Here is a 111,433-nt window from a genome sequence, read left to right as displayed (position 1 = left end):
TCGCATCGGCGCCGGCAACATCCCCGAGATGGTCAGCCGCCCATTGCTGCAACCCCGTTATCTGTGCTGTGCGTCTCCCGATTATTTTGCGCGCCACGGCCGGCCGGAACACCCGGAGCAGTTGCAACGCCATCAGCGGCTGGGATTTATCCGTTCAGGCGCGGCGGCGGCGGACGACTGGCAGTTCATTCGTGGTGACGAGCGCTACCGTCTGGCGCCCAGCCCGCTGTTGAGCTTCAACCATTCACAATCGCTGTGTGAGGTGGCCAGGAACCATCTCGGTCTGGTTTACTTGCTGGACTGCACGCTGGAAAACTATCTGAAGGCGGGCGAACTGGAACCGATACTGCAGGAGTGGGCGCCCCCTGGGGCGCCGATCAATATTCTCTATCCGCGCCTGCGGGATCGCAGCCATAAAATTCGGGTTTTCGTCGACTTCATCAGCGAACTGTTCGCCGGTAAATCCGCCGGGCACTGATCGCGCAGCTCATCCCAACCCGGGGATATCGACGCCGAAAGTCTGCAGCAGCAACACCACGTTGAGCAGCACAATCACCACCGTGCCGACCACCGCCGCCAGGCTGGTCCAGCGGCCGTTGGCGAACTCGCCCATGATGTCGCGGCGGCGAGTGAACATTACCAGCGCAATCATCGGCGCCGGCAGCGCCAGACTCAACACCACCTGGCTGTAGACCAGCGCGTCGGTGGCGTTGACGCCCATCGCCACCACGATGAACGCCGGCACCATGGTGACCAGACGGCGCACCCACACCGGGATACGGAAACCGACGAAGCCCTGCATGATCATTTGCCCGGCCATGGTGCCCACCACCGAGCTGGAAATACCGGAGGCGATCAGCGAAGCCAGGAAGATGCCGGCCGCCGCCGCGCCGAACAGCGGCGTCAGCGTATGGTAGGCGGTGCCAATTTCGGCCACGTCGCTGTTACCGGCGTGGAAGGCGCTCGAGGCCATGATCACCATCGCAATATTCACCAGCCCGGCCAGCGCCAGCGCGATCACCACTTCAATATTGGAAAAACGCAGCAGCTTGCGCCGCTCGCCGTTGTCGCTGGCCGGGCTGCGGTGCTGGGTCAGCCCCGAGTGCAGGAAAATGGCGTGCGGCATCACGGTGGCGCCGATAATGCCGACGGCGATGGTCAGCGCTTGGGCATCCGGCAACTGCGGCGTCACCATACCGATGCCGGCCGCCTGCCAATCCACCGGCACGATGAACATTTCCACCAGGTAGCACAGCGCGATGATGCCCACCAGGCCGCCGATCATCAGCTCAACCGGACGAAAACCTTTTTTCTCCACCATCAGCAGCGCATAGGTGATCACCGCCGTCACCCCCATGCCCGCCAGCAGCGGCATGTGGAACAGCAGCGCCAGCGCGATCGCCCCGCCGAGAAACTCCGCCAGATCGGTGGCCATCGCCGCCACTTCGCTGAGTAGCCACATGCCGATCACCACCGGCCGTGAAAACTGGTCGCGGCACATCTCCGCCAGATTGCGGTTGGTGACGATGCCCAGTTTGGCCGACAGCGCCTGGAACAGCATGGCGATCAGGTTGGCCATCACCACCACCCACAGCAGGCTATAGCCGTATTTCGCCCCGGCCTGGATGTTGGTGGCGAAGTTACCGGGGTCCATATAGGCAATAGAGGCAATCACCGCCGGGCCGGCGAACAGCAGCGGCGTAAAGGCGCCGCGCTTGCGCCCGGCAAGGGCGGCGCCAATCGCGATGTTGGTCCGTTCGGTTAACGATGAGGGGGTTGCCGCGTCTCGCATGAAGTACCCTTAATCTTTTACTGGTTATTTTTCCACCGATCATGCTGACAATGTAGCATCGGCTACACTTTATGCAACAGGCGAAATTAATGGGCTTTGTGTAGAGATATTTCTAACTACCACAATGCATGGCATCGAATTGATAATGTGTGCTATTTGGACTAACTTAGGGCAACCCTCCCCGCATTGCCGGGAGACGCCTTTTTTATTCTTACAGGACGCCCTACGCTATGGTTACCCGCGCGCCAGATAACGCCGACCGCCACGCCCAGACCGACATGCCGGACGAGGCCGAGCACGCCCTGCGTTTTAGCCGCGCCCGCGAAGCGCAGTCCAATGCGCTGATCGAAGATTACGTTGAGCTGATCGCCGATTTGCTGCAAAGCACCCGCGAAGCCAGAACCACCGATATCGCGCGCCGCTTCGGCGTCTCTCACCCGACGGCGATCAAAAATATCGCACGGCTCAAAAGCGCCGGGCTGGTGGAGTCGCGCCCTTATCGCGGGGTGTTTTTAACCGAGGAAGGCGAACAGCTGGCGCAGAAGGTGCGCCGCCGTCACCGCATCGTGGTCGATCTGCTGATGTGCCTCGGGGTGCCGAGCGAAACCGCCGAGCTGGACAGCGAAGGGATTGAACACCATATCTCGGACGAAACGCTGGCGGTGTTCGAACAATACCTGCAAAAACATGCCAACCCCTGAATCCCGGAGCACCGATGAGCTACGCCGTGCAGCAAATCCATGATCTGTGCCTGGTGGTTTTCGCCGAAGCCGGGCCGATGTTGAAAGACGAAAACGACGTCAGCCTGTTTATCGCGCCCGCCTTTGAACATGAGGCCGGGATGATTGCCCTCCCCGTCAACCGCCTGGACGCCACCTTTTTCCAGCTCAGAAGCGGCATTGCCGGCGCCGTATTGCAGAAATTCATCAACTACCGCCTGCGCGTGGCGCTGCTAGGCGATATCACCCCCTGGCTGGCGAAAAGCAACGCGCTGCAAGATTTCGTGCGCGAAGCCAACCGCGGCGAACAGGTCTGGTTCCTTCCTTCTCTCGCCGAACTCGAACAGCGCCTTAGCGCCTGACGACAGGCAACAAAAAAGGGAGGCTTTCGCCTCCCTTGATAACTCCCCTGCCTGAATCAGTGATTACGGATGTATTCGTCCATATCGGTTTTCAGGTTGTCGGACTTGGTGCCGAAGATGGCCTGCACACCGGAGCCAGCGACGACTACGCCGGCTGCGCCCAGTTTCTTCAGGCCCGCCTGGTCGACTTTGGACACGTCGGCCACGCTGACGCGCAGACGGGTGATGCAAGCATCCAGGTTAGTGATGTTTTCTTTACCGCCGAAGGCCTGAACCAGCGCGGCGGACATTTCGGAACCGCCCTGCGCAGTCTGCTCGGCAGCGGTGTCTTCACGGCCCGGCGTTTTCAGATCCAGCTTGGCGATCAGCACGCGGAAGATGGTGTAGTACACCAGACCGTAGATGATGCCGACGATTGGGAACAGCCAGATTTTGCTGCTGTTGCCGCTCAGTACGATAAAGTCGATCAGGCCGTGCGAGAAGCTGGTACCGTCACGCATGCCCAACAGGATGCAGATTGGGAACGCCAGGCCGGCCAGGATAGCGTGGATCACGTACAGGATCGGCGCGACGAACATGAAGGAGAACTCGATCGGCTCGGTGATACCGGTCAGGAACGAGGTCAGCGCGGCGGAGATCATGATGCCGCCGACTTTCGCGCGGTTTTCCGGCTTGGCCGAGTGCCAGATGGCGATGGCCGCAGCAGGCAGACCGTACATTTTGAACAGGAAGCCGCCGGACAGTTTGCCCGCGGTCGGGTCGCCCGCCATGTAGCGAGGGATATCACCGTGGAATACCTGGCCCGCCGCGTTGGTGAACTCGCCAATTTGCATTTGGAACGGGACGTTCCAAATGTGGTGCAGACCGAACGGCACCAGAGCACGCTCAACCACGCCGTAGATGCCGAAGGCCACGACCGGGTTCTGATAAGCCGCCCACTGCGAGAAGGTCTGGATAGCCGTACCGATCGGCGGCCAGATGAAGGACAGCACTACGCCCAGAACGATCGCCGCCAGACCGGAAATGATCGGCACGAAACGCTTACCGGCAAAGAAGCCCAGGTATTCCGGCAGTTGAATGCGGAAGAAGCGGTTAAACATATAGGCCGCGATGGCGCCGGAGATAATCCCCCCGAGCACACCGGTATCCGCCAGGTGTTTGGCCGCAATTTCTTCAGCCGGCAAGTGCAGCACCAGCGGCGCAACCACCGCCATGGTTTTCACCATGATGCCGTAAGCCACCACCGCCGCCAGCGCGGAAACGCCGTCGTTGTTGGTGAAGCCCAAGGCGACGCCGATGGCGAAAATCAGCGGCATGTTGGCGAAGACCGAACCGCCCGCTTCCGCCATCACGTGGGAGACTACCGCAGGTAGCCAGCTAAAGTTGGCGGAACCGACGCCCAGCAGGATACCTGCGATAGGCAACACGGACACCGGCAGCATTAGCGATTTACCTACTTTTTGCAGGTTTGCAAATGCGTTCTTGAACATAGTTGAGTGTGCTCCTGAGTAATAATGCTTTGCTACTTCTTGTCGCGATTGGTCGCGCTGCAAGGGGGGGAGAAAAACCCCTGCAATTCAGGGTGTCTGAGCACCCCTTGAATTTATTACGCAGAGTAAAATAAATAGCCTGCGCAATGTTTGATGACAATCACGTTTCGATGATCGAGCCGCGGCAACTTTGCATAAACCGGCGTTTTTTTGGCAAAACAGAGCAAAAAACGCGCGCCAATCACCCTGAAACGGGAGCGAACCTTACCCGTTTCAGTGATTAATTACGAGCTTAAAAAAAATTACGCAGACAATGACCTACCGCTATAGCCTAGGTCAAAGATCACAGTTCGAGGTGAAATAAGCGTGAAAAGTTGGCGGTGGTCGCTTCGGCCAGCTGTTCCAGGCTGACGCCCTTCAATACCGCCATGTATTCAGCCACATCACGCACATAGGCGGGTTGGTTTTCTTTGCCGCGATGCGGCACCGGCGCCAGATAAGGCGAGTCGGTTTCCACCAGCATGCGATCCAGCGGCACGTAGCGTGCCACTTCGCGCAGCTGTTCGGCATTGCGGAAGGTGACGATGCCGGAGAAGGAGATGTAGAAGCCCAGATCCAGCAAGGCTTCGGCCGTGGCCAGATCTTCGGTGAAGCAGTGCAGCACGCCGCCGCAGTCTTGCGCGTTCTCTTCACGCAGGATCGCCAGCGTGTCCGCGCGCGCCTCGCGGGTGTGGACGATCACCGGCTTGTTCAGATCACGGCCAATGCGGATATGTTCGCGGAAAGAGTCCTGCTGCAGCTCAAGATTGTCTTTCTGGTAGAAGTAATCGAGCCCGGTCTCTCCCAGCGCCACTACCCGCTCCGCCGCCGCCAGGCGACGCAGCTCGGCGTAATCATAGCCCTCTTCCAGATTAAGCGGATGCACCCCGCAGGAGAAAGCTACATCGTTGCGCTCGCCGATCAGTTCGGTCATGGAACGGTAACCCGGCAACGTGGTGGCGACCGCCAGCACATAGCCGACGTCGCGCGCCTTGGCCTTGGCCAGCGCGTCGTCCACATTATGGTGCAGCGTTTGGTAATCCAGACCGTCAAGGTGGCAATGAGAATCGACTAACAACATAATTTTTAACTCTTATACTTTACAGCGAATGAGGTTGGGAATAGCCGGCGGCGCCAAGCATCTGTTCCCAGCGAAGTAACTGTTCGGTCAGCAGCAGCTCGCGGTTGACGCCCACCACGCTGAGCAGCTGGTGACGGCAGTTCAGCCACTGCTGCACAATCTGTTGCAGCGAGGAGCTGCTCAGCAGGCTGGCCAGCTGATGCACCAGCGGCTGCTGATCCTGATTCAATACATAGTGATGCGCGCCCTGTTGCCACTTCATTGCGTCCACCAATAACGCGCACAGCCAATGCAGGCGTTCGGCGACGTCTTCATGGTTTAGCACCGGCAACAGCGACAGCATATCGTGTTGCGGCAGCGCGGCGCTCAATGCGGCGCACAGGGCGCCGCGCTGTTGCCACTGCTGCGGTTGCAACAACTGCTCGGCGGCCAGGGGCGCGCCGTCGTGCAGGCGCAGCGCCGTGACTCGGTCTGTCTGAGAGCCCGCCGCCTGCCGGCCCAACCACTGCAGGCTGAGCTGCTCATCCGGGCTGGCCAAATGCCAGTACAGGCAGCGGCTGCGCAGCGTCGCCATCAGCCGCGACGGCTCACGGCAACCCAACAGAAAATAGGTTTTCTCCGGCGGCTCCTCCAGCGTTTTCAACAGCGCGTTGGCCGCCGCCTCGGTCAGCTGTTCGGCCTGCGGCAGCCAAATCACCTTGGCGCCGCCCTGTTGCGCGTGGGCGTACAGCGTTTCAATCACCTGGCGGATGGGTTCGATGCCCAGGCTGCTCTTGCCCTTTTCCGGCGCCAACACGTGATAATCCGGGTGATTGCCCGCCAGCATCAACCGGCAGCTGTGGCACTCGCCGCAGCTTTTTTCCCCGTTGCGCTGTTGGCAGATCAACCAACGGCTCAGGCCGTAGGCCAACGCATCGTCACCATTGCCCGCCGCCGCATGCAGCAGCAGCGCATGATGGCCACGGCCGTCGGCGTACTGCCTAATCAGCTGGCGATAAGGGCCATTCAGCCACGGGTACCAGTTCATTATGCGCCTTCCTGCTGCCGCAGCCAGTGGCTGACGCAGTCGCGGATCGCCGCAGTCACCTGCTCCAGCGGCTCGGCGGCGTCGACGGTGACGATCGTTTCGTCCTGCGCCGCCAGTTCGAGATAGCGAGCGCGGGTGCGTTCGAAGAACGGCAGCGCCTCCTGCTCGATGCGATCCAACTGACCGCGCGCCTGTGCGCGTTGCAGGCCGACCAGCGGAGGCAGATCGAGATAGACCGTCAGATCCGGGTGAAAATCCCCCAGCACGGTGTCGCGCAGCGAGGTCATCAGCTGCGGATCCACGCCACGGCCGCCGCCCTGATAGGCTTGTGAAGAGAGATCGTGGCGATCGCCCACCACCCAGGCGCCGCGCGCCAGGGCGGGTTTGATCACGGTTTCCACCAACTGCACGCGCGCAGCGTACAGCATCAAGACTTCGGCCTTGATGGTCGGCAATTCGCCGTCGATACCGCGCTTGAACAGGTCGCGCAGCTTCTCCGCCAACGGCGTGCCGCCGGGTTCACGGGTGAAGACGATGTCGTTGATGCCATGTTCACGCAGCACATTGACTACCGTGTCGCGCGCGGTGGTTTTGCCCGCGCCTTCCAGCCCTTCGATTACAACGAATTTACTTTTCATTCTTTTCCTTTAACGCCTGACGGTACACGCGCACCGCCTGATTATGGCTCGCCAGATTGGTGGTGAAGGTATGCCCACCCTTGCCGTCGGCGACAAAATAGAGATAAGGCGTTTTGGCCGGATTGGCAGCCGCTTGCAGCGAGGCCTCACCCGGCATGGCGATCGGCGTTGGCGGCAGGCCGGCGATCACATAGGTGTTGTAAGGCGTCGGCGTCTCCAGATCCTTGCGCGTGATGTTGCCATTATAGCTCTCGCCCATGCCGTAGATCACCGTCGGATCGGTCTGCAGACGCATGCCGAGACGCAAACGGTTGACGAACACCGACGCCACCTTGCTGCGCTCTTCCGGCACTGCGGTCTCTTTCTCGACGATCGATGCCATGGTCAGCAGCTCTTCCGGCGTTTTGTACGGCAGACTGGTGTCGCGGCCGTCCCAGGCGGCCTGCAGCGCTTTGTTCATGCGGACGTGGGCGCGTTTGAGTAGCGCGATGTCGCTCATGCCGGCGGTATACTGGTAGGTATCCGGGTACAGCCGCCCTTCCGGGGTTTCTCCTGCAGCAATGCCGAGCGCGGCGGCGATCTCCGCGTCACTTTTGCCCGCCAGGGTGTGTTTCAGGTATTTGGACTGCTGGAGCACCTGCTGCCAGTCACGCAGGCGTGAGCCTTCGATAAAGCGCGCGGTGAACTGCGCCTCTTTGCCGCTGGCCAACAGTTTCAGCATCTGGCGCACCGTCATGCCCGGCGTGAACCGGTAGGTTCCGGCCTTGAACTCCGCCAGCTCCGGTTCCAGTTTCAGCAGCCACTGGAACCAGTGGCCGCTGCGCACCAGTTTATCGCGCACCAGTAACCCTTCCAGCGCCACCCGGCCAGTGCCGGCAGGCAGTTTGAAGATAGTCTCTTGCTGGATAGCCAGCGGCGTATCGGCAAAGCGTTCGATCTTCTGGTAGCCCCAAAACAGCAGCGCCAATGCCAGAACAACAATAACAGACAGGACCTTCAGCTTTCTTTTCTTCATCAATCAGCCATGGTTAACAGTGTGGACGCAAAAAATCATACAGCTGGCGCGAATGATAACGCCATGATTGAGCAACGTTTACCGGCAGCAGCGGCATCAGCGCGTTGCTCACCAGGACTTCGTCGGCATCGGCCAGCGTCTCCAGCGGCTCGCTGACGCAGTGCAGACGGTATTCCGATCCCGCCAGCAGCGCGATCACCCGTCGCCGCATCAGGCCCGCGACGCCCGCCTGGCTCAGGTCAGGGGTAAACACCGCTTTTCCCTTACGCCAGAACAAATTAGCCGCACAGCATTCCACCAGCATACCGGCAGTGTCAAGCACCAGCGCCTCGTCGGCGGCCGTCTGGTCAAGATGCGTGCGGATCAGCACCTGCTCCAGGCGGTTCAAATGCTTCAACCCCGCCAGCAGCGGATTGCGCGCCAGCGCCACCGGGCTGAGCGCAAGCGTGATGCCCTGCTCGCGCCACTGCAAATAGTGCGCAGGGTAGCTGCTGCGGGCGACGATGCGCGTCGGGTTTTCGCACCCCGTCGGGCTATAGCCTCGTCCACCGCTGCCGCGCGTCAGTATCGCTTTGACCACGCCGAGCGAAATTGATTCTGCCGCCTGCGCCATCTCGCGCTCGAAAGCCGGCCAATCGGTGGCGGGCAGCATCAGCCGTTGGGCCGCCTGCTGCAGCCGCTCCAGATGCCAGGGCAGCAGCTCGATTTTACCGTCGATAACCCGGGCGGTAGTAAAGCAGCCGTCGCCGAACTGCAGGCCACGATCGCTCGGCGCCAGCGCATCGTGGCGTTGTCCGTTAATCCAGTACATGCTTCCTCCTGTTGCCGGGTGATTTCATTACGCTCGCAGAATAGCAGGCAGCGAGGCAATACGCAGCCCTGCTGACGGCCGGACGCCAGGCGTAAAAAAGCCCGGTTAAAAAACCGGGCTTTTCATCAGCGAATAACCGCGCGAGTTACACTCGGCGGAAGATCAGCGAGCCGTTGGTGCCGCCGAAGCCGAAGGAGTTACACAGGGTGTACTCCATATCGCTGACCTGACGCGCTTCGTGAGGCACGAAGTCCAGATCGCAACCTTCATCCGGGTTATCCAGGTTGATGGTCGGCGGTACCGCCTGATCGCGCAGCGCCAGCACGGTAAAGATGGACTCGATCGCGCCCGCCGCACCCAACAGGTGGCCGGTCATCGATTTGGTCGAACTCACCAGCACACGCTGGGCATCAGCGCCGAAGACGGATTTCACCGCCTGCGCTTCCGCCTGGTCGCCCGCTGGCGTAGAGGTGCCGTGTGCGTTGATGTAACCGATTTGTGACGGGGTCACACCAGCGTCAAGCAGGGCATTTTCCATCGCCAACGCAGCGCCAGCGCCGTTTTCCGGTGGTGACGTCATGTGATAAGCATCGCTGCTCATCCCAAAGCCAACCACTTCGGCGTAGATTTTCGCGCCGCGTTTTTTCGCGTGTTCGTACTCTTCCAGCACCATCATGCCGGCGCCGTCGCCCAGCACGAAGCCGTCGCGGTCTTTATCCCACGGACGGCTCGCCGCCTGCGGGTTGTCATTACGGGTGGACAGGGCGCGCGCTGCGCCAAAGCCGCCGACGCCCAATGGGGTGCTGGCTTTCTCTGCCCCACCGGCCAGCATCACATCCGCATCATTGTAAGCAATGATACGCGCGGCATGGCCGATGTTGTGTACACCTGAAGTACAGGCGGTGGCGATGGAAATGCTTGGGCCACGCATGCCGTACATGATTGTCAGGTGACCTGCAATCATATTCACAATGGTGGAAGGCACGAAGAACGGACTGATTTTCCGTGGGCCACCGTTAACCAGTGAACTGTGGTTTTCTTCAATCAAACCCAGGCCGCCGATGCCGGAACCGATCGCGGCTCCAATGCGGCTGGCGTTAGCCTCGGTGATGTCCAGACCTGCATCCTGCATGGCTTGCATGCCGGCAGCGATACCGTACTGGATAAAGGCGTCCATCTTGCGCGCATCTTTGCGAGAGATGAAATCCTCAGAATTAAAATTCTTTACCAGGCCAGCAAACTTGGTCGCATAGGCAGTGGTATCGAAATGGTCGATCAGGCTGATGCCACTCTGACCGGCAAGAAGAGCGTTCCACGTGGACTCTACCGTATTGCCGACAGGAGACAACATGCCCAGTCCGGTCACAACTACTCGACGCTTAGACACGTTTGTCCTCCAGGGAGGGAAAAATATGACACTAGGGATAGAAAAAACTTAGGCGGTCGAACGACCGCCTAGATATGTTCTCTTACTGCTGGCTAGCGTTGATGAAATCAATAGCTGCCTGAACAGTAGTGATCTTCTCAGCTTCTTCGTCTGGAATCTCGGTGTCGAATTCTTCTTCCAGTGCCATTACCAGCTCAACGGTGTCAAGAGAATCAGCGCCCAGATCTTCAACGAAAGAAGCGTTGTTCAAAACTTCTTCCTGTTTAACACCCAGTTGCTCAACAATGATTTTCTTAACGCGTTCTTCGATAGTGCTCATACTCTTAAATTTCCTATCAAAACTCGCTTTCGCGATGGTTTTCGTAGTGTATAAAATGCTGAAAAAGATGCAACTAAATCCCGGCTGGTCAAACCACGATTTTACGCTATTTTGCGGTTTTTGCCTCAAATAACGCAAATGGTTTTCACATTTTTTAAATCATGTACATGCCGCCATTGACATGTAACGTTTCACCGGTGATATAGCCGGCCTCATCAGAGGCCAAAAATGCAACAGCGCTGGCGATTTCTTTAGCATCGCCCAGCCGGTTGGCTGGAACTGATGACAAAATGCCTGCGCGTTGATCATCTGTCAACGCCCGTGTCATGTCCGTCTCAATAAAGCCAGGTGCCACGACGTTGACCGTAATGCCACGAGAAGCAACTTCACGTGCCAAAGATTTGCTAAAACCAATCAGACCGGCTTTAGCCGCCGCGTAGTTCGCCTGCCCTGCGTTCCCCATGGTGCCGACAACGGAACCGATGGTGATGATACGGCCAAACCGCTTTTTCATCATAGCGCGCATTACCGCTTTTGACAGGCGGAATACGGAAGTCAGGTTAGTGTCGAGGATATCCTCCCACTCATCATCCTTCATACGCATCAGCAGGTTATCACGCGTAATGCCGGCATTATTCACTAAAATGTCGATTTCGCCAAATTCGGCGCGAATCGATGCCAGCACGCTGTCGATAGATTGCGCATCAACAACGTTCAACATAAACCCTTTGCCGTTTGCGCCCAGGTAGCCGCTGATCGCTTCAGCGCCGCTCTCGCTGGTCGCGGTGCCGATCACTTTGGCGCCGCGGGCCACAAACGTTTCTGCAATAGCTCGGCCAATACCGCGGCTCGCGCCGGTGACCAGAACGATTTTACCTTCGAAGCTCATCATTTTCCTCTTTATTGTTCAAGCGCCGCCGACAGGCTGGCGGTGTCGTTCACCGCCGCAGCCGTCAGGGTGTCAACAATACGTTTAGTGAGACCGGTCAGCACTTTGCCCGGCCCCACTTCCAGCAGCGACGTCACTCCCTGTGCTGCGATAAATTCTACGCTCTCGGTCCAACGCACCGGGCTGTACAGCTGACGCACCAGCGCACTGCGGATCGCTTCAGGATCGTTTTCGGTGCGTACGTCGACGTTGTTCACCACCGGCACCTGCGGCGCGTTAAAGGTGATGTCCTTCAGCGCCACGGCCAACTTGTCGGCGGCCGGTTTCATCAGCGCGCAGTGCGAAGGCACGCTCACCGGCAGCGGCAGTGCACGTTTGGCGCCCGCCGCTTTACAGGCGGCGCCTGCACGTTCAACCGCTTCTTTATTGCCGGCGATAACCACCTGGCCCGGCGAGTTGAAGTTGACCGGAGAAACCACCTGTCCCTGCGCGGACTCTTCGCACGCCTTGGCGATCGCGTCGTTGTCCAGGCCGATGATGGCGTACATAGCGCCGGTGCCTTCCGGCACCGCTTCCTGCATCAGCTTGCCGCGCAGCTCGACCAGGCGGATCGCCGCCTTGAAGTCCAGCACGCCGGCGCAGACCAGCGCCGAGTATTCGCCCAGGCTGTGGCCAGCCATCAATGCGGGCGCTTTACCGCCCTGCTGCTGCCACACGCGGAAAATCGCCACGGAAGCCGCCAGCAGAGCCGGTTGGGTCTGCCAGGTCTTGTTCAGCTCTTCCGCCGGGCCTTGCTGCACCAGCTGCCACAGATCGTAACCCAGCGCGGAAGAGGCCTCGCCGAAAGTCTCTTCGACGATCGGGAACTGTGCGGCCAATTCGGCCAGCATGCCAACGGCCTGTGACCCCTGGCCCGGGAAAACAAAAGCAAATTGCGTCATTTTTTATTCCTGTTCAAATCAGAAACGAACCAGCGCCGAGCCCCAGGTAAAGCCGCCGCCGAAGGCTTCCAGCAGCACCAGCTGGCCACGCTGAATTCGCCCGTCTCGCACGGCTTCGTCCAGTGCGGAAGGCACCGAGGCGGCAGAGGTGTTGCCGTGACGATCGAGCGTCACCACCACTTTGTCCATCCCCATGCCCAGTTTTTTCGCCGTTGCGCTGATGATGCGCAGGTTGGCCTGGTGCGGCACCAGCCAATCCAGCTCGCTGCGGTCCATGTTGTTGGCCTGCAACGTCTCATCGACGATGCGCGCCAGTTCGGTGACCGCAACCTTGAAGACTTCATTGCCCGCCATGGTGACATAGGCCGGCTTGTCTTGATTCTGACGATCCTTGTAAGGCAGCGTCAGCAGGCTGCCGTAGCTGCCGTCGGCATGCAGGTGGGTAGACAGAATGCCCTGCTCTTCAGAAGCCCCCAGCACCACCGCCCCTGCGCCATCACCAAACAGAATGATGGTGCCGCGATCTTCAGGATCCAGCGTGCGCGACAAGACGTCCGCGCCGATAACCAGCGCATGTTTGACCGCGCCGTTTTTCACGTACTGATCGGCCACGCTGAGCGCATAAGTAAAGCCGGCGCAGGCCGCAGCCAGATCGAACGCCGCGCAGTCTTTGATGCCCAACATTTGCTGCACCAGGCACGCCGCACTCGGGAACGCGTGAGTCGTCGTGGTGGTCGCCACGACGATAAGCCCAATGTCTTCTTTAGCCACACCTGCCATTTCCAGCGCTTTCTCAGCGGCCTGGAAGCTCATCGTCGCGACGGTTTCATCCGCAGCGGCGATGCGACGTTCGCGAATACCGGTACGCGTGACGATCCACTCGTCAGAGGTATCCACCATTTTTTCCAAATCAGCATTGGTGCGCACTTGTACGGGCAAATAACTCCCCGTACCGAGAATCTTTGTATACATGTACGATCAGTCACTCTTAGGTAATACAGCCTCAAGGCGCGCAGCAATCCTTTCCGGGACTTGCCGCTGCACCGCCTGCACAGCCTGTTCGATTGCGACTGCAAACGCGTGAGGGTTCGCAGCGCCGTGGCTCTTGACTACGGTGCTGCGCAATCCTAACAGACATGCGCCATTATACTGGTCGGGGTTCAGGTGGCCGAACCGCTTGACCACCCGTTTTTGCAACCAACGGCCCAACAATTTCAGCCACCAGGCTCGCTTGTTTCCATCGCCGGACGATTTCAGCAGCGATAAGAACACCCTGACCACCCCTTCCATGGTTTTCAGCGTGACGTTGCCCACGAAGCCGTCGCAGACCAACACATCTGTCTTGCCGGTGAGCAGTTCGTTTCCTTCCAGGTAACCAATATAGTTGATTGCCGGAGTATTTTTTAGCACAGCGGCCGCTTCGCGGATATTATCCAGGCCTTTGGTCTCTTCTTCGCCGATATTCAGCAGCGCCACCCGCGGTTGCGCAATGCCGATCACCTCTTCCGCCATCACCGCGCCCATCACGGCAAACTGCACCAGCATGGTGCTGTCGCACTCGACGTTAGCACCCAGATCCAGCACCACGGTTTTGCTGCGCTGCTGGTTCGGGATCACCGTCATCAGCGCCGGGCGCTCAATGCCCTCCAACGGCTTGACCAACAGCTTCGCCAATCCCATCAGCGCGCCGGTATTGCCGGCGCTGACGCAGCCCTGCGCGTTGCCGCTGCTGAGCTGTTCGAGCGCAATGCGCATCGACGTGCCGCGGCTGGCGCGTATCGCTTGTGAAGGTTTGGCGTCGCCGGCGATCACAGACTCGGCGGGCACGACTTGCAGACGCTCCAGAAGAACCGGATCGGCGTGGGCAAGCAAAGGGGAGATGGCGTCGGGATTACCGACCAGCAAGAGATGAAGCTGTAAATTAGAGGCCAGTGCCTGCAACGAAGCAGGCACTGTGACGCAGGGACCGAAGTCCCCGCCCATTGCATCTAACGCCAGGGTTAGACGAGTCAAGGTATCGCTACTTAGCCGATAACCTTGCGACCGCGGTAGAAACCGTCGGCAGTGATGTGGTGACGACGGTGAGTTTCACCGGATACTTTGTCTACAGACAGAGTAGTCGTGGTCAGAGCATCGTGAGAACGACGCATGCCACGCTTGGAACGGGTTGGTTTATTCTGTTGTACGGCCATGGACCTTACTCCTCAATTACTTACGCTTTAAACTGGCTAATACGGCAAACGGATTCGGTTTCTCCGCCTCGGGAGGCAGTTGGCCAAATACCATGTCCGCTTCGGACACTTCACAGTGTTCAGATTCATGTACCGGAACGACAGGCAGTGAAAGAATAATTTCGTCTTCAATCATTGCCAACAGATCGACTTCGCCAAACTCGTCAACTTCGATCGGTTCGTACGCTTCCGGTAATGCCTCAGCCTGCTCATCATTGACGACCGGGCTAAAACAATATGTTGTGTGAACCTGATGTTCGAACGGGACTCCACAGCGTTGGCACATCAACGTTACCGTGACGTCCGCATGCCCTGTTATCACCGCGAGGCGTTGATTGTCGATATTAAACGACAACGACACCTCAACATCACTGTCCACACTGACCACGGAGTCGGCAACACGAGTAACCTGCTCAGGCGCGTAGACACCAGCATAGTCCAGGCGTTTCTGAGCGGTACGTACCGCATCAATGGTCAAGGGTAATTTTACCTTTTGCATAGGGCGCGCATATTAACTTTGTAACGACATAGAGTCAAAGAAAAAGGCCGTAAAACGGCTCCTTTCACCAATATTCGCTTCCACAGCGGCCGACAGTTTAAAATGCCGTACCCATTTACGCTACGGTTTGCGAAAAAATTATGCAGAGATTGCTTTTAGCCTCCACCTCTCCCTATCGAAAAATGCTGCTGGAGAAACTGCAGCTGCCGTTCGACTGCGCCGCGCCGGAGGTGGATGAAACCCCGCTGCCGGGCGAAGGCGCGGAAGCGCTGGTGCTGCGCCTGGCGGCAGCGAAGGCTCAGGCGCTGGCCCTCGCCTACCCCGAGCATCTGATCATCGGTTCCGATCAGGTCTGCGTGATCGATGGCAGCATCACCGGCAAGCCCCATACCGAGGAAAACGCCCGCGCGCAGCTGCGCCAGGCAAGCGGCCAGGCCGTGACCTTCTATACCGGCCTGGCGCTATACAACGGCCGTAGCAAGCAGCTGCAGGCCCTGTGCGAGCCGTTCCACGTGCATTTTCGCGCGCTGAGCGAAGCGGAGATCGCCGCCTATGTGCGTCTGGAGCAACCGCTGAACTGCGCGGGCAGTTTCAAGAGCGAGGGGTTGGGGATCGCGTTGTTCGACAGACTGGAAGGCCGGGATCCGAACGCCCTGGTCGGCCTGCCGTTGATCGCGCTGTTGGAGATGTTGCGGGCTGAAGGCATCAACCCGCTGGTGTGACGCGGATTATTTGGCGGCCTGCCGGCGCAGCACTTGCAGGCAGTGACGCAGTTCTTCGTCCATCGGCGCTTCGATACGCATCGTTTCGCCGGTGGCCGGATGCTCGAAGCGCAGCGCCGCGGCGTGCAGGAACAGACGCTTCAGGCCGGTACCCGCCAGTTGACGATCGAACTCGCGGTCGCCGTAGCGATCGTCAAAGGCGATCGGATGCCCGGCATGCAGGGTGTGCACGCGGATCTGGTGGGTACGCCCGGTGATTGGGCTGGCCTTCACCAGGGTGGCGAATTCGTAACGCTCCTCCACCTTGAAGCGGGTTTCCGAAGGCTTGCCTTCGCTGTTGACGCGCACGATACGTTCGCCGCTTTGCAGAATGTTTTTCAGCAGCGGCGCCTGTACGGCCTTGCAGTGGGACTGCCACTGGCCGCGCACCAGCGCCAGATAATCCTTCTGCATGCCCTTCAGCCGCAGTTGCTCATGCAGCGAACGCAGCGCGGAACGCTTCTTGGCAACCAACAGCACGCCGGAGGTATCGCGATCGAGCCGATGCACCAGCTCCAGGAAACGGGCCTCAGGGCGCAGCGCCCGCAGCCCTTCAATCACGCCGAAGCTCAGGCCGCTGCCGCCGTGCACCGCGGTGCCGGAAGGCTTGTTGAGGATCAGCAGGTGGTCATCTTCATACAGAATGCAGTCGGCCAGCGCCGCCACCTTATCCAGCTTCGCCGACACCGGCGCCTCTTCGCGCTCGGCCACGCGCACCGGCGGCACGCGCACCACGTCGCCGGCCGCCAATTTGTATTCGACCTTGATGCGCCCTTTATTAACCCGCACCTCGCCTTTGCGCACGATGCGATAAATCATGCTCTTCGGCACGCCTTTCAGGCGAGCGAGCAGAAAGTTGTCGATTCTCTGACCGGCTTCGTCGTCGGAAATCGTGATGAATTGTACTGCTGGATTGTTCGTTTTCATGGTGCGGGATTCTAAATAGAGCGCGTGAATAGCGCCACATCTTTTTCTGTGCTTAACTGTCTCTCTGACGGCGGGCGAAACCCCAGCGGACAATAAGGCAGCAAGCCGATTTGAACGTTTGCGATTTCTTCCGCAGTTAAGGAAAAGTCACCTTGCTATAACGGCATCAGCAGTGGAATAATGCAGTCACTTTCCGCGTTGATTCTCGTTAAACAGGGAAAACGGTGGAATTATAAAATTTGTCTGATCGCGCAAAAACGCAGCAATGGCGTAAGACGTAATGCGAAATCAAACAATTAGCGGGCTGCGGGTTGCAGCTTGGCCGGCAAATGGAATCAGATCTGTCGACGTAAATCAGAGGCTATTCCCCTAGTAAAAGTGCTGTCTTTCACAAAGAAAAGCAGGCTTACCGAGATAATGCGCCCCTATGCAGGCGACAACCGTGAGGTTGACGGCTTTGCGAGAAGACACGGGGCTTTCGGTTTAACTCCGGCCATGAGGTTATTTTGCCCGCAGCTTTGTCGATAATGTAAAAATAACGAGTAAGTTAAGATGAAAAGAATGTTGATTAACGCAACTCAGCAGGAAGAGTTGCGTGTTGCCCTCGTAGATGGACAGCGGCTGTATGATTTGGATATCGAAAGTCCGGGTCATGAGCAGAAAAAAGCGAATATTTACAAAGGCAAAATCACCCGCATTGAACCAAGTCTTGAAGCAGCGTTCGTGGACTACGGCGCAGAACGACATGGTTTCCTCCCTCTTAAAGAAATCGCCCGCGAATACTTTCCTAGCAATTACTCTTCCCATGGCCGCCCGAACATCAAAGATGTCCTGCGCGAAGGCCAGGAAGTCATCGTTCAGGTAGATAAAGAAGAACGTGGCAACAAAGGCGCCGCCTTGACCACCTTCATCAGCCTGGCGGGCAGCTATCTGGTGCTGATGCCGAACAACCCGCGCGCCGGCGGTATTTCTCGCCGCATCGAGGGTGACGATCGCACCGAGCTGAAAGAAGCGCTCTCTTCGCTGCAACTGCCGGACGGCATGGGCCTGATCGTTCGCACCGCGGGCGTAGGCAAATCCGCCGACGCGCTGCAGTGGGATCTCTCCTTCCGCCTGAAGCACTGGGAAGCGATTAAAAAAGCCGCCGAAGGCCGCCCTGCGCCGTTCCTGATCCACCAGGAAAGCAACGTTATCGTGCGCGCCTTCCGCGATTACCTGCGCCCGGACATCGGCGAAATCCTGATCGACAACCCGAAAATTCTCGATCTGGCCAAAGAGCATATCGCCGCGCTGGGCCGCCCGGATTTCAGCAGCAAAATCAAACTGTACAGCGGTGAAATTCCTCTGTTCAGCCACTATCAGATCGAATCGCAGATCGAATCCGCCTTCCAGCGCGAAGTGCGCCTGCCGTCCGGCGGCTCGATCGTCATCGACAGCACCGAAGCGCTGACCGCCATCGACATCAACTCCGCACGCGCAACCCGCGGCGGCGATATCGAAGAGACGGCGTTCAACACCAACCTGGAAGCGGCGGACGAAATCGCTCGCCAGCTGCGCCTGCGCGATCTCGGCGGCCTGATCGTCATCGACTTCATCGACATGACGCCGGTGCGCCACCAGCGCGAAGTGGAAAACCGCTTGCGCGACGCCGTGCGTCAAGACCGCGCGCGCATCCAAATCGGCCGCATCTCCCGTTTCGGCCTGCTGGAAATGTCGCGTCAGCGCCTCAGCCCGTCGCTGGGTGAATCCAGCCACCACGTGTGCCCACGCTGTAACGGCACCGGCACCATCCGCGACAACGAATCGCTGGCGCTGTCCATCCTGCGCCTGATCGAAGAAGAAGCGCTGAAGGAAAACACCAAAGAAGTTCACGCTATCGTACCGGTTCAGGTCGCTTCGTACCTGCTGAACGAAAAGCGTGAATCCGTCAGCGCGATCGAAAAACGTCAGGGTGGCGTGAAAGCCGTCATCGTGCCGAACGATGAAATGCAAACCCCGCACTACTCGGTGCTGCGCGTACGCAAGGGCGAGGAAACATCTACCCTCAGCTACCTGCTGCCGAAACTGCACGAAGAAGACATGGAGCGTCCGCTGGAAGATGCGCCGATGGAACGCAAGCGTCCGGAGCAACCGGCCCTGGCTTCCTTCTCCCTGTCCGCCGATGTGCCGCCGCCGGCTGAAGAACCCGTCGCCGTTGCCAAACCTGTCGCTGCAGCCGCCAAGGCTAAAGCCGCAGCGCCGGCCGCCGCCAAGCCGGGCTTCCTGGGCCGCCTGTTCGGTGGTTTGAAGAGCCTGTTCGCCGGTGAAGAGCAACCTGCCGTCGAAGAAGCCAAACCGGCCGAAACGCCGAAGGCGGAAGGCAACGGTGAAAACCGTCGTCAGGATCGTCGCGGTCAGCGCCGTCAAGGCACCGGCCGTAAAGAGCGCGGTGAGCGTAGCGACCGTGGCGATCGTCCGGAACGCGGCGAACGTAAAGAGCGCGGTGAAGGCCGTGACAATCGCGAACGCGACAACCGTGAACCGCGTGAGAACCGTGAAGGCCGTGAATCGCGTGAATCCCGCGATGAGCAGCGCCGTAACCGCCGCAACCAGCAGCAGAACGCGCCGGTAGCGGAGGAAACTGCCTCGGAAGAAAGCGCTAAAGCGCCGCGCGAAGATCAGCAGCAGCGCCGTGAACAGCGTGCTGAACGCCAGCGTCGTCGTCAGGAAGAGAAACGTCAGGCTCAGCAGGAAGTGAAAGCGCTGGAAAGCGTTGACGCGGTCGAGAGCACCGACGAAGAGCAGGAAGAACGCCAGCAGCAGAACATGCAGCGCCGTCAGCGCCGCCCTCTGACGCAGAAAGTGCGCATCCTGTCCGCGGAAGAAGAGCTGCAGCGCGCAGCGGAAGAGCTGTTGGCGCCGAAAGCGCCGGTAGCGAAAGCCGAAGATGCGCAGCCAACCGCCGACGACAGCGTGAAGCTGCTGCCGGAAACCGTTGCCGCTCAGGCGGAAGACGATGCCCAGGGCGAAAACCGCGGCAACGGCGAAGGCATGCCGCGTCGTTCCCGTCGTTCACCGCGTCACCTGCGCGTCAGCGGCCAGCGTCGCCGTCGTTACCGCGACGAGCGTTACCCTCTGCAATCCCCAATGCCGTTGGTGGGCGCGTTCGCTTCTCCGGAAATGGCATCAGGCAAAGTCTGGGTAAGCTACCCGGTCGCTCAGGTTGAAGAAGCCGAAGTGCAAACCGAAGCCGTAGAGCAGGCGCCGGTTGTCGCCGCAGCGGTTGAACAGCACAGCGTTGCCGTGGAAGAAACTCAGGCCGCGGCCAGCGTCAACGAACCGGCACCAGAAGCCGCCGTTGAAACTGCCGCCGTCACCGTAACGGAAGAAGCGGCAGTCGTAGCGCCGGTTGTTGCCACCCCGGCCGAGGAAACTCCGGCGCCGGTGGAAACCGCCCCGGCAACGGTTGCGGTTGAAGAACCGAAAGCGGAAGAGACTGCCCCTGCAGTGGAAGTTGAGCCGGTAGCTGAAACCGTTGCGGCAGAGCCAGTGGTTGAAGCTAAGCCAGCGGAAGACGAGCCTGTGGTCGAAACTGCACCGGTAGAAGCCGCACCTACGGAAGAAGCGCCAGTGGTAGAAGCCGCACCTGCAGCGGCAGCCGCTCCGGTAGAAAAAGCGCCGGAACCAACGGCCGCCGAACCTGCGCCTGCGGTTGCTCAGCAGCCGGCACCGGTGAAAGCCGTGCAGGACGCGCTGTACAAACACATCGCCACTGCACCGATGACCAAAGCGCCTGCGCCGGCCTATGTGCCGGAAGAACGCAAGCACAGCGACTGGCAGCGCCCTTCCTTCAACTTTGAAGGCAAAGGTTCAGCCGGTGGTCACTCGGCAGTGAGCCAGGCCACCGCGCCGGCCACCAAGCCGCAGCCGGTTAACGAATAAGTTAATCTGCACACCTAAAAAAACCCGCCGACGGCGGGTTTTTTCTTGCCTGCAAAAAGCTCAGGCGATCTTTTTCAGTTTTTTGATGTCCAGAACATCTAACTTGCCGTCAAGTCGACTGACGAACTGCTGAAAATGCGCCGTCTCATTATGCTTATCCAGCGCTTCGCTGCTGGCCCAACGCTCAAAGAACACGAAGGTGCCCGGTTTTTCCAGATCGCGATGCAAATCATATTGCAGGTTGCCCAGCTCCTGGCGGCTCGGCTCGAGAATGTCGTGCACCGCTTCACTGACTGCGGCCTCAAATCCCGCTTTCGCTTGCAGGGTGGCGATAACGCGTACTTCCATTGTTTTCTCCCTTTCCACTTGATGAAAGTCGACGGTATTGGCGTCGGCATCGTTGAAATCATTGTCACTATGCGCCTGCTGCGCCGTTGATTTCAACTTGTCGCCAACAAACAGATGCATCTGCGGCACTTTCCGCTTATCCTTACACCCCGGCGTGAATAAACCCATTATTCGCTTTTCATTAGACGTATTTGACCGCCGGAGCCTAGCTAGATGACCGCACAACCTCAAGTTCTGAAAATCCGCCGCCCAGACGACTGGCATATCCACCTGCGTGACGATGAGATGCTGAAAACGGTGGTGCCCTATACCAGCCAGGTATTTGGCCGGGCGATCGTGATGCCGAACCTGGTTCCGCCCGTGACTACCGTGGCCGCCGCGCGCGCCTACCGCGATCGGATTCTGGCGGCGGTGCCGCAGGGTCACAACTTCACTCCGCTGATGACCTGTTACCTGACCAACTCTCTGGCGGCCAGTGAACTGGTCAGCGGTTTCGAGCAAGGGGTGTTTACCGCCGCCAAGCTGTATCCGGCCAACGCCACCACCAACTCCAGCCACGGCGTCAGCGACGTGACCGGCATTTACCCGCTGTTCGAGCAAATGCAAAAAATCGGCATGCCGCTGCTGATCCACGGTGAAGTGACCGATCCTGCCGTCGATATTTTCGACCGCGAGGCGCGCTTTATCGAACAGGTGATGGAGCCTATCCGCCGTCACTTCCCGGAACTGAAAATCGTCTTCGAACACATCACCACCAAAGAAGCGGCGCAGTACGTGCAGGCAGGCAACCGTTTCCTCGGCGCCACCATCACCCCGCAGCACCTGATGTTCAACCGCAACCACATGCTGGTCGGCGGCATTCGGCCACACCTGTTCTGCCTGCCGATCCTCAAGCGCAACGTCCATCAGGAAGCGCTGCGTCAGGCGGTGGCCAGCGGCTCGGACCGTTTCTTCCTCGGCACCGACTCGGCGCCGCACCTCAAGCATCGCAAAGAGTCCAGCTGCGGCTGCGCCGGCTGCTTCAATGCGCCGAATGCGATCCCGGCTTACGCTGCCGTCTTCGAACAGCTCGGCGCGCTGGAGCACTTCGAGGCCTTCTGCTCGCTCAACGGCCCACGCTTCTATGGCCTGCCGATCAACGAAGATTTCATCGAACTGCAGCGCGTGCCGACCACCCAGCCGGAAGAGATCGCCCTGGGCAATGAATCCGTGATCCCATTCCTGGCCGGCGAAACCCTGAACTGGTCGCTGAAAGGCTGATATTTTTGCTTCGCCCTCTTGCCCTCGCTTACGGTTAACTGTATAAATAAACAGTAAATCGCTTCGGGGGCAATTATGCGTGTTGAAGTCACTATAGATAAAACCCGGCCGCTGCCGTCGGGCGCCATTGAGGCGCTGACCGGCGAGCTGGGCAAACGGGTCAATCGCCAGTTTCCAGACGCCGTCGTGCACGTCCGTTATGCCGGCGCCAACGGGCTCTCCGTGCTGGGGGGCGCCAAAATCGACCGGGATCTGATTGAGGAAATCCTTCAGGAAACCTGGGAAAGCGCGGACGAATGGTTCAGCGCAGAATAACACTGCAATGCTGTTTTTGCCGGGGGTCGCTCTCCGGCTTTTTTGTTTCTGGCGCCCTGCCCATTCATCGCTTACCCTTACTCTGGAACCAAATCCGCCTCAGCGCTGTATTTAACGCAAAGGAGTAAGCATGGCCCCGGACAAGGTGAAATCCGAAGACGCAATGACGTTTGGCGAATTGCTGGCGCTGATTGCCGATCAGAAAAGACGCTTGAACGTACTGGAAGTGGCCTTCTCTTACCTGGCCTTCAGCCTGGATGACAAAGCCAACCAACGGCTGATCCACAGCCTGAGGCTGGAATCGCAAAGCCAGAATCGCGACACCGAAACGCAGAAACATTTCGCGCACTTGGCAGAAGAACTGGAAAAATGTCTGCACGGCTCCGCCCCACCCACCGGCGGCGCGGAATAACGCCACAGGCTTTACTCATCGCGCGTTCGCACCCGAATTTGTAGAATAATTGTTCAAATAAATATTTATTTTGCAATTTTAGGTGACAACCCCTCCACCGATGAAAGCGGATGCGTATACTGTAATTGCTCTCATGATGATGAGCCGCATTGATCCTCGTTAGTCACTCACGGTAGTTACTACTCAATAAGGGGTCTTTATGGACAGAAATGATGAAGTAATTCAGACGCACCCGCTTGTCGGTTGGGATATCAGTACTGTCGACGTTTACGACGCCATGATGATACGCCTTCATTACCTGTCTTCACTAGACCAAACGCCCGAAGAAGCCCAAGTAGACCGAACGCTTTGGCTGACCACAGATGTCGCCCGTCAATTAATCAATATTTTAGAGGCCGGCATCGCCAAGATTGAAGCTACGGATTACCAGGATCTTGATCGCAGAAAACATTGATTCATCGTCTCCTACCCCCTAAGGCGCCGCGACCTTTCCCGGCGCCTTTTCTTCGCCTTTCGCCGTTCAATCAGTGCATTGCGTCCGCCAACCTTTTATCATGGGGGCATAAGAAATCGCTATCAGAGAGGGTTGGCACGTGGAATATGATTTGATTGTGGTGGGCAGCGGTTCCGTCGGCGCGGCGGCAGGCTATTATGCCACGCGAGCCGGCTTGAAAGTGCTGATGATCGACAGCGCTATCCCTCCGCACCGAAACGGCAGCCATCACGGCGATACCCGCATTATCCGTCACGCTTACGGCGAAGGCGAAAAGTACGTGCCGCTGGTGCTGCGCGCACAGGCGCTGTGGAATGCGCTGATTCAACAATCCGGCGAGGAACTGTTCCAGTCGTGCGGCGTGCTCAACCTGGGGCCACAGCACTCCGAATTCATTCGCAATGCGCAGCTCAGCGCGCAAAAATTCCGCCTGAACGCGCAAACCCTCAGCGCCGAACAGATCAATCAGCGCTGGCCAGAATTCCGAGCACCGGAAGGCTATGTCGGCGTATTCGAGCCAGACGCGGGGTTCCTGCGTGCCGAGCTGGCGATAACCAGCCTGATCAAGCTGGCGAAAGAAGCCGGCTGCAGCCAGCTGTTCAACTGCCCGGTCAACGCGGTAGAACCCATCGATGGCGGCGTTGAGGTCATCACCGGCGAAGGGCGTTTCACGGCGCGAAAAGCGGTGATCACCGCCGGCACCTGGGTCAAAGCGCTGTTGCCGCAACTGCCGATCGCGCCACTGCGCAAAGTCTTCTCCTGGCATCAGGCAGATGGCCGCTACAGCGTGAACAATCGTTTCCCGGCCTTTACCGTCGAAGCGCAAGACGGCACGCACTATTACGGTTTTCCGGCGGATAACGACGGCCTGAAAGTGGGCAAACATGACGGCGGCCAGCCGATGGATGCCCCCGAGCAGCGCAAACCCTTCGGCAGCTACGCCAGCGACGGCACGGAAGTTTTCTCCTTCCTGCGGCAATTTTTGCCGGGTGTAGGCGTATGTTTACACGGTGAAGCCTGCAGCTATGATATGAGCCCCGACGAAGACTTTATTATCGATACCCTGCCGGATTGCGATCGCCTGATGGTCATCAGCGGATTGAGCGGCCACGGCTTCAAGTTCGCCAGCGCTCTGGGCGAGATCGCCGCGCTGTTCGCGCAGGACAAAGCGCCGCCGGTTGACGTCTCAAGCTTTGGTCTGAAACGATTTAGCTGAGCAAAGGATTTCGCTGTCCAAGTCCCCCTCAGGCACTGGACAGCGAAATTTGGCGGTTACAATTTGTTAACCTGCTAACTCTTTTAAATACCAAGTAAAAATCCTGATAACGGAAATTTCTTATATTCAGCAGTTGAATTTCCGAATTGAACACTTGCAGTGTAAGTCCTATTTTACAGAAGATATGCTCCATCGGCTTTCAACAAGGACGTCACCATGAAACTACTTGTCGTGGACGAATGCTGCTTCACCCGGGTCGGTATAGCCAGCTACTTTGCTGATAGTGGGATCACGACGATCAAGTGCTGCCACAGCATTGAATACGCTACATCGCTGTTGGCCAGCTTTCAGCCGAGCCACATTCTGGTGAACCTCAGCAACCAATGCCGCTATAACGAAGCGGACGCGCAACTGCAGGCCTTTATGGAAGCCAGCCAGTCCGCCTTGCTATTTATCTATCTCGACACACCTTACCCTTACAGCGAAGCGCCAATGCGCATCGCCGATAACGCTTTTCTGTTCAATAAAAGCATTCTGCCGCTCACCTTACGCACGCTGCGCGAGAATCCGCTGGCGCTGGCCGATGACGGCGAAGAGCGTTCCCTGTTCAGCCCGCAGGAGCTGACGGTAATGAAGTATTGGATGGCAGAGATGCCTAACTACCGCATTGCGAAAAAACTGCAGATCAGCTCCCATACGGTCTATGTGCACAAGCGTCACATCACGGAAAAGATCAACGCGCGCAACCGGCTGGAGTTTTACTCGCTGTATAACGTGCTGCGCTATTTCTACCCGCCGAGCACGCCGGCGAATTCAACGCCGCTGGCGCTGTTGGCCGTGTAACCTCAAGCCTGCGATAACGCAGGCTTTTTTATCGTCACTTTCCCGCCCCTCACGCGCGGCGCGCTATAAATGACGCCGAGAAAAGGACTATAATCAAGGGTCCTTCTCTTCAGGCGGCTGAAATGTTAAACCGAATACTGGCGGCTATCGTCAACAATGTGCGTGAGCACCTGGTGCTGTACCTTTGTCTGTGGCTGGTGCTGCTGGCGTTGGATGTCTATTTCTTCTTCGTCATGTAAGCCATGCCGCCGTTATTTCCCCGATTGAGCTTCAGCCGCTTCGGCGATCCCGCCCAGGTGCTGGAATTGCAGCAGATGAGCAGACCGATGCTGCGCCCCGGACAGCGGTTATTGCAGATGCGCTATGCCCCGATCAACCCTTCCGATCTGATCCCGATCCACGGCCAATACGCGCACCGCATCGCCCTTCCTCAGGTGCCGGGATATGAAGGCGTGGGCGTCGTCGTCAATCCGCAGAATGGGCATTCAACGGGCCGACGCGCGCTGGCGGTAGCGGGTAACGGCAGTTGGCAAACGTTCGTCACGCTGCCTGAAGATCGGGTGGTCTGGGTGCCGGACGACATCGACGACGCCTGCGCAGCGCAAATCTATATCAACCCGCTCACCTGCTGGGTGCTGTTGACCCAATGGCTGCCGCTCAGCGCCGGCGACGTACTGCTGCTCAACGGCGGCGGCTCCGCTGTCAGCCTGCTGCTGGCGCAGCTGACGGCGCTGCGCGGCATTCGTCTGGCGGTCGTGGTGCGCAATGCCGCTCATCGCCAGGCGTTGCTGGCCGCCGGCGCCTGGCGCGTTATCGAAGCGCCGCAGCTGGCGGAAATGACGAATTTTGGCGCCCGTGCGGCCATCGACTGCATTGGCGGAGAAGACGGATTGCAGTTGGCGCGGGCGGTTCGCACCGGCGGCGATTTTGTGGCGCTGGGCCTGCTGAGCGGCCGCCAGGTAGACTGGCGGCGCGTGGTGGACGAGTTAAAGCTGCGCGCTTCGCTGTTCCACTTGCGCAAATGGAACGCACAGGCAGCGTCGGCGCAATGGCAGACGGCGTTTTATCAGTTATTCCTGCTGCTGCGACGCGGCCAGCTGGCGCTGCGCCCACCCGCCGCGATTTATCCTTTGCGTCAGTACGCAGCGGCGCTGCATCACGCCGCCCAGCCCGGCGTGAATGGCAAAATCTTCCTCACTCCGGAGGCTGGCGCGGCGGGCGGCCGTCCCCCAGGATAACCGCCAGCCGATAGCCGCCCTCGGTAGTCTCCAGCGCGATGCGCGCCACGATCGTCAGCGGCACCGACAGCAACATGCCCACCGGGCCGAGCAGCCAGCCCCAAAAGATCAGCGACAGGAACACCACCAGCGTCGACAGCCCCAGCCCGCGCCCCATCACGCGCGGTTCGAGGATATTGCCGATCACCATGTTGACAGCGATAAAGCCACCCGCCACCACCAGCGCATCACCCAATCCGTTGAACAACAGCGCCTGAATCAGCGGCGGAATGGCGGCCAATACCGAGCCAATGTTGGGAATGTAGTTAAGCAGAAATGCCAGCAGCCCCCAGATAAAGGCAAAACGCACGCCGACCGCCGCCAGGAAGATCCAGACGATTACCCCGGTGGCCAGGCTGATGATGGTTTTAATCACCAGATAGCGCGTCACGCCATCCAACGCCCGCCGCATCGCGGCAAGCCCCTCGTTCGGTTTATCCAGCGCCTGCTGCAGCTTGTAAGGCAGCAACTGCACTTCGAACAGCATAAACACCACGGTCATCAGGAGCAGGAAGACGTTGGTCATCGCGCCAGACAGGTGCCCCAGCATGCGGGTGACCAGATTCATCGCCGCGCTGGGATCGACATACTGCAGCATCGCTTCGCTGGAAAGGCTGATATTGAAACGGTCGGCGTAATGCTGCAGCTCGCGCAGCTTCTCGATCATCATGCCGCGGTACTGCGGCAGCGAACGGGCGAACTCGTTCAGCGAAGCCCCCAGCATGCCGATAAACAGCATCACGACCACGATCACCGCCGTCACCAGCAGCGTCACCCCGACGATACGCGGCACCCGTTTACGCTCCAGCATCGCCACCAGCGGATTCAGCACCATAGCGAGAAATACCGCCAGCAAAAACGGCACCACAATGTCGGCGGCGGCTTTCACCCCGGCCAAAATGATCACCAACATCGCCAGCAGGACGGCCAGACGCAGGCTGCTGTCGGTCACACGGGTTCGGCCCATGACGTTTCCTTGTTATTTCACTGGGTTAACCGGCGCCAGGGCGCCGGCTCTTGGCGCTAATGGTAGCAAAATCCGCCGCTGCACCGCAGGGGATTTAGCGCAACCGTTCGACAAAGTTAATCTTTCCGCCCTGCCCTGCGCCGCAATAAATAGGCATAATCTTTGCCAACAAATAATCTCGCCGGGCAACTCACGAGGGGTTTACGTAAAATGACAAAAGCTGACATTAATAGATAATAGCCCCATTTTTCAATGACTAGCATGAACCTCTCGTGAGCGAAATAATATTATCTCCAACGATTTATCTGATTAACTCCGAACATCTCGAACAAATTCACTGACTAATATTTCAAAGTAGTAACATAGTTAAATTTATTATTGATTTTATGTTTCCTAAAGTTTAATTATTGCAGCCAGCCAATCGGTAATCGAAGGAAACAGGATGCTCTGGAAAAATACCGCCGATCGTTTCGGCCATGTGTCAGTGTTGATCCACTGGCTGGTGGCGCTGACGGTGTACGGCATGTTCGCACTCGGCCTATGGATGGTCACGCTGGGCTATTACGACGTCTGGTACCATCAGGCGCCGGAGATCCACAAAAGCATCGGCACGCTGCTGTTCATCGTGATGGTGATCCGCGTGGTCTGGCGCTTTGTCTCACCGCCGCCCAAACCGCTGGCCAGCTATGGCCGCCTCACTCGCGTCAGCGCCATTCTCGCGCATCTGGCGCTGTACGCCGTGTTGTTCGGCATTCTGATCAGCGGCTATCTGATCTCCACCGCAGACGGCCAACCGATCAGCGTGTTCGGCTGGTTCAACGTGCCCGCCACCGTGACCGGCATGGCGGAACAGGCCGACACCGCCGGCGCCATACACCTTTACCTGGCCTGGGCCGTGGTAGTGCTCTCGGTACTGCACGGGCTGGCCGCGCTTAAACATCACTTTATCGATCGTGATGTCACTTTGAAACGGATGCTGGGTAGCAGCGCCGATTAACCTTTGGATTTATGGAGATTGCTATGTTGAAAAAGACCGTATTGGGCCTGACCGCAGGCGCCCTGCTGCTGAGCGCCGGTTCCGCACTGGCGGCAGACTACAAGATCGATAAACAAGGCCAACACGCCTTTATCGAATTCCGCATCCAGCACCTGGGCTACAGCTGGCTGTACGGCAGCTTTAAAGACTTCGACGGCGGCTTCACCTTCGACGAGAAAGATCCGTCCAAGGACAAGGTCAACGTGACCATCAATACCGCCAGCGTCGACACCAACCACGCCGAGCGCGACAAGCACCTGCGCAGCGCCGAGTTCCTCAACGTGGAGAAGAACAAGCAAGCCAAGTTTGAATCCACCGAAGTGAAGAAAAGCGGCGACGGTTACGCGGTGGTCGGCAACCTGACGCTGAACGGCGTCACCAAACCGGTTACGCTCGATGCCAAACTGATTGGCCAGGGCAACGATCCGTGGGGCGGCTACCGCGCCGGCTTTGAAGCCAACGGCAAGATCAAGCTGAAAGATTTTGGCATCACCACCGATCTGGGCCCGGCGTCGCAAGACGTTGAGCTGATCATCTCCGTAGAAGGCGTGCGCGAGAAATAAAAAAAAGCCCGGCTTGGCGGCCGGGCTTGTCGGTTCCTCAGGCTCAGCGGGCTGGGCCTTCTTCTTCCGGTGCCGGAATGTGCATCGTAGTCTGCAATAGTCCTTTCGATTTATTGAAAATCTTGACGCCATTTTCGCGGCCGGCACGGCGCGCGCGCTGCTCTTCGCGCGGCAGCTTCAGCTCTTCGCGGCAAATCTCGCTGCAGCATCCTTCAAACTTGGCGGCGCAGCTCGGGCACTGAATGAACAGCAGATGGCAGCCGTCGTTCTTGCAGTTGGTATGGGTATCGCACGGCGCGCCGCACTGGTGGCAGTTGGCGATCACATCGTCGGAGATGCGCTCACCCATACGCTCATCGAACACGAAGTTTTTGCCGATAAACTTCAGCGGCAACCCCTGTTCTTTCGCTTTGCGGGTGTACTCGATAATCCCGCCTTCCACGTGGTAGATGTTTTTAAAGCCGTTGTGCAGCATATAGGCGCTGGCTTTTTCACAGCGAATGCCGCCGGTGCAGTACATGACGATATTCTTGTCTTTGCTGTCCTGCAACATCTCCACCGCCATCGGCAGCTGATCGCGGAAGGTATCCGACGGCACCTCGATGGCGTTTTCGAAATGGCCGACTTCGTACTCATAGTGATTGCGCATATCGACGAATACCGTATTCGGATCGTCGATCATCTGATTGACGCGATCGGCCTGCAGATACTCACCGACGTTGCTCGGATCGAAGCTCTCGTCATCGATGCCGTCAGCCACGATACGCTCGCGCACCTTGAGGCGCAGCACCCAGAAGGACTTGCCGTCGTCTTCCAGCGCGATATTCAGGCGGACCTGATCCAACGCCGGGTGCGAGGCGAACAGCGCGGCTTTAAACGCGTCGAAGTTATGCTGCGGCACGCTGATCTGCGCGTTGATGCCCTCTTTCGCCACGTAGATGCGGCCGAACACCTTCAGTTTTTCGAACTGAACGTACAGGCTGTCGCGAAACGCCTTGGGATCGTCGATGGAGAAGTATTTGTAAAAAGAAACTGTGGTGCGCGGCTCGGTTTCCGCCAGCATGCGCGCCTTCAGTTCCTCATTAGAAATTCGGTTATGTAACACTGGCATGGTGTACTTTCCTGTCTTTCGAGAGGTGACTGATTACCGCGCGCAGCCAGCCGGCCCGCGCGCGGCGCACATCATACCCGAAAAACCGCCGCCGCGCAGCCCTGGCGCTCGCGTACGCATACCTGCATCGCGCACTCATCCCGGATGCCACCGTATTGACCTTCCTGATAATGATATCGCCATGGGCTTTTGGCAGGAAACATTGTGGAAAAATTCGGCATTCGATGCATATTTAACGCCCAAAAAGGGATTTTAATGCGTTGTGTTTTCCCGGATCGTCAGAAAAATGCCACAATAGTCGCAAACAATCGGCAGAAACGAACCTAGCGACCGAGCCCACCCGGCCGTCAGACCATGCTATGACTCTGTCATTACACTTAAACAACCGTATTAAAACAGAGAACCCATGACTCAAGTTCCTACTTTCAATCGCTCCTTACTGCACCCGCGCTACTGGCTGACCTGGGTAGGCATCGGCTTGCTGTATCTGCTGGTGTTGCTGCCTTATCCCGTCATCTACTGGCTCGGCACCTCGATCGGGCGATTTTCCATGCGCTTTCTCAAGCGGCGCGTCGTTATCGCCCAACGTAACCTCGAACTCTGTTTTCCCGACATGCCGCAGGCTGAACGCGATGCGCTGGTGGTAAAGAATTTCGAATCGGTCGGCATGGGGTTGTTTGAAACCGGCATGGCGTGGTTCTGGCCGAACTGGCGCATCGAGCGCTGGTTCAAGGTCAGCGGCCTGGAGCACATTCAAAAAGCGCGCGACAACCATCAGGGCGTGTTGCTGATTGGCCTGCACTTTTTGACGCTGGAGCTGGGCGCACGCATTTTTGGCATTCACAACCCGGGCATCGGCGTTTACCGCCCGCACGACAACAAGCTGATGGACTGGCTGCAAACCTGGGGCCGGATGCGTTCCAACAAATCGATGCTGGATCGTAAAGACGTCAAAGGCATGATCCGCGCCCTGAAACAGGGCGATATCATCTGGTATGCGCCGGATCACGACTACGGCCCGCGCAGCAGCGTTTTCGTGCCGCTGTTCGCGGTGGATAAAGCCGCCACCACCACCGGCAGCTACGTGCTGGTGCGGATGGGCAAACCGGCGATCATTCCCTTCACCCCGCGTCGCCTGCCGGACGGCAAAGGCTATGAGCTGATCATGCAGCCGGCGGTGGAAAACTTCCCGCTGGACAACGAACTCGACGCCGCCGCCTTTATGAATAAAGTGGTGGAAAAAGAGATCCTGATGGCGCCGGACCAATACATGTGGCTACACCGCCGCTTCAAGACCCGCCCGGAAGGCGAGCCTTCGCTGTACTGATCACGCAAACCCGCCGCCGGCGGGTTTTTTATTGCGCGCCCCTTGAGAATCGCCGGCGAGGGTGGGATGGTAATGCTTTTGCCGCCACCCTTGGAGCCGCCATGTACATTGTCAGCCTGACCTACCATCGCCCGATCGCCGACGTCGACAGCCACCTTGACGGGCACATCGCCTGGCTTAAGAAATATTTTCAGGACGGCACCTTCGTCGCCTCCGGCCGCAAGAATCCCCGCACCGGCGGCGTGATCCTGGCCAAAGGCATTGAGCGTGCTCGGCTGGACGCCATCCTGGCCGAAGATCCGTTCAACGCCGTGGCCCACTACGAGGTCACCGACTTTAGCGCCACCACCACCGCCGCCGGTTTCGAGGCGCTGGCCGGACTATAAAACGCTGTAAATTCCGCGCGCCAAGCGCGGAATAAGGTTTAAACGCCATTTTTAAAACTTTATTTCATTTTTTGCCCTATCTGCGTCCCCTCGTTTGCCGTCGCCGCGCCTGCGGCGCATACTTACCACGCTAACTTTCACGTTTTGCCCCATCATCTCGCCACCGGCAAAACGCGTCACCTTTCGGCAGTGGACATTTATGGCTTCGGCAGCAGACCCCGTTAACTGGAAACGCAATCTTTTCGTCGCCTGGCTGGGATGTTTTCTCACCGGCGCCGCCTTCAGCCTGGTGATGCCGTTTCTGCCGCTGTACGTAGAGACGCTGGGCGTTACCGACCATCAGGCGCTCAACATGTGGTCCGGTCTGCTGTTCAGCATCACCTTCCTGTTTTCCGCTATCGCCGCACCGTTCTGGGGCGCCCTGGCCGATCGACGCGGCCGCAAACTGATGCTGCTGCGTTCGGCGCTCGGTATGGCGATCGTCATGGCGCTGATGGGCATGGCGCAAACGGTCTGGCAGTTTCTCGCACTGCGTGCGGTGCTGGGGCTGCTCGGCGGGTTCATTCCCAACGCCAACGCGCTGATCGCCACCCAGGTGCCGCGCAACCGCAGCGGCTGGGCGCTCGGCACCCTGTCCACCGGCGGCGTCGGCGGTGCGCTGATCGGCCCGCTGCTCGGGGGGCTGCTGGCCGATTTATACGGCCTGCGCCCGGTGTTTTATATCACCGCCGCGGTGCTGTTCGTCTGCTTCGTGCTGACGCTGCTGTATGTCAAAGAACAATTCACCCCGGTGCAAAAGCGCGACATGCTGCACGCAAAACAGGTGTTCGCTTCGCTGAAAAACCCGAAGCTGGTGCTCAGCCTGTTCGTCACCACCATGATCATCCAGATCGCCACCGGCTCGATCGCGCCGATCCTGACGCTGTATGTGCGCGATTTGGCCGGCGCCACCCACAATCTGGCGTTTATCAGCGGGCTGATCGCCTCGGTGCCCGGTGTCGCGGCATTGATGAGCGCCCCGCGGCTGGGCAAGCTGGGCGATCGCATCGGCCCGGAACGCATACTGGTGTTCATGCTGATCGTTTCGGTGCTGCTGCTGATCCCGATGGCGTTCGTGCAAACGCCGTGGCAACTCGGGGTGCTGCGTTTTCTGCTGGGGGCGGCCGACGGCGCGTTGCTGCCGGCGGTACAGACGCTGTTGATTTATAACTGCACCAATCAGGTGGCCGGCCGTATTTTCAGCTATAACCAGTCGTTCCGCGACGTCGGCAACGTCAGCGGCCCGCTGCTCGGCGCCGCTGTCTCCGCCGGTTACGGTTTTCGCGCGGTCTTCGGCGTCACCGCGCTGGTGGTGCTGTTCAACGCCGGTTATTCCTGGTGGTGTCTGCGGCGGCGGCCGGGCTACATGCGGGAAGACACGCTGCAGGAAGAACAATAGCTGCATTTATCGCCAATTTCCGCCATTGGCCGGATCAACGCCGCGTTTCCCCTACTTTTAATAATGCTTCCTTCGGGCCTGCGAATTTTCGGTCCACTCGGAACATTCTTACCTCAACATCTTGTTTATCAACAATTAATTAACTTTCAGCGCATAAAACCCGCTGTCAATCATATTCCCACCACAACCAACAGAAAAACCAGAAAAGGAGATGCTTGTCGACTTTTCGTCTAAAAAATGGGATACAGGTACTAGACAAAACCAACGACCAGTTATCAAATGGTTAAATAATATCACGCCAGATGTGAACCATCGGCCAAGTGAAAAAAGGTCAGCACGCTTTCCACGGTTTATCAGCGTTGCAGCCACGGTTTTGTCGGGTAATCCGCATTGGGCGGATCGCCTTCATTAAATACACATACAACCACAGTACGGGCTGCAGCCATGCAGCGCCTTTTTATTGGGAAATCGTTATGCAATCCTCTGTCAATAAGTCAGAAAGCCGGACCTTCTTCGGCCATCCCTATCCGCTGGGTTCTCTGTTCTTCACCGAAATGTGGGAACGCTTTTCGTTCTACGGCATCCGTCCGCTGCTGATCCTGTTTATGGCCGCCACCGTGTACGACGGCGGCCTGGGTCTGGCGCGTGAGAACGCGTCGGCGATCGTCGGCATTTTCGCCGGCAGCATGTACCTGGCGGCACTGCCGGGCGGCTGGCTGGCGGACAATTGGCTCGGCCAACGCAAGGCCGTCTGGTACGGGTCTATCCTGATCGCGCTCGGCCACCTGTCGATCGCCCTGTCCGCGGTGATGGGCACCAACCTGTTCTTCATCGGCCTGATGTTCATCGTGCTCGGTTCCGGCCTGTTCAAGACCTGTATCTCGGTGATGGTCGGCACGCTGTACAAGAAAGGCGATGCGCGCCGCGACGGCGGTTTCTCGCTGTTCTACATGGGCATCAACATCGGTTCGTTCATCGCCCCGTTGATCTCCGGCTGGCTGATCAAATCACACGGCTGGCACTGGGGCTTCGGCATCGGCGGTATCGGGATGCTGGTGGCGCTGGTGATTTTCCGGGTGTTCGCCGTACCGGCGATGAAACGCTATGACCGCGAAGTGGGCCTGGATTCCACCTGGAACAGCCCGGTCGCGAAGAAAAAAGGCGTCGGCGCCTGGCTGCTGGCATTGGCGGTAGTCCTGGCTGCGGTCATCGTGCTGATCGCTCAGGGCACCATCGTCATCAACCCGGTTGAGGTAGCCAGCGTGCTGGTGTACGTCATCGCCGCGTCGGTCACGTTGTACTTCATCTATCTGTTCGCCTTTGCCGGCCTGAGCCGCAAAGAGCGCGCACGCCTGCTGGTGTGCTTCATCCTGCTGATCTCCGCCGCGTTCTTCTGGTCAGCGTTTGAACAGAAACCGACCTCGTTTAACCTGTTCGCCAACGATTACACCAATCGCATGATCGGCGACTTCGAGATCCCGGCGGTATGGTTCCAGTCGATCAACGCCCTGTTCATCATCCTGCTGGCACCGGTCTTCAGCTGGGCCTGGCCTGCGCTGGCGCGCAATAACGTGCGTCCGAGCAGCATCACCAAGTTCGTGATCGGTATCCTGTGCGCCGCCGGCGGTTTTGGCCTGATGATGCTGGCCGCGCAGAATGTGCTGAGCAATGGCGGCGCCGGCGTATCGCCGATGTGGCTGGTGGGCAGTATCCTGATGCTGACGCTGGGTGAACTGTGCCTGAGCCCGATCGGGCTGGCCACAATGACGCTGCTGGCGCCGGAGAGAATGCGCGGTCAGATGATGGGGCTGTGGTTCTGCGCCAGCGCGTTGGGCAACCTGGCAGCCGGTCTGATCGGCGGTCACGTCAAGGCCGACCAACTGGATATGCTGCCAAATCTGTTCGCCCGCTGCTCAGTCGCGTTGCTGATCTGCGCCGCCGTGCTTATCGTGCTGATCGTGCCGATTCGCCGCATGCTGGAAAATACCCAGTCCAAGAGCGCGCAAAAACCGGCGACCAACGCCTGACGGATAGCCCGTTTTATCTCGCAAACCGGCGCTCGATGCGCCGGTTTTTTTATGCTTGCCAGGCCTGATGCTGCAATACCACTCGGTAGCCATCAGGATCTTCAAAGGTTTGCCCCGCCCGATCCCAATAGGGATTATAGGCGGCGACCGATAAGAATCCCGCCGCCCGCATCCGCTCACACGCGGCCCGCCATTCGTTCTCATCCGGCAGATAAAATACCAGCAGATGATCCTGCGTCGGCGCCTGCCCGACCCGTACCCCGCGATGCTGCGTGAACTCCAGATGGTAGGCATGCTGCGGATGCCCGATCATCATGCCGTCGAACCCCTGATGATCGACAAACTCGCCCAGCTTTTCGAACCCCAGCCCGCGGCAATACAGCGTAGCAATCTCTTGCAACCGATCGGTCGGGCGCGCGATGCGCAACACCGCTTTGGCTATCGACATGTCCTCCTCCTCCTCATGATAACGTCATACAGCGCCATGCCCGCCAGCATTGCCAGCAGGAACGGCCATACCCGGCTTATCTCCGCCCCGGCCAACACCCAGGCTGGGCCGGGGCAAATACCCGCGATGCCCCAGCCGATGCCGAACAGCGCGCTGCCCGCCAGCAAACGACGATCCAGACGCCCGGCGGCCGGGATCTGCAGCGTTTCCCCCAACAGGCTACGCTCTCGTCGCCTCGCCCACAGGAAGGCCGGCGCCGCCACCGCGATCGCACCAGCCATCACCAACGCCAGCGAGGGATCCCACGCTCCGGTAACGTCGAGAAACGCCAACACTTTGGCCGGATTGGCCATGCCGGCGACGATCAGCCCCAGACCAAAAATGACGCCGCTCAGCAGCGCCAACAGCGTTTTAAGCATTCTCAACCTCCCGCCAGGTGGCGCATCAACCACACGGTCATAAAGCCCAGCAGCATAAACACCGCCGTGGCGGCCAGCGAACGCGGCGCCAACCGTGCGACGCCGCACACGCCGTGCCCGCTGGTGCAACCGCTGCCCAATCGAGTGCCCAATCCCACCAACAGCCCTGCGGCCGCCAGCCCACCGTTGCCGACCGCGATCTCACCGGACGGCAAAGCCGCAGCGGCAGCATACAGCCAGGGAGAGAGCAGCAACCCGCCAATAAATGCGGCGCGCCAGCCCCGCTCCTGGCCACCGGCACTCAATACACCGCCGGTAATGCCGCTGATGCCGGCGATCCGGCCGTTGAACAGCAGCAGCAGCGCCACCGCGCCGCCGATAATGGCCCCGCCCGCCAGCGCGGAATAAGGCGTGAAGTGTTGCCAGTCAATGGTCATCGCGGTTCTCCGGTTGTGGGCAATAGAGCTGATACAGGGTATGGAGCAGCGCCAGCGCTTTGGCATCGGTCACCGCATAGTAAATCTGCTTGCCGGCGCGCCGGGTGGACACCAACCCTTCCTCCCGCAGCACGCCAAGCTGCTGGGACAGCGTCGGCTGGCGGATATCCAGCGCCTGCGCCAGCTCGCTCACCGCCATCTCGCCCTGACTGAGCCGGCACAGCAGCAGCAGCCGATCTTCGTTGCCCAGGGTGCGCAGCATCGCGCCGGCCTGCGCCGCCGCCTTACGCATCGCGTCAATATCCATTGCCCCTCCATCAATATATGAAATTATATAATATTATTTTATAAAGTATTCACACACAAAGCCACAGGCTGGCGTGAAATAACGCCGCATGGCATGCTGTTTGGTCTTATCCTTTTGCCGCGCGGAGGGCGCCAGCGATGCTGTTTTTTCACGACGTTCTGCCGCCCGATCAGCCTGTCCGGCCGTTAGCCAGGGATTATCATCATGGCGACAGCGAGCCGGAGCACTACCATAACTGCGCGCAGCTGATCCACAGCCTGAGCGGCGTGGTGCAGGTCACTACCCGACTCGGCAGTTGGGTGGTGCCGCCCGGCCGCGGCGTCTGGGTACCGGCGAAAGTGGTGCACAGTCTGCGCATCACCGGCCAGGTAGCGGCCAGGACGTTGTTCATCGATCCGCTGGCGCGCGCCGATCTGCCGGCTCAGTGCCAGGTGGTGCAGGTGTCGCCGCTGCTGCGCGAGCTGATTATCAGCGCGATGGAGATTGCGCCCGGCTACCCCAGCGGCGGGCGCGACGAGCGCATCATGGAGTTGATTCTGGATGAATTACGGGTACTGCCGAGCTTGCCGCTGCACCTGCCCGAGCCGCGCGAGGCCTCGCTGCTCGCCCTGTGCCGCCATATTCAGGCCACGCTGGCGCAGCCCTGGACGCTGGAACAGGCGGCCGAACGCCTCAATGTCAGCGGACGCACCCTGTCGCGGCGCTTCCAGCGAGAAACCGGGCTGCGTTTTGGCGATTGGGTGCGACGCGCCCGTTTACTGGCGGCGCTGAACGCGCTGGCGATCGGACGTTCGGTGTTGGAAGTGGCGCTGGATCTCGGCTATGACAGCCCCAGCGCGTTCAGCGCCATGTTTCGCCGGGTGCTGGGGGTAGCGCCCAGCGACTATTTCAGCCGGGCCGCGCCGACGTTGACGCCAGATAGCGCCCGGCGACGTTGAACAACGCCTGCAGCGAAGCGCTGGCGGAGTCGACGTCGATGCCAACGCCGTAGCTCGCCTCGCCGTGCGGCAAAACGCAGCGAATGTAAGCCACCGCTCGGCTGTCGCTCTGATGCCCCAGCGTATGCTCGTGGTAATCTTCGATAGCCAACGGCAAACCGAAGCGTTGGCGCAGCGCATCCACCGCGCTGGAAAGCAGGCCGTTGCCGGCCCCCTGCAGCTGCAGAGGCTCCCCCTGCCAGGCGACTCGCGCGTTGAAACTGTACGCTTCCACGCCGTGACTTTCCGTTTGATAGCTCAACAGCTGCAAGCGCGGCTGCTCCACCAGCCCGTAAGTGTCGCGGAATAAGCGCCACAGCTGCGCGACGCTCATTTCCTTACCGCTGCCGTCGGTCGCCCGCTGGACCACCTGGCTGAAATCAATCTGCAAACCGCGCGGCAGCGCCAGCCCATGGTTCTGCTCCAACAGCCAGGCGGCGCCGCTTTTGCCGGACTGGCTGTTAACCCGGATCACCGCCTCATAGCTGCAGCCGACATCGGCGGGATCGAGCGGCAGGTAAGGCACCTGCCACCAGCCATCTTGCCGCTGCCGTTGCGCGGCGAAGCCTTTCTTGATCGCATCCTGATGCGATCCGGAGAAGGCGGTAAACACCAATTCGCCGGCATAAGGATGGCGAGGATGCACCGGCAGCTGATTGCACTGTTCCACCACCTCCACCACCTGCTTCAGGCGGCTGAAGTCCAGGCCCGGCGCCACGCCCTGGGTATAGAGATTCAACGCCAACGTGACCAGATCGACGTTGCCGGTACGCTCGCCGTTGCCGAACAGGCAGCCTTCGACCCGATCGGCGCCGGCCAGCAGCGCCAGCTCGGCGCAGGCGACGCCGGTGCCGCGATCGTTATGCGGGTGCACGCCGATCGTCACATCAGCGCGACGGCTGAAGTGGCGACAGAACCATTCGATCTGATCGGCATACACGTTGGGCGTACTCACTTCCACCGTCGCCGGCAGGTTGATGATCATCGGCCGCTGTGCCCCCGGTTGCCAAACATCCGCCACCGCTTCGCAGATCTCCAGCGCGAACGCCAATTCGGTAAAGCAGAAGGTTTCCGGCGAATATTCGAAGCACCAGACGGTATCGGGCTGCGCCTCGCAATGCCGGCGAATGCGCCGCGCGCCGTTCACCGCCAGCGCCACGGTAGCCGCCTTATCCTGGCGGAACACGATGTCGCGAAACATCGGCGCCGTGGCGTTGTACAGATGCACGATAGCCCGCGGCGCTCCCTGCAGCGCCTCGAAGGTGCGGTCGATCAGATCGTCGCGCGACTGCGTCAGCACCTGAATGGTGACATCGTCCGGGATCAGCCGCTCGTCGATCAGGGCGCGCACAAAGTCGAAGTCCGTTTGCGACGCCGAAGGGAAAGCCACCTCAATCTCTTTGAAACCGCACTGCAACAGCAGCTGATAGAACTCGCGCTTGCGCGCGTTATCCATAGGCTCCGCCAGCGCCTGGTTGCCGTCGCGCAGATCGCTGGAGCACCAGCGCGGCGCCTGTCGCAGGGTACGCGAAGGCCACTGGCGATCCGGTAACGTCACCGGCGGGAACGGTCGGTATTTGCTTGAAGGGTCGATTAACATGGGCTTCTCCTGATGCCTGAGTGAACGATACCGTCATTATTTGCCGCCTCCGCGCCTGCTTCTCCCGCTTTGCGGACAACCGTCGTCGCAGAGCGGACAACAAAAAAATTTGCATCCTGCGCCAGTGAGACAACAATTAGTTTTGACGTTTCCCCCACCGCGCCGGCAGCACGCCGGACGCTTTACTCTCATTGTCAACGGAGGCGAACATGAGCCTGTATGCAACCCTGGAAGAAGCCATCGAGGCCGCACGCGAAGAGTTTCTCGACACCGCCGAAGGCGGCGGCGGTGACGAACCGCCGGTGCCGCAGCAGTTCAATCTGCAAAAGTACGTGATGCAGGATGGCGACACGATGTGGCAGGCGGAGTTCTTCGAAGAAGAAGGCGAGGCGGTGGAATGCCTGACGCTGCGCAGCGGTGCGGCGGCGCAGGCGATCTTCGACGGTGACTACGACGAGGTGGAAATCACCGCCGAGTGGATAGACGAAAACACCCTGTACGAATGGGAGGAAGGCGACTTCCAGCTCGAGCCGCCGTTGGATACCGAAGAAGGCCAGGCCGCCGCCGATGAGTGGGATGAACGTTAACCCGCACGACGCTTTGAACGCCAAGGAGGCAGCATGAACATTCGCCAGGCCCGCCCCACCGACTACCCCGCCATTTTGCAACTGCAGGCGGAAAACGTGCCGGAAGCGCTCGATGAGCGCCAAAAACGGCAGGGATTTATCGTATCGCGCATGAATGAGGCGCAGCTGACGGCGATCAACCGCGGCATCGGCATATGGGTGGCGGAACAGGAAGGCCAACTGGCGGGGTTCGTTTGCCTGATGCCCGCCGACGCGCAGCCGCGGCCGCCGGTGGTGGATGCGATGCTGGCGACGCTCGCCACGCACTCATTCGCCGGACGGCCGCTGCGTGAGCAGCGGGTATTTCTCTACGGCCCGGTCTGCCTCAGCATGGCCTGGCGCGGCAAAGGCGTATTAAAGCGCCTCTACGCCGCAGTCAAAGCGCACACCCGCCATGATTACGACGTGGGCGCACTGTTTATCGACGACGACAATCCGCATTCGTTGGCCGCTCACGTGCAAGGGCTGGGGATGACGGCGCTGGCGCCTTTCCATTGCGGGCAGAAAGGCTACCAGTTGGTGGTGTTCGCCACCCGCTGAACGAAGTTACTCGTAGGGGCCATGCTGCGCATCGAACGGCAGCATAAAGGTGTCCACCACCATCGACAGCGGCACGTCTATCACCGTGACGTAGCGCCAGGGCGTATCGCGCAGATCCCACTGCACGCCGGGATAATACTGATGACCGTGCCCGGCGCCGGGCACGGTGCGGCTGATGATGCTGCCGCAGCCGGTTAGGGCCATCACGCCGGCCGTCACGCAGGCCAGGCGAAAGTAGGAAGAGAGCTTCACGACATTGACTCTGAGAAAGGGGTTGTTTCGCGAGTGAACAACGCATCGGCCGCAGTCTATCACAGTTCTCTTTTTTCACCGGCACCGGCGCGCTCAGGCAAAAGGTAAAAAAAACGGGGAACGCGCCGTGCGCATTCCCCGTCTAAGCGTTCCGTTAAGCGATTAACGCCGGCCCGTTGGGTGCGCCAGCGGGTTGTGCGGCAACTGCTGGTAGTGTTCACGCCAGGCGGCGCCTTCCGGCAGCAGCCAGACGCGCTGGTGCAGACGAGCCAGCGTGACCGGATCGCTCAGCAGTTCCAGACGCTTGCCCTTCACCAGCTTCTCCGGCCCCAGCTGCAGCGCTTCGTTTACCCGCTCCTCGCGATTGCGATCGAGCGTCGCGCGCAGGTGGTGACGCGCCGTCGCCAGCGCCGTCGCCAACGCGTTGAAGGACGGGTTGACCACCGCGTGCATAAAGCCGTTGGTCAACGCCCGGTTGCGGTTGAGATGCAGGTACTCTTCCGTCGCCAGCAGCTCACGCGGCGGATTGTACTCTTCCGGGATCAGGAACAGCTTGGCGCGTTTGCTTTTCATGCCCAGCGTCGCGCGGCTCGACAGCACCGACACGAACGGCGACAGGATCAGCGAGAACACGATTGGCGACAGCCACCACAGGAAACGCAGATCCAACCACGCCATGCCGCCGGCCCATACCAGGCCCAGCAACATCTGCGAGCCATGGCGGCGGAACGCTTCGCCCCACGGCGTGTCGTCGTCGTCACGCTGTGGCGAATTCCACACCACTTCCCAACCGAGGAAGGCGCTCACCACGAACACGGTATGGAACAACATGCGCACCGGCGCCAACAGCACCGAGAACAGCATTTCCATCAGCATCGAAATGAACAAACGGAACGCGCCGCCATACTCTTTCGCCCCCTTGGCCCAGATCAGCACGATGCTGAGCAGCTTCGGCAGGAACAGCAGCACCAGCGTGGTGGAGAACAGCGCTATCGCCAGCTCGGGCCGCCACTGCGGCCAGACCGGGAACAGCTGCCGCGGCTGCAGGAAGTATTGCGGCTCCATCAGGGTATGCACCACCTGCAATGCGGTGGAGAGCGCCAGGAACATGAACCACAGCGGCGCCGACAGGTAGGACATCACGCCGGTGAGGAACACCGCGCGGTGCACCGGGTGCATGCCCTTCACCAGGAACAGGCGGAAGTTCATCAGGTTGCCGTGGCACCAGCGACGGTCGCGTTTCAGCTCGTCCAGCAGGTTCGGCGGCAGCTCTTCGTAACTGCCCGGCAGATCGTAAGCGATCCACACACCCCAGCCGGCGCGGCGCATCAGCGCCGCTTCAACGAAGTCGTGCGACAAGATAGAACCGGCGAAGGAGCCCTCGCCCGGCAGCGGCGCCAGCGCACAGTGCTCGATAAACGGCTTCACGCGGATGATGGCGTTATGGCCCCAGTAGTGCGACTCGCCCAGCTGCCAGAAATGCAGACCGGCGGTAAACAGTGGCCCGTAAACGCGAGTAGCGAACTGCTGCACGCGCGCGTACAGGGTATCCATGCCGGACGCCTTCGGCGCGGACTGGATGATGCCGGCGTTCGGGTTGGCTTCCATCAGGCGAACCAGCCCGGTGAGGCATTCGCCGCTCATCACGCTGTCGGCATCCAGGATCACCATGTAGCTGTACTCACCGCCCCAGCGACGGCAGAAGTCGTCGATGTTGCCGCTCTTGCGTTTGACGCGGCGGCGACGGCGGCGATAGAAGATGCGGCCGTGGCCGTCGACATCGCGGCACAGCTCCATCCACGCCTTTTGCTCGGCCACGCAGATGTCCGGATCGTAGCTGTCGCTCAGCACGTAGATATCGAAGTGTTCCAGCTGACCGGTCGCGGCGACGGACTCATAGGTCGCGCGCAGGCCGGCGAACACGCGTTCGACGTCTTCGTTGCAGATCGGCATGATCAGCGCGGTGCGGTGCGCCGGGTTGATCGGCTCATCGCCCTTGATGGTGGAGGAAATGCTGTATTTGTCCTTGCCGATCAGCAGCTGCAGGAAGCCCATCAGCGCGGTCCAGAAACCGGCCGAGACCCAGCAGAACAGCACGGCGAACAGGATCAGAATGCCGGTTTGCAGCACATACGGCAGCAGCTGCAGCACCGACTGCATCAGATCCTGGTCCAGCATGGCGATAGGATCGATCAGCGCCCAGCCCTGGTAAGGCAAGATGGTTTTCATATACCAGGTGGCGATGCCGGTTTGCACCAGCATCAGCACCAGCAGCACATAGCGGCGCATGGAGCCGACGGTACGCCAGCGGTTCTCGGCCTCGGCCTCCTCTTTGGTGGCGTGCCGATTGTGCGGCGACCGCCCCAGCAGAGAATCCCAGAAGCGCGCCACCGGGTTGGTGCGCCAGGCTTCCGGGAACATGGTGGTGCGTTTGATCGGCGGCGTCGCCTTCAGAATGGCGCGCCCTTCGGCGTCGGTATCGAAGTCGTCATCGCTGACCGCATCCGGCCAGGCGCTTTCGATGCGCGGTTTGACCGAGGCCAGCGCCACGTCATCCGCCGACAGGCTATTGACGTTGGCGTCGGCGGCGCCCATCTGCCGATGGAGCGCCTCCAGAGCCTGAGCGTCATCCGCCGTTTTAGGGGTAAGCGCCTCCGACCGCTCGGCGGTCAGAGGCAGCGCCGCAAGATAATCCTGGGCGGGTTGAGTAGGCTTATTCATTGGCAGGTAGCTGATAGCTCCAGGTTTCCGACAGTGTCTTATCGCCATTGACCAACGCCGCGCGCATTTCTACCGGCTTCTTGTCGTCTTTCACTTTCAGACGCACCGTCAGGCGCCAGCCTTTGGTCACTGGGTTATAGCGGACGTTGTTTTCTACCATTTCACCGTTGTCGCCGATGCTGATCTGAGAAGCGACCGGCGTATTGGCGTCCAGCGCTTTCAGCACCGGGCCGACGAAATCGACCAGGAAGGCGACGCTGCCGTCAGGCTCGCGGATCAGGTTGGACTGCTTCACGTCACCGGTCGAACGCATGGTCCGTGCCACATAGGCGATGTCTTGCGAATGCAGTTTGTCTTCATCGCGGGTGAAGTTCAGACGGTAGCTCAGCGTCAGCGGTTTTTTGGCTTCCGGCAAGGTATCCGGCGTCCAGAACGCGACGATGTTGTCGTTGGTTTCATCCGCCGTTGGGATCTCCACCAGCTCGACCTTGCCTTTGCCCCAGTCGCCTTTCGGTTCGATCCAGGCGCTCGGGCGCAGATCGTAACGATCGTCCAGATCTTCGTACTCTTTGAAGTTGCGACCGCGCTGCAGCAGACCGAAGCCTTTCGGATTCTCAACGGTATAGGTGCTGACGGACAGGTGTTTAGGATTGTTCAGCGGACGCCAGATCCACTCGCCGTTGCCGGCATGGATAGACAGACCGTTGGAATCGTGCAGCGCCGGGCGGTAGTTCAGCGTCGGCGACGGCTGGTTCGGGCCGAACAGGAACATGCTGGTCAGCGGCGCCAGGCCCAATTTGCCCACCTTATCGCGCAGGAACACTTTGGACTCGACGTCCACGGTGGTGTCACGGCCCGGGATCACCGTGAAACGGTAAGCGCCGGTGGCGCGCGGGGAATCCAGCAGCGCGTAGATCACCAGGTGTTTGTCGCCCTGCTTCGGACGCTCAACCCAGAATTCGCGGAAACGCGGGAACTCTTCGCCGGAAGGCAAAGCGGTATCGATAGCCAGGCCACGAGCGGAAAGCCCGTAAACCTGCCCTTTACCCACCACGCGGAAATAGCTCGCGCCCAGCAGGCTCATAATCTCATCGTTTTTGTCGGCGCTGTTGATCGGGTAGAGCACCTTGAAGCCGGCAAAGCCGAGGTTCTTCACTGATTCAGGATCGTGTTTGACCGAGCCGAAGTTGAAGTAATCCGGGCTGTACTTGATCTGTTTTACGCTGGTAGAGGTGACTTCGTTGATTTTCACCGGCGTATCGAAATACATCCCCTGATGATAAAACTCAAGCTTGAAAGGGGTTTTCAGCTTGCTCCAATAGGCTTTATCGTGATTGAACTGAATCTGCTGATAGTCTGCGAACTTCATCTCGCGGAACTGAGAAGGAAGGTTGCTCTTCGGGGCTTCGAAACCTTTCGCAGCCAGATCCTGCGCCTGCTTGGCCACATCATCAATAGAAAAGGCCCATGCCGGCGAACTGAACAGCGTGAACAATACGGTAGCACCTAACCAACGAACGCTCGCGGCGCGTGGTTGTCCGGATAATATATTAACTAGCACATCCCCCCCTATTCGTGTGCTCAAATCATTTAAATCCATATTAATGGATTACTCAGCTTTCCGACAACATGATAAATGGATGGTTCATGTTTACGGCTCATTGTTTAAGCAGCTGATGGAGCACCAGCGTAGCAAGCCGCGCAACAAGACGCTATGGAAAAATGCGAGGGGCTATAGTAGGGTTCCGGATAACAATTTAACGTTTGACGACTTATTAAGCGTGTTAATGAGCACCCGATTAAATCACCAGCGGTAATCTATGACTAAAGGCAGCAAACAGCGCGAGTTTTTCCTCGATTCGATCCGAGCCTATTTGATGCTGCTCGGCATTCCGTTTCACCTTTCCCTGATTTATTCCAGCCACGCCTGGGCGGTGAACAGCGCGTCGCCCTCCTTCTCACTCACGGTGCTGAACGACTTCATCCACGCCTTCCGCATGCAGGTGTTCTTCGTGATTTCCGGCTACTTCTCCTACATGCTCTACGAGCGTTACGAGCGCCATCAGTGGCTGAAGGTCAGGCTGGAGCGGGTGGCGATCCCGCTGTTGAGCTCCATCCCGCTAATTACGGTGCCGCAATTTTTCATGCTGAAATATTTCACCGATAAATTAAACGGCTGGGACGAGTTTTCTCTCTATCAGAAAATAAATGTAACAGTTTGGGAATTGGTGTCTCATCTGTGGTTCTTATTGACCCTGTCATTGTTAACCTTCGCCTGCTTTTATCTGTTCCGCAAAATCAAGCGTCAAACACGCGAGCCTATTCCAGCGTTAATCAACAGAATGCGTGGATTAGGAAACATCTCACTGTGTTTCTTTATTTATGCGGTATGCTATTCGGCCGCGCACCGTATTATTTTAATTTTCGCGCCACAGCTATTATCCAATGGCCTGTTCAATTTCGTGGTGATGGAGACGATGTTCTACCTGCCGTTCTTCATCCTCGGCGCCTATGCGTTTAAGTATGTGTGGCTTAAAGAGATTTTTCTGCGCCGTTCGCCGCTGGCGCTGCTCGGCTCGCTGCTGCTGTTTATCGCATATATGCTGAACCAGAAACTGTTGGCGCACAGCAGCTATATGTTCGAGCTGGAAGTGGTGATCAAAACCCTAATGGGGATCCTGATGACCAATGTGGTGTTCTCTTTCGGGCATAACCTGCTGAATTATCACTCGCCGCGCATCACCTATCTGGTCAACGCCTCGCTGTTTATATATCTGGTGCACCATCCGTTGACCCTGATATATGGCGCTTTCGTGACGCCTTATATCGGCAACAACCTGTTGGGGTTCTTGCTGGGCCTGCTGTTTGTGTTCTCGCTGGCCTTCGCTTTATATGAGCTGCACAAACGCATCCCGGTGCTGCGCTTCCTGTTCTCCGGCAAGCCGCAATAAACCTGGCCCCTGTAAACCTGAATGTTTGCAGGGGTTTTCTGTCATATTACCGCCGCGCAAAAAGCCTATACTGGTCGTTTGCATGCAGAGCACACATTGTTCAGCTTGACGTCGTCCGTTAAGGCAAAGTGATACGGCGGCATAGATAACATGGCCGTTATAACTGCAATGCATAAGTAGAAATCCGGATCCCTGCCTTACGGTAGTGATTGGGCTCAACCCCCGAAGGGCTGCGCGATCGCTTGATTGATTCGATGGCGTTACCTGTCTCTCCCTTCCGTCACGACAGAGAGGATTTTGAATGACCGATAAAAATACCCAGGCTCAGGAAGCCGTAGCGGAAAACGCCACCCTGCTGAAGATCCTCAGCAGGTTGCTGTCCGCGCTGGACGCTTCGATCAGCGGTAAAGAACGCAGCGTTTTGGTCGCTGAGCTCTCCAACTTCAATCTCGACGGCATTTCCGAAGCGGAACGCAAACTGGCCACCGAGCTGATCAAACGGTCGCTGGAATCGCTCGACCATTAACCCTACCGCGCCTGCAAACCATTAAGCCTGCCTGCGCGGGCTTAATGGTTTTTCCCGCCGTGCAAACCCGGCATTGTTGCCAAAACCGAAATACAGCAGCCTGATAATGTTGGATAAAAGGCAGAACTTCACCTCTTCCCCTCACTTTCTTAGTTTAATCGCACCAAAGGGTAATAATTGATCGATTGTTTTCGCAATCAGCCTTGGCGTTTTACCCACTAAACACGTTATCATCGAAATACGCGCAGAGTCCCCTATCCCCCAGCCTCAGGAGAACGATATTTTGGATGCCAGCACCATTAACAGCTTGTTCGTCATCGGTGCCGTGCTGGTGGGGGCAAGCATTCTGCTCAGCTCATTTTCTTCCCGGCTCGGCATTCCGATCCTGGTGATCTTCCTGGCGATCGGCATGCTGGCCGGCGTTGACGGCCCCGGTGGCATCGTCTTCAGCAATTACCCGGTCGCTTATCTGGTCAGCAACCTCGCGTTGGCGGTGATCCTGCTCGACGGCGGCATGCGCACCCGGGTCAGCTCGTTCCGCGTGGCCCTGTGGCCGGCACTGTCTCTCGCCACCGTCGGCGTGGTGATCACCGCCGGGCTGACCGGCATGGCCGCCGCCTGGCTGTTCAATCTCGATCTGTTGCAGGGGTTGCTGATCGGCGCCATCATCGGTTCTACCGACGCCGCCGCGGTATTTTCGCTGCTGGGCGGCAAAGGCCTGAACGAACGCGTCAGCGCCACGCTGGAGATCGAGTCCGGCAGCAACGATCCTATGGCGGTATTTCTCACCATCACGCTGATTGCGATGATCGCCGCCGGTGAAACCGCGCTGAGCTGGACCTTCCCGCTGCATCTGATGCAGCAGTTCGGCATGGGCATCGTCTTCGGTCTCGGCGGCGGCTGGCTGCTGCTGACGCTGATTAACCACATCAAGCTGGCGGACGGCCTCTACCCGCTGCTGGCGGTGAGCGGCGGCATTCTTATTTTCGCGCTGACCACCGCGCTGGACGGCAGCGGCATTCTGGCGGTGTACCTGTGCGGCCTGCTGCTGGGCAACCGTCCAATTCGCAACCGTCACGGCATCGTGCAAACCTTCGATGGCCTGGCATGGCTCAGCCAGATCGGCATGTTCCTGGTGCTCGGCCTGCTGCTCAACCCGCATGAGCTGTTGCCGATCGCCATCCCTGCCCTGCTGCTGTCGCTGTGGATGATCCTGTTCGCACGCCCGCTGTCGGTGTTTATCGGCCTGCTGCCGTTCCGCAGCTTTACCCTGCGCGAACGCGGCTTTATTTCCTGGGTTGGCCTGCGCGGCGCGGTACCGGTGATCCTGGCGGTGTTCCCGATGATGGCCGGGCTGCCCAACGCCCAGCTGTTCTTTAACGTGGCGTTCTTCGTGGTGCTGGTCTCCCTGCTGCTGCAAGGCACCACGCTGTCGTTCGCCGCCAAAAAGGCCAAGGTGATCGTGCCGCCGGCGCTGACGCCGATCTCCCGCGTTGGGCTGGACGTGCACCCGGAAAACCAGTGGGAACAGTTTGTGTATCAGCTTTCGGCGGAAAACTGGTGCGTCGATGCCGCGCTGCGCGAGCTGAAAATGCCGCCCAATACCCGCATCGCCGCCCTGTTCCGCGGCAAAGAGCTGCTGCACCCTAGCGGCAGTACCCGGCTGCGCGAGAACGATATCCTGTGCGTTATCGGCCATGAGCACGATCTGCCGATCCTCGGCAAACTGTTTAGCCAAGCGCCGGCCGTGACGCTCGACGAACGCTTCTTCGGCGACTTTATCCTGCAATCCGACGCCCGTTTAAGCGACATCTCGCAGGTTTATGGCCTCAATCTGCAAGACGATGTCGACGAGCAACAGACGCTGGGGCAGTTCGTCATTCAGCTGATCGGCGGTGAACCGGTGATCGGCGACCAGGTGGAGTGGGACGGCCTGACCTGGACCATTGCCGAAATGGAGGGCAATCAGGTCAGCAAGATAGGCGTCAGGATCGTGACCGACTAACGCGGCCGCGATATCAGATGAGGGAACTTCTGGCCTTAAGAACGTTCTTAATCACTATCATGATGCATGAAGTACGGCGTCGCTGAATTATATCCGTTTGATATAAAAACAATTTAACAGCGGCGCCAACGGGGATTAGGGATGTGAACGGCAAGACTCGATTTCTTTCGGTGATGATGATCATGGCGCTGGGCGTAGCGGCGCTCGATCTCAGCATCGCCGGTTTGGTCCATAGACTTTTAATTGGATAATTTCAACGTGACGCAGCGGGAACAAGAAAAAGACATTCTGGGGAAAATACTGGTGACGGTGTCCGCGCTTTGCCTGATTCTGGTGGCGGCGTTCCTCATCTGGGGATTCATGCTGGACTGATGCCGAGGACGCTCAGAGATAAAAAAAACCGCCGCGGCGGTTTTTTTATGGGTCAGGCGATCAGATCTTGCAACCTTCGCAGTCCGCTTCGTCTTCGAGGAATTCAGGGACCTCTTTTACCTTCTGCGCCGCTTTTTCTTCGGCTTTCGCCAGTTCGGCATCGATATCAAAATCGAAAATATCATCACTCATCGCTTGGTCCTCATTCTGCTTCGCGTTCAAACGCTGAGTATAATCGACAAGCCACCGGCCGGAAACCTTTCAGTTTGCCGCCGCCAGCTGCGGTGGCTCATCCTGAGGCTTTTTTCCGTAGGCCATGTCGTACACGTCGTAGAAGTCGATTTCGCCCTTGTTGCCGATGATGACTCTCATCTTCTGTTTCAGCGCGGCGCCGATGGACGGCTCATCCAGCAGTTGCTGCACCGCATAAGGCGACAGCGCGCGGGTGAAGTACCACTCGCCGTTATAGCACACCCGCAGATCCAGCACCCCGATGTCTTCAAAGCGGTAGACCGGCCGGATCTCTATCAGCAGCATGGCGAACATGAACAGCACAAAGGCGGTGAAGCCGAGGAAGGCATACATCCCCATGTACGGCACCTGATACATCACGGCGATCACCGCGAAGTAACCGGCGAACATGGCAAGGCACAAATAGCGGTGAGTGCGGGCGAATTCGCTGTTGAAGCGCGGCTTGCCGTCGCGCCCTTCGCGCCGATTGATCTGTTCAATCTCTTTAACCAAGATGCTTTTAATCGCGTCCATCGTTACAACCTTATGCTGGAAACAGCATTGCCATCAAATCTCACCGCTAAAAGTAACACAAGTACAGTTTTGCCGGGTAGATCAGTTAACCAACTTAATGGCTGCAACTGTTATAGTTCGGCTTCAGCGCGGTTGAGCGGCTTTGCCTTGCGCAAACATGAACATGCGCTGGGCGACGTCGTCGGCCTGTTTGATTTTCTGCTTTTGCGGTTCGTTGCTGCGTTGAATGGCGCGGGCGTAGGCGATTTCATGGGCCTGATCGATCATCGCGATGATGCGATCACGTTCAGTCTTCTCCATATTGCCCAACATGGTGGTGATAATCGCCTGGTAAGCGTTGGACGCGGCGGTCAGCGCCTTCTCTCTCGCCTCGAGGGCGGCGACGCGTTGCAAGAGTTCCTGCAGTTGCTCGGAGTGGGACATATCGACCTCCTGTTGCCGGGCAGCAAGCCTGCCTGATTACAGTTTAGCAAAGGATCGAGAGAGAAAGAGGAAGGAAAGCCAGCGGTTACGGTAAAGCACACCCGAAAATCCCAACGAGGAGCCGATAGTGCAAATCAACCCGGGTGCGCTTTACGATAAGCGCGATGAGATGAAGTGAAAGAAAGCTGGCGCGCTATGCAGGACTCGAACCCGCGTCTATCAATTTTCAAGCCAAAACAAGCCATTATAAAACCAATCACTCTGCCAACTGAGTTAATAGCGCGTTCCTTCGCTTCGGGGCGTTATTATCCATAACAACATTATGGACTCAAGCTTTTTTAGCATAATGCCCTGATTTTACGGATAAGTCTTAGGTTATCGCCAGCGTTATGGCCTTATGGCAGCTCAATAATCGGGTAATCGCCGGCGATAAGCGGCTTGCACAAAATCTTGTAGCCATCGCTGTCGAAATGGCTGGCCGCGCTCTGTAGCCGCTCCGCCTGCGCCAGATTGCCGACCGAGCCCAGATAAAACCAATTGTGGATCACATGGTACTGACGCAGCGTCTCGCCCTGCTCCTCCAGCGCCACGCGCCCGGCGAACGGCCAACAGGTGATACGCAGCTGCTCAAGCGCCGCGCTGAGCCGCAGCGCATGCTCCTGCGCCGACTCCACGCCACAGCAGGCGCCCGCGCACTTGCGCAGGCTGTAGCGGAAACAGGCTCGCCCCGCCGGCAGCTTGTCGATCCCCAGCTTGCCGTAACATAAACGATGCTCGTCGGCGATGGCGCGCAGCTTTTCCAGCGCGGCGTGGCGATTGGCAAACAGCCCGTAGAGATGGGGCGTGACGGCGAAGTCGATCTCTTTGGCGTGAGCAATCGTCACCGCATCAGCCTGCAAGCGCAGCGCGCACAGCTGTTTCGAGCGCCGCAGACGTTTGTTGAACAACGGCTGTTGTTGTTTGATCAACTGCGCCTCCAGCAGCAATGCGCCCAACTCACCGGCGGTCTCGATAAAGCTGATGCGTCGGGTTTGGCGCAGCATTTTAGCCTCGTCCTGCGCGCGGAAGTGCGCCATCACCCGGCTGCGTATATTGACGCTTTTACCGATGTAAAGCGGCAGGCTCTCGCTTTGACCGTGAAACACATACACGCCCGGCCCTTTAGGCAACGGCGCCAGGCAGGCGCGCAGGTGCTCCGGGTATTGATAAATGTCGAGTTCTGGCTCGAGGCGGTTTGGCATCATGGCGGTGGCATTATCCTGCTGATGAATGAATACTGGTTTTTTACCCAGTATAACGCCCAACGCAGCCGGTTGCACACCCGGCGGATAATAACTCACCGTGATCTTTAACGGGAAAGCCTTTACTATCCCCTTTCCAGCGGGAAAGCGCCTCACGTTTAGCGCCAGTTCAAGCTGGCGCTGCCATGATGGCAGACTGGAACCGCCGCTTTTATCGTTATGGAAAACCTGGGTATGTCATCACTGAAACTCCCCTCCCGCCGTCTGGCGTTGATCGCCGCCATCGTTTTCATCGCCGTCGCCGTCGCGCTGGCCATCTTTTGGCAACGCCCGCCGCAGCAGGATTACGTTACCGCGCCGGCCCGCCTGGGCGATATCGAAAACGCCGTGCTGGCCACCGGGCGGCTGGATGCCATCGAACGCGTCAACGTCGGCGCCCGCGTCTCCGGCGAAGTCAAATCGCTGAAGGTCAAGCTGGGCGATCGCGTCACCAAAGGGCAACCGATCGCCGACATCGACGATCTGCAACAGCGCAACGATCTGCGCAACGCCGAAGCGGCGCTGAACGTAGTCAAAGCCAATATGTTAGCCAAACAGGCCTTGCTGAAACAGGCGGAGTCGCGTTTCAAACGCCAGCGCCGCATGCTGAACGACGAAGCCAGTTCTCGGGAAGACTTCGAGACCGCCGAAGCCTCGCTCGCCACCACTCGCGCCGATCTGCAGGCGCTCAATGCGCAGTTGGTGCAATCGCAGATCGAAGTCGAGAAGAAAAAAATCGATCTGGGCTATACCCGCGTGGTTGCGCCGATGGACGGCATTGTTATCGCCGTGGTCACGCAGCAGGGACAAACGGTCAACTCCAGCCAAAGTGCGCCGACCATCGTCAAGCTGGCGCGGCTGGATATGATGACCATCAAGGCGCAGATCTCCGAAGCCGACATCACCCGCATTTCGCCGGGACAAAAGGCTTACTTCACTATTTTCTCCGATCCGGATAAACGCTACGACGCCACGCTGCGCACTATCGAGCTGGCACCGGAATCGGTGATGAAAGACGACTCGCTCGCCGGCACCAGCTCCGCTTCCGGCTCCGGCACCTCGAACGCCTCGGTCTATTACAACGCGCTGCTGGACGTGCCAAACCCGGAAAACCGCCTGCGCATCGCCATGACCGCGCAGGTGTCCTTGCTGCTCGGCGACGCGAAGAACACCCTGCTGGTGCCGATCCAGGCGGTGCATAAAATCGATGGCAAAGAGCCGCAGGTGCAGGTGCTGACCCAGGACCAGCGGTTGGAAACGCGCAAAGTGACCACCGGCATCACCAACAATGTCGACATTCAGATCCTCAGCGGCCTGAAAGCCGGTGAAACCGTGGTGCTGTCGCAGCCCGCCGCCAAATCGGCTGAGGATGGCATCTTCCTGTGAACGCGATCATCGAACTAAAAGGCATCAGCCGAACGTACACCAACGGCGGTCAAGCGTTAACGGTGTTGAAAGACATCGATCTGACCATCGCCGCCGGCGAGCTGGTGGCGATCATCGGCGCCTCCGGCTCCGGCAAATCGACGCTGATGAACATCATGGGCTGCCTCGACGTGCCGGATCGCGGCGATTACTACATCAGCGGCCAGAACGCCGCCCACCTGTCGCCGGACGAATTGGCCCGCCTGCGCCGCGAACATATCGGTTTTATCTTCCAGCGCTATCACCTGATGCCCGATCTCAGCGCGCTGGGCAACGTCGAAATCCCGGCCATCTACGCCAATGCCCGGCGCGATCAGCGTCGGCAGCGGGCGGCGCAATTGCTGGCGCGGTTGGGGCTTGAGGGACGCGAAGACCACAAACCCGGCCAGCTTTCCGGCGGCCAACAGCAGCGCGTCAGCATCGCCCGCTCCCTGATCAACGGCGGTGAGATCATCCTGGCGGACGAACCGACCGGCGCGCTGGACACCCAATCCGGCCAGGAAGTGCTGGCGATCCTGAGCGAACTGAATCAGCGCGGCCATACCGTGGTGATCGTCACCCACGATATGAAAGTGGCGCAACATGCGCAGCGCGTCATCGAACTGCAAGACGGCAAGATCATCGCTGACAGCGGCCGCAAGTCGGCGTCCGGCCCATCGTTGCCGCCGCCGAACCGCAGCCGGCAAAGCGGCTGGCAACGCCTGATCGACCGCACCCGCGAATCGCTGCACATGGCGCTGAAAGCGATGAACGCTCATCGTCTGCGCACCGCGCTGACCATGACCGGCATCATCTTCGGCATCGCCGCCGTGGTCACGGTAGTGGCGCTGGGCGAAGGCGCCAAACAGCGCACGCTGGAAAACCTCAAAGATCTCGGCACTAACGTGGTAAGCATCTATCCGGGCCGCGATTTCTTCGACGACGCCATCGACAGCATCCGCACCCTGGTGCCGGCCGATGCCGACGCGCTGGCGCAGCAAAGCTTCGTCGACAGCGTCAGCCCGGAAGTAGACGCTTCCGACAGCATCCGTTTTCGCAGCAAATCCGCCACCGCCTCGATCACCGGCGTCGGGCGCGACTATTTCCGCGTTAACGGCGTCGAGCTGTTACAAGGCGTGACTTTCCGCGACGATCGTAATGCGCTGCAGGAAGTGATCATCGACGACAATGCGCGCCAGGCGCTGTTCGGCGATTTCGGCGTCGAGCCGCTCGGCCAGATCGTGTTTCTCGGCTCGGTGCCGGCCCGGGTGATCGGTGTGGCGAAAAGCAATCGCAACTACGCGCCCAATCGCATCACTGTTTGGATGCCCTACAGCACGGTGATGTATCGCATGGTAGGCAAACCGACGCTCAGCGGCATCACCGTTCGGCTAAAGGACAATGTCGCCAGCGAATCGGCCGTCACCGCTATCACACAGCTGTTGACCCAACGCCATGGCGTAAAAGATTTCCGTTTGTACAACTTCGATAAAATCCGAAAGTCCATCGAACGCACGTCAATGACTTTTAGCCTGCTGATCCTGATGGTGGCGTCCATCGCGCTGGTGATCGGCAGCCTGGGCGTGATGAACATCATGCTGGTCTCGGTGACCGAACGCACCCACGAAATCGGCGTGCGCATGGCGGTCGGCGCGCGGCGCAGCGACATCATGCAACAGTTCATGATAGAGGCGGTGCTGGTCTGTCTGATCGGCGGCGCTTTGGGCATCGCGCTGTCGTTCGCCGCCGGGTCGCTGTTCACCTCGCTGGCGGGCGGCATGTTCACCGCCATCTATTCCTGGCAAGCCGCCGCCACGGCATTTTTCTGTTCAACCTTAATCGGCATGATCTTCGGTTATCTCCCCGCCCGCAAAGCGGCAAGGATGGATCCGGTCGTTTCATTGGCCAGCGAGTAACCCATGAAAATTTTATCTCCCCTGGCGTTAAGCCTCGCCGCCCTGCTCACCGCCGGCTGCGGCAATGCCCTGAAAAGCGACTACCGGGCGCCACAGGTCAACTATCCTGCGGGGTGGCAATACGCTGCCGACAACGCCGCGCCGACGCCGTTCGACTGGCGCGATTTCCACGATCCCGAGCTCGATCGTTGGCTGCAACAGGTGATGGCGAGCAATAACGATCTGGCCGCCGCCGCGCTGCGCGTTTACCGCGCGCGGCTCGAGGCAGAACGCGTCGGCATCAGCACCGCGCCCGGCGTCAGCGCCTCATTAGGCAGCGGCATTAATCGCCCGCTGTCCGAGTCCTCCGCGTGGAATAAAACCAGCAACGCGTCGCTCACCACCAGCTATGAGGTCGATCTGTGGGGCAAGCTGGCGCGCCAGCGCGACGCGGCCGAGTGGAGCAGCCAGGCTTCTGTGCAGGATCTGCAGGCGGCGCGCCTGAAGCTGTTGGCCGACGCCGCCACCAACTACTGGCGCATCGGTTTTCTCAATCAACAAATCAGCGTCAGCCAGGCGAGCATCGCCTATGCCAAAACGACGCTGCGGCTGGCCAACGCCCGTTATCAGGCCGGCAGCATCTCGGCGCTGGACGTAGTGAATGCGGAACAAAACTTGCTGACGCAGGAACGCAGCCTGGTGGCGTTACAACACGATCGTCAACAGGCGCTGAACGAACAGGCGGTGCTGCTGGGCGCGCCATCAGGCCAGGCCACCATCGCGCCCGCGCGCCTGCCGACGACGGCGATGCCGCAGATCAACACCGGCATTCCCGCCAGCGTCCTGAGCCGTCGCCCGGATCTCAGCGCTCAAGAGCTGCGGTTGCGCGCCGCCCTGGCCAACGTCGATGAAAAACGTCTGCAATACTATCCCGCGTTCAGCCTGACCGGTTCACTGGGCGCCAGCAGCAGCGCGCTGCTGGAATTCCTGCGCAACCCGACGGGCAGCCTCAGCGCCGGCCTGACGCTGCCGTTCCTGCAGTGGCGGCAAATGGGCGTGGAGATCAAGATCGCCCGCAACGACTATGAACAGCAAGTTCTGGCCTTCAAGCAGGCGCTGTACAAAGCGATGGGCGATGTGAACAACGCGCTGTCACTGCGCACGCAGCTGCTGGCGCAGGAGACGCAGTTGCGCGCCTCATTGGCGTTGGCGCGTAAATCGGAGCGGTTGAACGAGGTGCGTTACCGACAGGGCGCCGTCACCATTACCGACTGGCTGAACGCTCAGGAACAACGCCGTCAGGCGGAACTGGCGGTGGATGAGAACCGCTTCGCGCAGTACCAGAATCTGGCGAAAATCTATCTCGAATTCGGCGGTTCATCGGCGCCGTAATCTCACCGGCCTGGCCACCTGGTCAGGCGTTTTTTTAGCGGCGAACACATCAATTTTTCCTGTTTTATCTCCCGTATTCTCTATACTGGAAACACCATCAATCAGCCGAAAAATCGCCAGATCGCACAATTATCAGACCATTCTCGCACCAAATCGGTGCAAACACTTAAGTTAAACTGCTGGATTTGATCGCCGCAAGATATAACGTTAAGCTATAGATGCAAAATAATTAGTCACCTAAATGACATAACATCGGCATGAGCGACGCTATTTTGTGATCCACATCTCAACTTAAATGTGGATAATGAATCGTCTTGAACCGCGATTCGATTAGCCGATTTGATAACTCGAAAACAACAGTGAACGGAGATTACGCTTTCACGAACAACGAATAATTCATTAAGGGATGATTATATGAAGTTAAGAAAAAAACGACATAAACCGATGCACATTAACGACATCACCATCATCGATGACAGCAAACTCAAGAAGGCCATTACCGCCGCGGCCCTCGGCAACGCAATGGAGTGGTTCGACTTCGGCGTATACGGCTTTGTCGCCTATGCGCTTGGCCAGGTCTTCTTCCCCGGCGCCTCTCCCGGCGTGCAAATGATCGCCGCACTGGCGACCTTCTCCGTCCCCTTCCTGGTGCGTCCGCTCGGCGGTCTGTTCTTCGGCGCCATGGGCGACAAGTTCGGCCGTCAAAAAGTGCTCTCGGTCACCATTATCATCATGGCGGTCAGCACCTTCTGTATCGGCCTGATCCCGTCCTATGCGTCGATCGGCATCTGGGCGCCGATCTTGCTGCTGCTGGCCAAACTGGCGCAAGGCTTCTCCGTCGGCGGTGAATATTCCGGTGCGGCGATCTTCGTCGCCGAATACTCACCGGACCGCAAACGCGGCTTTATGGGCAGCTGGCTGGACTTCGGCTCCATCGCCGGCTTTGTGATGGGCGCAGGCGTAGTGGTGCTGATCTCCAGTATCGTCGGCGAAGCCAACTTCCTCGACTGGGGCTGGCGTATCCCGTTCTTCATCGCCGCGCCGCTGGGCCTGATCGGTCTCTACTTGCGCCATGCGCTGGAAGAAACCCCGGCGTTCCAGCAGCACGTGGACAAGATGGAGAAAGAGGATCGCAACGCCATCGAGAATCCGCCAAAGACCTCGTTCAAAGAGATCGCGGCCAAACACTGGAAAAGTTTGCTGGTGTGCGTCGGTATCGTGATTTCCACCAACGTGACCTATTACATGCTGCTGACTTACATGCCGAGCTACCTGTCGCATAACCTGCACTACTCGGAAGATCACGGCGTTCTGATCATCATCGCCATCATGATCGGCATGCTGTTCGTGCAGCCGGTGATCGGCCTGACCAGTGACCGCATCGGCCGTAAGCCGTTTATCATCGGCGGCAGCATCGGCCTGTTGGCGTTGGCGATCCCGTGCTTCATTCTGATCAACAGCAACGTCATCGGCCTGATTTTCGTCGGCCTGCTGGTGCTGGCGGTGCTGCTCAACTCCTTCACCGGGGTGATGGCCTCCATCCTGCCGGCGATGTTCCCGACGCACATTCGCTACAGCGCGCTGGCGATTTCGTTCAACATTTCGGTACTGATCGCCGGTGCGACGCCGACCGTTGCCGCCTGGCTGGTGGAAGCAACCGGCAACCTGTACATGCCGGCCTACTACCTGATGGTTGTTGCGGTGATCGGTCTTATCACCGGTCTGTACATGAAAGAAACCGCCAACAAGCCGCTACGCGGCGCGACGCCGGCCGCCTCTGACCGCTCCGAGGCAAAAGAGCTGCTGCAGGAAACCTACGACAACATCGAACAGAAAGTCGAGGACATCAACGCGCAGATCGCCGAACTGGAAAAGAAAAAACAGATCCTGATCGACCAGCACCCCAAACTGGACTGATTCGCTCTGACAAGCAAAAACCACCCGCCCGGGTGGTTTTTTTTGCCTGGCGTGCACAGAGTGGTAACTTGACCCGGCGGATGCCGAAGGAGAGATGAATGAATCAGTTTCAGGAGATGGCGACCTATATCGCCGTGGTCGAGGCCGCCAACATCAGCGCCGCCGCCCGCCGCTTGGGCACCACCAAGTCGGTGGTCAGCAGACGCATCCAGCAGTTGGAGACGCGCCTTGGGACTGTGCTGTTCGAACGCGGGAAAACGCTTGGGCTGACCGACGCCGGCCATCTGTTCTATCAGCGCGCCGTTCTCATATTAAGCGAAGTGAGCGATGCCGAAGAGTCGGTGCGAACACTGCACGGCCAACTGCAGGGCCCACTGCGGTTAACCGCGCCGATGGCGTTCAGCATCCGCTATCTGGCGCCGCTATTATCCGCCTTTATGGAACAATACCCGAACCTCAATCTGGACGTGGAGTACAGCGATCGCCTGGCCAATCTGAATCAGGAAAATTTCGACGTCGCCATCCGTATCGGCGCCTTGGCGGATTCCGACCTGATCGCGCAGCGCATCTGCGTCAACCGTCACTTGATTTGCGCCAGCCCAGCCTATCTTGCGCGTCAAGGCACGCCGACGCACCCGCAACACCTGCAACAGCATCAGGGGTTGCTGTATATTCACCGCGAGCCGACCGGCATGCTGCAACTCCCCATCGAAGGCGAGATCCGATCGTTTCGTATCGGCAAACGCCTGCGCACCGATAATGCTTTTCACCTGCTGGCGGCGGCGAAAGCCGGTTTGGGCCTCGCCATCCTGCCCGCATTTATCGCCGCCGATGCGATACGCGCAGGGGAACTGCGCATTGTGCTGGCCGCCTATTCACCCGACGGCGGCGACATTTCCGCCGTCTATCGCCGTTCAAAACGCGCATCCCCCAAGATCAAGGCGCTGGTGGACTTTCTGAGTGAGCACATTGGCCATACGCCCAGTTGGGAAACCGCGCTGTCCCCTTTCCTGACGTCAACCTGAAAGGTTCGCAGAACGCGAACAGCAGGTTCGAATTTCGCCCGCTTGTCGCTTTTATCTCCGAGTTTTAGTCTGCAGAACACACCTTCCGCCCGCTCTGGAGACTACGCCATGAAAGACCTGTCACGCCGTCAGCTGATATCCCAAACGCTGGCCGTTTCAGCCGCCGCCACGCTCAGCGCTTGCGCATCGAGTTCCGCGTCGGCGGCGCAAACACAACCGGCCCAACGCGCCAGCGAGCCATCCACCTTCGACGTGATCATCGTCGGCGGCGGTTCCGCCGGCGCGGTGATGGCGGCTCGCCTCAGCGAAAACCCAACGCGCCGGGTCCTGCTGATAGAGGCCGGACACAGTTACGCGCCCTACGATTATCCGCGCCTCATCGCGAACAGCGACGTGCTCGGCGCCAATGGCGACCCGGAATTCGAATGGGGATACCGGACAGAACCCGGCTATGTCAGCCACGCGATCGGCGCCATCCGCGGTAAAGTCCTGGGCGGCAGTTCAGGCGTCAACGGCGCCGTGGCGATCCGCGCCCGCCCGGAAGATTTCAAACGCTGGGATCTGCCGGGATGGCGCTATCAGGATCTGCTGCCCTCCTTCAAAAAACTGGAGACTCGTCATGGCCTGCACGACCGCGCAATCCATGGCGATAGCGGTCCTTTCCCCGTCGTGCAACTCACATTGGATGACATCACGCCAATGCAACGCGCTTTCGTCGCCGCCACGCGCGCCAACGGCTATGACGCCATCGACGATTTTGACGGCCCTTCAGCGAATGGCGTCGGCCCCTACCCGATGAATATCGTCAACGGTGTGCGCGTTAACACCGGCATGGCCTATCTGGATGAGAAAACGCGCGCCAGAGACAATCTCATCCTGCGTGCCGATACGCTGGTCGACCGCGTGATATTTGACGGGCAGCGCGCGATCGGCGTTCGCCTGGCCAGTGGCGAAGAAATCCATGCCGCTGAAGTGATCCTGAGCGCCGGAACCTACGGCAGCGCCGCCGTTTTGATGCGATCCGGCATTGCGCCTGCGCAACAGTCGAAGCGTCTGGGGATCCCCGTCGTCGCCGATTTGCCCGTCGGTGAAAACCTGGTCGATCACCCCTTTTATTACAATGCCTACGCAGCCCGCCCCGACGTCATCGGCAGCCAATCGCCGGTTATCGGCGCCAAGCTGTGGACCCGCAGCAGCCGGGCGGAACCGGAGGAGCTCGATCTGCACATTACCGCGACGCATCTGTTCCCACATGACCAAAGCCCCACCGGCGTCGGTTTTGTCCTGGCGGTGGCGCTGACCCGGCCGCAATCCACCGGACGCATCTGGCTGGAAAGCCGCGATCCGATGGCAGCCCCTCACATTGACCTTAACTTCCTGGCGCAAGAGAGTGACCGTGTTCGCTTGCTGGAGGGGGTTAAACTGGCGCGAAAAATAGGGCAAACCGCTCCGCTGTCTACGCTTATCCACAGCGAGCTTGCGCCTGCCGCAGACAGCGACGAGGCCATTCTGGCCTCGATGGCGGCGACGTTGGATACCTATCATCACCCGACCTCCTCCGCGCCGATGGGGAATGCCGGCGACCCGAAGGCGGTCGTTGACCTTCAGGGCCGCGTGCACGGCGTGCACGGGCTTCGGGTTGTCGACGCCTCCATTTTCCCCGACGTGCCCTCCGTCGCCACTAATGTGACGACGATCGCCACCGCCGAGCATATCGCCCGCCACTATGCCTGACCGTTTGGCGGCAAGATAGGCTGTTGAAACCCGGCCGGTCATCCTGATGGCCGGCCTTCGCCATTCCGCAGCGGCACAATCGAAATAACGGCGGCACATTTTATCCTGCCGGGAAACGGTGTTACCCTTGTGGCACCGTCACCTCTGCAAAACATTATCATGGGCAAAATGGATCTTCCCGTCATCATCGGCATCCTGGTTATGCTAACCCTGTGGCTCGGCGCGCTCTTCAACATCGGCGATCTCAGCCTCACCATTTCGCGCCTGTTTCACTGGTTCGAAAGCCAGCGTGGATAACCTGGATTCGCGATAACGCAGGCGGCGAGCAAACATCGGCTATGATTGATAGACGTTACGTCATTTTCCGAGACTGTCGCTCGCGATAAAGAGGACCGCATCATGACCGACTATGTGTTCTACAATCAGATCCTGACCCGACTGGCCGCCAATCATCCCGGCACGCTGGATGAGAAAACTTACGAACTGTGGAAGCAGGACGCCACCAGCCCGCACGCCTTCGCAGATCCCTTCGCCTATCTCAAAACCAAGGGGCTGATACAGGCCTACGTGATGAGCGACATCGACGAGAACAACTATGATATCGATCCGCACCAAACGCGGATCACCGCCGCCGGTCTCGACTTCATCCGCAGCGGCGGGTTCAAATAAGACGCAAAAAACCGCCCAACGGCGGTTTTTTTACCCTAAAAAGCGTCCGGACCGTTTCAGGCGGGGAAAGGCCGATAAAAAATACGCAGCACTTCACTGTCGCCCTGGCGTAGAAAACCGCCTTCCGGCTGCCAGCGCAGATCGCGCGCCAGATTGAGATTCTCCCAGCCGACCGCGCCTCCCACGCCGATGCAAAGATTTTTATTGCCTGCGGCAAATCCCGCGCCGGTGCCGATCATGGCATGCAGCAATCGGGGCGAGGCCGCGTCGCGCATGGAGAATATCCCGATAAAACATCCCTGCGGGGCGCGCAGCATATCCGCCATGGTGCGGATCTCGGTATCGTCGGGGCTGACGAAATGTTTGTACTGCTTATCGAACACCGTCAGCCACAGCTGCTTGTATTTCGCCTTACTGAGCGCGCCGGAACGGTGGGCGCACAGCACCACCGCATCCCAACACATCTCCCCGCTGAGCGAAAGATACTCTTCCGTATTCTCCTGCGGCTTATCGGCATAATGCCGCGCAAATTCAGCGGCATTCAGATGCGGCGGCACGGCCTGTTTGGCGACGTCACTCTTGTAGCGCTTGAAATTCAACCAATGCATGGGAAGTCTCCTCTTCACCCGATAGATTAATAAATCCGCAGCCGTGAATAAGACGAGCCATCAAATCCAGCGCGTCGTCGGCAACGGCGGTGTCGTCGTCGTTCAGCCCCTGTTCCACCGCCCGCTCAATGGCACTCATCACCGACGTCGCGCTGGTTTCTTCCCCTTGCGCTACCACGTCCAATACGGCTCTGCCGATCGCCAGACAAAGCTCATGATCAAACTCAACCTCTTTATACGGCTGCATACTCACCCCGATAAATTTTTACCCAAGAATACTAGACCACAATGACGCATCGCGCCTGCAGCCGTATCGCGGCGATCGGTGCAGCCGACAGAGAAATGCATCAGGCCCCGGATGGAAGAACCGGGGCCTGATAAATGGCAGGTTATTGTGGCGGCTGTTCGGTAGAGCGAATGATAAAGCAAGTGGCGGTTGCCGAAGCCAGCAATTTTCCTTCCGCCGTTTTGAGCGTGCCTTCCGCGAAAGCGACGTTTTTCGACGCATAGACCAGACGCCCCTCGGCGATCAGATCAATCTCCTTCGGCACCGGGCGCAACATTTTCACCTGCAGATCGACGGTGCCATAACCCGTCCCTGCGCCCAGCGTACTGTGCACCGCGCAACCGGTCACCGAGTCCAAAACCGTGGCGGCGAAGCCGCCATGAACGCCGCCCAGCGGGTTAAGATGGCGTTCGTCGGCCCGCGCCACGATGCGGATATATCCCTCTTCAACCGCGGCCGGTTTCATGGGCACCGTTTCAGCGATCGAAGCCGGTGGAATTTTGCCGGCCATCGCTGCCTGTAATAACGCCAGCCCCGTCATTTTTGTCGGATCCATAACTCTCTCCTCTGGTGGTAAATCCGTCATATAGGAGAGGTCTGACCTCTTGGCTTGCTTTTTCGTGCTGATGCCGCTTTCCGCACGCTCTCTATGTTCTTTGAATGTGACCGACATCACTCTTTAAGGTCAATAACCATAATTTATTAATGCCTTTAGATTTAAAACAACTTTCTGCTGTAAACGCCGCCGGAAACTGAACGCAGTTAAGTTCAACATTATTAAGGCGTATCTATCATGGATTTCTTTCTGCAATTAGCGGTTATATTGGCATGCCTGCTGTATGGGGCGCGTAAAGGCGGCATTGCGCTGGGGTTGCTGGGCGGTATCGGTTTGATGATTCTGGTGTTCGGCTTTCACCTGCAGCCCGGCAAACCGCCGGTAGACGTGATGCTGGTGATCATCGCGGTGGTGGCGGCCTCCGCCACCCTGCAGGCCTCAGGCGGGTTGGACGTCATGCTCCAGATCGCCGAGCGGATGCTGCGGCGCAACCCGCGATATGTCTCAATCATCGCGCCGTTCGTCACCTGCATTCTCACTATTCTTTGCGGCACCGGCCATGTGGTGTACACCATCTTGCCGATCATCTATGACGTGGCGATCAAAAATAACATCCGCCCGGAACGGCCAATGGCAGCCAGCTCGATCGGCGCGCAGATGGGCATTATCGCCAGCCCAGTCTCGGTGGCAGTCGTTTCACTGGTGGCGATGCTCAGCAGCTACACCTTCAATGGCCGCCATCTGGAATTCCTCGATCTGCTGTCGATCACCATTCCTTCCACCCTGTGCGGCATTCTGGCGATCGGTATCTTCAGTTGGTTCCGCGGCAAAGACCTGGACAAAGATCCCGAGTTCCAGAAATTCATCTCGGTGCCGGAGAACCATCGCTACGTCTACGGCGACGCCGCTACCCTGCTGGACCGGGTACTGCCGCGCAGCAACTGGATCGCCATGTGGATTTTCCTCGCCACCATCGCCCTGGTGGCGTTGCTGGGGGCGTTTTCCGATCTACGGCCCAGCTTCGGCGGCAAGCCGCTCTCTATGGTCCTGGTGATCCAGATGTGTATGCTGATGGCTGGGGCGTTGATTGTCATCATTACCCGCACCAATCCGGCGTCTATCTCTAAAAACGAGGTGTTTCGTTCCGGCATGATCGCCATCGTGGCGGTGTATGGCGTCGCCTGGATGGCGGAAACCATGTTCGGCGCGCACCTGACGCAGATCGAAGCCACACTGGGTGTGCTGGTGAAAGAGTATCCCTGGGCCTATGCGCTGATCCTGCTGCTGGTGTCGAAATTCGTCAACTCGCAGGCCGCCGCGCTGGCGGCACTGGTGCCGGTGGCGTTGGCAATCGGCGTCAACCCGGCCTATATCGTCGCTTCGGCACCGGCCTGCTATGGCTACTATATTTTGCCAACCTACCCCAGCGATCTGGCGGCAATCCAGTTCGACCGCTCCGGCACCACCCGCATCGGCCGCTTCGTGATCAACCACAGCTTTATTCTGCCCGGCCTGATCGGCGTCAGCGTCTCCTGCGTCTTCGGCTGGATCCTCGCCGCGGCGTTCGGTTTCTTATGATCTGTAGTGTGTAGCCCTGCGGGGCTCCCTGCAGGCAGGGTGGCGGCATGACAAGAAAGGAAAAAAATGCAGGCGTAATGCGAATTTCAGACACAAAAAAACCGCCTCTCGGCGGTCTACGACATTACTACTTATTGCTTTGATTATTCGGTATTTTCGTTCCCTGGTACCCGGGGCGGGACTTGAACCCGCACAGCCATAAGCCGAGGGATTTTAAATCCCTTGTGTCTACCGATTTCACCACCCGGGCTCGGGAAAGTTGGAGGCGCGTTCCGGAGTCGAACCGGACTGGACGGATTTGCAATCCGCTACATAACCGCTTTGTTAACGCGCCTTTATTCTGTTTTGCCTTTTCAGGCCAAAGCCGGTGAATCACCCACTTCGTTTTGTTCTTCGGGATTGCGATGATAAAATCGCTTATCCTAATCATCTGATTCTTAAGTAATTTATTTCGTTACTGCCGAATCGATGGACTGCATTATGGACTAAACCCCCCACCTTGGCAACCCCCCGAAATAGCAAAAAGTTCTCTAACGCTTTCAACTGCTTATTTTGTGGGCGCACTGTTCACAATGCCAACGAAAAGGCAAGCGGAATGTTGATATTATATGCATCGGCTCAGGAATTCACGGGCAAAACGGTTCTTTTTCTCGACAGGAATGGCCCTCCCCGGCTTTTCGCTTGCTTATGGCGAAGGGCTATCGTGCAAAACCTCATCGGTCGGGGCATCACGCAATCTCCGACGCCACCATAAAAACCCGGCGAACATTCCCGGTAAGACCGCGATCGCGCCAAAAATACGCTGATCGGCATTCAGCAAACCGGGGGCAATGGCGGACACCACCGCACACAACAGCAGAAACCACCGCAATTGGCGAATGCCTGAATGGACGATACCGGCAATAGCCCCCGCCAAACATGCCGGCAAAAAACCGAGCGCATAAGAAAAAATGCCGATAAACCCCGCCATGCCCAGCAAATCGCCGGCATCGAGAAGACTTATTCCCACCCACTCACCGCTGCCGAACGCCATCAGCAGAAACATGAGCACGCCCCCCAACGGCGGGGCGACCAGGCCGAAGAACAGCGCACATCCCGCCGCCGTTCTTATCAGATGCTTTAAAGCACCAGATTCCATACATCCTCCTATACCCGGTTCCAAAAGACCGACCTACCGCTTCGCTTTGCCGATAACCCAGCTATTTGGCGAGGCGACAGCGCAGCACGGCTGTGCCTGAGTGCTCGGATGGTGTCATACGCCGCGTTATTTTCTTCTTGCATGGCGAACCGCCGGACGTATCAAATTATTGTTTCACCGTTTAACGGCTGCATCCAACAGTATGACAACGACAGGAAAGATACGTGAGAAGAGTCAATAATCGATATGGGAAGATGAAGAAAGGTTTCGCCGAATGGCGCAGAAGCAGAAAACGAAAAAGGGGCCGAAGCCCCTTTTCCTTACCTGCCGAATCACGGGGGATTCAACAGGCTAATATTTGGAGCGGGAAACGAGGCTCGAACTCGCGACCTCAACCTTGGCAAGGTTGCGCTCTACCAACTGAGCTATTCCCGCATTACCAGAACTGACTGATTTCTTTGCTATCTTTTGCAATTCATCGTTGTCGTCTGATGCGATGCATTCTACTTACCTGACGTGATGAGTCAATAAAATTGTTGGCCCACCACGATCGTTTGCCGCTTTTTGCAGCGTATCGATCACGGTTCCAGCAAATCGTTACGCGCCGCGTTCAAATATTGGAACATCGACCAGAAAGTCAGCACCGCCGCAATATACAGCAAGCCGATCGCCACATATTCCACAGAGCGATCCGGGCGCCACAGCAAGCCCACCAGCGACATCATCTGCGCCATGGTCTTCACTTTGCCGATCCAGGACACCGCCACGCTGCTGCGTTTGCCAATTTCCGCCATCCACTCGCGCAGCGACGAAATGATGATTTCGCGGGCGATCATGGTGGCCGCCGGCAGCGTGATCCACCAGCTGTGGTAGTGCTCCGCCACCAGCACCAGCGCTACCGCCACCATCACTTTGTCCGCGACCGGATCCAAAAACGCCCCGAAGCGCGTCGTTTGTTTCCAGCGGCGCGCCAGGAAACCGTCAAACCAGTCGGTGACAGCGGCAAACACAAAGATAACGGCGCAAACCATCGGAGCCCAGCTGAACGGCAGGTAAAACGCCAGCACAAAGAATGGGATCAGAACTACGCGAAACAGGGTAAGCCAAGTCGGTATATTCAATTGCATAATGCTACGGTAACTATCTGGCTAAAGTGGAAATTAAGAGTATGTTGCTACATTGCCCTCAGTGTTTCAATGCATTGTAGATCTTTTCTGCCAATGCTTGTGAAATACCCGGCACTTTTGCAATTTCCTCCACGCTGGCGTTCAACAAAGGTTGCAGTCCGCCCATATACTTCAACAGCACCTGGCGCCGTTTCGGCCCTACGCCCTCAATCAGTTCCAGTGCGCTGGTATTTCTGACTTTCGCCCTTCTCTGCCGGTGACCGGTAATCGCATGATTATGTGAATCATCGCGGATGTGTTGGATCACATGCAGCGCCGGCGAATCCGGTGGCAACGAAATCCCTTCGCCTTCCGGCACGAAGAACAACGTTTCTAACCCGGCCTTGCGATCGGCGCCTTTGGCGATGCCGATCAGCAACGGTTTATTCTTGTCCCAGGTGACGTTCAGCGAGTTGAACACGTCGATCGCCATGCCGAGCTGCCCTTTGCCGCCGTCGATGAAAATGACATCCGGGATTTTTTTCTCTTCCAGCGCTTTGCCGTAACGGCGTTTCAGCACCTGCGTCATCGCCGCGTAGTCATCGCCGGGGGTGATGCCGCTAATATTGTAGCGCCGATACTCCGAACGCACCGGGCCGTTTCCGTCGAACACCACGCACGAAGCTACGGTCTGTTCGCCCATGGTATGGCTGATGTCGAAGCATTCCATACGGTTGATTTCCGCCAGATTCAGCACTTTGGCCAATTCCGCCAGCCGCTGATGGATCGTCGACTGTTGCGAAAGCTTGGTCGTCAACGCCGTTGCCGCGTTGGTGCGGGCCAGCTTCAGATAACGGGCGCGGTCGCCGCGCGGCTTGCTTTGAATTTGGATCTTGCGCCCCGCCAACTCGGAGAGCGATTCTGCGAGCAGGTCCTTTTCCGGCAAGCTGAAATCCAACAGGATCTCGCCGGGCAGCGTGCGCGCCTGGCTGCCCTGCAGGTAAAATTGGCCGACGAAAGTCTGCACCACTTCGCTCATATCCGTACCGCCCGGCACCTTAGGGAAATAGCTGCGGCTGCCCAACACCTTGCCCTGACGGATGAACAGCACGTGCAGGCATGCCATACCGGCGTCGAACGCCACGCCGATGACATCCAGATCGTCACTGTCGCCCGACACGAACTGCCGCTCGGTAACGCGGCGCACGGCCTGAATTTGATCGCGTATGCGCGCCGCCTCTTCGAAATTGAGCAGCTTGCTGGCCTCTTCCATGCGGGCAATCAGCTGGTGCAACACCTGTTGATCTTTGCCCGAAAGAAACAGCCGCACGTAGTCCACCTGTTGCCGGTACTCTTCTTCACTCACCAGGCCGGCGACGCAAGGGCCCAGGCAGCGGCCGATCTGATACTGCAGACACGGGCGCGAACGGTTGCGATACACGCTGTTTTCGCACTGGCGGATCGGGAACAGCTTCTGCAGCAGCGCCAGCGTTTCGCGCACGGCGTAAGAGTTGGGAAAAGGACCGAAATATTCGCCCTTGGCGTGTTTGGCGCCACGATGCACCGCTAAACGGGGATGGGTATCGGCGCTGAGAAAAATCAGCGGATAAGATTTATCGTCTCGCAAAAGAACATTATATCGCGGTTGGTACAATTTAATGTAGTTATGTTCCAACAACAGCGCTTCTGTTTCGGTATGGGTAACCGTTACGTCTATTTGCGCGATATTTTTAACCAGCGTTTCGGTTTTACGGCTGCTGACCTGCTGCCGAAAATAGCTGGCGAGACGTTTTTTCAGGTCTTTGGCTTTACCGACGTAGATCACCGTGCCAGTGGCGTCATACATACGATAGACGCCAGGTTGGCTGGTGACGGTACTCAGGAAAGCTTTGGCATCAAAACGGTCATTCACTGCTTAACAACGTCTCCGCATTGAACAATCCATGTCGGATGGCCAGGTGGGTCAGTTCGACGTCGCCGCTGATATTCAATTTGCTGAACATACGGTAACGGTAACTGTTCACCGTTTTCGGGCTGAGACTCAGTTGCTCCGAGATCTCATTCACTTTTTTGCCTTTGGTGATCATCAACATGATCTGCAGCTCGCGCTCAGACAGGCAGCTGAACGGCGTTTCGGCCTGCGGCTCCAGCTGGCTCAGAGCCATTTGCTGGGCGATGTCAGACGCGATGTAGCGCTGCCCCGCATGCACGGAACGCAAGGCGTTAATCACTTCCTGCGGCGCGGCGCCCTTGCTCAGGTAGCCGGCGGCCCCCGCCTGCATCACCTTCGCGGGCAAGGGATTTTCGGTATGGATAGTCAGCATGATGACTTTGACGTCGGGTGCATAACGCACAATCTTGCGCGTGGCTTCCAGCCCGCCAATGCCCGGCATATTCATGTCCATCAGCACGATATCGACAGCGTTGCCACGGCACCATTTTACGGCGTCTTCACCGCACTGGGCCTCACCGACAACTTTTATACCTTTGATATCTTCAAGAATGCGTCGTATCCCTGCGCGCACCAGTTCGTGGTCATCAACAAGAAGAACGCTAATCAAGGAAAATTCTCCAAAAAAAGGGAGTAACGCAATCAGCCTCTGTTTTCGCCAGAGATATTACTTGTTTTTCAGACAAGAATGAACACAGATTAATACATACTTCCGAATAACTTTGCGGAGCATAGCTGATTTTTCAATTTTAGCCGTCTATGCCGCCGATAAATCGTCACGTCGGAAAAGATCGAGCGACGAAAATAATTTCGTCGCGCTGCGTCAGACACAGGATAGCGCGACAATCATGCCGCGAGGGAGAAATCTGTGTAAGCAATCACGACATGAATAATATTAACACGGCTGTTGGCTGTTTGTAATCATTTGATATTTAAAGCCGCGGCCAACGCGAGCCTGACAGCCGGCGTACAAAACTATTATTACCGACCAACGCCGGCAAAATCTGTGCCACCCGCCCCTAATAATTATAATAACCCCGATTGTTCAACAATAACGAGCCGGGCAAATACTTGTTAACCGCCTCGAAATAACTGGCCGACAATGGATGACCCGGACGTGCAATGAGCAAACTTCACCCACCAGCGCCGCCAGAGCAAGCCCGGTGCAGATGGCTGACGCATGCTATGCTATACTCCGCGCCCAGTTAAATTCGCCGCCGTGCGCGGGCAACTTGCCTATAGTCCGCGCGCGGTGCGCTAAAGCAGCTTGTATCAGGCTACGGCCTCAAAAATCAGGAGAGAAAATGAGCAACGTTGATTTCACTACGTCTGCAAACCCGGAGATCTTGGCGACCGAGGTTGCCTGCCTCAAAGCCACGCTGACGCTGATCCTGAAGTCGATCGGCCAGGCCGATGCCGGGAAAGTCATCATCAACATGGAACGTTTCATCGCCCAGATTGAAGATCCGACTCAGGCGGAAATCTTCAAGAACAGCATTCAGCAAATCAAGCACGCTTACCGCCAGTAAACGTTGCCGCTCAGACCCGCGATTCATGCGGGTCTGTTTTTCCCCGCACTACGCAATACGCCATTGATTCTGCTCAGGCTTTCGGGCAGTGTGTTGGCTTTCCCCCGACACCCGAGACCGTTATGGGCATCTTTGTCAAAGCGCTGATAGGCGCGCTGGTCGTGGTTCTGATCGGCCTGCTGGCCAAAACGCGCAACTATTATATCGCCGGTTTAGTCCCGCTCTTCCCCACTTTCGCTTTGATTGCGCATTATGTTGTCGGCAGCGAACGTTCAATAGCGGCGCTGAAAACGACGCTGATTTTCGGCATGTGGGCGGTGTTGCCCTATCTGGTGTATTTGATTTCGCTGTATTTCCTGATTAACAGTCTGCGGCTGTCGTTAGCGCTGGGGGCGGCGGTACTGTGCTGGATTGCGGCGGCGTGGCTATTAATTACGCTGTGGGGATGGTGGCAAGGACGTTAACGCCCTTGCCTGGGCGGTTACGGCCGCCCTGCCTGCAAAACGAAGCCTCTCTGCCGATCGCCGGCGATACGCAGATAGCGGCTTTCACCGGCGCGCAGCGTCATCGGCACGCTGCCGCTGGTATCTCGCCAAATACACAGAGAGTTCTCTATCATATCTTGCCCGATGCTCACCGAAGTATTGCCCGGCGGCACGCGAAACTCCGCTTTTTCTTTCGCGCCCAGCGAAGCGGCGAACTCCCCATTCACATAAACGCCGGTGCGGCAGCTACCCGCCAGCATTCCACTGTCGCGCACCACCACCACCGTGGCGTATGGCGTATCCGGGATATTCTGATAAAGCATCAGACGGCTTGGGGGCGGTAATTCAGCCTGTTGCGGTGGTACGGCTTGGGTCGCACATCCCGTCAACAGTGCAGAGGCGAACAACAACGCGGCGTAATGCTTCATCCTTGGCTCCTGAAAAAAATAATGCTTATCGTAACAAGAGAATAGCTGCTGTCAGTAGCCTTCATGTCGCAAAGACGAAAAAATCGGATAACTTCCCACTTATCGCCCTGCGCGTCTTTCCGGATAAGAAGATTCTGTATTAAAGACCTTGAAATAAAGGCGATTTTTACAAATTTAAAACTTTACCATGCCGCGTTGGATATCTGCCGCAAACGCGTCACTGACGTAGCTGAAGCCATCCGGCGTGACGTAAACCCGGGTATGACCGGTCTCTGACAGCACCGCCACCATATATCCCAGACTGAGCATTTCATGCGAAGGAACATTCATCGGCGTTAGAAATCCGCGTCCGCGGCACCACTGATAAAAGCGAGTTCGCCCATATCCCAACACGGTGCCAACATCGGAAAGGTGCTTAAAATTATCATAATCCCCTGATGGTGAAGGTAAACCGCCATGGATTTCAGGCGTTTTCTTTATCCCAGACAAAATAAACTCCTTTTTTGAACCTGTCGCTAACGGTTATCCCTCATCTGAGCTGAATTTAAAAAATCCAAATTTAAAATGCAAATGAATTCCCTGTAACTAAAAAGTATTTAATGGAAGAATTCCGAAAATAAAGGCACAATAAAAAAACAGAAATAAAAAAATAGAGCATTAATACCGTGCATTAAAACTTGGCCATGGGTAAATATCTTAATTCAAAATTCCATTTAAACAGGATAAGAAAATACTTAGCTTGCATACTGTTCTTCCCTCTCATAACGCTGAGATAATGACCAAGCCATGCAGCAAAAAGAGAAAAGATATAAAATCGCTCTGCCCACACACTCTCATCGTCAGATCTGCCCCTTGTAAGCCTCTCCCCTATCGCCGACGGCGCATTTCAGGGTGCCGTTGCCTCAATCACACCTAAACAATAACCATTATCATTTCCAATTGTGTCGTCAGTTGATTACACTTTTTCGCATCGCTGGTTGGGAAGATTCCTAGTCAGTGATCACCTGGATAGAGGAAGAGTTAGGGACACCATGAAGAATTACCGTTGTTTGATTGTTTTGCCGTTATTGATGATGACTGCCTGTACCCAATGGGAAAGACCCGGCGCAGTTGAGAGCACCCGAAATGCCGAATATGCCGAATGCCGCAGTCGGGGCTACGATCGCTTCCCGCCAGACGTCGTGCGGGACGTAGAGTTCAGCTACGAAAACAAATACATCCCTTGCGAGAAGAATAAGAAAGATTGTCCATCGGGATATCGCTATGACAAAGAGCCGTCGATCAAAACGGTACAGACCGATCGCAATCAGTCAGCCCGAAACGCCACCATCGAGGCTTGTATGTACGGCAAGGGCTGGCGAGAGAAAACCTACTATTGGCCGCAGTGGTGATACAGCGAAATCGATTTGGACTGAAACGCCACTGCCGCGATGCCCCATCAATTATCGTCGTCGCTGCAATGCCTTCCCAGAGCAACCAGCGTTTCCGTCCGCACCGGCGTTAAAGGGGCGCGTGGCGGCGGCAAAGGCCACCCCAACAGGTGCCGCGCCGCCGTCGCGCAAACCTTGCCCTGACAGGCTCCCATACCACAGCGGCTGCTCAGCTTGGCCGTGTTCCAGTCAGGTTGATGGCATACCTGTTCCAGCGTGACGTCTTCGCAGCGGCACAGCAGCGTCTGCGGTTTGGCCAGATAACTCATGCGTTCATCAAGCGCAAAAGCGGCCGCTGTCGACGTGGCGAAACACCGCCATCGCCGCCGCTGCGCCGTCAGGGATTCGGCTTTTGCCTTTTGCCCGGTGGCGGCATAACCGGCGATGGCGCCGGTGGTGAGCGCCAGTTCACTGCCGCCGATACCGGTACACTCCCCGGCGGCATAAATTTGCGCCTGGCTGGTTTGCTGCCAATAATCCACCGCGACGGCGTCGTGTGCGATCCGGCATCCCAGCAGCATCGCCAGTTCAATATTCGCCACCAAACCGAAGCCGCAGGCCAGCCTGTCGCAGGCCACCGTACTTTCCCGCCCGCCGTTGCCGACGCGCACTGACGTCAAGCGCTCTTGCCCCAATGCCGCCAATACTCGGCTATCGGCACGGTAATGAGGCTGAATCAGAGAAAACGACTGACGCAGCTTGGGCGGCCAACGCCACAGGCCGCCGGCGAATGCCGCCAATCGCCGCAGCGCCGCCTGTTCCGCGACCAGCACGACCTCGCCACCGGCCTGTTTCACACTTTTCGCCACCGCCAACAGCAACGGACCGCTGCCGGCTATCACCACCCGCTCACCGCGGATCGCCAGCCCCTGCTTGATTTGCGCCTGTAGACCACCGGCGCCGCTCACTCCCGGCAACGTCCAGCCAGGAAACGGCAGCAGCAGCTCACGGGCGCCATTGCATAGAATCAGCTTTTGATAGCGAATCACGCCGCAGCCTTCGGCGTCTTCATACGCCAATCGGTTAGCGCCACACTGCGCCACCAGCTTGCAGCCGGAGTGCAGCACAATATTTTCCCGCGCCGCCATCGCCTGCCGATATCGTCTCGCCGCTTCAGGCAAAGCCACCTGCGGCCCATCACGCCAGATTTGCCCACCGGGGTGCGGATTATCATCGATCACCCGTATCTGCCCCTCGTTTTCCGCCGCCGCCAGCGCTGCCGCCATGCCGGCCGGCCCGGCGCCGACGATCAGCACCTCGCAATCGAAGTCACTCATCATCGCTCCTCTCAATCCGCATGCCGGATTGGCACAACGTCTGGCACGCCAGGCGGCGCAGACCGTTAATGGTTACCCGGCACTCCTGACAAACGCCCATGCCGCAAAATGGTGCGCGCGGCTGGCGTGAAATCGACAACCGGCAATGATCCCCGCCGCACAAACTGAGCGCCGCGGCAACGCTGATGCCAACCGGCACCCGGTAGGGTTTGCCATCGATGCTCAACGCGAGCGTGTTTTGCCTCTCTTTCATACGGACAACTCCTCGGCGGCAAACGCCCGCGCCGCCAAATACGGGGAATCATCAATCTCCGGCGCCTGCCGGCCGATCTGCGCAGCAAGCAGCGCGGCGCTGCCGAGGGCGGTCGTGACGCCCAGCCCCTCGTGCCCCAACGCCAACCACAACCAGGTATGCCGCGGATGTGCGCCCAACAGCGGCAATCCATCGGCAGAGGCGGCGCGCAGCCCGGTCCAACAGCGAATGATGTTCAGCTGCGCCAGTGTGGGCAAGAAATGCTGCGCGCGCATGAGCATCGCCGCCAGCAGCGGCATATCCAATGACGAATCGACGGAATCGAACTGGCGGGAAGAACCGATCAGCCATTGCCCGGTGGGCCGCGCCTGCACATTGAACGCCACGGAAGCGCCGTCGCTGGCATGCGCGCTGGCGCCATACCCCAGCTCCACCAACTGATGCCGCACCCGCGGCGGATAACGATCGGTGATCGCCAGGTGGCCCTTCTTGGCACGCAGCAACGGCTGCGATAACAAATCATTGGCCCGCAGGCCGCAGGCCAAGACGACCACCGGCGCCGCCAGCTCTCTGCCGTCCGCCAACCGCACAGCCGCCTCGTCCAGCGCGATCGCTTCACCCTGCACCACATCGATCGCCACGCCAGCGTCGGCCAACAGCCAACGCGCCGCCTGCGGCGCATACAAAATGCCGTCGCCCGGCACCCGCAGCCCACCAGCGAGCCCCTGCCGCAGCATCGGCTCCATGGCGGCAACCTGCTCCGCCGTCAGCAGTTCCGCCGCCACGCCCTGCTCCGCCAGCCGCGCCCGCTTTTGTTCGGCGATGGCCATTTCATTCGCTTGCTCCGCCAACCACAGCGTTCCGCAGCCGCGCCAGGCGCAGGCTTGCGGCATCCGGCCCGTCACTTCACGCCATAACCGCAGCGAATAAGCGCTCAACGCCAGCTCGGCCGGGTTGTCGTCCATGCATACCAGGTGCCCCATGCCAGCGGCGGTGGCGCCGGCGCGACAGTCGTCCACCACCGAGACGCGGTACCCCTCCCTCGCCAACCGCCAGGCGCAGGCGGCGCCGATGATGCCGGCACCCACCACGATGGCATCAACTCCCCGTCCGCCGCCCATCAGCGTATGCCCCAGACAAAAGGATCGCGTTCGTCGAGCAACAGTTGGCTATCGGCGCATACATAAGCCTGCCCACGAATAAAGGGGGTGATGCGCTCGCCGTTCCAGCGGTAATAAGCCTGGAATTCGCTGCCGATAACGCTGGCCTGGCGCCAGTGCATATCGGGCGCCAGTTTGCCGTCCGCCGCCAGACACGCCAGCTTGGCGCTGGTGCCGGTGCCGCACGGCGATCGATCGTAGGCTTTGCCGGGGCACAGCACGAAGCTGCGGCTGTCGGCCTGCGGATCGTCACCGAACAGCTCGATATGGTCGATCGCCCCGCCGTCTTCGCCACGAATGCCCGCCTGTTCAAGCGCCTGCCGGACCGCCCAGGTGAACGCGGTCAGCGCCTCCAGATTGTGTTTATCGATGGTCAACGGCGACTCGCCGATGAGAAAAAACCAGTTTCCCCCCCAGGCAATGTCCCCCGTCACCGGGCCGTAACCGGCCACCTCAACTCGCACCTGGTGGCGATAACGATAAGCCGCCACGTTCTCTACGGTAACGCTGCCGTCATCATGCAGCGTGGCGTTCACCGGGCCGACCGGGGTCTCGATCAGATGACGCCCGGCGCGGATGCGCCCGAGATGCGCCAACGAAGCAATCAGCCCGATAGTGCCGTGGCCGCACATGCCCAGATAGCCGGTGTTGTTGAAAAAGATCACCCCGGCGGTAGCCTGCGGCGAACAAGGCCGACACAGCAATGCCCCCACCAACACGTCATTGCCGCGGGGTTCGAGCATCACCGCGCAGCGCCAATCGTCATAATGTTGCGCGAAATGCGCCCGCCGTTCCGCCATGCTGCCTTCGCCAAGGTCGGGGAAGCCTTCGACGATCAGCCGGGTCGGCTCCCCGCCGGTATGAGAATCGATCGCCCGCAAAGCGGTGATATGCGCAGAAAGTGCCATCGGCGTCTCCAGGGTTAATGAGATGTTACCAATAGCGTTAGCCTGAACGAATGCGCGCATGACGGCTTGATGCGTTTCGGCGTGGCGAATGAAGAAATCAGCACAATGAGGACAGGCTAGCCTGGCCCATCACGGGCATACGTTTAACGCAACCATAACAATAACTTATTTATCATTACGTTACTTTCATGCTAGACCACCGCGTAGCGAGAAATACCGCAGTTTTCAAGCAACCGGCGCGCGCCGTCCGGCAAAAGTATGCGGCGATCCGCATATTTGGTAGCCAGCCGGAAATAGCGCTTGATTCGTTACAAAAAAGTTAATATTGATGCGAAAGCGCCAACCTGGCCGCCTGTTTTTCCGGCTAACGACCGAAAAGGGACTGCTATGCGATCCATTTCAGACCATCAACATCAGATTTCTCCCTCACCGCCTGCCCTGGTGGAGCTGCCGGATCAGGAGGACGTTTTCGCCGTCGAACATTTGTCGCGCCTGTGCGACGGGCTGGCGCAGCAGCGTCCGAACAACCTGCGCGATCTGCTCAATACGCTGGCGCTGATCGCGCCGTTGCTGAACGCGATTCCCAATGTGGTGTTCTTTATCAAAGACGCCCAGGCGCGCTACCTGTTGGCCAACCTGACGCTGGCCAGGCGCTGCGGCTTCAAGACCGTCGCGCCGCTGCTGGGCAAGACCTCCGCCGACGTTTTCCCCGCGCAGCTCGGATCCGGCTACACCGAGCAAGATCTGCGGGTATTGCGCCACGGCGTGCTGATCCAGGATCAGCTGGAAATGCACCTGTACAACGGCCGTGAAACCGGCTGGTGCCTGACGCAAAAGCTGGCGCTGTACGACGCGCAGGGAAAAATCATCGGAATGGCGGGCATTTCACACGATCTGCAAGAGGCCAAAGCCAATCATCCGGCTTACCAACGGCTGGCCGCGATCGACGTATACATCCGCCGCCACTACGCCCGGCCGATCGCGCTCGAGGAGCTGACGGCGTTGACCGGGTTATCGGTGGCGCAGATAGAACGCTACTGCAAACGTATCTTCCACCTCACTCCGCGCCAGATGATCCACAAAGTGCGGCTGGAAAAGGCCACGGAACTGCTGGCGGGCGAGCTGCCGATCACCGACATCGCGCTGCAGTGCGGCTATACCGATCACAGCGCCTTCAGCCGTCAGTTCAAAGCGATGACCGGTTCCACGCCGCGCGATTTCCGCCTGACGCTTTCCGCTTAATTCGCTGATTTACCGCATAAAAATCATTCTTTATGGCGCACCGGCGCCCGATTTCTGCATGCCCGCTTTCCGGCGCCATTGTGCCAATTTCGTCGCAGCAATCGGCGAAAAGCGTCAAGCCTCCCTGTGCAATACCGGTCAATCTGTCGGTGAGCCTCACCAAAGATTCACTTTTTATTAACACTTTCGGACGACAGGACAAACACGATGAGCCATAAAACCCTAAGCTGGAGCGGCGTATTCCCGGCGGTGACGACCCAGTTCCGCAACGATTTTTCTCTGGACCTCGACGCCACGCATACGGTGATCAAAAACCTGGTGCGCGACGGCGTCTCCGGCCTGGTCGTCTGCGGCACCGTCGGTGAAAACACCTCGATGACGGTACAGGAAAAGCTGGCGGTGATCGAAGTGGCGAGGGACGCCGCCGACGGCCAAGTGCCGGTGATCGCCGGCATCGCCGAATTCACCACCGCCTTCGCGCAAAACATGGCGCGTGAAGCGCAAAAGGCCGGCGTCGACGGCATTATGGTGATGCCGGCGCTGGTCTACTCCGCCAAACCGCACGAAACCGCCGCGCACTTTCGCAGCGTCGCCGGCGCTACCGATCTGCCGATCATGGTCTACAACAACCCTCCCATTTACAAAAATGACGTCACGCCCGACATCCTGACCTCACTGGTCGACTGCGAGAACATCGTGTGTTTCAAAGACTCGTCGGGCGACACCCGCCGCTTTATCGATCTGCGCAACGAAGTCGGCGATCGCTTCGTACTGTTCGCCGGGTTGGATGATGTGGTGCTGGAGAGCATCGCCGTCGGCGCGCAAGGCTGGATCTCTGGCATGTCCAACGCTTTCCCGCGCGAAGGGGAAACCCTGTTCCGTCTGGCGAAGGAAAAACGCTATGAGGAAGCGCTGGCGCTGTACAGCTGGTTCATGCCGCTGCTGCATCTCGATGCCCGCCCCGATCTGGTGCAATGCATCAAGCTGTGCGAACAGCGGGTCGGCCGTGGCAGCGCCGTCACTCGCCCGCCGCGTCTGGCGCTGCAGGGGGAAACGCTCTCCGAAATCAACGCCGTGATCGATAAAGCGCTGGCCACTCGTCCCGCGCTGCCGGACGTCGGCCTATAACGCCTTCGCCGCCCGGCCACGCCGGGCGGCGCACTTTCTCTACCAGGGGGACCCATGCCCAACGCTCGCGATACCGCCATCAGCGGCCAACAATTTATCGGCGGCCAGCGCCGTGCTACGGGAGAAGCGGCGCTGCTCAGCCTGCGCGCCGACGACGGTCAGCCGACCGGCTACCGCTTCCACCAGGCTACGGCGGCAGAAACCGCCGCCGCCGCCGAAGCCGCCGCGGCGGCCTTTGATCCCTATTCGCAATGCAGCGCCGAACAACGCGCGAGTTTTCTCGACGCCATCGCCGAGGAGCTGGACGCGTTGGATGAGACCTTCTTCGCCTTCGCCATGCAGGAAACCGCCCTGCCGCCGGCGCGGTTAAGCGGCGAACGCGCCAGAACCAGCGGCCAGATGCGGCTGTTCGCCACGCTGCTGCGACGCGGCGACGTCGAGGGCGTGCGCATCGACTGCGCGTTGCCGCAGCGTTCTCCTCTGCCGCGTCCCGATCTGCGTCAATATCGCACGGCGCTCGGTCCGGTAGCGGTGTTCGGCGCCAGCAACTTTCCGCTGGCGTTTTCCACCGCGGGCGGTGATACCGCCGCCGCGCTCGCCGCCGGCTGCCCGGTCGTGTTCAAGGCACACAGCGGCCATATGATCACCGCCGAGCTGACCGCTCAGGCGATCGAGCGCGCAAGGGAACGTATGGGCATGCCCGCCGGCGTCTTCAACATGATCTTCGGCAACCGTGTGGGAGCCGAGCTGGTGCAGCATCCGGCGATTCAGGCCGTGGGGTTTACCGGCTCACTGCAAGGCGGCCGGGCGCTGTTCGATCTGGCCGCGCAGCGTCCCCAGCCGATCCCGGTCTTCGCCGAGATGTCGAGCATTAACCCGGTCGTGATCCTGCCACAGGCGTTGGCTCGGCGCGGGCAGCACATCGCGCAGGAACTGGTCTCCTCCTTCACGCTCGGCTGTGGTCAGTTTTGCACCAAGCCCGGCGTGATCGTCGCGCTGCGCGGCGTCGCCTTCGAACGGTTGGTCGCGACGATGAGCGCATTGGTCGACGCCACCCCCCCACAGCCGATGCTGAATGCCGGCACGCTGGAGCACTACCGGCGCGGGCTGGCCGCGCTCGATACCCATCCGCACATACGGCATCTGGCGGGGGGGCGCGAGATTCTGCCTCACCGGGCAGCGGCGCAGCTTTATCAGGCGGAGGAAACATTGCTGCTGCAGGCCGATCCGCTGCTGCAAACAGAGGTCTTCGGCCCGGCCAGCGTGCTGGTGACGGTAGATAACGAAGCGCAGCTGCATGCGGCGCTGGCGGCGTTGCAAGGCCAGCTGACCGTCACGCTGCTGGCGGAAGACGGCGATCTCGATATGGCCGCCGGGCTGACGGCATTGCTGACGCGCAAAGCCGGCCGGGTGCTGTTCAACGGGTATCCAACCGGGGTAGAGGTGTGCGACGCCATGGTGCACGGGGGCCCTTATCCGGCGACCAGCGACGCACGCGGCACCTCGGTAGGCACGCTGGCCATCGAGCGTTTCCTGCGGCCGGTCTGCCTGCAAAACACCCCGGCGGCGCTGCTGCCGCCGCCGCTGCAGGACGCCAACCCGCTCAACCTGCTGCGGCTGGTGAACGGCGTTTACACCCGAGATCCCATAGTTTCACCTGCCCAACATTAGCCCGGCCGCATCTGCCTGCCACTCAATAACAAAAGGGTAATACCATGACAACCCAAGGCAAATTCAAGAAGCAGCTTACGCTCACCGATCTGACGTTCATCGGTCTGGGCGCCATATTCGGCTCAGGCTGGCTGTTCGCCGCCAGCCATGTCTCCTCCATCGCCGGCCCCGCCGGCATCTATTCCTGGCTGATCGGCGGCCTGGCGGTGCTGCTGCTGGGCATCGTCTACTGCGAGCTGGGCGCCGCCCTGCCGCGCGCCGGCGGCATCATTCGCTATCCGGTGTTCTCGCACGGCGAATTGATGGGCTATCTGCTGGGGTTTATCACGCTGATCGCCTTCTCCAGTCTGATCGCTATCGAGGTCGTCGCCGCCCGTCAGTACGCCGCCGCCTGGTTCCCGCTCCTCAGCCAGCCGGGTTCCGGCGATCCGACAGCGCTCGGCTGGCTGGTGCAGTTGGCGCTGCTGTGCTTTTTCTTCGCGCTCAACTACTACAGCGTCAAAACCTTCGCCAAATCCAATAATCTCATCAGCGTGCTGAAGTTTCTGGTGCCGCTGTTGGTGATCGTGGTGCTGTTCAGCTTTTTCAAACCGGAAAACCTGCACAGCCAGGGCTTTGCCCCCTTCGGCTCCGCCGGGGTTGAAGCCGCCATTTCCGCCGGCGGCATCATCTTCGCCTACCTCGGCCTGACGCCGATCATTTCGGTCGCCAGCGAGGTGCAAAAACCGCAGCGCACCATTCCCATCGCGCTGATCCTGTCGGTAGTGCTGTCCACCATCATCTATGTGCTGCTGCAGATAGCGTTTCTCGGCAGTATCCCCAGCGAGATGCTGAGCGGCGGCTGGGCAGGCATCAGCCAACAGTTTTCCCTGCCTTTCCGCGATATCGCCATCACGCTCGGCATGGGATGGCTGGCGTTTCTGGTGGTCAGCGACGCGATCGTTTCGCCCAGCGGCACCGGCAACATCTACATGAACGCTACGCCTCGCGTGATCTACGGGTGGGCGCGCGCTGGCACCTTCTTCAAACTGTTCACCCGGGTGGATGGTAAATCCGGTATCCCGCGCCCGGCGTTGTGGCTCACCTTCGCCCTCTCGGTCTTCTGGACGCTGCCGTTCCCATCGTGGGAAAAGCTGATCGGCGTGGTGTCCGCCGCGCTGGTGCTGAGTTACGCCATCGCCCCGGTCACCGCCGCCGGGCTGCGGCGCAATGCGCCCGATATGCCGCGTCCGTTCCGGGTGCGCGGTTTCTGCGTGCTCGGCCCGCTGTCATTTATCATTTCGGCGCTGATCGTCTTCTGGTCCGGCTGGGACACCGTCTCCTGGCTGCTCGGCTTGCAGATACTGATGTTCTTCATCTACATCCTGTTCAAGAATCAGGTGCCGACCCACGCCGTTAGCCTCAGGCAGCAAATTTGGTCCTCGCTGTGGCTAATCGTCTTCTATGCGCTGACGATCGCGCTTTCCTACCTCAGTAGTTTCGGCGGCATCGGCGCTATTGCTCATCCGTGGGACACCCTCACCATGGCGGTGATTGCGCTGGCGATTTACTACTGGGGCGCCTATACCTGTTTACCCCAGGCCAATTTTATCGGCGATGAAGAAGAATGACCCAGGGAGGACATCGAAATGACAACCATGCACGTTTTGTCGCTGGAACACGCTTATCAACTGGCGCTACGCGCACTGCGCTGCAACGGCTTCAATCAGGCGCATGCCGAGACAGTGGCGCAAAATGTCATTCAGGGCGAGCGCGACGGCTGTGCTTCGCACGGGTTGTACCGGCTGTTGGGCTGCGTCCGCTCATTACGGGCGGGCAAAGTCTCTGCCGATGCGAAACCCAGGCTCTTCGACCAGGCGCCGGCCATCTTGCGCGCCGATGCCGGCGGCGCCTTTTCCCTGCTCGCCTACCGCACCGCTCTGCCGGCCTTTATCGATAAGGTGCGCGCCAACGGCATCGCCGCCCTGGCGATCAACCGCTGCGTGCATTTCTCCGCGCTGTGGGCCGACATCGAACCGCTGACCGAACAGGGTTTAGTGGCCTTAGCCTGCACGCCCAGCCACGCCTGGGTGACGCCGGCCGGCGGCTCACGCCCGCTATTCGGCACCAACCCCATCGCCTTCGGCTGGCCGCGCCCGGCTCGGCCGCCGTTTTTGTTCGACATGGCCACCAGCGCGGCGGCGCGCGGCGAAATCGAATTGCATCGCCGCGCCGGCACCCCGCTGCCGGAAGGCTGGGGCATTGATAAGGCAGGCAACCCCTCCACCGACGCCGCCAGCGTGTTGGAGGGCGCGATGCTGACTTTCGGCGGCCATAAAGGCTCGGCGCTGGCGGCCATGGTTGAATTGTTGGCTGGGCCGCTGATCGGCGACATGACCAGTAAAGAGTCGCTGGCCTATGACGACGGCACCGGTTCATCGCCCTACGGCGGTGAACTGATCATCGCGTTGGATCCCGAGCGTTTTCTCGGCGCGGATAAGGAGCGGTATTTCGCCAGCGCGGAGGCGATGTTTGCCGACATGCAAGCGCAAGGCGCACGCATTCCCGGCGAGCGGCGCTATCGGCAACGACGCCACAGCGAACAATACGGCGTGGAAATCCCCAGGACGCTGTATAACGAGATAGCGGCGCTGTGCGATTAGCGCCGAATTGATGCCCCCGCGCCGCCAATCCGGCGCGGGGCGAAGTTTAGCCTGCCTGAGCCAAGTCGCTGTGCAGGCGCTTGCGCCATACGGGTTTGCTGTCCCATTGGGCGAAATGTTTCGCCTCTTTACCAGGTTGCACTTTGTGCCACATGCCCTCTTGCCACCGGATCGGTTCCTTTCCGCGCAACGTTGGGCGGGTCTGTTTAATCGTTCGTTGCAAGACGCTCGCTTCTTCCGCAGTAATGTTCGGTGCCTGTCTGGCGGCGTCCAGCGCGCGGCTTCCCAGCGGCGCCATCACCTGATACAACACTTTGACCTGCTGCAGCGTCGCTTGCTGATTCGTGCTCATGCCTTTGCCGGACCAGTCGTCGAAATTTTCACCGGGATCGTCACCCTGCGCGCGATATTCGTTACCCGGCCCCTCGACGATATTCCAGCCTTGCCAGGTCACCAGGGTATGTAACCCATCGCGATCCTGCAGATTTTCATTCTTGATCTGTTTGAGCACCTCGGCGCGGTTAGGCACACCGATCAGATTCATAAACTCGTCGAGCGCGTTCCAGTGCTCGCCAGCCACCAGACCATTCCAGACATTACGTAAACAGTTCCAGGGGATGGTGTGATGCCAGGTCAGCGTGACAAGCGGTTTGGTTGGCGTATGTTGCCAATGGCTCGGTTCACTGCCTCGATCGCCTCTGATGATCCCATCGACTTCTAATGGCATGGCTGCCCCTCTTCTGGCTGAAATAAAGAATATGCGCAAGGCCGCTGGCCCGGTCGGCATAAAAAACGTCAGCTAAAATCGTAGCAGCTCAGGCTGAGATGGCAATAAAGCAGCCTGCGTTCTGCGGCCGACCGGCGACCGCAGAACGCGCATGAAAACGGCGGGCTTAAAGGAGGATTATCGAACCACCATCACCGATATATTGGCATGGCGAACGATGGCGGCGGCGTTGGAGCCCAACAGATAAGTTTTCACGCTCGGGCGACGCGAACCGATGATGATCAGATCGGCGTCGATCTCTTCCGCCAGTTCCAGCGCCTGATCGCGCGCAGAGCCAAAGCTGACGGTGTAATTGAGGCGATCTAACGGCAGATCGATTTCCGACATGATTTTCTTCAGCTTCTCCACCGCCTTCACTTCCGCCTGATTCTCAAACTCCTTGAGACCGAACGAATAGGCAGTAACAAAAGCCGAGGCATCCGGCAGCGCATGGAAAAAATGCACTTTAGCGCCGGACATCTTCGCCAAATATTCCACATGCTTCAGCGCATGCTCGGTCAACAGATCCTCTTCAATATCTATCGGCACTAAAATAGTCTTGTACATATCACATCCTTTCTATGTAAACCGGGTGCCTACAGAGTACTGCCGCGCACGGGCGCGGTGAACCGCTTTATCACGCTTTTGTGATCGGAGGTAAATACTGATAAGGACAATGCTTAATTTAACAAAATATAAACATCGCGCCGCTAACTGATAGGCGATTAATTATTTATTTCTCGCAATTAAATCAGCTGTAAATAAACGGCTTTGGCGGTGGCTGCGGTCTTATTGGCGACCGAAAGTTTTTTAATCGAGTTACCGATATGGAAATTGATCGTACGTTCACTCACCCCCATCAGCAGCGCGATCTCTTCCGCCGTTTTGCCTTCGCTGCACCAGCGCAAGATATCTTTCTCGCGCAGCGTCAGCACATCTTTTATCGCTTCGTCGTTCACCGATATCAACGCTTCACGCAGCGTTTTGTGGGCGGTTTGCGCCAGCCAAAGGAAAAAGAGTTCATTCACCGCGCCGGCCTGCGGCGTTTGCTGCGGCAGCGTCTTGCCGGCAAAAGTCAGGATCCCCAGGCGGCCATAGCAATCCTTGACCGATTGCGACCACCCGGTGTGCAGACCAAACTGCGACATGCGCTGCCAAAGCGCCGGCCGCTCGTGATAAAAACTTTCGTCCCACTGGAATTGCAGCGTGGAATGGTGGGCTCGCTCGATGACAGGATCCTGCAAATACGCCCGCTGCCGCCGATAATCCTCGAGATAGCGCGCCGGAAACGTTCCTTCAACCCGCATTTTTGGCCGGCTCGCCGGATAACAGGAAAAAACGATGTAGGAGAAATAATCAAAACCCAGCGCCTCGACGCAGCGCCCCAGTTGGGTCAGAAAACGTTCGCGATCGGTCAAACTGCCAATCACCTCCGCCATGAGCCGTTGAGTGCGGGTATCCATAACGCAGGTTCTCCAAATAGCGATGTCGATTTATCGATAGGTCAGACTCACTATAGGATATCGCCGCCCGGCGCCAATAGCCGTTTCATATAATAAAAAATACGAACGCTATAACGAAAAAAGCTATTCCCCGGTTTATTTCCCTCAGAATAAGCCTTTTTATTGGGCTGAGCCGCAAAACTACGCGAATAGCATAACCCCGTCTGCAGGTAAACCTGTCATTTCTACCGTTAGACAGTCAAGACACCGCCAATTACTTTCCTCACAGGCACCCGGTGCCGCCGTAAATCCAAAGAGATAATAAGCATTTGCGAATTTCGCATGGCATACAGTGACGGGGATTTTCTATGGCAGAAAGTAATGCGGCAATTCAATCGGCTGCGATTATCGGCGCGGGAACGATGGGCAGAGGCATCGCTTATCTTTTGGCGCAAAAAAGCATTCGTACGGTGCTTTATAATCGCAACGGCAATACCCTCAATCAAGCTCGCGACGCTATCGTGCAAGACCTGAACAAAAAGGTGGAACAGGGCAAGCTCGCGCTGCAGGACAAAGACGCGGTGCTGGCTAATCTGACGTTCTCCACGGAATTTGGGGCCATCGCCGACAGCGATCTGGTGATCGAAACCATCGCAGAGCATGAGCAAGCCAAACTCGAAGTGCTGGCGGCCATCGCCGCGACGGTCAAGCCCGACACGCTGATCGCCACCAATACCTCCTCACTGTCGCTTAATAAGCTGGCGACGGCGGTGACGCACAGCGAACGCTTTATCGGTTTGCACTTTTTCAACCCCGCGCCGCTGATGAAGCTGATTGAAATCATTCCGGCCTATTTTACCGCACAGGTCACCACCGAACGTTGCCGTCAACTGGTGGCGGCGTTGGGGAAACGCGATGTCGTCTGCCAGGCCACGCCGGGATTTATCGTCAACCGTATGGCCCGCCCCTACTATCTGGAAGGGTTCCGCCTGTTGGAAGAACACGTGGCGCGTGCGCCGCAGATCGACCGCGCCCTCAAAGCCGGCGGACACTTTCGCATGGGGCCGCTCGAGCTGACCGATTTTATCGGTCAGGACATCAACTATCAGGTCAGCCGGCAAATTTGGCAGGACATGCAGTACGATCCGCGCTATACCCCGGGCCATCTGCAGCGCTCGCTGGTCGATGCCGGTCTGTTGGGCAAAAAGAACGGCCGCTCCTATTTTTCCGCCGAAGAATCTCCCCCGCCGCTTGCGGCCGCCGTCGATGCGGAGGTCGAGGCGCTACGCATTTACGGTGAACATCCTCTCTTTACCCTGCTACAGCAGCGGGCCGCCCTGCAATGGCCGCGGCTGCGCGTGGAACAACGGCCGACATTACCGGGCTTGGGCGCCGCCATTCAGGTCAATGACGCTTTCACCGTCAGCGTTACCGATGGCCGCACGGCAAACCAGCTTGCCGAACAGACCGCGGCGGACGCCTTTGTCGTCGATGTCGCCCTGAACTACGGCGATACGGCGTACCTGGTGGCGGCGCATAGCCGCCACGCCTCTGCGGCCAATAAGGCGCTGTTTTTACGCCTGCTGCACACCGCGATCCCGCAGGTGGAATTTATCAAGGATTCCCCGGCCCTGATCGTCGCCCGCGTGCTCAGCAGCCTGATCAACGAGTCGGTGATCATGGTGGAAAGCGGCGTCTGCAGCCGGGAAGACATTGATGTCGCCGCCGTCGCCGGCGTGAACTACGCCGACGGTATTTTCGGCTGGCTCACTCACCTCGGGGAGGAAAATGTCAGGACGACGCTGAGCAACCTGGCGCAATTGCTGCACGCGGCGCGCTATGCGCCGCATTACACCCTTCTGCACGCCGCCCAACCGGCGCTGACCACCACGCCTTAAGGATCCATGATGAGCATTAAAGATGACGGTGTTTATCTGATCGACGGCACGCGCACGGCGATCGGCGCCTATGGCGGCAGCCTGGCGCATACCCGCCCCGATGATATGGCGGCGACGATTATTCGCAGCCTGCTTCAGCGCCATCCGGCGGCGCAGCAGGATCTGGATGAAGTGGTGCTGGGCTGCGCCAACCAGTCCGGCGAAGACAACCGCAACGTCGCCCGCATGGCGACGCTGCTTTCCGGGTTGGATCAGTCGGTGCCGGCCATCACCCTCAACCGCCTTTGCGCCTCCGGGTTGGATGCGGTGATCTACGCCGCGGCGAAAATCCGCAGCGGCCTCAGCGAACTGATTCTGGCCGGCGGCGTGGAAAGCATGAGCCGCGCGCCCTATGTGCTGAGCAAGGGCGAAACGCCGTTCGACAAGGGAGTAAAACTGTACGACACCACGCTGGGATGGCGCTTTGTCAACCCGCGCCTGGCGGAACGCTACGGCAGCGATCCGCTGGGCATCACGGCGGAAAACGTGGCCCAACAGCAGAGTATCTCGCGAGAGGAACAGGATCTGTTCGCGTTGGGCTCGCAGCAAAAAGCCCGCTGGGCGATCGACAGCGGTCGATTGGCGCGGGAAATCACGCCCGTGGATGTGCCGGCGGATCGTAAAACCACCCGCATATTCGCACAGGACGAATTCCCCCGGCTCAGCACGCTGCAGCAGTTGCAGGCGCTGAAACCGGCCTTCGCCGCCGGCGGTTCGGTCACCGCCGGCAACGCTTCCGGCATCAATGACGGCGCCGCCGCGCTGCTGCTGGCCTCCGGACGCTACGTGAAACGCCAGGGCTGGCAACCGCTGGCGGAGATCGGCGACAGCGCGGCCGCCGGCGTCGCGCCGGCGCTGATGGGGCTGGGGCCGATCGCCTCCACCGAGCGCTTACTGCAGCGCGGCGGGTTCACCTTGAACGACTTCGACATCATCGAGATTAACGAAGCCTTCGCCGCGCAGGTTCTGGCGGCGCTGAAACACTGGCGCATCGACGCCGGCGACGCGCGCGTCAACCCAAACGGCGGCGCCATCGCGCTCGGCCATCCGCTGGGAATGTCCGGCGCGCGCCTGGTGCTGTCGGCGGCGCTGGAATTACGCGATCGGCAGGCCAGCAACGCATTGGTCACAATGTGCGTCGGCGTCGGTCAGGGCCTGTCATTAAACCTTAAAGCCGTTTAACACAAGGAACATGCTATGAGCGTACTGAACATTCTTGAAGAAAAGTTGGCGGAAACCAAAAAGCAGGGGCGTTTTCGCGAGTTCCTCAACCTTGAACGCGGCGTACAGGACAAACCCTGGGCCACCAGCCACGGGCAACAAGGCGAGCGCCGTCTCAACGTCTGGTGCTCAAACGACTATCTGGCCATGAGCCACCACCCCAAAGTGCTGCTGGCCACCACCGACGCGGTTAACCGAGTCGGGTTAGGCACCTGCGGCGCCCGCAGCATTTCCGGCACCTCGGTCTATCACACTGAACTGGAAACGCTGCTGGCCAGCGCCTACGGCAAAGAGTCGGCGCTGCTGTTCACCACCGGCTTCGGCGCCAACGACGCCACCTTGTCCACCCTGTGCGACGCCATTCCCGATCTGATCGTGTTCTCTGACGAACTGAATCACGCCTCGATGATTTACGGGATTCGCTACAGCAAGGCGGAGAAAAAAATCTTCCGCCATAACGACGTGGCGCACCTCGCCGAGCTGCTGCAGGCCGCCGATCCGGCGCGGCCAAAGCTGATCGCCTTTGAGTCGCTGTATTCCATGGACGGTGACTTTGCTCCTCTGGCGCAGATTGTGGCGCTGGCAGAACAGTATCAGGCGCTGACCTATCTCGACGAAATTCATTCGGCCGGCGTGTATGGCGAACGGGGGCTGGGCTATGCCGAACAGCTGGGCCTGTTGGATAAAATCACCATTATCCAGGGCGGGTTCGGCAAGTCTTACGGTGCGGCGGGCGGCTATATCGCCGCGCCCCGTTCGGTGGTGGAAGCCGTGCGCAGCTGGGCGCCGGCATTCGTCTTCAGCACCTCGTCGCCGGCGCCGGTGGTGGCCGCCGCGTTGGCCAGCTTTAAATACAACCTCGAGCACGACACCCAACGCAAGCACCTGCTGGCGATCGTCGAGCACCTGAAGACCGGTCTGCGCGCCGCCGGCATCCCGCTGGTGTCGGCCGACAGCCATATCCTGCCGCTGCGGGTCGGCGATCCCCATCGCAACAAACACATCAGCCAGGTGCTGCTCGATGAGCATGATATCTACGTACAGCCGGTCAATGCACCAACGGTGCCCGCGGGCAGCGAGCGGCTGCGGGTGACGCCGACCTCGGCGCATTCCCATGCCGACGTGGAGACCTTCCTGGCGGCGCTGGGACGGGTCTGGGCAGCGAACGATCTGCGGAGGGCGGGATGAAGTTAGCGGATTATAACGGCCATCTGGTCACGCTGTGTCTGATGGCGACCGGGACCTTCGCCATCGGCACCGACGCCTTTATCGTCGCCGGCGTGCTCAGCGACATTTCCGCGACATTTGCCGTCAGCCCCGCGCAAGCGGGGCAGTTGATATCGATATTCGCGCTGGCTTATATGCTGTTCGCCCCCCTCACCGCCTGGCTGCTCGGCAACGTCAACCGCAAGCATATCCTGCAGTTGGCGCTGGTGCTGTTCATCGCCGGCAACCTAGCCTGCGCCTGGGCCACCAGCTACCTGCAGATCTCGTTTGGCAGAGTGCTGGCGGCATTGGGGGCGGCCTGTTACACGCCACAGGCCGCCGCCGCTGCGGTGGGGCTGGTGGCGGAAAAGCGTCGCGGCCTGGCCATTTCCATCGTCTATGGCGGTATGACGTTGGCTATTGCGCTCGGCATTCCGTTTGGTACCTTTCTCGCCAAACTGATCGGCTGGCGCGACATCTTTCTGTTCATCGCCCTGCTGGGGGCGGTGGCGCTGCTCGGCCTGTCGCTGGCGCTGCGCGCCATTGCGGCGCCGGGCAAACATTCGTTGAAAGAACGGCTCGCCCCGCTGCGGCAAAAGGCGGTGCTGACCACGCTGCTGATCACCTTTTTCGCCGTGTGCTCGGAGCACATTGTTTACAGCTACGTCAGCGTGCTGTTGAAAGACACCCAGTTCGGCCCGGAAGCCATTCTGCCTTTGGCGCTGCTGGTGTTCGGCATTGGCGCGGTGATCGGCAATTTTGCCTCCGGCGCGCTGACCGACGCCCTAGGCAGCAAATTCGTGCTGCTGTTTTCGGTGGCGATCCAGACGCTGTCCCTGTTCCTGCTGGCCTTTTACGTCACCTCGCCGTGGTGGGTGTTGGCCATCTTTCTTATCTGGGGCATTACCGGCTGGATGTATCTGGTGCCAATCCAACATCACCTGTTGTCGCTGTCGAAGCGTTTTGGCGCGCTGACCGTGTCGCTCAACAGCTCGGTGCTGTACGCCGGCATCGCGGCGGGCGGCATGCTGGGCGGCCTGACGCTCTACGCGTTGCCGGCCCACTATTTGCCGCTGTTCTCGCTGCCGCTCGGCGCCATCGCCCTGCTGCTGACGCTGATCTTTTTCCGCGGGGAGGCCAGCGATGAGTGAATCACCGCCGGTGCTTTACGAACGTTATGGCGCGCAGGTTGCGGTCATCACCCTCAATCGGCCGGAGAAAAAGAACGCCATCAACCTGCAGATGGCCAAGTTGATCCGCAGTTACCTGCGGCAGGCGGATAATGACGATACGATACGCGCGATCGTCCTGGCCGGTCAGCCGGCGGTATTTTCCGCCGGCATGGATGTCACCGCGTTCCGACAGGGCGAACTGCCCATCGTCACGCCGGAGGGATTCGGGGGACTGATCCATGCGCAGATCGCCAAGGTGATCATCGCCGCCGTTGACGGCATCGCTTACGGGGGCGGCTTTGAGCTCGCCCTGGCTTGTGATCTGATCGTCGCCGGCCAGAACGCGCGCTTCAGCTTCCCCGAAACCGGGCTCGGCTTGGTCGCCGCGCAAGGCGGATGCGCGCGCTTGCCGGCGCGAGTTTCTCCCTATGTCGCCCTTGACTGGCTGCTGACCGGCAGAACCGTCGGTGCGCGGGAGGCCCTGTCACACGGCGCCATTTCCCGCATCAGCGAGGGCTCGGCTCGGGAAGAAGCGCTGCGCATCGCCGAGCAGATCGCCGGGAAGGATCTCGCCGCCAGCCTGGCCGTGAAGGCCATCGTGCGCCAGGGGCTGACGCAGCGCGAGGCGCCATCGTTCGATTTTCAGCAGGCGCCGGTCGAACGCCTGCGTCAGGCGGCCGCTCGTCGTTAACCCCCTTATTGCTTGCCGGCTTGCCTGAGCCGGCATTTCCCGCTGCGTCTCCCCACCACAGCTCATTTTACGCAGCCCGCCTCTCGGCGCTGGGCTACACTGCCGGTAGCCCTCATGCGCTGATAAGGAAAAATAATGCGCCACTTGCCTCTGCTGACCCCCAGACTGATCTTGCGTCCGTTCACCGCCGACGATCTGCCCCACTTTACCGCCTACCGCAACCATCCTGACGTGGCGCGCTATCAAAGCTGGAGCGACTACAGCGCCGCGCAGGCGCAGGCCTTTTTCGCACAGCAACAGCGGCTCGCGTTCAACCGTGATGACACCTGGTTTCAACTGGCGGTCGAGCGCCGCGAGGACGGCGCGTTGCTGGGCGATGTCGCGGTGCATTTTTTCGATGAAGGGCGTCAGGCTGAACTGGGCGTGACCTTCGATCCGGTTCATCAGCGGCAAGGACAGGCGCGCGAGGCGCTAAGCGCCGTCATCGCCCTGCTGTTCGGGCCGCTGGCGAAACACCGCATTACCGCCGTGGTAGACGCGCGTAATCTTCGCGCCGCCGCGTTGTTCAGCAAGCTGGGCTTTCGCCGTGAGGCCTGTTGGCGGCAAAACGTGTTTTTCAAAGGCGCATGGGGTGATGAATTCGGTTTCGCCCTGCTGCATAACGAATGGCGAGAGCATGAACAACATGACGCTGTTGAATAAATACCTCGGGCAATACCAGTTCTCTGAGCGGCATACGATCGTCATCACCGCGCCGCAATCGCGGGTGTTGGACGCCGTGGCCGCTTACGATCCCAAGCGCGATCGTTTTTTCCGCAGCATGATAGCGCTGCGCGAATTGCCCGCGCGGCTGATGCCACGCGATAAGCCCCGTCCTCCGCCGTTTGGCCTGCATAACTTTTGCCTGCTTGAGCAGGATGAAACCGCGTTGGTCTATGGCCTGATCGGCCGGTTTTGGCAGGCCGAATACGGTTTGGTGAAGGTCGCTGACGGGGCGGACTTTCAGGCCTTCGCTCAGCCCGGCGTCGCCAAACTGGCGCTGGGGTATGCCGCGAGCCCGCTGGAGGGTGGGCGCTGCCGCCTGGTAACGGAAACGCGCATCTTCTGCCCTGACAGCGCCAGCCGGCGGCGGTTTACCCCCTACTGGTATGCGATTCGCCTGGTGAGTGGGTTGATAAGACGCCGCATGCTGCGCGCCATTAAAACCGCCAGCGAAAAGCAGACGGCGAATCATTCACCAGATTGATTAATTTAAGAGCATTCTTAGAGAATGAAAATCATTATCAGCCTATTTTTTAATCACAACAAGATAGTGTTGAGAAGCCATTGACCCCGCCCCCTGCGGGGATTTTTTCGCCTATTTATCGCCTGTTTCAGGGAACGCCTGCATAAACAGGAAGGTGCAAGGCTTGCGCTGATACTGATTGATCTGCGGCACCAGCCGGGTGAAATGCTCGGTCTGGCAATGCACTTCGAGCGCCGCGCGATCCGGCCAGCTTTCGATAAAAATAAAGTGCCCGGGATCCTGCTGGTCGATGCACAGTTCATAACTGATGCACAGCGGCTCCTGCCGGGTTTTCTCCACCAGCTCGCGATACCACGGCATAACGGTGTCAATGTGTTCCGGGTGAATGAAATCTTCAGCAATGACCTTCAGCATGTTGCGCTCCTGCGTTCTGTTGTGCCGTGCTTCACCTTATCGCCCTCCCTCGCGAGATGAAAGCGCCACTCTCCAGTGTCTGTCATCGGGTTCCCAATTCGGTGATAGCGCACACAGATCTCGATCAAAGCGCTTGAACGCCTCCTGGCCCTGTGTGAACTTTCAATTAACAAAAAGGCAACACACCATTCACCATGGTGATATCTGTACCGATATGCCGACGCAATACGCGGCGTTTTTTCCGCCCCTAAAGGCCTGACCATTAGTCCTTTAGACCTTTAAGGCTCACGCAGAAAAGCCATGTCATCGCCGCATGATGGGCCACGGCGCCAGGACGATCCTTATGACCGACGTTTATCATTCTCAGAAGAGAGGTTACCGCCAGTGAATCACGCCACCTATGCCGCTCCAGCGCTCAACGCCGCCATCCGCAAAACCTGGCGCAGACTGGTGCCATTGATGTTCGCCATGTACTTCATTGCGTTTATCGACAGGGTCAACGTCGGCTTTGCCAAAGACGCGATGGCCATCGATATCGCGCTGTCGCAATCCGCCTTTGCGCTGGGCGCGGGGATATTCTTTGCCGCCTATGCGCTGTTCGGCATTCCGGCCAACCTGTTGATGAATCGCTGGGGCGCCAAACGCTGGCTCAGCGCCACCACCGCGCTGTGGGGGGCATTGTCGGCCTGTACCGGGCTGGTGGCCAACGAGCAGCAATTTATTGTCCTGCGCTTTCTGCTGGGGATCGCCGAGGCTGGCTTTTACCCCGGCATCCTGCTGCTGGCGTCGATCTACTTTCCCAATAAGGTGCGCGCCTCGGTCATTGGCATTTTCGTGCTTGGCGTACCGGCGGCCCTGACGCTCGGCTCACCGCTGTCGGGGGCATTGCTGGAGATGCACGGCGTGTTGGGCAAGCCCGGCTGGTTCTGGATGTTCGTGCTGGAAGGGTTGCCGGCCGTCGTCCTCGGCGTCTTCGCCTTTTTCTATCTCGACGATAGCCCAGGGCAGGCCCGCTTTCTGACCGAGGAAGAACGTAATGCGCTGGTCACACAGCTGGCCGCTGAACAGCAGCGTACCGAAACCAACAGCGTTAAAGCGGCGATGAGAAGCGGCAAAGTTTGGCATCTGGCGTTGATCTACGGCACCCTGCAAATCGGCGTATACGGCCTGATGTTTTTTCTGCCGTCGCAGATCGCCTCGCTGATGGGCACCCATCTCGGCTTCAAGGCCTCGTTGGTGGCCGCCATTCCCTGGGCATGCTCCGCGCTTGGCGTCTATTTCCTGCCGCGCTATGCCGACAGAAAAACCGCCAGAAGATTGCCGATCGCCGTTGGCTGCATGGTCGCGGCAGCGCTGGGGTTGGTCGTCTCTTCCTATGCCGGCCCGTTGCTCGCTATCGTCGCCCTGAGCTGTTGCGCAGTCAGTTTTCTGGCGGTACAACCCATTTTCTGGACGTTTCCCGCTCAGCTGCTCACCGGTCCGGCGCTAGCGGCCGGCATCGGTTTTTGCACCACGCTCGGCGCCGCATTCAGCTTTTTAGCCCCGCTGATCCGCACTGAGGCGGAACAGCGTTTTCACAGCCCGCATGCCGGGCCGCTGGTGCTGGCCGCCTTTTCGCTGCTGTGCGCCGTGCTGTTAGGGGCGCTCAGACATCGGCATGCTGAGGCACGCAAGCAAGACGCAGAGATAACCGGATAGCGACGCGTTATTTAGCCATTATTGAACCTGCGGATGGGACACTGACAGTCAGCCCTCTCGCCCACAGGTGTTAAATGGATGAATTGACGCACATTATCGCCAAATACAGCCCGGAACCGGAGATGTTGCTGCTGCTGATTTTCCTGTTCGCGCTGGGAAAATCCGTGATCGTGGTGTCCTCCGTCCTGCCGCCTGCCTCGGTGACGCTGCTGATGGGCATCCTTGCGGGCAAACATGCGCTGCCGATCGGCGCGGTTTGGGCGGCCATCGCCCTTGGCGCGGCGTTGGGCTCAATCCTGTCTTTCCACTGCGGCGCACTGCTCTGCCGTCGCGATCTTGGCCGCCGGCTGCCGGCACGCTTTCACGCCCCACTGCGCAAAGCGCAACGTTCCTTGCAAAAGCGCGGGCTGCCGCTGCTGTTCGCCTCGCGTTTTCTGGCGGTGATGCGTTACACCGTGCCGCTGATGGCCGGCATGCTGCAACTGCCGGCGAGGCACGTCTATGCCACCGCCGCACTCTCAGCCGCCGTTTGGGCACTGCTCTTGATGTCGGCCGCGCATGTGTTCCCCGTTTCTTGACCTGAAAGATTCTTGGGCAAATGCCCCATCCCTGCGCCGACGTTGCGCCAGCGCACAGCCTCCCTTGCCGTATAAAGTACGGTGCAACATCGCAGTTTGCGCCAGATCACCTTTCTGAACATCAGTCGAAAAATGCGAATTTTTTTGCAGAATACGCGCTTAAAACGGCGCCATGAGGGCACAATCAAAGAAATGTCTGAGCGTAACACGCTGATTTGGTTGGCGGGCCGTACAGGGGGCGAACCTCTGTCTCGTTGATTAGGCGTCAACGGCTCATCCGCCTGAGCTAACGGCCCAACGAGATAAATCGCCCTTCTTGTCAGCCTCGCTGTCGAACGCTTACACCCATTACTTTTTCTCATGCGAATTTTACAACCCTTTGTTTAATCAACGAGATAAGCCGCATAAGGTCTGTTAATCCCACCGTTTGAAGAGTAATCTTCCGCTCCCTGAACGTCCGATTTGCCTCCTCTCGTGTAAAGATTGATCGACTTTTATCCCGCGTATAAATGTTGTAAACATGTTGCACAAAGGTGGCGTTATTGCACTACCTTACTAAAGCCGGACCAACCGGATAAATGTATAAAAAAGAGCCACTTCAGAGCTCACGACTTCACTAATGACAGGTAAAACAGGACATCATCAGATGGTAGATCACTCTAAAATAGCGACTGACGCGACGCCCGCCTCAGAAGATCATCTACGGCGAAACCTCACTAACCGACATATTCAACTGATCGCCATCGGCGGCGCCATCGGCACCGGTCTGTTTATGGGCTCCGGTAAAACCATCAGCCTGGCAGGCCCTTCGATCATCTTCGTGTACATGATCATCGGCTTTATGCTGTTCTTCGTGATGCGCGCCATGGGCGAGTTGCTGCTGTCCAACCTGGAATACAAATCGTTCAGCGATTTCGCCGCGGATCTGCTCGGCCCGTGGGCCGGCTTCTTCACCGGCTGGACCTACTGGTTCTGCTGGGTGGTCACCGGCATCGCCGACGTCGTGGCGATCACCGCCTACGCCCAGTTCTGGTTCCCTGAACTGTCGCAGTGGATCGCTTCGCTGCTGTGCGTGCTGTTGCTGCTCGGCCTTAATCTGGCGACGGTGAAGATGTTCGGCGAAATGGAGTTTTGGTTTGCGATGATCAAAATCGTCGCCATCGTCGGGCTGATCGTCGCCGGGTTGGTGATGATCGCCATGCAGTTCCAGTCGCCGACCGGTACCGTAGCCTCGTTCACCCATCTGTGGAATGACGGCGGCATGTTCCCGAAAGGCATCAGCGGTTTCTTCGCCGGCTTCCAGATCGCGGTATTCGCCTTCGTCGGCATTGAACTGGTGGGCACCACCGCGGCGGAAACCAAGGATCCGGAGAAGTCACTGCCACGCGCCATCAACTCGATTCCGATCCGCATCATCATGTTCTACGTGTTCGCCCTGATCGTCATCATGTCGGTGACGCCGTGGAGCTCCGTAGTGCCGGACAAGAGCCCGTTCGTTGAATTGTTCGTGCTGATTGGCCTGCCGGCCGCGGCCAGCGTGATCAACTTCGTGGTACTGACCTCCGCCGCCTCCTCCGCCAACAGTGGGGTGTTCTCCACCAGCCGCATGCTGTTCGGGCTGGCGCAGGAAGGCGACGCGCCGAAATCGTTCGCCAACCTGTCCAAGCGCGCGGTGCCGGCCAACGGCCTCACCTTCTCCTGCATCTGCCTGCTGGGCGGCGTGGTGCTGATTTACCTGATCCCGAACGTGATGACGGTCTTCACCCTGGTGACCACCGTGTCGGCGATTCTGTTCATGTTCGTCTGGACCATCATCCTGTGTTCGTATCTGGTCTACCGCAAACGGCGCCCGGCGCTGCACCAGAAATCGATCTACAAAATGCCGGCCGGCAAACTGATGTGCTGGGTGTGCATGGCGTTCTTCGTGTTCGTGTTGGTGCTGTTGTCGCTGCGCGAAGACACCCGCCAGGCGCTGATCGTTACCCCGCTGTGGTTCATCCTGCTCGGCCTGTCTTACGTGTTCCTGCGCAAGAAGAAAACCGCGTGATGCAAAAAGGGGCGGATATCTCCGCCCCTTTGCTCTTTCTTGCCTCTGCGCTAATCCGCTTCCGTCGCCACCGCCGCTTTCCCCTTGCGCCGTACGCGCATCTCGCTGACCACCACCCCGATCACAATCAACGCGCCCCCCAACAACGCGACGCCCGGCAAACGCTCACCGGCGAGCCGCCCGACGATGCCCGCCCAGACCGGTTCGCCGGCGTAGATCACCGTAGCGCGCGTGGGTGAAACGCTGCGCTGCGCCCAGTTCATGGTCAGCTGAATCAACGCGCTGGCCAGCCCCAGCCCAATGGCGCTGTACAGCAGGTAATCCGAATACGGCGGCGGCGATTCGCCGGTCGGCGCCATCATCAAAAATGAGGCCAGCGAGGCGGTCGCCAGCTGCACAATGGTCACCCGGCGGATATTCACCTTGCCGGCGAAGGCGCCGATCAGAATGATCTCTGCCGCCATGCCCAGCGTGCCGGCCAGCGTCAGAATTTCGCCGAGGCTCAGCGACATGTCCGTGCTGCTCGGCGCCGCCAGCAGCATCAGGCCGGTAAAGGCCAGCAGAATACTGATCCACGACATGATGCCGGGGAACCGCCCCAGCACCAGCCATTGCAATAGCGGCACGATCGGCACGTACATGGCGGTGATGAACGCCGATTGGCTGCTGGTAATCGTCTGCAGACCGACGGTTTGCATGCTGTAGCCGAACATGATCGCCAGCCCGATAAGTACGCCCGCCTTCAGTTCATACAGGGTCAGGCCGCGCAGCACGCGCAGCGAAAACAGCGTCAACGCCAGCGTGGCGGTGGCGAAACGCAGACCGACGAAAAAGAACGGCCCGCTGACTTGCATCGCGTGATGCACGGCCAAAAAGGTGCCGCCCCAGATCATGGTGATGAAAATCAACACCGCTTCCGGCAACCTGATTTGCGGAACCACGGCGGAAATAAAGGATTTTTTTGCTGCTGACACCGGCTTGCCCTTCCTGCTGAGTGCAATATAATGCACAGATCCTGCCAGTATGAGATAAAGTCCGGCGATGAGCAATACGGCGCATAACGCGAAAACCGATCCCCCCAAAGTGCTGCAGTACCTGAGCAGCAATCTGCGCGGCTACCGCCAACAGGCGGGCCTGAGCCAGATGGCGCTGGCCGAACTTTCCGGCGTCAGCCGCCGCATGCTGGCGGGCATCGAGGCCGGCGATCGCAACGTCAGTCTGGCGGTGCTCGACAAGATCGCCGCCGCCCTGGCGATTTCGTTCACCGATCTGATTCAGGCGCCAGAGGCTCGCGGCAGCCATCTGGTAGGCGAGTTGGCCTGGCAAGGCGCACAGCCGGGCAGCCAGGCGCTGTTTGCCGCCAGCGTACCGGCGCGCCAACGGGCCGAGCTGTGGGAATGGACGCTGATGCCGGGCGAGCGCTACGACTCGGCGCCGGACGCCGAAGGCTGGAGCGAAATCATCTACGTGATTGCCGGCACCCTGACGCTGGAACTGGAACAAGGCACGCTGACGCTCAGCGCCGGCGCCACGCAAACCTTCAACAGCGATCAGCGCTACGCTTACGCCAACCACGGCGATCTCCCGCTGCGCTTTATCCGCAACGTCGCCTTCTGACTGCCCGCCGGCCCGCGCCGGCGGCGGATGTCGTGTCGCTGTCGTGCCGCTGTCGTGGCGCCGCTACCCCGCGCCTCCTACACTGGATGACAGTGACAGCGAACTCGGGAGTGCACCATGCAAAAGTACCGCATCAGGCCGTTACGTCTGGAGAAAGGCTGGTCGCAGGAGCAGTTGGCGACCATCGCCGGCCTCAGCACCCGCACCGTACAGCGGATTGAAAACGGCGAACAGGCCAGCCTGGAAACCTTGACCGCGATCGCCGCCGCGCTGGGCGTGCAGGTCCGCGATCTCAACGCGCCGCCGCAGACACCGCAGGAGGAGACGCCTGAGGCGCAGCGCCTTCGTCGCCAGGTCGCGGCAGAAGGCAAACTGCTGAGCATGGCGGTGCGTTTCGCCGTGATTGGCGTGATGTTGTTCGCCATCAATTGGTTTACCCACCCGCACTATCTCTGGTCGCTGTGGGCGATCGGCGGCATGAGCCTCGCGCTGGTCATGCGGGCGGTGCGCACTCTGCTGCTGCGCAACGTCTTCAGCCGCTGGCAGGAACAGCGGCTGGCGCAAAAACTCAGGCGTCTGCCGTGAGCGTTAGCCACTCGGCCAGCCGGGCCAACGCGCTGCCCGGCACGATAGGCTGCGGCGACAACAGGTAATAGCCGCTGCCGTCGGGCGTAAAACCGAACGGCGCGCTCAACAAGCCGGCGGCCAGATCGTCTCGCACCTGCAGCCATGGGCCGATTGCGATGCCAAGGCCGGCTACCGCGGCCTGCAGACTGAAATAGAAATGGTCAAAGCGCTGTTCCGGATGCCCCGCCAATGTCACCCCCTGCTGATGCGCCCAGTGCCGCCAGGCATCCGGCCGGGTCGCGGCATGCAGCAGTTTGGCGCCCGGCCGCAATAGCCGCCGTCCGTCCACAGAGGCCGTCAGCCTCGTCAGCGCCTCGGGTTGGCACACCGGCCCGACCTTTTCATTGAACAGCGCCAGGCTATGCGCCTGCTTTCCCCAATCGAAGTCATTGCGCCGGATCGCCGCCGTGATGCCGTCATGGAACGAAAACGGCCCGCCGCCCGCCACCAGCTGTAAGTTGATGTCCGGGTGCGCCCGCTGAAAAGCCGGCAAACGCGGGATCAGCCAACGCATCAATAAGGTCGGTTCACAGGACAAGATCAGCGGCGCATTGAGCGCCTGCTGGCGCAGCTCCAGCGCGGTATGGTCCAGAATGCCGAAGGCCTGCTGTGTCGCCTGAAACAGCTTGCGGCCCGCCGCCGTGAGCAGTACTCGCCTATGGCGGCGCTCAAACAACGCCACGCCCAATTCCTCTTCCAGCGCCCGCACCGCCCGGCTGATGGCGCCATGCGTCAAATTCAGCCCCTGCGCCGCCTGGGTGAAACTTTCCAGCCGCGCGGCGGCCTCGAAGCAGCGCAGCCCGCCCAGCGGCAATGGCCTGGCTCTATTGCGTGAGTTTTTCTCACCGATATCGTCACTATTCATCGTTTGTCACCGAGAAAAATTACTCTTATAAATCAGTCACTCTATTGATAAAAATCGCAAGGATAACTATGACTGAACTCATCGCTGTCGTCACCATTACTTTACTCGCTGTAATCAGCCCCGGACCGGATTTCGCCATGGTATCGCGCAACAGCCTGCTGCTCTCCCGCCGCGCCGGCATCTTCACCGCCTGCGGCATTGGCGCCGGCGTACTGATCCATGTCAGCTATACGCTGATTGGCGTCGGCGTGTTGATCCAACAGTCGCCCTGGTTGTTTAACCTGCTCAAAGGCATCGGCGCCGCCTACCTGATCTACCTCGGCTTTACGCTGCTGCGCAACGCAACCCATCACGACGCCGCGCCCACCACGACGCCGGCCGCCATCAGCGATCTCGCCGCCCTGAAAACCGGCTTTCTCACCAACGCGTTAAACCCGAAAACCACCATCTTCATCGTCAGTCTGTTCATGCAGGTGGTCTCTCCCCACACCGCGCTCGGCGTACAGATCGGCTATGGCCTCTTTATCGCCGCCGTCCATGTATTCTGGTTCGCCGCCGTCGCGCTGCTGTTTTCCGCGCCGGGCGTCAATGCGCGCTTTTTGCGTTTGCGCCGCGGCATCGATCGCACCTTTGGCGGGCTGCTGATTGTCTTTGGCGCCCTGTTGGCGATCGCCGGCATCAGGTAACGCCACGACGCCAAGTTCGTCATTCGCTTCTATGCTTATCAGGGGTTTTTGTTAATCATCTGAGCGGGAGTACGAAACATGACGAAACTGTTGGTGCTTTATTACTCAATGTACGGCCACATCGAACGCCTGGCGCAGGCGGTGGCCGAAGGGGCGAATCGGGTCGATAACGTGGACGTAACGGTCAAACGCGTGCCGGAAACCATGACGCCGGAAGCCTTCGCCAAGGCCGGGGGCAAACAACACCAGCAGGCGCCGGTCGCCACCCCGCAAGAGCTGGCGGACTATGATGGCATTATCTTCGGTACGCCAACCCGCTTCGGCAACATGGCCGGACAGATGCGCACCTTCCTCGATCAGACCGGCGGCCTGTGGGCTTCCGGCGCGCTGTACGGCAAGGTGGGCAGCGTCTTCTCCTCCACCGGCACCGGCGGCGGCCAGGAGCAAACCATCAGTTCGACCTGGACCACGCTGGCGCACCACGGCTTCATCATCGTGCCGATCGGCTATGCGACGCCGGAGCTGTTTGACGTTTCGCAGGTGCGCGGCGGCACCCCGTATGGCGCCACCACCATCGCCGGTGCCGACGGTTCGCGGCAGCCGAGCAACGAAGAGCTGACCATTGCCCGTTATCAGGGCGAACACGTGGCCAAAATCACCGCCAAGCTGAAAAGTTAAGCACCCTCCAGCCCCCGTGATCCAAAGGGCCGCGCATTCGCACGGCCCCATCTTGTTGCCAACCCGCCGCAAGGTTAGAATGCCCCTCCCCCGGCCATTCAGCGTCTGAAGGCCAGGCCCGAATTCGTTCTGCCCGTCGCTCATCCGCTTTCAGCCCGAGGACGGGCGTTCTGTTTTTTGCGCACAGCGAAGGGAATAAGTCAGTGTCTAAAGATTTTGATGAACTAATAAGAGACATGGATCTTATTATTGAAAATGTAGACAGCTTCAAGGCTCTGGCTCCGCGCGCGCCCGAGCCGGCTCCGGCCCCGCCGCCGCCGGTTCATCACTACGATTCGTTCTGCGAGAACATCGCGCTGAAAGTGGTATTGAAGGTGCTGCTGTCTTCGGTGGACAAGATAGTCAAAGTGCAGATCGCCAACAAGGTCGAGCAAGAGATCGCCCAGATCGAACAACAGGTGGTGCGCGCCGGCGGCGGCCCGGTGTCGCCGGACGATCTGGCGCAAATGACGCACTATGTGCGCCGCACGGTCAACGACCTGCTGGAATAACCCCCTTTGAAACGGCGTCTGTTGGACGCCGTTTTCATTTCTGCCGTATTTCACGTACGGCTTGGCTGTACCATGACTGACACATTCACAACATGAATATGTTGCATTGTTGTATTCGTTTCACTGCGATAAGTTTAATTCACTGTAAATATATACAGTATTTTTTAACTTATTGAGGATATGAATATGCGCTTTAACAACAAGATGTTGGCCCTGGCCGCCCTGCTGTTCGCCGCTCAGGCGTCGGCCGACACGCTCGAATCCATCGACAACTGCGCGGTCGGCTGCCCGACCGGCGGCAGCAGCAACGTGTCTATCGTGCGTCATGCTTATACGTTGAACAACAACAGCACCACCAAGTTCGCCAACTGGGTGGCCTATCACATCACCAAAGACACGCCGGCCAGCGGCAAGACGCGCAACTGGAAAACCGATCCGGCGCTCAACCCGGCGGACACTCTGGCGCCCGCCGATTACACCGGTGCCAACGCGGCGCTGAAGGTCGATCGCGGTCATCAGGCGCCGCTGGCCTCGTTGGCCGGCGTTTCCGACTGGGAATCGCTGAACTACCTGTCCAACATCACGCCGCAAAAGTCCGACCTGAACCAGGGCGCCTGGGCGCGGCTGGAAGATCAGGAGCGCAAGCTGATCGATCGCGCAGACATCTCTTCGGTCTATACCGTGACCGGGCCGCTGTATGAACGCGATATGGGCAAACTGCCGGGCACCCAGAAAGCGCACACTATCCCCAGCGCCTACTGGAAGGTGATTTTCATCAACAACAGCCCGGCGGTGAACCACTATGCCGCTTTCCTGTTCGATCAAAACACGCCGAAGGGCGCCGATTTTTGCCAATTCCGCGTGACGGTGGACGAGATCGAGAAACGCACCGGCCTGATCATCTGGGCTGGTCTGCCGGACGACGTACAGGCTTCGCTGAAGAACAAGCCCGGCGTTCTGCCGGAGTTGATGGGCTGCAAAAACTGACGGAAAAACCCGCTTCGGCGGGTTTATTTTACTCTGGCATCAGACGGCGCTCACTCTGCCAACGGCATCACGCTTACACTCGCTCATCTGCCGCAACAATAAATTGGTGAAAACGTTCGATTTCCAATTTACGCATGGCGTTCATTTTATGCTGGCTGACGGTTTTCTCGGAAATGCCCAACGCCTTAGCGACGCCGGTATTCGGTTTTCCCGCCAGCAGCATGGCCAACACCGAAAGCTCGCGCGGCGACAGGCTCTGCCCTTTGCAGCTCGCGGTGAACATTTTTATTGCCTCAACGAACGTCGTAAGACCGATGTTTTTTTTCAGACAGTTAAAATTCGCCAGTCGCGGCGTTTCCACGCCGGTTAAGACGATCGTATTGTCAGGCCTGTCGACAATATGCGATAAGAAATTCATAACCCGACAGATAGACGAGAAAGAGACGATGACCATTTCTGCATGACAATACATGGCATGTAATCCACGGCGTGCAGATGAATGCAGACCCATAACTTCAACGCCCTCCAACGACATTAAGATCTGCGATATGCCATAGAATAAATAGTAATCATCAGAAAATATAGCCACTCGCACAGGATCACCCCATTGCTATTTGTCATGGGCGCGTTTTTAACAACGCCCCCATGGCAGTCATGTCAATTAACTTTATTGGTCCGACTTACTTAAGTGAAGAACATAATGAGATCAGCAATGCGGACAGCGATGAGAGATATTTTTCATCCAAATTCATAATGCCATCTTCACTGTATTTCACGTTATTATCTAGAATTTCATGAATACTCTCGACGGCGCATACGGCATCCTTCCAAACTACGCGCCGACCGAAAGGCGAAGCGCCGAGATATTGCGCGCTTTGGCGAAAACCAACGATAAAGTCGCGCAATATATCGAGCACAATCAATACTTCCTCCCTGCTGACACACCGCTTCATTTGCACTTTATCCAGGAAAACGCTGAGCGTGCTTTGTAAGGAAAACAGGTTCTTGAACAACCCGCCGGCGATATCCTTCGGTGTTTTCACGCTGGTTGATATGACAAAAGGGAGCTCTCCATGCTGCGAGATATATTGATAAAGCCCATTTATCGCCGTCGTCGGCTTAATATCCAAACCGCGAAGAATGACGTCAACCTCATCTTTTAGCGATTTTTCCACTTTGACACCGATCTGGATTTGTTCCGTCATACAATTCATCCTCAACATAGAGATCCGGATTAAACACCAATATTATTCAAGCAAATAATATTCGCCACCAATTACCATGTTAAGATTTTTCTTATATGTGGCAACCTGTTTTTTATTATTAAAAATAACAAAAGAATTATTTATATATAATGTTAAGCGTAGCCGATGTGTTAATTCCCCCGCTGCTCATTGCGGTGGGACTGTAAGGATAATAATAGGCCGCCATGCCGATGGAAAATTGCGCATCCAAGGCATTGCCGGTTCCCACATGAAATAATGAAGTCGCCGCGCCTGGCGTCACGCTGGAAAGCGACAGCGTGACGGGATTATTCGGCGAAGCCGTCTTGACCAGCCGGATGCCAATGCCTTTTGCCGCCTCAGCGCTTTTATCAATCAAAACCGTATTATCCGAAGACAACAGATTATTGCTGGATAAAAACATATTGATATCCCGATCGGCCGTGCCGCCACTTTGCCGATTCTGGCAGCTGAAATTCAGCGTAAAGGGCGTCAGGCCATTTTGCGCCCCCTGAGTAATCTGCGATATCCCCAGCGTCGGCAACTTCACCGCCAGGCCGGCATTGTCGAAAGTGCAGGTCGTCATCTTGGGCGCATACTTGATGGTCATCGGCTGCCCGTACATGTCGCGCTGATCGTAAGGCCAATTGAAACCGTTGAGCAGCCAGGTCAAGATCTTCACCAACTGCTTGGCGGGCCACAAAATGATCTCCAGCAAGGACATCCCGCTCAGATCGGTCACGAACATCACGTCCTTAAGGCTAACCGTGTCGCCGGGTATCAATGTGCCCGTCTTGCTGACCAGACTGAAACGAATATTCATCGGCTGATTCAATTCCGAAGCGGAGTGCGATCCCCAACCGCTAAGTTTTTTGTTGGCGATGTCGTTGGTTATTTCCGCGCGTATCCAATATTTACCGTTGTTGAATCCCAGAATGGTCGCCTTTGTGCTGTCGGTTGACAGGATGCGCGTATAGCCGAATTCGCTGCTCGAGGTTGAACAACTGAATGAACCGCTGTATTGCGTATAAAAACTGCCTTCCCAGACCGGGGTTTTATCGCTGAGCTTATCCGACAAATCGACGTAGATAGGCGGCGCATATTGGATGCCGTTGCCGTAGCATGAAGCGTAACTGTAACCGCTGAACAACAGGGACAGGGTCAGTGCGAGTATCCTGAGCATGGTGTAATTATCCTTTTATCGACATGTGTTGGCTGCGCTGTCCATCGAGATTTTCGGGCGTTCAATCTTGCAGACACCGTCATTCAGCCTGACCTCCAGTGACGTTGGCTGCTGCTCCACCCGCAGATACAGGACGCTGGCCTGCCCGACGAAGCCAATGGCATGCCCGCTTTGATCCGCCACCTCCGCACCAAATGGCAGGGGCTTATTGCCGGGCTTAAAGGCGCGCAGCGTATAAGGCCGACGCCGATCGGTTTCGAATCTCAAATAGTTGACGGCGCCGGCATAGGGCACGCTGTTGGCGATATTGCCGACGATCTCGGCGCCGGAACTGTTGCCGGTATCCGACAATGTCACGGAGTTTTGCCGGTAAGGCGTGGCGTAAGGCACCAAAGCCAGCCCTTCGTCGTTAGTGACGATGCTCTCGTCGCCGTTCACCATCAGCCCTTTGGCCTTGGGCGCGTCCACCACCATCATGGTGTTGCCCATTTCGTTGGACGCCAGCAAATGCCAAGGGATCGCCACCAGACTGCCGCGGGCGCTCATGCCCAACTGTCGATAGTCTGATGATTCACTGTAGGAGCCGCCAACGGTCGTCGCGTTGGCGCGATAGGCGGCATTCACGCTCGCCATGCTGTTGCCGCCGCTTTGATTGCTGCCGGCAAGCGCATAACTCAGACGGTTTGATTCCAGCGCATTGCCGCTCAGGCTCAGCGAGCTTTGCTGATAGTGCGAATCGGTGGCGGATAAGCTGGTGCTGAGATAGGCATTGTTGTCGAACATCGACAACGGCACGCTCAGAGAGAGATAAAACCGCGTCTCTTCTTTGCGATCGGAATTTCTCACGCGACTCGCGGAAATGTTGTAACTGACCCGCGCGAAGGCATTTGAATACCCGAGCTGGTATTCCCGGCTTTTATTCGTATCCGACCAATAGTCGCGCTGGGTGCCGGAGAAATAGAGCGTGCCCCACCCGTCTGCGAGCCTCTGATTTAGGTTCAAATTGAAGGTATTGCGCGGACGAGCGGCGCGAACGGCGTCCCAGGTATTCAAATCCAGCGGGGCAAGCTCATCGTCATCCCGATCGTTCCAATAATCGTGAAAGCGCTTGTCACGCTCGCGGTAGCCTTGATGGGTGTAGATGGCATCGTTGAAACTGTAATAACCTTTGGTCGAATAACGGTAAGCCGCCAGCGTGAAGTTGGTTGCGGTAGCGTCCAAAAACTTGCTGTAGGCGATCCGAAAACTTTGCCCATTCTCGTTGCGATCCTGCAAATGCGTCGAGGCCTGAGTCACATCGACGGATACCGCGCCGAACGGCAGATTCCAGCCACTGCCCAGCAGCCAGGCGCGATAGTCCTCGCTGAGGATCGTACCGGCGTAACCGGTGACCAGATTATTGAAGCCGTACTGCAGCGTGCCCTGCACGAAAGCGGGCGCATAGTCGGTATCCGCCTGATTGACCTTACCGGCCACCAGGCCATATTTGCTGACGCCCTGCTTCAACATGTTGGGAACGGCGGAAAACGGCACGGTAAAGGATTGTTCCCGCCCGTCGGCTTCCCTGACCACGACCAACAGATCCCCCGCAGAACCGGTCGGCAATATATTGTCCAGCGTAAAGGCGCCCGGCGGCACGTTCTCCTGATAGATGAGGTTGCCGTTTTGCAATACTTTCACCAGGGCATTGCTCTGCGCCACGCCCCGTACTATCGGCGAAAAGCCCTGCTGCGAATTGGGCCGCATGTTGATATCCGAGGCTAAAGCGCCGCCCCGCACCCGAATCGAGTCGAACAAATCACCCGGCGAATAGAAATCGCCCATCGTCAGGTTCGATTTGATGGCGGCGAAGCCACGCTGCACATAGCGAGTATTATTTTGCCAATCGCTGCCTTGCCGCGAACTGCTGCGGAAATTGCTGCTGTCTCTGAATTGCCAACCCGCCAGATTGACCCCCGATTCCAAACCGGTATAGAAATCGTCGTTTGACGCCTTGTCGCCCTGCAACGACTGCACGTGGTAATAGGTGGCGTTATAGGCCAGCAGCAACGCAGGCACGCCGCGATCCCAAAATTTGGCGTCAACATAGCCGGCCTCTGCGCGAATCACTCGCGACTGGGGCACCGTCAGCTTAAGGCTCAACGTCCCCACATCGAAGTCCGCCCTTCCTCCTTGCACTAACGTTTGGACGGGGATCGGCCCCTTGTCCACCCCGATGGACAAACGACTCATATCGATGCCCAACAGGGCGGCGTCACGATGGGCGATGCGAATATCGCCTTTATGTTCGCCGAACTGCAACGAGAACCGCCCTTTCCAACTCTGGTTGACATACACGTCGACCGTTTGCGTGCCTGCCGGCATGTCATTATTGAGGTAAAAACGCGACAGATCGGATTCGCTGGACGCACCGGCCAATAGAGAAGTGTCGAATTTCATCGCCGATGCTTTATTTAACGGTATGAATACAGATGCGGTCAGTATCGAAAGCAATTTTAGTTTAAGCTTCATGGCCGTTCTTCACGTTAGCGGGCTGTAATGGCTTTAGATTTATAAGCCCCCAGGTCGTCGATATAGAGCAGGGTGTAGGGAATATTCCGGCTCACGCCAACTTTGGTCGGGGCAAAGAGGCTGGAATATGGCCCGACCATCACTGAATCGACCAACAGATTCTTTTTGCCTTTCTGATCAACATTGGCCAACGTAAAATAGTAAGGGCCTTTGTTGATAACCTTAAATCCCTTCCCCGCCGCCTGGAGTTCAATGAAGTCGGTGATGTTATTGACACTGCCGGTTAATCCTGCCGGGCGATAAAATAGCTTGATGCGTGATTTGATGGCTAATTGCAGCGTATTGACGCCCTGCAAATTCTCCGGCGTAGGCGGGATATCCAGCACATTCAAATAAAATACCGACTCACGATCGCCGGGAAGCGCCGCGTTCATTTTTTGTATGCGTAATTGCTGGCCATTATTTCCGGCAACTTTCACAACCGGCGGGGATAACAAGAACGGCACGTTTGCCGTTTCAGGCGTCGAGTTTATATCACCGTCATCAATCCATGCCTGCACCAGTGCCGGATCGTCACCATTGTTGACTAACTGAACGATAACATCCTTGTTTTTTTCCGGATAAATAACGCGCGTTCCATTAATTACAATATTGGCATCGGCGCAAAAGCTGCTGAGAAACAATCCAGCAAAGATTAAGCACTGTTTCATAGTCACCCCAGAAGCCAGGCCTTTGCCTTGGGCGCAGGCCTGGCTTAATTGCAATTACAGGTAAGAAATGGTGTAAGTCACGTTGGAACTCAATTCCCCCACTTTTGCTTCCAACGCATTGGTCTTGTAGTAATAGGCGTCCAACGTCAGCGTTTCGGCATCCGGCGCCGTTTTATCGCCTTTGATCTTGGTGACATAAGGCACGTTCAACGGAATCGGCGTGGATGAACCCGGCTCAGCCAGAGAAAAACCGACGTTTTTCGCTACGGCGGCGTCGCTTTCATTCACGGAGCTGTTCAGCAGATATTTCCCGTCGGTAGAGATATTATTCGCCGAAGAGAAGTAGATCTTCAGCGGCGTACCGGCCGTTCCCGCCGCCGGCGTGCAGCCGGAGAACGTCAGCGAGAAAGATTTCTTGTTTTTGGTGATGGGGCCGACCACGGTGCCCGCATCAGTCACGGAAATCGGGCTGAGCGCAACGGTAAAATCGGCGCTTTTCCCGCCATTGATGGTACAAGTGGTATCCGTAACGGCACCGCTAAACGAAATAACGCCACCGGCGGAATTATCTGCCGCCGTTGCGCCCACAGATGTTAACGCGGCAGCCAATACCGCCAAAGAGATGCCTTGCTTAATCATAATAAACCCCATTACTTTCTTCGCTGAGAGAGCATATATAAAATGACCTACACCATTAAACCGTTTAGAGGCTAACGAAGCTTAGGCAATAGCAGAGTATTGACAGCATCCTGCCATCTAAAAGTTTATATGCGACGGTATATATTTATATATATCCAAGTGTATTCTAAAAGGTATCCGACAATGGGAAAAATCTCATTCACCGCCAGATGCAGGACATATTAATTCCAAAGACAAAAAAATTGCAACATCGAATCAAATAATTTTCATGACAATAAAAAAATGAATCGAGCAATGACCGGAAGGATGTGTGCCTTAAAAGAGTGAGTACGGCAGCCTGCTTACTGCGCGGGTTAAATGAGCGCCGCCATTTCCTCATAAAAGCGCTTGTGGCATAAAAAACAAAAAGCCATTGATATAAAAAGAAAAAACACACAAAGAAAAATCTTAGATTCCTTAACCCTCCTCATCCCTCCACGTAAGGTTTACTTTTCCCCTACCTTAAAAATTATCCGACCTACCGCTATAGGAGTAGCCCGGAAATGCGATACTCTCTGCACATGAATATTCAGACACACAAGAAACAGCGTCCGAATTTTTCTTTGCTCAGTCGATAAGGATGAATTTTTCAGAGAAAAATATATCTTTCCCTATCAATATAAAACCCACCTTTAAAGTATATTAAAAAATATACTGAAAGATAATTCATTTAAATAAATCGCTACAGGGGTCAAACAAGATAGGGGAAAAGGGATGCATCGCGAGTAACGGCGGGAATAAAAAACCCGAGCGCCACAGGCTCGGGTTGA

At 58.5% G+C, this 111,433-nt stretch carries 115 protein-coding genes and 5 tRNA genes (1 of these 120 cut by a window edge); 59 read left to right on the top strand and 61 right to left on the bottom strand.

All coding sequences use genetic code 11. The features are described from left to right. On the top strand, window positions 1–478 hold the 3' portion of the coding sequence (locus ACP3TA_RS15130) for a LysR family transcriptional regulator (RefSeq protein ID WP_033642696.1). 428 nt of this gene lie to the left of the window's left edge; only the last 478 of its 906 coding nucleotides appear in the window; the start codon falls outside the window, past its left edge; the stop codon is at window positions 476–478. A 9-nt stretch (window positions 479–487) separates the two neighbouring features. Here ACP3TA_RS15130 and ACP3TA_RS15125 read toward each other — a convergent pair whose 3' ends face one another. After that, the gene (locus ACP3TA_RS15125) at window positions 488–1,792 is read right to left on the bottom strand and encodes an Nramp family divalent metal transporter (RefSeq protein WP_033642695.1); all 1,305 of its coding nucleotides are present in this window, start codon (window positions 1,790–1,792) and stop codon (window positions 488–490) included. Between the two features lie 230 nt (window positions 1,793–2,022). On the opposite strand from ACP3TA_RS15125, the gene mntR reads away from it, so the two are divergent. Both mntR and ACP3TA_RS15115 read left to right on the top strand, forming a co-directional pair. Next, window positions 2,023–2,493: a manganese-binding transcriptional regulator MntR gene (gene mntR / locus ACP3TA_RS15120; RefSeq protein WP_198809320.1), complete on the top strand. Its 471-nt coding sequence runs from the start codon at window positions 2,023–2,025 to the stop codon at window positions 2,491–2,493. A 14-nt stretch (window positions 2,494–2,507) separates the two neighbouring features. Continuing rightward, window positions 2,508–2,873, top strand: coding sequence for a DUF4180 domain-containing protein (locus ACP3TA_RS15115; protein WP_046686859.1), 366 nt, complete (start codon window positions 2,508–2,510; stop codon window positions 2,871–2,873). Between the two features lie 56 nt (window positions 2,874–2,929). On the opposite strand, the gene ptsG is transcribed toward ACP3TA_RS15115, so the two are convergent. The 14 genes from ptsG to yceD form a co-directional block, all read right to left on the bottom strand. Continuing rightward, window positions 2,930–4,363, bottom strand: coding sequence for a PTS glucose transporter subunit IIBC (ptsG, locus tag ACP3TA_RS15110; protein WP_019455831.1), 1,434 nt, complete (start codon window positions 4,361–4,363; stop codon window positions 2,930–2,932). 343 nt (window positions 4,364–4,706) lie between these two features. Beyond that, a complete protein-coding gene (locus tag ACP3TA_RS15105) occupies window positions 4,707–5,483 on the bottom strand; it encodes a metal-dependent hydrolase (RefSeq protein WP_046686858.1) in 777 nt (258 codons plus the stop codon). A 19-nt stretch (window positions 5,484–5,502) separates the two neighbouring features. Then, a complete protein-coding gene (gene holB / locus ACP3TA_RS15100) occupies window positions 5,503–6,510 on the bottom strand; it encodes a DNA polymerase III subunit delta' (RefSeq protein WP_206195629.1) in 1,008 nt (335 codons plus the stop codon). Then, window positions 6,510–7,148: a dTMP kinase gene (tmk, locus tag ACP3TA_RS15095; RefSeq protein ID WP_060659665.1), complete on the bottom strand. Its 639-nt coding sequence runs from the start codon at window positions 7,146–7,148 to the stop codon at window positions 6,510–6,512. The genes holB and tmk overlap by 1 nt, the downstream gene beginning before the upstream one ends. Continuing rightward, window positions 7,138–8,163 carry an endolytic transglycosylase MltG gene (gene mltG / locus ACP3TA_RS15090; RefSeq protein WP_046686857.1) on the bottom strand — a complete coding sequence of 342 codons (1,026 nt, stop codon included), beginning with the start codon at window positions 8,161–8,163 and terminating at the stop codon, window positions 7,138–7,140. Before mltG ends, tmk begins: the two co-directional genes overlap by 11 nt. A 13-nt stretch (window positions 8,164–8,176) precedes the next feature. Continuing rightward, complete coding sequence (pabC, locus tag ACP3TA_RS15085) at window positions 8,177–8,974, bottom strand: aminodeoxychorismate lyase (RefSeq protein ID WP_206195939.1); 798 nt, start codon at window positions 8,972–8,974, stop codon at window positions 8,177–8,179. A 145-nt stretch (window positions 8,975–9,119) separates the two neighbouring features. After that, window positions 9,120–10,361, bottom strand: coding sequence for a beta-ketoacyl-ACP synthase II (gene fabF / locus ACP3TA_RS15080; protein WP_033642685.1), 1,242 nt, complete (start codon window positions 10,359–10,361; stop codon window positions 9,120–9,122). A gap of 82 nt (window positions 10,362–10,443) precedes the next feature. Beyond that, the gene (acpP, locus tag ACP3TA_RS15075; protein ID WP_004719003.1) at window positions 10,444–10,680 is read right to left on the bottom strand and encodes an acyl carrier protein; all 237 of its coding nucleotides are present in this window, start codon (window positions 10,678–10,680) and stop codon (window positions 10,444–10,446) included. Window positions 10,681–10,834: 154 nt separating this feature from the next. After that, a complete protein-coding gene (gene fabG, locus ACP3TA_RS15070) occupies window positions 10,835–11,569 on the bottom strand; it encodes a 3-oxoacyl-ACP reductase FabG (protein ID WP_004928729.1) in 735 nt (244 codons plus the stop codon). 11 nt (window positions 11,570–11,580) lie between these two features. Next, window positions 11,581–12,510, bottom strand: coding sequence for an ACP S-malonyltransferase (fabD, locus tag ACP3TA_RS15065; protein ID WP_033642684.1), 930 nt, complete (start codon window positions 12,508–12,510; stop codon window positions 11,581–11,583). A gap of 18 nt (window positions 12,511–12,528) precedes the next feature. Next, on the bottom strand, window positions 12,529–13,482 hold the full coding sequence (locus ACP3TA_RS15060; RefSeq protein WP_033642683.1) for a beta-ketoacyl-ACP synthase III: 954 nt from the start codon (window positions 13,480–13,482) through the stop codon (window positions 12,529–12,531). Window positions 13,483–13,488: 6 nt separating this feature from the next. Beyond that, the gene (plsX, locus tag ACP3TA_RS15055) at window positions 13,489–14,523 is read right to left on the bottom strand and encodes a phosphate acyltransferase PlsX (RefSeq protein ID WP_071841648.1); all 1,035 of its coding nucleotides are present in this window, start codon (window positions 14,521–14,523) and stop codon (window positions 13,489–13,491) included. Window positions 14,524–14,534: 11 nt separating this feature from the next. After that, window positions 14,535–14,702 (bottom strand): 50S ribosomal protein L32, encoded by a 168-nt coding sequence (gene rpmF, locus ACP3TA_RS15050; protein WP_004927778.1) that lies wholly within the window; start codon window positions 14,700–14,702, stop codon window positions 14,535–14,537. A 16-nt stretch (window positions 14,703–14,718) separates the two neighbouring features. Then, complete coding sequence (gene yceD, locus ACP3TA_RS15045; protein WP_004927780.1) at window positions 14,719–15,240, bottom strand: 23S rRNA accumulation protein YceD; 522 nt, start codon at window positions 15,238–15,240, stop codon at window positions 14,719–14,721. 140 nt (window positions 15,241–15,380) lie between these two features. On the opposite strand from yceD, the gene ACP3TA_RS15040 reads away from it, so the two are divergent. Further along, window positions 15,381–15,962: a Maf family protein gene (locus tag ACP3TA_RS15040; protein ID WP_033650741.1), complete on the top strand. Its 582-nt coding sequence runs from the start codon at window positions 15,381–15,383 to the stop codon at window positions 15,960–15,962. Window positions 15,963–15,968: 6 nt separating this feature from the next. Here ACP3TA_RS15040 and rluC read toward each other — a convergent pair whose 3' ends face one another. Next, window positions 15,969–16,928 carry a 23S rRNA pseudouridine(955/2504/2580) synthase RluC gene (rluC, locus tag ACP3TA_RS15035; protein ID WP_004927787.1) on the bottom strand — a complete coding sequence of 320 codons (960 nt, stop codon included), beginning with the start codon at window positions 16,926–16,928 and terminating at the stop codon, window positions 15,969–15,971. Window positions 16,929–17,480: 552 nt separating this feature from the next. Between rluC and rne the strand changes: the two genes are divergently transcribed. Beyond that, window positions 17,481–20,849 (top strand): ribonuclease E, encoded by a 3,369-nt coding sequence (rne, locus tag ACP3TA_RS15030; protein WP_033642679.1) that lies wholly within the window; start codon window positions 17,481–17,483, stop codon window positions 20,847–20,849. Between the two features lie 60 nt (window positions 20,850–20,909). On the opposite strand, the gene ACP3TA_RS15025 is transcribed toward rne, so the two are convergent. After that, a complete protein-coding gene (locus tag ACP3TA_RS15025) occupies window positions 20,910–21,197 on the bottom strand; it encodes a putative quinol monooxygenase (protein ID WP_025302406.1) in 288 nt (95 codons plus the stop codon). Window positions 21,198–21,410: 213 nt separating this feature from the next. On the opposite strand from ACP3TA_RS15025, the gene pyrC reads away from it, so the two are divergent. From pyrC to ACP3TA_RS14985, 8 genes are all read left to right on the top strand, one after another. Continuing rightward, window positions 21,411–22,457: a dihydroorotase gene (pyrC, locus tag ACP3TA_RS15020; RefSeq protein ID WP_033642678.1), complete on the top strand. Its 1,047-nt coding sequence runs from the start codon at window positions 21,411–21,413 to the stop codon at window positions 22,455–22,457. A gap of 75 nt (window positions 22,458–22,532) precedes the next feature. After that, complete coding sequence (gene dinI / locus ACP3TA_RS15015; RefSeq protein WP_033642677.1) at window positions 22,533–22,772, top strand: DNA damage-inducible protein I; 240 nt, start codon at window positions 22,533–22,535, stop codon at window positions 22,770–22,772. A 130-nt stretch (window positions 22,773–22,902) separates the two neighbouring features. Then, entirely contained in the window at window positions 22,903–23,184 is a 282-nt protein-coding gene (locus ACP3TA_RS15010) for a hypothetical protein (protein WP_033642676.1), read from the top strand. 199 nt (window positions 23,185–23,383) lie between these two features. Beyond that, window positions 23,384–23,638, top strand: coding sequence for a biofilm formation regulator BssS (bssS, locus tag ACP3TA_RS15005; RefSeq protein ID WP_004927812.1), 255 nt, complete (start codon window positions 23,384–23,386; stop codon window positions 23,636–23,638). Window positions 23,639–23,777: 139 nt separating this feature from the next. Beyond that, window positions 23,778–24,893, top strand: a complete 1,116-nt coding sequence (gene solA / locus ACP3TA_RS15000) for an N-methyl-L-tryptophan oxidase (RefSeq protein WP_047026296.1) — start codon at window positions 23,778–23,780, stop codon at window positions 24,891–24,893. 216 nt (window positions 24,894–25,109) lie between these two features. Then, window positions 25,110–25,736, top strand: coding sequence for a LuxR C-terminal-related transcriptional regulator (locus tag ACP3TA_RS14995; RefSeq protein WP_033642674.1), 627 nt, complete (start codon window positions 25,110–25,112; stop codon window positions 25,734–25,736). Window positions 25,737–25,858: 122 nt separating this feature from the next. After that, complete coding sequence (locus ACP3TA_RS14990; protein ID WP_004927822.1) at window positions 25,859–25,975, top strand: DUF2770 family protein; 117 nt, start codon at window positions 25,859–25,861, stop codon at window positions 25,973–25,975. Window positions 25,976–25,978: 3 nt separating this feature from the next. Then, a complete protein-coding gene (locus ACP3TA_RS14985) occupies window positions 25,979–26,974 on the top strand; it encodes a zinc-dependent alcohol dehydrogenase family protein (RefSeq protein WP_101453140.1) in 996 nt (331 codons plus the stop codon). Here ACP3TA_RS14985 and ACP3TA_RS14980 read toward each other — a convergent pair. After that, window positions 26,931–27,980 (bottom strand): AI-2E family transporter, encoded by a 1,050-nt coding sequence (locus tag ACP3TA_RS14980; protein ID WP_033650735.1) that lies wholly within the window; start codon window positions 27,978–27,980, stop codon window positions 26,931–26,933. The two genes, ACP3TA_RS14985 and ACP3TA_RS14980, sit on opposite strands and share 44 nt — an antisense overlap. A gap of 442 nt (window positions 27,981–28,422) precedes the next feature. Here ACP3TA_RS14980 and ACP3TA_RS14975 point away from each other — a divergent pair, with 442 nt between their 5' ends. Beyond that, window positions 28,423–28,977 carry a cytochrome b gene (locus tag ACP3TA_RS14975; RefSeq protein ID WP_033642671.1) on the top strand — a complete coding sequence of 185 codons (555 nt, stop codon included), beginning with the start codon at window positions 28,423–28,425 and terminating at the stop codon, window positions 28,975–28,977. Between the two features lie 23 nt (window positions 28,978–29,000). Continuing rightward, window positions 29,001–29,579, top strand: coding sequence for a YceI family protein (locus tag ACP3TA_RS14970; RefSeq protein WP_016928208.1), 579 nt, complete (start codon window positions 29,001–29,003; stop codon window positions 29,577–29,579). A gap of 43 nt (window positions 29,580–29,622) precedes the next feature. Here the strand turns inward: ACP3TA_RS14970 and ACP3TA_RS14965 are convergent, their stop codons facing one another. After that, window positions 29,623–30,690 carry a rhodanese-related sulfurtransferase gene (locus tag ACP3TA_RS14965; RefSeq protein ID WP_033638032.1) on the bottom strand — a complete coding sequence of 356 codons (1,068 nt, stop codon included), beginning with the start codon at window positions 30,688–30,690 and terminating at the stop codon, window positions 29,623–29,625. Window positions 30,691–31,096: 406 nt separating this feature from the next. Between ACP3TA_RS14965 and ACP3TA_RS14960 the strand changes: the two genes are divergently transcribed. The 4 genes from ACP3TA_RS14960 to ACP3TA_RS14945 all read left to right on the top strand — a co-directional run bounded on the left by ACP3TA_RS14960 (window position 31,097) and on the right by ACP3TA_RS14945 (window position 35,868). Continuing rightward, window positions 31,097–32,017 (top strand): Kdo(2)-lipid IV(A) acyltransferase, encoded by a 921-nt coding sequence (locus ACP3TA_RS14960; RefSeq protein ID WP_025159951.1) that lies wholly within the window; start codon window positions 31,097–31,099, stop codon window positions 32,015–32,017. A gap of 101 nt (window positions 32,018–32,118) precedes the next feature. After that, entirely contained in the window at window positions 32,119–32,403 is a 285-nt protein-coding gene (locus ACP3TA_RS14955; RefSeq protein WP_033642669.1) for a YciI family protein, read from the top strand. A 199-nt stretch (window positions 32,404–32,602) separates the two neighbouring features. Beyond that, window positions 32,603–33,841, top strand: a complete 1,239-nt coding sequence (gene mdtG, locus ACP3TA_RS14950) for a multidrug efflux MFS transporter MdtG (protein ID WP_116286467.1) — start codon at window positions 32,603–32,605, stop codon at window positions 33,839–33,841. 473 nt (window positions 33,842–34,314) lie between these two features. Then, entirely contained in the window at window positions 34,315–35,868 is a 1,554-nt protein-coding gene (locus ACP3TA_RS14945; RefSeq protein WP_285141531.1) for a peptide MFS transporter, read from the top strand. A 49-nt stretch (window positions 35,869–35,917) separates the two neighbouring features. Here ACP3TA_RS14945 and ACP3TA_RS14940 read toward each other — a convergent pair whose 3' ends face one another. Genes ACP3TA_RS14940 through ACP3TA_RS14925 form a run of 4 tightly spaced genes read right to left on the bottom strand, consistent with a single transcriptional unit; the run spans window position 35,918 to window position 37,479 of the window. Continuing rightward, on the bottom strand, window positions 35,918–36,316 hold the full coding sequence (locus ACP3TA_RS14940) for a VOC family protein (protein WP_033642666.1): 399 nt from the start codon (window positions 36,314–36,316) through the stop codon (window positions 35,918–35,920). Further along, the gene (locus tag ACP3TA_RS14935) at window positions 36,307–36,735 is read right to left on the bottom strand and encodes a YeeE/YedE family protein (protein ID WP_033650730.1); all 429 of its coding nucleotides are present in this window, start codon (window positions 36,733–36,735) and stop codon (window positions 36,307–36,309) included. The genes ACP3TA_RS14940 and ACP3TA_RS14935 overlap by 10 nt, the downstream gene beginning before the upstream one ends. A gap of 2 nt (window positions 36,736–36,737) precedes the next feature. Continuing rightward, on the bottom strand, window positions 36,738–37,172 hold the full coding sequence (locus ACP3TA_RS14930) for a YeeE/YedE family protein (protein WP_033642664.1): 435 nt from the start codon (window positions 37,170–37,172) through the stop codon (window positions 36,738–36,740). Beyond that, window positions 37,162–37,479, bottom strand: a complete 318-nt coding sequence (locus ACP3TA_RS14925) for an ArsR/SmtB family transcription factor (protein ID WP_426784337.1) — start codon at window positions 37,477–37,479, stop codon at window positions 37,162–37,164. Before ACP3TA_RS14925 ends, ACP3TA_RS14930 begins: the two co-directional genes overlap by 11 nt. Before the next feature lie 137 nt (window positions 37,480–37,616). On the opposite strand from ACP3TA_RS14925, the gene ACP3TA_RS14920 reads away from it, so the two are divergent. Next, window positions 37,617–38,417 (top strand): AraC family transcriptional regulator, encoded by an 801-nt coding sequence (locus ACP3TA_RS14920; RefSeq protein ID WP_033642662.1) that lies wholly within the window; start codon window positions 37,617–37,619, stop codon window positions 38,415–38,417. On the opposite strand, the gene leuA is transcribed toward ACP3TA_RS14920, so the two are convergent. Continuing rightward, on the bottom strand, window positions 38,368–40,056 hold the full coding sequence (gene leuA, locus ACP3TA_RS14915) for a 2-isopropylmalate synthase (protein WP_046686841.1): 1,689 nt from the start codon (window positions 40,054–40,056) through the stop codon (window positions 38,368–38,370). The two genes, ACP3TA_RS14920 and leuA, sit on opposite strands and share 50 nt — an antisense overlap. Before the next feature lie 209 nt (window positions 40,057–40,265). Here leuA and ACP3TA_RS14910 point away from each other — a divergent pair, with 209 nt between their 5' ends. Both ACP3TA_RS14910 and ACP3TA_RS14905 read left to right on the top strand, forming a co-directional pair. Continuing rightward, complete coding sequence (locus tag ACP3TA_RS14910) at window positions 40,266–40,643, top strand: MysB family protein (protein ID WP_015377419.1); 378 nt, start codon at window positions 40,266–40,268, stop codon at window positions 40,641–40,643. A gap of 33 nt (window positions 40,644–40,676) precedes the next feature. Beyond that, the gene (locus tag ACP3TA_RS14905) at window positions 40,677–41,222 is read left to right on the top strand and encodes a GNAT family N-acetyltransferase (RefSeq protein ID WP_033650724.1); all 546 of its coding nucleotides are present in this window, start codon (window positions 40,677–40,679) and stop codon (window positions 41,220–41,222) included. A 6-nt stretch (window positions 41,223–41,228) separates the two neighbouring features. On the opposite strand, the gene ACP3TA_RS14900 is transcribed toward ACP3TA_RS14905, so the two are convergent. The 3 genes from ACP3TA_RS14900 to mdoG form a co-directional block, all read right to left on the bottom strand. Further along, window positions 41,229–41,474, bottom strand: a complete 246-nt coding sequence (locus tag ACP3TA_RS14900) for a YceK/YidQ family lipoprotein (RefSeq protein ID WP_033642658.1) — start codon at window positions 41,472–41,474, stop codon at window positions 41,229–41,231. 162 nt (window positions 41,475–41,636) lie between these two features. Next, a complete protein-coding gene (gene mdoH, locus ACP3TA_RS14895; RefSeq protein ID WP_033650723.1) occupies window positions 41,637–44,195 on the bottom strand; it encodes a glucans biosynthesis glucosyltransferase MdoH in 2,559 nt (852 codons plus the stop codon). Next, complete coding sequence (mdoG, locus tag ACP3TA_RS14890; protein ID WP_169539530.1) at window positions 44,188–45,756, bottom strand: glucans biosynthesis protein MdoG; 1,569 nt, start codon at window positions 45,754–45,756, stop codon at window positions 44,188–44,190. The genes mdoH and mdoG overlap by 8 nt, the downstream gene beginning before the upstream one ends. Before the next feature lie 259 nt (window positions 45,757–46,015). Between mdoG and mdoC the strand changes: the two genes are divergently transcribed. The 4 genes from mdoC (at window position 46,016) to ACP3TA_RS14870 (ending at window position 50,049) form a co-directional block, all read left to right on the top strand. Further along, window positions 46,016–47,146, top strand: coding sequence for a glucans biosynthesis protein MdoC (gene mdoC, locus ACP3TA_RS14885; RefSeq protein WP_042784177.1), 1,131 nt, complete (start codon window positions 46,016–46,018; stop codon window positions 47,144–47,146). A gap of 301 nt (window positions 47,147–47,447) precedes the next feature. Continuing rightward, a complete protein-coding gene (locus ACP3TA_RS14880) occupies window positions 47,448–47,672 on the top strand; it encodes a hypothetical protein (protein ID WP_033642653.1) in 225 nt (74 codons plus the stop codon). A gap of 283 nt (window positions 47,673–47,955) precedes the next feature. After that, a complete protein-coding gene (locus tag ACP3TA_RS14875) occupies window positions 47,956–49,677 on the top strand; it encodes a potassium/proton antiporter (RefSeq protein WP_426784336.1) in 1,722 nt (573 codons plus the stop codon). Between the two features lie 243 nt (window positions 49,678–49,920). Further along, complete coding sequence (locus ACP3TA_RS14870) at window positions 49,921–50,049, top strand: hypothetical protein (protein WP_033642652.1); 129 nt, start codon at window positions 49,921–49,923, stop codon at window positions 50,047–50,049. A gap of 60 nt (window positions 50,050–50,109) precedes the next feature. Here ACP3TA_RS14870 and ACP3TA_RS14865 read toward each other — a convergent pair whose 3' ends face one another. From ACP3TA_RS14865 to cho, 5 genes are all read right to left on the bottom strand, one after another. Further along, window positions 50,110–50,241 carry a hypothetical protein gene (locus tag ACP3TA_RS14865; protein ID WP_015377413.1) on the bottom strand — a complete coding sequence of 44 codons (132 nt, stop codon included), beginning with the start codon at window positions 50,239–50,241 and terminating at the stop codon, window positions 50,110–50,112. 69 nt (window positions 50,242–50,310) lie between these two features. After that, window positions 50,311–50,814 (bottom strand): YlaC family protein, encoded by a 504-nt coding sequence (locus ACP3TA_RS14860; RefSeq protein ID WP_033642651.1) that lies wholly within the window; start codon window positions 50,812–50,814, stop codon window positions 50,311–50,313. Window positions 50,815–50,937: 123 nt separating this feature from the next. Beyond that, window positions 50,938–51,237, bottom strand: a complete 300-nt coding sequence (locus ACP3TA_RS14855; RefSeq protein ID WP_033642650.1) for a sigma-S stabilization anti-adapter protein IraP — start codon at window positions 51,235–51,237, stop codon at window positions 50,938–50,940. A gap of 186 nt (window positions 51,238–51,423) precedes the next feature. Then, a tRNA-OTHER gene (locus ACP3TA_RS14850) sits at window positions 51,424–51,520 on the bottom strand. Between the two features lie 112 nt (window positions 51,521–51,632). After that, on the bottom strand, window positions 51,633–52,481 hold the full coding sequence (gene cho / locus ACP3TA_RS14845; protein WP_033644249.1) for an excinuclease Cho: 849 nt from the start codon (window positions 52,479–52,481) through the stop codon (window positions 51,633–51,635). 216 nt (window positions 52,482–52,697) lie between these two features. Between cho and ACP3TA_RS14840 the strand changes: the two genes are divergently transcribed. The 8 genes from ACP3TA_RS14840 (at window position 52,698) to ACP3TA_RS14805 (ending at window position 62,553) form a co-directional block, all read left to right on the top strand. Continuing rightward, on the top strand, window positions 52,698–53,903 hold the full coding sequence (locus ACP3TA_RS14840; RefSeq protein WP_096242125.1) for an efflux RND transporter periplasmic adaptor subunit: 1,206 nt from the start codon (window positions 52,698–52,700) through the stop codon (window positions 53,901–53,903). Beyond that, window positions 53,900–55,837 (top strand): MacB family efflux pump subunit, encoded by a 1,938-nt coding sequence (locus ACP3TA_RS14835; RefSeq protein ID WP_033642649.1) that lies wholly within the window; start codon window positions 53,900–53,902, stop codon window positions 55,835–55,837. Before ACP3TA_RS14840 ends, ACP3TA_RS14835 begins: the two co-directional genes overlap by 4 nt. Window positions 55,838–55,840: 3 nt before the next feature. Then, the gene (locus ACP3TA_RS14830) at window positions 55,841–57,208 is read left to right on the top strand and encodes a TolC family protein (RefSeq protein ID WP_103101170.1); all 1,368 of its coding nucleotides are present in this window, start codon (window positions 55,841–55,843) and stop codon (window positions 57,206–57,208) included. Between the two features lie 414 nt (window positions 57,209–57,622). Further along, window positions 57,623–59,125, top strand: coding sequence for a glycine betaine/L-proline transporter ProP (proP, locus tag ACP3TA_RS14825; RefSeq protein WP_025302375.1), 1,503 nt, complete (start codon window positions 57,623–57,625; stop codon window positions 59,123–59,125). A 98-nt stretch (window positions 59,126–59,223) separates the two neighbouring features. Continuing rightward, window positions 59,224–60,150 carry a LysR family transcriptional regulator gene (locus tag ACP3TA_RS14820; protein ID WP_103101169.1) on the top strand — a complete coding sequence of 309 codons (927 nt, stop codon included), beginning with the start codon at window positions 59,224–59,226 and terminating at the stop codon, window positions 60,148–60,150. Between the two features lie 108 nt (window positions 60,151–60,258). Further along, window positions 60,259–61,884 carry a GMC family oxidoreductase gene (locus ACP3TA_RS14815; RefSeq protein WP_046686837.1) on the top strand — a complete coding sequence of 542 codons (1,626 nt, stop codon included), beginning with the start codon at window positions 60,259–60,261 and terminating at the stop codon, window positions 61,882–61,884. Between the two features lie 129 nt (window positions 61,885–62,013). Next, on the top strand, window positions 62,014–62,181 hold the full coding sequence (locus ACP3TA_RS14810; RefSeq protein WP_159085273.1) for a hypothetical protein: 168 nt from the start codon (window positions 62,014–62,016) through the stop codon (window positions 62,179–62,181). A 102-nt stretch (window positions 62,182–62,283) separates the two neighbouring features. Further along, entirely contained in the window at window positions 62,284–62,553 is a 270-nt protein-coding gene (locus tag ACP3TA_RS14805; RefSeq protein WP_033642645.1) for a hypothetical protein, read from the top strand. Window positions 62,554–62,609: 56 nt separating this feature from the next. Here ACP3TA_RS14805 and ACP3TA_RS14800 read toward each other — a convergent pair whose 3' ends face one another. From ACP3TA_RS14800 to ACP3TA_RS14790, 3 genes are all read right to left on the bottom strand, one after another. Next, window positions 62,610–63,161, bottom strand: coding sequence for a hypothetical protein (locus ACP3TA_RS14800; protein WP_033642644.1), 552 nt, complete (start codon window positions 63,159–63,161; stop codon window positions 62,610–62,612). After that, on the bottom strand, window positions 63,127–63,408 hold the full coding sequence (locus tag ACP3TA_RS14795) for a hypothetical protein (protein WP_033642643.1): 282 nt from the start codon (window positions 63,406–63,408) through the stop codon (window positions 63,127–63,129). The genes ACP3TA_RS14800 and ACP3TA_RS14795 overlap by 35 nt, the downstream gene beginning before the upstream one ends. 142 nt (window positions 63,409–63,550) lie before the next feature. Continuing rightward, the gene (locus tag ACP3TA_RS14790) at window positions 63,551–64,003 is read right to left on the bottom strand and encodes a PaaI family thioesterase (protein ID WP_033642642.1); all 453 of its coding nucleotides are present in this window, start codon (window positions 64,001–64,003) and stop codon (window positions 63,551–63,553) included. A 237-nt stretch (window positions 64,004–64,240) separates the two neighbouring features. Between ACP3TA_RS14790 and ACP3TA_RS14785 the strand changes: the two genes are divergently transcribed. Then, on the top strand, window positions 64,241–65,581 hold the full coding sequence (locus tag ACP3TA_RS14785; RefSeq protein ID WP_069100852.1) for an anaerobic C4-dicarboxylate transporter: 1,341 nt from the start codon (window positions 64,241–64,243) through the stop codon (window positions 65,579–65,581). Window positions 65,582–65,745: 164 nt separating this feature from the next. Here the strand turns inward: ACP3TA_RS14785 and ACP3TA_RS14780 are convergent. The 7 genes from ACP3TA_RS14780 to uvrY all read right to left on the bottom strand — a co-directional run bounded on the left by ACP3TA_RS14780 (window position 65,746) and on the right by uvrY (window position 70,386). After that, a tRNA-Leu gene (locus tag ACP3TA_RS14780) sits at window positions 65,746–65,831 on the bottom strand. Between the two features lie 10 nt (window positions 65,832–65,841). Beyond that, window positions 65,842–65,915 (bottom strand) — tRNA-Cys (locus tag ACP3TA_RS14775). A 351-nt stretch (window positions 65,916–66,266) separates the two neighbouring features. Further along, entirely contained in the window at window positions 66,267–66,719 is a 453-nt protein-coding gene (locus ACP3TA_RS14770; RefSeq protein WP_046686810.1) for a hypothetical protein, read from the bottom strand. A gap of 359 nt (window positions 66,720–67,078) precedes the next feature. Continuing rightward, a tRNA-Gly gene (locus ACP3TA_RS14765) sits at window positions 67,079–67,154 on the bottom strand. Window positions 67,155–67,297: 143 nt separating this feature from the next. Beyond that, a complete protein-coding gene (gene pgsA, locus ACP3TA_RS14760) occupies window positions 67,298–67,846 on the bottom strand; it encodes a CDP-diacylglycerol--glycerol-3-phosphate 3-phosphatidyltransferase (RefSeq protein ID WP_033642639.1) in 549 nt (182 codons plus the stop codon). 58 nt (window positions 67,847–67,904) lie between these two features. After that, complete coding sequence (gene uvrC / locus ACP3TA_RS14755; RefSeq protein WP_071845073.1) at window positions 67,905–69,737, bottom strand: excinuclease ABC subunit UvrC; 1,833 nt, start codon at window positions 69,735–69,737, stop codon at window positions 67,905–67,907. Next, window positions 69,730–70,386 carry a UvrY/SirA/GacA family response regulator transcription factor gene (uvrY, locus tag ACP3TA_RS14750; RefSeq protein ID WP_004927947.1) on the bottom strand — a complete coding sequence of 219 codons (657 nt, stop codon included), beginning with the start codon at window positions 70,384–70,386 and terminating at the stop codon, window positions 69,730–69,732. The genes uvrC and uvrY overlap by 8 nt, the downstream gene beginning before the upstream one ends. Before the next feature lie 694 nt (window positions 70,387–71,080). Between uvrY and ACP3TA_RS14745 the strand changes: the two genes are divergently transcribed. After that, complete coding sequence (locus tag ACP3TA_RS14745) at window positions 71,081–71,305, top strand: DUF2594 family protein (RefSeq protein WP_004927950.1); 225 nt, start codon at window positions 71,081–71,083, stop codon at window positions 71,303–71,305. 122 nt (window positions 71,306–71,427) lie between these two features. Beyond that, entirely contained in the window at window positions 71,428–71,769 is a 342-nt protein-coding gene (locus ACP3TA_RS14740; protein ID WP_033642637.1) for a GlpM family protein, read from the top strand. A gap of 17 nt (window positions 71,770–71,786) precedes the next feature. On the opposite strand, the gene ACP3TA_RS14735 is transcribed toward ACP3TA_RS14740, so the two are convergent. Together ACP3TA_RS14735 and ACP3TA_RS14730 are read right to left on the bottom strand one after the other, a co-directional pair. Then, window positions 71,787–72,218 carry a hypothetical protein gene (locus tag ACP3TA_RS14735; protein ID WP_033642636.1) on the bottom strand — a complete coding sequence of 144 codons (432 nt, stop codon included), beginning with the start codon at window positions 72,216–72,218 and terminating at the stop codon, window positions 71,787–71,789. A gap of 174 nt (window positions 72,219–72,392) precedes the next feature. After that, on the bottom strand, window positions 72,393–72,707 hold the full coding sequence (locus ACP3TA_RS14730; protein WP_206195945.1) for a hypothetical protein: 315 nt from the start codon (window positions 72,705–72,707) through the stop codon (window positions 72,393–72,395). 542 nt (window positions 72,708–73,249) lie between these two features. On the opposite strand from ACP3TA_RS14730, the gene ACP3TA_RS14725 reads away from it, so the two are divergent. After that, complete coding sequence (locus tag ACP3TA_RS14725) at window positions 73,250–73,609, top strand: hypothetical protein (protein ID WP_033642634.1); 360 nt, start codon at window positions 73,250–73,252, stop codon at window positions 73,607–73,609. 47 nt (window positions 73,610–73,656) lie between these two features. Here ACP3TA_RS14725 and ACP3TA_RS14720 read toward each other — a convergent pair whose 3' ends face one another. From ACP3TA_RS14720 to ACP3TA_RS14705, 4 genes are read right to left on the bottom strand one after another with little or no spacing between them, the layout of a single operon-like run. Continuing rightward, window positions 73,657–74,925: an FAD-dependent oxidoreductase gene (locus tag ACP3TA_RS14720; RefSeq protein ID WP_197816610.1), complete on the bottom strand. Its 1,269-nt coding sequence runs from the start codon at window positions 74,923–74,925 to the stop codon at window positions 73,657–73,659. Beyond that, the gene (locus ACP3TA_RS14715) at window positions 74,918–75,178 is read right to left on the bottom strand and encodes a (2Fe-2S)-binding protein (RefSeq protein WP_033642632.1); all 261 of its coding nucleotides are present in this window, start codon (window positions 75,176–75,178) and stop codon (window positions 74,918–74,920) included. The genes ACP3TA_RS14720 and ACP3TA_RS14715 overlap by 8 nt, the downstream gene beginning before the upstream one ends. Further along, window positions 75,175–76,299 (bottom strand): NAD(P)/FAD-dependent oxidoreductase, encoded by a 1,125-nt coding sequence (locus tag ACP3TA_RS14710; protein ID WP_033642631.1) that lies wholly within the window; start codon window positions 76,297–76,299, stop codon window positions 75,175–75,177. The genes ACP3TA_RS14715 and ACP3TA_RS14710 overlap by 4 nt, the downstream gene beginning before the upstream one ends. Next, window positions 76,299–77,246 carry a 4-hydroxyproline epimerase gene (locus tag ACP3TA_RS14705; RefSeq protein ID WP_033642630.1) on the bottom strand — a complete coding sequence of 316 codons (948 nt, stop codon included), beginning with the start codon at window positions 77,244–77,246 and terminating at the stop codon, window positions 76,299–76,301. The genes ACP3TA_RS14710 and ACP3TA_RS14705 overlap by 1 nt, the downstream gene beginning before the upstream one ends. Before the next feature lie 387 nt (window positions 77,247–77,633). Here ACP3TA_RS14705 and ACP3TA_RS14700 point away from each other — a divergent pair, with 387 nt between their 5' ends. From ACP3TA_RS14700 to ACP3TA_RS14680, 5 genes are all read left to right on the top strand, one after another. Further along, window positions 77,634–78,488 (top strand): AraC family transcriptional regulator, encoded by an 855-nt coding sequence (locus ACP3TA_RS14700; RefSeq protein ID WP_033642629.1) that lies wholly within the window; start codon window positions 77,634–77,636, stop codon window positions 78,486–78,488. Window positions 78,489–78,695: 207 nt separating this feature from the next. After that, window positions 78,696–79,616 (top strand): dihydrodipicolinate synthase family protein, encoded by a 921-nt coding sequence (locus tag ACP3TA_RS14695; RefSeq protein ID WP_089194524.1) that lies wholly within the window; start codon window positions 78,696–78,698, stop codon window positions 79,614–79,616. Between the two features lie 54 nt (window positions 79,617–79,670). After that, the gene (locus ACP3TA_RS14690; RefSeq protein ID WP_206196406.1) at window positions 79,671–81,287 is read left to right on the top strand and encodes an aldehyde dehydrogenase (NADP(+)); all 1,617 of its coding nucleotides are present in this window, start codon (window positions 79,671–79,673) and stop codon (window positions 81,285–81,287) included. A gap of 44 nt (window positions 81,288–81,331) precedes the next feature. Beyond that, complete coding sequence (locus ACP3TA_RS14685; RefSeq protein WP_047571999.1) at window positions 81,332–82,897, top strand: APC family permease; 1,566 nt, start codon at window positions 81,332–81,334, stop codon at window positions 82,895–82,897. Window positions 82,898–82,915: 18 nt separating this feature from the next. Beyond that, a complete protein-coding gene (locus ACP3TA_RS14680) occupies window positions 82,916–83,929 on the top strand; it encodes an Ldh family oxidoreductase (protein WP_089194522.1) in 1,014 nt (337 codons plus the stop codon). A 46-nt stretch (window positions 83,930–83,975) separates the two neighbouring features. Here ACP3TA_RS14680 and ACP3TA_RS14675 read toward each other — a convergent pair whose 3' ends face one another. The 3 genes from ACP3TA_RS14675 to ACP3TA_RS14665 form a co-directional block, all read right to left on the bottom strand. After that, window positions 83,976–84,656, bottom strand: coding sequence for a hypothetical protein (locus tag ACP3TA_RS14675; protein ID WP_047572003.1), 681 nt, complete (start codon window positions 84,654–84,656; stop codon window positions 83,976–83,978). Window positions 84,657–84,833: 177 nt separating this feature from the next. Next, window positions 84,834–85,262: a universal stress protein gene (locus tag ACP3TA_RS14670; protein ID WP_033642623.1), complete on the bottom strand. Its 429-nt coding sequence runs from the start codon at window positions 85,260–85,262 to the stop codon at window positions 84,834–84,836. 179 nt (window positions 85,263–85,441) lie between these two features. Continuing rightward, the gene (locus ACP3TA_RS14665) at window positions 85,442–86,158 is read right to left on the bottom strand and encodes an autoinducer binding domain-containing protein (protein WP_033642622.1); all 717 of its coding nucleotides are present in this window, start codon (window positions 86,156–86,158) and stop codon (window positions 85,442–85,444) included. Window positions 86,159–86,505: 347 nt separating this feature from the next. On the opposite strand from ACP3TA_RS14665, the gene ACP3TA_RS14660 reads away from it, so the two are divergent. From ACP3TA_RS14660 to ACP3TA_RS14630, 7 genes are all read left to right on the top strand, one after another. After that, on the top strand, window positions 86,506–88,035 hold the full coding sequence (locus ACP3TA_RS14660; protein ID WP_089194521.1) for a 3-hydroxyacyl-CoA dehydrogenase NAD-binding domain-containing protein: 1,530 nt from the start codon (window positions 86,506–86,508) through the stop codon (window positions 88,033–88,035). 9 nt (window positions 88,036–88,044) lie between these two features. Then, complete coding sequence (locus ACP3TA_RS14655; protein ID WP_206196407.1) at window positions 88,045–89,256, top strand: acetyl-CoA C-acyltransferase; 1,212 nt, start codon at window positions 88,045–88,047, stop codon at window positions 89,254–89,256. A 15-nt stretch (window positions 89,257–89,271) separates the two neighbouring features. Continuing rightward, window positions 89,272–90,483 carry a 5-aminolevulinate synthase gene (gene hemA, locus ACP3TA_RS14650; RefSeq protein ID WP_198810725.1) on the top strand — a complete coding sequence of 404 codons (1,212 nt, stop codon included), beginning with the start codon at window positions 89,272–89,274 and terminating at the stop codon, window positions 90,481–90,483. Next, window positions 90,480–91,652: an MFS transporter gene (locus ACP3TA_RS14645; protein WP_198810727.1), complete on the top strand. Its 1,173-nt coding sequence runs from the start codon at window positions 90,480–90,482 to the stop codon at window positions 91,650–91,652. The genes hemA and ACP3TA_RS14645 overlap by 4 nt, the downstream gene beginning before the upstream one ends. Continuing rightward, complete coding sequence (locus tag ACP3TA_RS14640; RefSeq protein ID WP_046686800.1) at window positions 91,645–92,364, top strand: enoyl-CoA hydratase-related protein; 720 nt, start codon at window positions 91,645–91,647, stop codon at window positions 92,362–92,364. The genes ACP3TA_RS14645 and ACP3TA_RS14640 overlap by 8 nt, the downstream gene beginning before the upstream one ends. 135 nt (window positions 92,365–92,499) lie before the next feature. Continuing rightward, the gene (locus ACP3TA_RS14635; protein WP_149543058.1) at window positions 92,500–93,066 is read left to right on the top strand and encodes a GNAT family N-acetyltransferase; all 567 of its coding nucleotides are present in this window, start codon (window positions 92,500–92,502) and stop codon (window positions 93,064–93,066) included. Beyond that, window positions 93,041–93,610 carry a hypothetical protein gene (locus ACP3TA_RS14630; protein ID WP_226772991.1) on the top strand — a complete coding sequence of 190 codons (570 nt, stop codon included), beginning with the start codon at window positions 93,041–93,043 and terminating at the stop codon, window positions 93,608–93,610. Before ACP3TA_RS14635 ends, ACP3TA_RS14630 begins: the two co-directional genes overlap by 26 nt. Before the next feature lie 111 nt (window positions 93,611–93,721). Here ACP3TA_RS14630 and ACP3TA_RS14625 read toward each other — a convergent pair whose 3' ends face one another. Continuing rightward, window positions 93,722–94,024, bottom strand: a complete 303-nt coding sequence (locus ACP3TA_RS14625; RefSeq protein WP_033633403.1) for a putative quinol monooxygenase — start codon at window positions 94,022–94,024, stop codon at window positions 93,722–93,724. A gap of 384 nt (window positions 94,025–94,408) precedes the next feature. Between ACP3TA_RS14625 and ACP3TA_RS14620 the strand changes: the two genes are divergently transcribed. Both ACP3TA_RS14620 and ACP3TA_RS14615 read left to right on the top strand, forming a co-directional pair. Then, the gene (locus ACP3TA_RS14620) at window positions 94,409–95,722 is read left to right on the top strand and encodes an MFS transporter (protein ID WP_033642615.1); all 1,314 of its coding nucleotides are present in this window, start codon (window positions 94,409–94,411) and stop codon (window positions 95,720–95,722) included. A gap of 74 nt (window positions 95,723–95,796) precedes the next feature. After that, a complete protein-coding gene (locus ACP3TA_RS14615; RefSeq protein ID WP_033642614.1) occupies window positions 95,797–96,300 on the top strand; it encodes a DedA family protein in 504 nt (167 codons plus the stop codon). A gap of 220 nt (window positions 96,301–96,520) precedes the next feature. On the opposite strand, the gene ACP3TA_RS14610 is transcribed toward ACP3TA_RS14615, so the two are convergent. Then, window positions 96,521–96,596 (bottom strand) — tRNA-Arg (locus ACP3TA_RS14610). Window positions 96,597–96,946: 350 nt separating this feature from the next. Here ACP3TA_RS14610 and cycA point away from each other — a divergent pair. After that, complete coding sequence (gene cycA, locus ACP3TA_RS14605) at window positions 96,947–98,347, top strand: D-serine/D-alanine/glycine transporter (protein WP_033642613.1); 1,401 nt, start codon at window positions 96,947–96,949, stop codon at window positions 98,345–98,347. A 50-nt stretch (window positions 98,348–98,397) separates the two neighbouring features. Here the strand turns inward: cycA and ACP3TA_RS14600 are convergent, their stop codons facing one another. Then, window positions 98,398–99,321: a DMT family transporter gene (locus ACP3TA_RS14600; RefSeq protein ID WP_426784335.1), complete on the bottom strand. Its 924-nt coding sequence runs from the start codon at window positions 99,319–99,321 to the stop codon at window positions 98,398–98,400. Window positions 99,322–99,388: 67 nt separating this feature from the next. Here ACP3TA_RS14600 and ACP3TA_RS14595 point away from each other — a divergent pair, with 67 nt between their 5' ends. Further along, window positions 99,389–99,964: a helix-turn-helix domain-containing protein gene (locus tag ACP3TA_RS14595; RefSeq protein WP_089196865.1), complete on the top strand. Its 576-nt coding sequence runs from the start codon at window positions 99,389–99,391 to the stop codon at window positions 99,962–99,964. 117 nt (window positions 99,965–100,081) lie between these two features. Further along, a complete protein-coding gene (locus ACP3TA_RS14590; RefSeq protein ID WP_129993332.1) occupies window positions 100,082–100,549 on the top strand; it encodes a helix-turn-helix domain-containing protein in 468 nt (155 codons plus the stop codon). Here ACP3TA_RS14590 and ACP3TA_RS14585 read toward each other — a convergent pair. Then, window positions 100,533–101,456, bottom strand: a complete 924-nt coding sequence (locus tag ACP3TA_RS14585) for a LysR family transcriptional regulator (RefSeq protein ID WP_060659696.1) — start codon at window positions 101,454–101,456, stop codon at window positions 100,533–100,535. The two genes, ACP3TA_RS14590 and ACP3TA_RS14585, sit on opposite strands and share 17 nt — an antisense overlap. Window positions 101,457–101,524: 68 nt before the next feature. Here ACP3TA_RS14585 and ACP3TA_RS14580 point away from each other — a divergent pair, with 68 nt between their 5' ends. The 4 genes from ACP3TA_RS14580 to ACP3TA_RS14565 all read left to right on the top strand — a co-directional run bounded on the left by ACP3TA_RS14580 (window position 101,525) and on the right by ACP3TA_RS14565 (window position 104,358). Then, window positions 101,525–102,142, top strand: a complete 618-nt coding sequence (locus ACP3TA_RS14580) for a LysE family translocator (protein ID WP_033642607.1) — start codon at window positions 101,525–101,527, stop codon at window positions 102,140–102,142. A gap of 78 nt (window positions 102,143–102,220) precedes the next feature. Next, the gene (gene wrbA, locus ACP3TA_RS14575) at window positions 102,221–102,820 is read left to right on the top strand and encodes an NAD(P)H:quinone oxidoreductase (RefSeq protein WP_033650699.1); all 600 of its coding nucleotides are present in this window, start codon (window positions 102,221–102,223) and stop codon (window positions 102,818–102,820) included. Window positions 102,821–103,056: 236 nt separating this feature from the next. Then, complete coding sequence (locus ACP3TA_RS14570) at window positions 103,057–103,371, top strand: hypothetical protein (protein WP_016928271.1); 315 nt, start codon at window positions 103,057–103,059, stop codon at window positions 103,369–103,371. A 186-nt stretch (window positions 103,372–103,557) separates the two neighbouring features. Continuing rightward, entirely contained in the window at window positions 103,558–104,358 is an 801-nt protein-coding gene (locus tag ACP3TA_RS14565; protein ID WP_197845128.1) for a DNA/RNA non-specific endonuclease, read from the top strand. Window positions 104,359–104,431: 73 nt separating this feature from the next. On the opposite strand, the gene ACP3TA_RS14560 is transcribed toward ACP3TA_RS14565, so the two are convergent. The 6 genes from ACP3TA_RS14560 to ACP3TA_RS14535 form a co-directional block, all read right to left on the bottom strand. Then, on the bottom strand, window positions 104,432–104,869 hold the full coding sequence (locus ACP3TA_RS14560) for a helix-turn-helix transcriptional regulator (protein ID WP_206196409.1): 438 nt from the start codon (window positions 104,867–104,869) through the stop codon (window positions 104,432–104,434). A 169-nt stretch (window positions 104,870–105,038) separates the two neighbouring features. Beyond that, entirely contained in the window at window positions 105,039–105,563 is a 525-nt protein-coding gene (locus ACP3TA_RS14555; RefSeq protein WP_049866670.1) for a hypothetical protein, read from the bottom strand. Window positions 105,564–105,699: 136 nt separating this feature from the next. Further along, window positions 105,700–106,764: a fimbrial protein gene (locus tag ACP3TA_RS14550; RefSeq protein WP_426784333.1), complete on the bottom strand. Its 1,065-nt coding sequence runs from the start codon at window positions 106,762–106,764 to the stop codon at window positions 105,700–105,702. 15 nt (window positions 106,765–106,779) lie between these two features. Continuing rightward, window positions 106,780–109,275 (bottom strand): fimbria/pilus outer membrane usher protein, encoded by a 2,496-nt coding sequence (locus tag ACP3TA_RS14545; RefSeq protein ID WP_047572019.1) that lies wholly within the window; start codon window positions 109,273–109,275, stop codon window positions 106,780–106,782. A gap of 14 nt (window positions 109,276–109,289) precedes the next feature. Then, entirely contained in the window at window positions 109,290–109,985 is a 696-nt protein-coding gene (locus tag ACP3TA_RS14540; RefSeq protein WP_033644245.1) for a fimbrial biogenesis chaperone, read from the bottom strand. A gap of 54 nt (window positions 109,986–110,039) precedes the next feature. Beyond that, on the bottom strand, window positions 110,040–110,636 hold the full coding sequence (locus ACP3TA_RS14535; protein ID WP_369825806.1) for a fimbrial protein: 597 nt from the start codon (window positions 110,634–110,636) through the stop codon (window positions 110,040–110,042). Window positions 110,637–111,433 lie beyond the last annotated feature (797 nt).

Origin of the sequence: Serratia sp. 2C06, from assembly GCF_050037615.1 — a bacterium.
Taxonomy (GTDB): domain Bacteria; phylum Pseudomonadota; class Gammaproteobacteria; order Enterobacterales; family Enterobacteriaceae; genus Serratia; species Serratia ureilytica.
Note: the sequence above shows the minus strand (reverse complement) of the source record. Positions and strands in the feature narration are given on the sequence as shown.

Bases quoted from the DNA above. Each gene is read 5' to 3' on its own strand.
- ACP3TA_RS15125 (WP_033642695.1), bottom strand. From the start codon at position 1,792: ATGCGAGACGCGGCAACCCCCTCATCGTTAACCGAACGGACCAACATC.
- mntR (WP_198809320.1), top strand. From the start codon at position 2,023: ATGGTTACCCGCGCGCCAGATAACGCCGACCGCCACGCCCAGACCGAC.
- ACP3TA_RS15115 (WP_046686859.1), top strand. From the start codon at position 2,508: ATGAGCTACGCCGTGCAGCAAATCCATGATCTGTGCCTGGTGGTTTTC.
- ptsG (WP_019455831.1), bottom strand. From the start codon at position 4,363: ATGTTCAAGAACGCATTTGCAAACCTGCAAAAAGTAGGTAAATCGCTA.
- ACP3TA_RS15105 (WP_046686858.1), bottom strand. From the start codon at position 5,483: ATGTTGTTAGTCGATTCTCATTGCCACCTTGACGGTCTGGATTACCAA.
- holB (WP_206195629.1), bottom strand. From the start codon at position 6,510: ATGAACTGGTACCCGTGGCTGAATGGCCCTTATCGCCAGCTGATTAGG.
- tmk (WP_060659665.1), bottom strand. From the start codon at position 7,148: ATGAAAAGTAAATTCGTTGTAATCGAAGGGCTGGAAGGCGCGGGCAAA.
- mltG (WP_046686857.1), bottom strand. From the start codon at position 8,163: ATGAAGAAAAGAAAGCTGAAGGTCCTGTCTGTTATTGTTGTTCTGGCA.
- pabC (WP_206195939.1), bottom strand. From the start codon at position 8,974: ATGTACTGGATTAACGGACAACGCCACGATGCGCTGGCGCCGAGCGAT.
- acpP (WP_004719003.1), bottom strand. From the start codon at position 10,680: ATGAGCACTATCGAAGAACGCGTTAAGAAAATCATTGTTGAGCAACTG.
- fabG (WP_004928729.1), bottom strand. From the start codon at position 11,569: ATGAGCTTCGAAGGTAAAATCGTTCTGGTCACCGGCGCGAGCCGCGGT.
- fabD (WP_033642684.1), bottom strand. From the start codon at position 12,510: ATGACGCAATTTGCTTTTGTTTTCCCGGGCCAGGGGTCACAGGCCGTT.
- ACP3TA_RS15060 (WP_033642683.1), bottom strand. From the start codon at position 13,482: ATGTATACAAAGATTCTCGGTACGGGGAGTTATTTGCCCGTACAAGTG.
- rpmF (WP_004927778.1), bottom strand. From the start codon at position 14,702: ATGGCCGTACAACAGAATAAACCAACCCGTTCCAAGCGTGGCATGCGT.
- yceD (WP_004927780.1), bottom strand. From the start codon at position 15,240: ATGCAAAAGGTAAAATTACCCTTGACCATTGATGCGGTACGTACCGCT.
- ACP3TA_RS15040 (WP_033650741.1), top strand. From the start codon at position 15,381: ATGCAGAGATTGCTTTTAGCCTCCACCTCTCCCTATCGAAAAATGCTG.
- rluC (WP_004927787.1), bottom strand. From the start codon at position 16,928: ATGAAAACGAACAATCCAGCAGTACAATTCATCACGATTTCCGACGAC.
- rne (WP_033642679.1), top strand. From the start codon at position 17,481: ATGAAAAGAATGTTGATTAACGCAACTCAGCAGGAAGAGTTGCGTGTT.
- ACP3TA_RS15025 (WP_025302406.1), bottom strand. From the start codon at position 21,197: ATGGAAGTACGCGTTATCGCCACCCTGCAAGCGAAAGCGGGATTTGAG.
- pyrC (WP_033642678.1), top strand. From the start codon at position 21,411: ATGACCGCACAACCTCAAGTTCTGAAAATCCGCCGCCCAGACGACTGG.
- dinI (WP_033642677.1), top strand. From the start codon at position 22,533: ATGCGTGTTGAAGTCACTATAGATAAAACCCGGCCGCTGCCGTCGGGC.
- ACP3TA_RS15010 (WP_033642676.1), top strand. From the start codon at position 22,903: ATGGCCCCGGACAAGGTGAAATCCGAAGACGCAATGACGTTTGGCGAA.
- bssS (WP_004927812.1), top strand. From the start codon at position 23,384: ATGGACAGAAATGATGAAGTAATTCAGACGCACCCGCTTGTCGGTTGG.
- ACP3TA_RS14995 (WP_033642674.1), top strand. From the start codon at position 25,110: ATGAAACTACTTGTCGTGGACGAATGCTGCTTCACCCGGGTCGGTATA.
- ACP3TA_RS14990 (WP_004927822.1), top strand. From the start codon at position 25,859: ATGTTAAACCGAATACTGGCGGCTATCGTCAACAATGTGCGTGAGCAC.
- ACP3TA_RS14985 (WP_101453140.1), top strand. From the start codon at position 25,979: ATGCCGCCGTTATTTCCCCGATTGAGCTTCAGCCGCTTCGGCGATCCC.
- ACP3TA_RS14980 (WP_033650735.1), bottom strand. From the start codon at position 27,980: ATGGGCCGAACCCGTGTGACCGACAGCAGCCTGCGTCTGGCCGTCCTG.
- ACP3TA_RS14975 (WP_033642671.1), top strand. From the start codon at position 28,423: ATGCTCTGGAAAAATACCGCCGATCGTTTCGGCCATGTGTCAGTGTTG.
- ACP3TA_RS14970 (WP_016928208.1), top strand. From the start codon at position 29,001: ATGTTGAAAAAGACCGTATTGGGCCTGACCGCAGGCGCCCTGCTGCTG.
- ACP3TA_RS14965 (WP_033638032.1), bottom strand. From the start codon at position 30,690: ATGCCAGTGTTACATAACCGAATTTCTAATGAGGAACTGAAGGCGCGC.
- ACP3TA_RS14960 (WP_025159951.1), top strand. From the start codon at position 31,097: ATGACTCAAGTTCCTACTTTCAATCGCTCCTTACTGCACCCGCGCTAC.
- ACP3TA_RS14955 (WP_033642669.1), top strand. From the start codon at position 32,119: ATGTACATTGTCAGCCTGACCTACCATCGCCCGATCGCCGACGTCGAC.
- mdtG (WP_116286467.1), top strand. From the start codon at position 32,603: ATGGCTTCGGCAGCAGACCCCGTTAACTGGAAACGCAATCTTTTCGTC.
- ACP3TA_RS14945 (WP_285141531.1), top strand. From the start codon at position 34,315: ATGCAATCCTCTGTCAATAAGTCAGAAAGCCGGACCTTCTTCGGCCAT.
- ACP3TA_RS14940 (WP_033642666.1), bottom strand. From the start codon at position 36,316: ATGTCGATAGCCAAAGCGGTGTTGCGCATCGCGCGCCCGACCGATCGG.
- ACP3TA_RS14935 (WP_033650730.1), bottom strand. From the start codon at position 36,735: ATGCTTAAAACGCTGTTGGCGCTGCTGAGCGGCGTCATTTTTGGTCTG.
- ACP3TA_RS14930 (WP_033642664.1), bottom strand. From the start codon at position 37,172: ATGACCATTGACTGGCAACACTTCACGCCTTATTCCGCGCTGGCGGGC.
- ACP3TA_RS14925 (WP_426784337.1), bottom strand. From the start codon at position 37,479: ATGGATATTGACGCGATGCGTAAGGCGGCGGCGCAGGCCGGCGCGATG.
- ACP3TA_RS14920 (WP_033642662.1), top strand. From the start codon at position 37,617: ATGCTGTTTTTTCACGACGTTCTGCCGCCCGATCAGCCTGTCCGGCCG.
- leuA (WP_046686841.1), bottom strand. From the start codon at position 40,056: ATGTTAATCGACCCTTCAAGCAAATACCGACCGTTCCCGCCGGTGACG.
- ACP3TA_RS14910 (WP_015377419.1), top strand. From the start codon at position 40,266: ATGAGCCTGTATGCAACCCTGGAAGAAGCCATCGAGGCCGCACGCGAA.
- ACP3TA_RS14905 (WP_033650724.1), top strand. From the start codon at position 40,677: ATGAACATTCGCCAGGCCCGCCCCACCGACTACCCCGCCATTTTGCAA.
- mdoH (WP_033650723.1), bottom strand. From the start codon at position 44,195: ATGAATAAGCCTACTCAACCCGCCCAGGATTATCTTGCGGCGCTGCCT.
- mdoC (WP_042784177.1), top strand. From the start codon at position 46,016: ATGACTAAAGGCAGCAAACAGCGCGAGTTTTTCCTCGATTCGATCCGA.
- ACP3TA_RS14880 (WP_033642653.1), top strand. From the start codon at position 47,448: ATGACCGATAAAAATACCCAGGCTCAGGAAGCCGTAGCGGAAAACGCC.
- ACP3TA_RS14865 (WP_015377413.1), bottom strand. From the start codon at position 50,241: ATGAGTGATGATATTTTCGATTTTGATATCGATGCCGAACTGGCGAAA.
- ACP3TA_RS14860 (WP_033642651.1), bottom strand. From the start codon at position 50,814: ATGGACGCGATTAAAAGCATCTTGGTTAAAGAGATTGAACAGATCAAT.
- ACP3TA_RS14855 (WP_033642650.1), bottom strand. From the start codon at position 51,237: ATGTCCCACTCCGAGCAACTGCAGGAACTCTTGCAACGCGTCGCCGCC.
- cho (WP_033644249.1), bottom strand. From the start codon at position 52,481: ATGATGCCAAACCGCCTCGAGCCAGAACTCGACATTTATCAATACCCG.
- ACP3TA_RS14840 (WP_096242125.1), top strand. From the start codon at position 52,698: ATGGAAAACCTGGGTATGTCATCACTGAAACTCCCCTCCCGCCGTCTG.
- ACP3TA_RS14830 (WP_103101170.1), top strand. From the start codon at position 55,841: ATGAAAATTTTATCTCCCCTGGCGTTAAGCCTCGCCGCCCTGCTCACC.
- proP (WP_025302375.1), top strand. From the start codon at position 57,623: ATGAAGTTAAGAAAAAAACGACATAAACCGATGCACATTAACGACATC.
- ACP3TA_RS14820 (WP_103101169.1), top strand. From the start codon at position 59,224: ATGAATCAGTTTCAGGAGATGGCGACCTATATCGCCGTGGTCGAGGCC.
- ACP3TA_RS14815 (WP_046686837.1), top strand. From the start codon at position 60,259: ATGAAAGACCTGTCACGCCGTCAGCTGATATCCCAAACGCTGGCCGTT.
- ACP3TA_RS14805 (WP_033642645.1), top strand. From the start codon at position 62,284: ATGACCGACTATGTGTTCTACAATCAGATCCTGACCCGACTGGCCGCC.
- ACP3TA_RS14800 (WP_033642644.1), bottom strand. From the start codon at position 63,161: ATGCATTGGTTGAATTTCAAGCGCTACAAGAGTGACGTCGCCAAACAG.
- ACP3TA_RS14795 (WP_033642643.1), bottom strand. From the start codon at position 63,408: ATGCAGCCGTATAAAGAGGTTGAGTTTGATCATGAGCTTTGTCTGGCG.
- ACP3TA_RS14790 (WP_033642642.1), bottom strand. From the start codon at position 64,003: ATGGATCCGACAAAAATGACGGGGCTGGCGTTATTACAGGCAGCGATG.
- ACP3TA_RS14785 (WP_069100852.1), top strand. From the start codon at position 64,241: ATGGATTTCTTTCTGCAATTAGCGGTTATATTGGCATGCCTGCTGTAT.
- ACP3TA_RS14770 (WP_046686810.1), bottom strand. From the start codon at position 66,719: ATGGAATCTGGTGCTTTAAAGCATCTGATAAGAACGGCGGCGGGATGT.
- pgsA (WP_033642639.1), bottom strand. From the start codon at position 67,846: ATGCAATTGAATATACCGACTTGGCTTACCCTGTTTCGCGTAGTTCTG.
- ACP3TA_RS14745 (WP_004927950.1), top strand. From the start codon at position 71,081: ATGAGCAACGTTGATTTCACTACGTCTGCAAACCCGGAGATCTTGGCG.
- ACP3TA_RS14740 (WP_033642637.1), top strand. From the start codon at position 71,428: ATGGGCATCTTTGTCAAAGCGCTGATAGGCGCGCTGGTCGTGGTTCTG.
- ACP3TA_RS14735 (WP_033642636.1), bottom strand. From the start codon at position 72,218: ATGAAGCATTACGCCGCGTTGTTGTTCGCCTCTGCACTGTTGACGGGA.
- ACP3TA_RS14725 (WP_033642634.1), top strand. From the start codon at position 73,250: ATGAAGAATTACCGTTGTTTGATTGTTTTGCCGTTATTGATGATGACT.
- ACP3TA_RS14720 (WP_197816610.1), bottom strand. From the start codon at position 74,925: ATGAGTGACTTCGATTGCGAGGTGCTGATCGTCGGCGCCGGGCCGGCC.
- ACP3TA_RS14715 (WP_033642632.1), bottom strand. From the start codon at position 75,178: ATGAAAGAGAGGCAAAACACGCTCGCGTTGAGCATCGATGGCAAACCC.
- ACP3TA_RS14710 (WP_033642631.1), bottom strand. From the start codon at position 76,299: ATGGGCGGCGGACGGGGAGTTGATGCCATCGTGGTGGGTGCCGGCATC.
- ACP3TA_RS14705 (WP_033642630.1), bottom strand. From the start codon at position 77,246: ATGGCACTTTCTGCGCATATCACCGCTTTGCGGGCGATCGATTCTCAT.
- ACP3TA_RS14700 (WP_033642629.1), top strand. From the start codon at position 77,634: ATGCGATCCATTTCAGACCATCAACATCAGATTTCTCCCTCACCGCCT.
- ACP3TA_RS14695 (WP_089194524.1), top strand. From the start codon at position 78,696: ATGAGCCATAAAACCCTAAGCTGGAGCGGCGTATTCCCGGCGGTGACG.
- ACP3TA_RS14690 (WP_206196406.1), top strand. From the start codon at position 79,671: ATGCCCAACGCTCGCGATACCGCCATCAGCGGCCAACAATTTATCGGC.
- ACP3TA_RS14685 (WP_047571999.1), top strand. From the start codon at position 81,332: ATGACAACCCAAGGCAAATTCAAGAAGCAGCTTACGCTCACCGATCTG.
- ACP3TA_RS14680 (WP_089194522.1), top strand. From the start codon at position 82,916: ATGACAACCATGCACGTTTTGTCGCTGGAACACGCTTATCAACTGGCG.
- ACP3TA_RS14675 (WP_047572003.1), bottom strand. From the start codon at position 84,656: ATGCCATTAGAAGTCGATGGGATCATCAGAGGCGATCGAGGCAGTGAA.
- ACP3TA_RS14670 (WP_033642623.1), bottom strand. From the start codon at position 85,262: ATGTACAAGACTATTTTAGTGCCGATAGATATTGAAGAGGATCTGTTG.
- ACP3TA_RS14665 (WP_033642622.1), bottom strand. From the start codon at position 86,158: ATGGATACCCGCACTCAACGGCTCATGGCGGAGGTGATTGGCAGTTTG.
- ACP3TA_RS14660 (WP_089194521.1), top strand. From the start codon at position 86,506: ATGGCAGAAAGTAATGCGGCAATTCAATCGGCTGCGATTATCGGCGCG.
- ACP3TA_RS14655 (WP_206196407.1), top strand. From the start codon at position 88,045: ATGAGCATTAAAGATGACGGTGTTTATCTGATCGACGGCACGCGCACG.
- hemA (WP_198810725.1), top strand. From the start codon at position 89,272: ATGAGCGTACTGAACATTCTTGAAGAAAAGTTGGCGGAAACCAAAAAG.
- ACP3TA_RS14645 (WP_198810727.1), top strand. From the start codon at position 90,480: ATGAAGTTAGCGGATTATAACGGCCATCTGGTCACGCTGTGTCTGATG.
- ACP3TA_RS14640 (WP_046686800.1), top strand. From the start codon at position 91,645: ATGAGTGAATCACCGCCGGTGCTTTACGAACGTTATGGCGCGCAGGTT.
- ACP3TA_RS14635 (WP_149543058.1), top strand. From the start codon at position 92,500: ATGCGCCACTTGCCTCTGCTGACCCCCAGACTGATCTTGCGTCCGTTC.
- ACP3TA_RS14630 (WP_226772991.1), top strand. From the start codon at position 93,041: ATGAACAACATGACGCTGTTGAATAAATACCTCGGGCAATACCAGTTC.
- ACP3TA_RS14625 (WP_033633403.1), bottom strand. From the start codon at position 94,024: ATGCTGAAGGTCATTGCTGAAGATTTCATTCACCCGGAACACATTGAC.
- ACP3TA_RS14615 (WP_033642614.1), top strand. From the start codon at position 95,797: ATGGATGAATTGACGCACATTATCGCCAAATACAGCCCGGAACCGGAG.
- cycA (WP_033642613.1), top strand. From the start codon at position 96,947: ATGGTAGATCACTCTAAAATAGCGACTGACGCGACGCCCGCCTCAGAA.
- ACP3TA_RS14595 (WP_089196865.1), top strand. From the start codon at position 99,389: ATGAGCAATACGGCGCATAACGCGAAAACCGATCCCCCCAAAGTGCTG.
- ACP3TA_RS14590 (WP_129993332.1), top strand. From the start codon at position 100,082: ATGCAAAAGTACCGCATCAGGCCGTTACGTCTGGAGAAAGGCTGGTCG.
- ACP3TA_RS14585 (WP_060659696.1), bottom strand. From the start codon at position 101,456: ATGAATAGTGACGATATCGGTGAGAAAAACTCACGCAATAGAGCCAGG.
- ACP3TA_RS14580 (WP_033642607.1), top strand. From the start codon at position 101,525: ATGACTGAACTCATCGCTGTCGTCACCATTACTTTACTCGCTGTAATC.
- wrbA (WP_033650699.1), top strand. From the start codon at position 102,221: ATGACGAAACTGTTGGTGCTTTATTACTCAATGTACGGCCACATCGAA.
- ACP3TA_RS14570 (WP_016928271.1), top strand. From the start codon at position 103,057: ATGGATCTTATTATTGAAAATGTAGACAGCTTCAAGGCTCTGGCTCCG.
- ACP3TA_RS14565 (WP_197845128.1), top strand. From the start codon at position 103,558: ATGCGCTTTAACAACAAGATGTTGGCCCTGGCCGCCCTGCTGTTCGCC.
- ACP3TA_RS14560 (WP_206196409.1), bottom strand. From the start codon at position 104,869: ATGGGTCTGCATTCATCTGCACGCCGTGGATTACATGCCATGTATTGT.
- ACP3TA_RS14555 (WP_049866670.1), bottom strand. From the start codon at position 105,563: ATGACGGAACAAATCCAGATCGGTGTCAAAGTGGAAAAATCGCTAAAA.
- ACP3TA_RS14550 (WP_426784333.1), bottom strand. From the start codon at position 106,764: ATGCTCAGGATACTCGCACTGACCCTGTCCCTGTTGTTCAGCGGTTAC.
- ACP3TA_RS14545 (WP_047572019.1), bottom strand. From the start codon at position 109,275: ATGAAGCTTAAACTAAAATTGCTTTCGATACTGACCGCATCTGTATTC.
- ACP3TA_RS14540 (WP_033644245.1), bottom strand. From the start codon at position 109,985: ATGAAACAGTGCTTAATCTTTGCTGGATTGTTTCTCAGCAGCTTTTGC.
- ACP3TA_RS14535 (WP_369825806.1), bottom strand. From the start codon at position 110,636: ATGGGGTTTATTATGATTAAGCAAGGCATCTCTTTGGCGGTATTGGCT.